This is a genomic window from Actinomadura sp. 21ATH (assembly GCF_041951345.1).
Lineage (GTDB): Bacteria > Actinomycetota > Actinomycetes > Streptosporangiales > Streptosporangiaceae > Spirillospora.
Window position 1 is genome coordinate 1292418 of the sequence record NZ_JBGNUR010000001.1, and the last position, 81509, is coordinate 1373926.

An 81509-nucleotide genomic window follows, 5' to 3' on the forward strand; every position below is an offset into this window, starting at 1 on the left:
GTTCGGCGGCTCCAAGGACGACGTGCGGCAGGAGGCCGAGGAACTCGCCCGCGCCGGCTACGGCGTGCTGGCCTGGTCCGCGCGCGGCTTCGGGAAGTCGACCGGGCAGATCGCGCTCAACTCGCCCGACTACGAGGTCAAGGACGTCCGGCAGCTGATCGACTGGCTGGCGAAGCGGCCCGACGTCCAGCTGGACGGCCCCGGCGACCCGCGCGTCGGCATGGCCGGCGAGTCGTACGGCGGCGCCATCGCGCTGATGACCGCCGGGCACGACCCGCGGGTGGACGCGATCGCCCCGCAGATCACCTGGCACAGCCTCCCCGACGCGCTCTTCCCCAACGGGACGGGCCAAGGCGCTGACGCGGGCGTCTTCAAGAAGCTGTGGGCCGGGATCTTCTTCACCAGCGGCGCCGGCGAGAACGGGAGCTCCGCCTGCGGGCGCTTCCTCCCATCCCTGTGCGAGATGTACCAGGAGATCGCGGAGACGGGCCGGCCGTCCGAGGAGGCCGTCGAGACGCTGCGCCGGTCCAGCCCCGAGCCGATCGCCGGCCGGATCAAGGCGCCCGCGCTGATCGTCCAGGGGCAGGCCGACTCGCTCTTCCCGCTCGACCACGCCGACGCCAACGCCCGCGCCATCTCCCGCAACGGCACGCCCGTCTCGGTCGTCTGGTTCCAGGGCGGGCACGACGGCGGCGACCCCGAGACCGAGCGGATCCGCGGCCTGGTGCGCGGCTGGTTCGACCAGCGGCTGCGCGGCCGTACCCCCGACTCCGCGGAGGAACGGCCCGCCGCGTTCACCGTGACCCGCGCGGGCGGCATCGACTCCTCCACGCAGGAGGTCATCGTCGAGCCCGCCACGACCGGCACCTACCCCGGGCTGAACGCGAACCCGCGGACGCTGCCGCTCACCGGGCGCGAGCAGACCGTCCACAACCCGGCCGGCGGGACGCCCGCGTCCATCTCCGCGCTGCCCGGCCTCGGCGCCCTCGGCAGCGCCGGCGACCTCGGCGCGGCGGGCGCGGTCGAGGGGCAGCTCGCGATCGACATGCCGGGGCAGTCCGCGACGTTCGACACCGCGCCGCTGCGCGAGCCGCTCCGGCTGACCGGCGCCGCGACCGTGCGGATCAAGGTGACCGGCGAGGGCGACGTGCCGCTGTTCGCCAAGCTGTACGACGTCGGGCCCGCCTCCCGGCAGGGCTCCCCGGCCCGGCGGATCGCCGCGCCGCTGACCGTCGAGGACGCCGGGAACGGCCGAGAGGCCACCGTCACGCTGCCCGCCATGGACTACCGCTTCGACCGCGGCCACAAGCTCCGGCTCGTCGTGTCGACCACCGACATGGGCTTCGCCACACCGGCCAAGCCCGCCTCGTACAGGATCTCGGCCGTGTCCGGGCTGACCGTGCCGACCGTCCCGGGGCTGACCGCCGCCCCGGCACCGGTGCCCGGCTGGGTCTGGGGCATGCCGGCCGCCGCGCTCGCCATCGCCGCCGGGCTGCTGGTCGGCGTGCGGCGGCGCCGTTCCAAGGACGACGTCTCCCCCGAGCTGGCCGCCGTACCGCTCCAGATCGACGGGCTGACCAAGGCGTACGGGAACGGCCACCTCGCCGTCGCCGACCTGTCGTTCCGCGTCGAGAAGGGCCAGGTGCTCGGCCTCCTCGGCCCGAACGGCGCGGGCAAGACGACCACGCTGCGGATGCTGATGGGCCTCATCCACCCCGACTCGGGCGAGATCCGCATCTTCGGCGAGCGGGTCACGCCCGGGGCGCCGGTGCTGTCGCGGCTGGGCTCGTTCGTGGAAGGCCCCGGCTTCCTGCCGCACCTGTCGGGGCGCGACAACCTCGACCTCTACTGGCGCGCCACCGGCCGGCCGGCCGGCGACGCCCACCTGGAGGAGGCGCTGGAGATCGCCGACCTCGGCTCCGCGCTGGACCGCGCCGTCCGCACGTACTCCCAGGGCATGCGGCAGCGGCTCGCGATCGCCCAGGCGATGCTCGGCCTGCCCGACCTGCTGGTGCTGGACGAGCCCACCAACGGGCTCGACCCGCCCCAGATCCGCGAGATGCGCGAGGTGCTCGTCCGGTACGCGGCGGCCGGCCGCACCGTGATCGTCTCCAGCCACCTGCTCGCCGAGGTCGAGCAGACGTGCACCCACGCGGTCGTCATGTCGCGCGGCCGGCGGGTGGCCGCCGGCCCGGTCGCGGAGATCGTCGGCTCCTCCGGCCGCCGCCTGGAGGACGCCTTCCTGGAGATCATCGGCACGGGGGGCCCGGCATGAGCGAGACCGCTACGGTCGCCGACGAACGGAGCGAGGCCATGAGCGGCTCTGGATATCGGGTGCGGCGGACACTGCCGCTGCGGGTGGAGTTCGTCCGGCAGTTCCGGCGCCGCCGCACGCTGGTGGCGTTCGGGATCCTGCTGGTGCTGCCCTGGGTGCTGGTGGCCGCGTTCCAGATCGGCGGCGACGAGATGGGCCCGGACGGCATGCCGAGCCTGGTCGACGTCGCCACCGCCGGCGGGCTGAACTTCGCCCTGTTCAGCCTGTTCGTGGCGACCGGGTTCCTGCTGGTGGTGGCCGTCGCGCTGTTCTGCGGCGACACCGTGGCCAGCGAGGCCGGCTGGTCGTCGCTGCGCTACCTGCTGGCCGCCCCGGTCCCGCGGGCCCGGCTGCTGCGCCAGAAACTGATCGTGTCGCTCTCGTACGCGGCGGCGGCCGTGCTCGTCCTGCCGCTGATGTCGCTGGTCGCGGGCGCGGTCGTGTTCGGGTGGGGGCCCGTCGAGCTGCCCACCGGCGGCTCCGTACCGGTCGGCACCGCGCTGGAGCGGATGGCGATCATCGTCGGCTACTCGCTGATCGTCCAGCTGGTGGTGGCGTCTCTCGCGTTCCTGCTGTCGGTCGTCACCGACTCGCCGCTCGGCGCGGTCGGCGGCGCGGTCGGGCTGGTGATCGTCTCCAACATCCTGGACGCCGTCACCGCGCTCGGCGGCTGGCGCGACTTCCTGCCCAGCCACTGGATGTGGGCCTGGATGGACGCCCTCCAGCCGCAGATCCAGTGGAGCGGAATGGCCAAGGGGACGGCCGTGTCGGTGGCCTATTCGGCCGTCCTGCTGGCATTGGCGTTCCGCCGTTTCCAGCGCAAGGACGTGGTGTCCTGAGCCGCGCCGGGTGACCGGATCCGGCCAGGGCACCGCCCCTCCACCTCACCGAACGCTCCCCCGCGGGCACGTTCCGCAAGAGAATCCCTCCGTTAAATCGGTCGAAAGGACAGAGGCGGTGACATAAGCTCGGCGAACCTTTCCTGCGGCGCCCGCGTCGTACGAAAGGAGCGCGACATCGGCTCGATCGACGGGTTAACACCCGGCCCGGCGGGGGAGATGATCACCATGGCACGGCAGCAGCTCGTCAAGCGCCCGAAACCTCCACGTCAACCGAGCCCGCTCGACCTCCGGACCCCCACCGGCCGCCTCCTGCCGTACTAGACCGCGAACCTCGTGGGAGACGCCCCACGGCGAAAGCAGGAAATCGCAGGGCCCCGCCACAAGCGGGGCCCTGCGGGCATTTCCGGTCAGGCACGCGCCCCCTGGGGCACCTCCACCGCCTCGGCCGGCTCCATCGCGGGCCGGCTCGCGACCAGCGTCACCGCCACCGCGCCCAGCGCTCCCACGACCGCGAACGCGTAGAAGCCCCACGGGTAGGCGATCCCCGCCGACAGCAGCGAGCCGCCGAGCAGCGGGCCGCAGATCGCCCCGATCCGCCCCACCCCGGCCACGGCGCCCATCGCGGTCGCCCGGCCCGCCGCCGGGTACGCCCGGCCGACGTAGGCGTACACGAGCACCTGCGCGCTGAACACGAAGCAGCCCGCCAGGAACACCGCCGCGTACAGGCCGGCGCTCGGCAGCCTGACGCTCAGCAGCGCCAGGAAGACGGCCGCCGCGCCGAACCACGCGATCGTCGACGGCCGGATGCCGCGGCGGTCCGCGACGTACCCGGCCACGACCAGGCCGACGACGGCGCCCACGTTCAGCGTCAGCAGCAGGCTCAGCGCCGCGCCGAGCGGGTAGCCCGCCTGCCGCATGATCTCGGGCAGCCAGGTGTTCAGGCCGTACACCAGCAGCAGGCCCATGAACGACGCGATCCAGAACGCCAGTGTCGTCCGGACGAGCCCGCCCGCGAACAGCGTCCGCACGCCCGACTTCGGCTCGGCCGACCGCTCGGCGGCCAGGAACGACTCCGACTCCGGCAGGAACTTGATCATCAGCGGCACCAGGACCAGCGCGGGCGCAGCGCCGATCACGAACATCGCGCGCCAGCCCAGCGCCGGGATCACCGCGATGCCCAGCAGCGCGGTCACCACCGCGCCGACGTGGTACCCGGTCATGATGGTCGTGGTGGCGCTGCCGCTGCGGCCGCGCCTGGCGTACTCGCCGACCAGCGTGATCGCGGTCGGCAGGCAGCCGCCAAGGCCGAGCCCGGCCAGGAAGCGCAGCAGTCCGAAGACCGCCGCGGACGGCGCCACCGCGCACAGCGCGGTGAACACCGAGAACGAGATCACGGCGATGATCAGCGCCTTGCGCCGGCCGATCACATCGGTGATCGCGCCGATGACCAGCGCGCCGATCATCATGCCGACCAGCCCGGCGGTGGTCACCGCCGAGGCCGTGCCCGGCGTCAGGTCCCAGACGTGCTCGCGCAGCAGCACGGGCAGCACCGTGCCTAGGACCACGAGGTCGAAGCCGTCCAGCAGGACGGCTGCCCAGCAGAGCGGGAGCACCCAGGCACGGGCGGGTGGATCTTGGGTCGCCATCGGCGGCCTCCAGTGCACTAGGTCACGTTGAGCAATGGCTCATGTTCGATGAGATTTCAGGCACTGACCTGCGGAAACTTCCGCTGGTCGGAAACTCCGCCACAATGCGTCCATGCTCGAGACTGAACGCCTCATCCTGCGCCCCCTCACCGGCGACGACTTCGACGACTTCGCGGCGATGCTGACCCCCGAGGTCACCGCGGGCCTCGCCGAGACGGTGGGCGACTCCCCCGCCGACGCCTGGCGCAGCCTGGCCACGTACATCGGCCACCACCAGATCCGCGGCTACTCGCACTGGGCCGTCATCGAGAAGGAGACCGGCCGCTTCGCCGGCCACGCGGGCCCCTGGCGGCCGCACGGCTTCCCCGGCCTCGGCGTCGGCTGGTGCCTGTCCCGCGAGCACTGGGGGAAGGGCTACGCCACCGAGGCCGCCCGGGCGTCCCTCGCGTACTGTTTCAGCGCCCTGGACGCCGAGGACGTCATCTCGGTCATCCTGCCGGGCAACGACCGTTCCATCGCCGTCGCCGAACGCATCGGCCACACCCACCTGCACGACGCCGAGTACCGCGGCCGCAAGGTGCACATCTACGGCCAGAAGCGGAAGGTCACGCCAGCCGCGCCATGAACCGCTCCCGGTCGACGACGGCGCGCTCGATCCGTCCCCGGCCGATCTCCGTGCCGTCCTGACCGGTCGCCCGCACGTCGAACACCAGCCGCCGCCCCGCCACCTCGCGCAGCACCGCGACCACCACGACCCGCGCTCCCACGGGGCTGGCGGCGAGATGCTCCACCTCGATCCGCGTGCCGACCGACGTCCGCCCGTCCCCGAGCCGTCCCCGGACGGCCCGGACGGTGGCCTCCTCCATCAGCGCGAGCAGCCGCGGCGTCCCCAGAACGGGCAGATCCCCGCTCCCGACCCGTTCCGCCGTGTCGCCTGCTCCCACCACCGACTCGACTTCCCCACGAGCCCCGGCCTCCACCATGCCGCCTCCCTGAACACCCGCGAACGAGCCGAACGTACCGCCTAACCCCCAAGCCACTGATCACGAAATCGGGCTCGCCGCCACACTCCTTAGAGCCACCAGCCCATATGCCATGTGTCACCATGCGACCAAGCTTCTTGATCAAACCTGTTTTCGCAGGCCACGACGCCGACGCGCCTGCCACAAGTGCTATCGGCAAAGAGCCATATGTCTAACCGCCGTAGGCTTTGCCCCACATCGCACCACGCATAGGGCAGAATCGGTAGCAATCACCTCACCGCCAAGGACAGGCCAATGGTGCGATTGCGAACCCGCAGGCGACCGGAGTCCGGGCTCGGCTACCGCCTGTTCCTGCGGGTCGACGTGGAGAAGTACAGCCGCCTCGACACGCGGCAGCAGGTCAGCGCACAGACCGACCTGCGCCGGCTGATCGACGATTCCGCACGCCTCACCGGGCTCATGACCCACGACTGGTACCGCCAGGGCGCCGGCGACGGCGAGCTGGTCGCGTTCCCCGCCGACATCGACATCCTCCGGACGGTCGGCACCTTCACCCGCCGGCTCCAGGCCGGACTCCAGCGGCTGAACCTGAACCGGCATCCGGAACTGCGGCTGCGGGTGGCGTTCCACCACGGAACGATGGTGCCGGGCCCTCTCGGCCCCGCGGGCGACGGGCCGATCGTGGTCTCCCGGCTACTGGACGCCGACCCGCTCCGCGAGCACCTCGCCGAGCATCCCGACCGCGCCCTCGCGCTGGCGGTCTCCGAGTCGCTCTACAACGACGTGATCTGCACCGGCCTCTGCGAACTGGACCCGCGCAGGTTCATCCCGCTCGAAGTGGAGACCAAGCAGGTCGTCTACCGCGGCTACATCTACGACGACAACGGCACGCCGGCGTGAACCGCGCGTACGAGAGCGTTCCATTGCGTACGCGAGAGCGCCAGAGGCGGCCGGCCGATGTCCCTGGAGTCCCTGATGAGAACGGAGGGGCCGCAGCGCGCGACCTCCACGCAGTTGCCGCCACCGCTCCACCGGCTCTTCCGCCAATCCAGCCGAGGCCTTTCCAACGTCCGCACGCCCCTCTCCGATGGCCGAGCCCCCGCAACAGGGAACCGAGCCTCGCACGGATAGCCCTGCCTTTCGGTCCGCGGAATATCCGGAGAGACGGGGACTGCCGTACAACCGGCGAACGTCGGCGACCCCGCTCACTCCCGGGCCGAATGCAGAGTCCACCACAACGCCGTGTCGCACCCTGTCAAGGTCAGAGTGTAGGCGCTGCGCATAGATCAGACCATAGGGCGATCAACAACTCGCAGCCAGCATCGGCCCGGACCTCAGAGTTTTTCGGCGAGGCCGCTCAGCAATACGGCCGTTCCCTCCGGACCGAGCGACATACCGCGCAGCAGTTCGAAGCGTTCCCGGTAGCGGACGAAGTCCTCGCGGAAGTCGCGGCCCACGATCTCTCCCTGCACTCCTTCCAGATAAAGCACAGGGTCATCTTCGGGCGCCGCGAAATCGAGCATGTGAAAGGAACCCGCGAGTCCCGCGTGGGCACCCGCGTTGAACGGCACGATCTCAATCGTCACATTCGGCTGCTTGGCCATCTCCAGGAGGTGGGCCAGCTGAGCGCGCATCATGGCCGTACCACCGACGAGCCGGTGCACCGCCGATTCGTCGAGCACGTAGAAGAACTGCGGCGGATCAGGTCGCTCGAAGATCTCCTGACGACGGATCCGGACGTCGACCAAATCATCGATTTTGTCCGCGGACTCTTCGCCGCGCAACTGGAAAAGGATCTCCCGTGCATACGCACTGGTCTGCAGCAGTCCGGGAACGATCAATGGCTCGAACTGGCGGATGACACTCGCCGCCGACTCGTAGCCGATCAGCTCGAACAACTGCTGGCTGACCACCTTGCGATAGGCGTGCCACCAACCCTGCTCACGCGCGGCCCGGGCGAGGGTCAGAATATTGTCCACCCGTTCCCCGGTGACACCGTACGTCTGCAACAGGACCCGGACATCGGTCACGGCCACTCTGACCGTTCCGGCCTCGATCCTGATGATTTTGGAGAGGGACCACTCGAGCTCCTGAGCGGTCTGCTCCTGGGTCAGCCCGGCGGCCTCACGCGCCGCACGCAGTTCCATGCGAAGACGACGCTGGTGAACGGTCGGACTGTCCGGCATGCCCCTACCCTGCTCTGATCAAACCGCCACAGAGCACAGTGCGACCTCGCACGGTGCCTAGGGCGTTCAGACTAGTGCATGAAGGAACCTTTGATGCGCCCCCACGACCATTGGATGAGCCCTTTTTGACACCCGGCGCCCACCGAACCAGGACACGTAGCACCATTCAGGCAGGGAAGATGCACCACCTCCGCCTCGCCAGCAGATCGCACGCGCGGTCAGGAGTGAAACGGCCGTCACTCGGCTTCCGACGTCACCTCATAGCTGCCGACGGCGTCCCGCGAGACCGTCTCCATGAACGGCCGGACGTTGGCTTCCCATACCCAGCCCGCCGGGGCCTCACCGTGATCAGCCATCCGCCAGGGCTACCGGCTCCCGCCCTGCAACGCCACCCTGTTGCGCCGGCCGCCCCATCACTTTAGCCTTACTAAAGTAGTTAACGAGAGGAGACATACTCCATGAGTGCCGAAGAGGACGGCCGGGTGTCGGCTCGGGCGGTGCTGGACGAGGCGGCGCGGGTGCGGGAGCGGGCCAGGCGTTCAGGCCGCTGGCACAGCGTTTTCCTGGCGGTGTTCGGGGGAGCGGCGATCGCGTGGATCGTGCTGCTGGAGTCGGTGTGGCCCCATGGCGCGGCCCGGGCGTACGTCACCGCCGGGGGCGTGCTGTTCGTGGCGGCGGCCAACTGGTGGGCCGAACGCCGCCAGGTCCTGCCCGCCGGAGCCTCGCGCCGACTCGCCGTCGCCGGGGGCGTCTGGTTCGCGCTGTACCTGGTGGCGATCGGTCCGGTGGCGCGCTGGCGGCTGGAGGAGTCGCTGCCGGGGTGGATCGCGGCCGCGACCGTGATGGCCCTGCCGTTCTTCGTCGCGGCCTGGGCGGGGCGGCGGACATGAGCCATCCCCGCCACGAGCTGGACCCGGTGATCCATTCACCGGCGCGCTTCTCGATCATGGCGCTGCTGTCGTCGGTGGAACGGGCCGACTTCCGGTTCGTCCGCGACACGGTCCAGGTCAGCGACTCGGGCCTGTCCCAGCACCTCACCACGCTGGACAAGGCCGGCTACATAGAGATCCGCAAGGGGCAGGCCGGGCGGCGCACCACCACCTGGCTCACCGCCACCGCCGCAGGCAAGGCCGCGTTCACCGCGCATCTGGAGACGCTCAACCGCATCGCCGCAAGTCCGGCCCCGGAGGCCGAGGAGACCCGCCCTTGAAGGTCACCCTCCAAGGTGCGCCAGGAGATCGTCCCCCGCTGGGTACGGGCGCTCCCGCGGCAGCAGCCGGCTAGCGGAATCCAGGTCGCCCGGATCTCCCGCGCGAGCGGTGTCACGTCGTCGATGGAGACGGTCCACTCGTCCGCGTAGCGCCCTACGGCCACGCCGCGGGGAACGCGCCGTCCCGCGCCGCGGGCACCCCGATCTCCGGGGTGTACGCCTGGTAGACGGTGATCGTGGAAGCCGTGTACCGAGCCCTGATCCGCCGCCGTGGTTCTTCCATGCCCCGATGGTGGCGCCGAAGGCCACCCACCGGCCAACCGATTTCCGCTGACCGCGACCGCCCGGTCATACGGATACGACACGTACGGATTCGCCGCACAGCTTGATCATGTCGTCCTCGCCCGAGGTGAGGATGATGACCGGTCTGACCGCGTGCAGGGCGGTCGCTGCCACGACCGCGTCGATCGCGTACTTGTGCCCGTGCAGTCCCTGCGCGCGCAGCAACTCGATGGCCGCCATGCTGATCTCCTCACTCACCGGCTCGACTTTCAGCCGGGAGAGGTACCACCGCAGACGATCCGCCTTGGTGCGGACGTCCTGGGCCTCTATAGGGGTGCGGGCCAGCTCGGCCGTTCGGAGCAGGCGGCGCATGTAGGCGGCCGCTTCACCCCCTACATGGGGCAGGATCTGCTCGATCTCGGCGGCGGAAGAGCTGAGGATCCGCGAGCGATCCGCGTCGAGTACTCCGCGCGCCTCCACGTAGACCGAGACGCAGCCCGCCATCGCGGCATCGAGCTGCGCCACGTCCCTGTCCGGATCACCCGCCGAGTAGAGGCCGTCAGGCCACGGCGCCGATCTGTGCTCGGCCCACGACCTCGTTGAATGCCTCTCCGCTCACTCGGCGGGGGCGACGCCTATGGGGCAGGAGAGGCCGGTGCCGTCTATGCCGCAGTAGCCGTTCGGGTTCTTGTTGTCCGAGAGGTACTGCTGGTGGTAGTCCTCGGCGAAGTAGAAGTCGGTGGCCTTGGTGACCTCGGTGGTGATGGGGCCGTAGCCGGCCGCGGTGAGGACGTCCTGGTACGCGGCGCGGGACGCCTCGGCGAGCTTCTGCTGCATCTCGTCGCGGTAGAAGACGGCCGAGCGGTACTGGGTGCCGACGTCGTTGCCCTGGCGCATGCCCTGGGTGGGGTCGTGGGCCTCCCAGAAGACGCGGAGGAGGTCCTCGTAGGTGGTCCGGGACGGGTCGTAGACGACGCGGACGGTCTCGGTGTGGCCGGTCAGGCCGCTGCAGACCTCTTCGTACGTGGGGTTGGGCGTGTAGCCGCCCTCGTAGCCGACGGCGGTGGAGAGGACGCCCGGGGTCTGCCAGAACTTGCGTTCGGCGCCCCAGAAGCAGCCGAGCGCGAACTCGGCGATCTCGGCGCCGGCCGGGTACGGCGGGGCGAGGGGGGCGTCGAGGACCTCGTGCCTGGGCGGGACCGGGATGGGCTCTGCACGGCCTGGCAGGGCCTTCTCCGGAGACACCGGCTGCGTCTTCGCGAAGAACATGCCTTCAGGGTACGCGCTGGAGGGTGACATCAGTGTGGAGCAGGTTGGGTAATTACGGCCTGCTACGGTGACCGGCGTGAATCGTCAGGGGCTGCTGTGCGGGGTCGGGGCCTACGCGATCTGGGGGCTCTTCCCGCTGTACTGGCCGCTGCTCAAGCCGTCGGGGCCGGTGGAGATCCTGGCGCACCGGATCATGTGGTCGCTGCTCGCGGTGCTGGTGATGCTGGCGTTCGCGCGGCGGTGGGTGCGGGTGACGTGGCGGCAGGCGGGGCTGCTGGCCGTCGCGGCGACGGTGATCACGATCAACTGGGGCGTGTACATCTACGCCGTCAACTCCGGGCACACGCTGGACGCGGCGCTGGGGTACTTCGTCAATCCGCTGATCAGCGTGCTGTTCGGGGTGCTGGTCTTCCGGGAGCGGCTGCGGCCGTGGCAGTGGGCCGCGGTGGGGCTGGGCGGTCTCGCGGTGGTGGTGCTGAGCGTGGACTACGGGCGGCCGCCGTGGATCGCGCTGGTGCTGGCGCTGGCGTTCGGCACCTACGGGCTGGTGAAGAAGTTCGCGAACATGCCGTCGCTGGAGAGCCTCGCGGTGGAGACGGCGGTGCTGTTCCTGCCGGCGCTGGGGTTCGCGCTGTTCCTCGAGGGGCGGGGGGACGCGGCGTTCGGGCATGCCGGGGCCGGGCACGCGGTGCTGATCGTGGTGAGCGGGTTCGTGACCGCGGTGCCGCTGCTGCTGTTCAACGGGGCGGCGATCCGGCTGCCGCTGAGCGTGATCGGGATGCTCCAGTACCTGACGCCGGTGCTCCAGTTCGCCATCGGGCTGCTGGTGCACCATGAGGAGATGCCCGCCGGGCGATGGGCCGGGTTCATCCTGGTTTGGTTGGCCTTGTGTGTGCTGACCTGGGACGGCCTGCGCGCACAGAGATCGCCGGGTTTCGGCGCTCCCCTGGAGGAGGGGGCGTCCAAGCACTAAAGTGCCGGACGTCACATCGCTCGTCCCGAGGAGTCCGGTTGCGCCTGCTCAGCTTCACCGTGGTGGGAGCGGCCGTGATCGCGGCGGGCCTGGCGGCCCCCGCGTCCGGCGCGGAGGACGTCCCGGGCGACGGGATGAGCGTCACCCCCGGTGTGGCGCGGCCCGGCGAGCGGGTACGGGTCAGCGCCCCCGGCTGCAAGGGGCGGGCCGAGTCGATCGCGTTCACCGAGGGGGCCCGGCTCGGCGGCCGCGGTTCGGCGCGGCTGAAGCGCAGCATCGGCGCGGGCACCTACACGGTGGTGGCCGATTGTGGCGGCCGGCAGGTGAGCGCGCGGCTGACCGTGTCGACGGAACGGTCCTGGCCGTCCCTGCTCCCTGGCGCACTCAACCCGCAGATGGCGCGGGCCACCGGCTGAGCCATTCGCGCCATTCCGCCGAGCGCGCGAGATTTTACATCCGCCGGGGAGCGGGACAGCACGCCTCACGACCGGCGCCGGACTACTCCGGACTTCTTTTCCTGGGCTAAGTAAGCCATTTCCGCAAAGCGATCACGGAGAGTGATCATTCCGGGCGGATCGTCACGGCGGGTGCCCTGACAAGCGGCGTCACGACAATTGACGTTTCTCGGGAAAGTGATGAAGGTCACTGCAACCACCACATATTTCCTACCGATCGGGGCCTTGATCTCGTTATTTGATCATGTGATACTTCCCCGGAAACGAACATAACTGACAAGCTTCGCAGAACCGTAGAGAACGCCCGGCGATCCACACTCGTGCCGCCATCGACGCGCCCGGGGCGGCCCTTCACAACGCTGACAGCGCACCTGAGAGGCAGTGGGGAATGACCGTTGACGTCGCGCCGAACACGGCCCAAAAGGCCAGGTCCTTTCCGCTTTATCGAACACTCTCTCGATTTGTCCGGGACCCGCTGCGGGAACTGGAGCGCATCAGCCGGACGGCCGGCGGCGAGCTGATCAAACTGGACCTGGGAGCGTCGCGGCCCTACCTCGCCACCCACCCCGACCACGTCCAGCAGGTGCTGCGGCGCGAGTCGGAGAACTTCGTCCGGGACGGCATGTTCTGGCGCCCCCTGCGCGGCCTCTTCGGCGCCAGCATCATGTCCGAGTACGACGAGTGGGAACTCAGCAAGCGGGTCCTGCAGCCGGTCTTCTCCACCAAGCACGTCCGCGCGCTCACCGACGCCATGGCGGACGCCATCAACCAGGCGGTCGACACCTTCGAGGAGCCCGCCCGCAGGGGCGACACCATCGAGGTCCTCCCCGAGATGGGACGGATCGTCCACGAGACCGTCATCAAGGTGCTGTTCGGCGACAAGATCAAGAAGGCCGAGGCGGACCTGCTCGTCCCCGGCATGGAGAACCTGGCCACCTCGATCGCCTACCGGTTCCTCCTGCCGTTCGTGCCGCGCTCGATCCCGCTGCCCGGCGACCGCAGGTTCGGCGACGCGCTCAAGGTCATGGACGAGGTCCTGTACGAGCTGGTCGACCGCTACCGGGACGCCCCCGGCGAGGGCTTCGACATCTTCACCGCGCTGTGCCGGGCCCGGATGACCGAGGGCAGCGGCCTCGACGACGAGTGGATCCGCGACAACCTGCTGTCGATGTGGGCGACCAGCATCGAGACCACCACCGTCGCGCTGACCTGGATCTGGCCGATCCTGGAGCGGTACCCGGACGTCTCCCGGCGCCTCCGCGAGGACATCGACGAGGTGGTGGCCGGGGAGCGCGTCCGGCCCGAGCACCTGCACCGGCTGCCCTACGTCAAGCAGGTCATCCAGGAGCTGCTGCGGCTCTACCCGGTCGGCTGGATCTTCCCGCGGATCGCCCGGAACGACACCTGGATCGGCGGCGTACCGATCAGCGCCGGGGACACCGTGCTGGTGAGCCCGTACCTCACCCACCGGCTGGAGGAGGTGTGGGAGCGCCCGCTGGAGTTCGACCCCGAGCGGTTCTCCCCCGAGCGCGCGCGCTCGCACCACCGGTACGCCTACTACCCCTTCGGCGGCGGCCCGCACATGTGCATCGGCCGGCACGTGTTCAACTTCGAGGCCGAGCTGATCCTGACCAGCATCCTCAGCCGGTTCCGTCCCCGGGTGGAGAACTCCGAGGAGGCCATCGCCAAGATCGGCGCCACCATCCGACCCCGGACCGACCTCCGGATGACGCTGACTCCCCTCCGGGGCGACCGGTGACCGGGCGCGGCCGCGTCCCGGCGGCGGGGAGCCGCTCGTGAGCGCTGCCCCCGGAGGCGATCCCATGCGGGACGCCTTCGGTGCCGGCAGGGTCATGGCCCAGGCGGTACGGGCGGCCCGGGAACTGGTCCGGAGCGCCGAGGCGCATCCCGGGCTGTTCGCCGCGGACGCCATCGACGCCACCACGTTCAACGCCCTCGCCTGCGCCAACGCGTTCGCCGCGGCCGGGGTCGGGGCGCGCGGGATGCGCGTCCTCAACCGCACGGCGCTGTGGCTGTTCGGCCTGGACTGGCTGGTCGACCACAAGGCGGCGGCGCTCGCGGAGATCGAGGACATCAACGGGCGGGTGCTGGCGGTGCTGGACGGCGCCGCCCCCCTCCCCGGCGACGTCCTCACCCCGTTCCTGGCCGAGATCAGGGACGAGGTCTCGGAGTCCCCCGCGTTCCCGCGGCTCCGCGACGCCTGGCGGGACGCCCTCGTCCGCGTCCTGGACGCGGGCGCGCGCGAGTGGGAGTGGAAGGCGGCCGCCGCGGCCGGCGACCGGTCCGCGCTGCCGTCCCTGGACGCCTACCTGGACAACGCCGACAACATCGGCTCGGCCTGGGTGAACCTCTCGCACTGGATCGCGCTCGCCGACCCGGCGACGGTCGAGCACGTCGCGCCGCTGCGGGAGGCGGACAGGGAGGTGCAGAAGGCGCTGCGCCTGCTGAACGACCTGGCGACCTACGAGCGCGACCTGGCCTGGAACGATCTGAACGCCCTCATGCTCGTCGACGACCGCGCGGCCGTCTCCGACCGGCTCGACGCGATCGTCCGGAACTGCCGCGCCCTGCTCGAACCGCTGCGGGACGCCTGCCCGGACGGGGCGGACTACCTCGCCCGGCAGCTCGGCTTCAACTCGGCCTTCTACGGGGCCAGCGACTACTGGGGGTCGCATTGACCACCGACGAAGCCCTCACCACCGCCGGATTCCTGGACGTCGCGGCCGCCGCCCGCGGCATCGTCGACGACCTGGTCGCCTGGCCGGGGGGCCGCTCGTCCCCCTCGGTGTACGAGACGGGACGGCTGGTGTCGCTGGCGCCGTGGCTGTCCGGGCAGCCGGAGCGGCTCCGCTACCTGGTCCGAGCGCAGCGCGCGGACGGCGCGTGGGGCCTGCCGCACGACGGGTACGCGCTCGTCCCGACGCTCAGCGCGACCGAGGCGCTGCTCGGCGCGCTGGACGGCCCGGAGGATCCGGCGGGGCCGCCGCGGGCCGAGCTGCTCAAGGCCGCCGACCAGGGGCTTCGCCGGCTGCACGGCATGCTGGCGTCCGGCCGCGTCGAGGACGTGCCGGACATGCCGGCGATCGAGCACATCACCCCGTACCTGATCGAGCGGATCAACGTCCGGACGGCCGGCGGCGGAGCCGGGACGGCGGCGGGCCTGGGGGCGGGATCCGGACCGCCCGCCGGGCTGGAGTCCTGGCAGGACGCGGGTCCGCTGCGCGCTCCCGAGGGGATGGGCGGCGAGCTGCTGCACCTCGTCCGGGAGCTCCTGGCCGAGGGGCGGTCCGTCCCGCAGAAGCTGCTGCACGCGCTGGAGATCGCGGGCGGGACGGCGCGGGCGGCGCCGTCGGTGCGGCCCGAACCGTCCGGCACGGTCGGCGCCTCGCCCGCGGCCACCGCCGCCTGGCTCGGCGGTCCCGGCACCGCGGACGGCCCGGCGCGGGCGGCCGAGCGCCGGTCGGCGCGCGCCTACCTGGAGGCGGCGGTCGCGCGGTACGGCGGTCCGGTCCCGGTCGCGACGCCGATCAGCGAGTTCGAGCGCGGCTGGGTCCTGGGGTGGCTGGCGCGGGCGGGCGTTCCCGTCCCGGCGCCGCCCGGGGTGCTGGACCGCCTGCTGGCGGAGCTGACCGCGGCACTGGGCGAGTCGGGCACCGGCGGCGGAGCGGGCCTGCCGCCCGACGCCGACTCCAGTTCCGGCGTCCTGTACGCGCTGTCGCTGCTGGGCCGCCCGTACCCGCCGGACCTGCTGTGGAAATACGAGACCGAAACGCATTTCTGCACTTGGCAGGGCGAAGACGGGATATCCATCACTACGAACGCGCACGTTCTGGAAGCCTTCGGCCACTATCTCGAAAGCACGGGCGGGGGCGAGCGCGCCGTCCGGTACGCCGCCACCGCGGCGAAGGTGTCCTCTTGGCTTTGCGACCAGCAGGACGATGACGGCGCGTGGCGCGACCGCTGGCACGCGTCCCCGTACTACGCGACAGCCTGCGCCGTTCCCGCCCTCGACGATTTCGGGACGGGCCCGCGCGCGGCGCGGGCGGTGGACCGCGCGCGGCGCTGGGTGCTGGAGACGCAGCGGCCGGACGGGTCGTGGGGGCGCTGGGACGGGACGGCCGAGGAGACCGCGTACGCACTGCAAACGCTGCTGCTGCCCGGCCGTCCGCCCGGGGAGGACGTGCTGGAGGCGGCGCGCGGGGCGGTGGCGCGGGGGGCGGCGTACCTCCGCGGAGCCGCCCTGCAATTCTCCCAAACCGGACATGAGCCATTTAACTTCATGGAAGTGTCCGAACCGACCTTATGGCATGACAAGGACGTATACCACCCAACCACTATCGTCCGGACGGCCATCGTCGCGGCCCTGCACCTCGCCCAGACCAGTCGGTTTGTTACCTTGGCGTGAATTCCCTCACATGCCTCCTGGAGTGGGGCCTAAAATTCTGGAAGTAAACGATTCACCTTGAGTGGTTATGGGCAGGTTGGTATGGTTCTGCATGCACGAAACCAGGTGATGCCGGCGTGCATTGACCGACCCCGCTACCCCTAGCCTCGCAGCCGGGACGCCGCCGAGCATTGCAAAGCACCTTGACATTTGTTGGGCGATTCCCATGCGCTTTCGCAACTCACGGCTGCGAACCAAGATTGCGGCGATGCTGGTCTCTCTCACCGCACTGTGGGCCTTCGCCGCGTGGGTGACCGCCAGGGAGGGCGTGAACCTCCTCTGGGTGAGCACGCTGGACAGCAACGTCGCGGCCCCCACCGACCCGATGATGGTGGACATCCAGGCCGAGCGGCGCCTCACCGTGGTCTACCTGGCCGCGCCGACCCCGCAGCGCCGTGACGCCGTCCTGGCCCAGCGGGCTCGCAGCGACAAGACGATCAAGACCGTCTTCGAAGGGATCAGGTCCGGCGCCGTCGACCGCGCCGCGAGCGACACCCTCCAGCGCCGGATCGCCGACTACGACGCGCTCCTCCGGCGGCTCCCCGCCGACCGCCGGGCGATCGACGCGGGCACGGCCGGCCGGGACCGGGCGTTCGAGATCTACACCGCGATCAACGAGGCGAACTTCCGCGTGTACGACGAGCTGGCCACGCTCGACGACGACGGGTTCGCCGACGCCACCCGCGACCAGGTCGCCCTCAACCGCACCTGGGAACTGCTCGCCGGCGAGGACGCCCTGATCGCCGGCGTCCTCGCGGGCGGCCGCACCAGCGCCGCCGACCTGCAGCGGGTCGCGCAGACGATCGGCGCCCGCCGGTACGCCTACGACCAGGCGATGGTCGGCGTGCGCGACACCGAACCCCGGCAGTACCGCGAGCTGACCTCCAACCAGAAGCTCGCCGAGGTCCGCCGGCTGGAGGACGCCCTGCTGCGGTCCCGGCCCGGCCAGCGCCCCCGGGTCGGCGAGGCCCAGTGGCAGAACGCGACCGCGCCCGCCCTCGCCCAGATGCGCACCAGCATCCAGGCCGGCGGCGACCGGCTGGTCGAGCGCGCCACCCCGATCGCCATCGGGGTCGTGCTGCGGCTGCTGCTGGCCGGCGTGCTCGGCCTGGTCACCGTCATCGCGTCCATCATCGTGTCGATCACCACCGCGCGGGCCCTGGTCCGCCAGCTGGAGAAGCTGCGCGGCGCCGCGTGGGAGCTGGCCGAGCAGCGGCTGCCCAGCGTCGTCGAACGGCTCGGGCACGGCGAGAAGGTGGACGTGGCGGCCGAGGCCCCGCCGCTGAAGTTCGGCGACGACGAGATCGGCGAGGTGGGCCGCGCGTTCAACTACGTGCAGGAGACCGCGATCCGCACCGCCGTCGAGCAGGCCGAGCTGCGCCGCGGCATCCGCGACGTCCTGCTCAGCCTGGCCCGCCGCACCCAGACGCTCGTGCACCGGCAGCTGAGCATGCTCGACACGATGGAGCGCCGCCGCGACATCGACCCCAAGGACCTGGAGGAGCTGTTCCGGCTCGACCACCTGGCCACCCGCATGCGGCGCAACGCCGAGAACCTGATCGTCCTCTCCGGCGCCATCCCGGCCCGCGGCTGGCGCCGCTCGGTCCCGATGGTGGACGTCGTCCGCGCCGCGGTCGGCGAGGTCGAGGACTACACCCGGGTGCAGGTGCTGCCGTTCGGCCCGATCGAGCTGACCGGCCGCGCCGTCGGTGACGTCACCCACCTGCTGGCCGAGCTGATCGAGAACGCGGTGTCGTTCTCGCCGCCGGACACCGTCGTGCAGATCGGCGGCCACCTGGTCGCCAGCGGCTTCGCCATCGACATCGAGGACCGCGGGCTCGGGCTGACCGACGAGAAGCTGGCCGACGTGAACGCGCGGATCGCCGACCCGCCCGAGTTCAACCTGCAGAGCTCGGTCCAGCTGGGCCTGTTCGTGGTCGGCAAGCTCGCCGAGCGCTACGGCCTCCAGGTCATGCTCAAGCGCTCGGCGTACGGCGGCACCACCGCCGTCGTGGTCATCCCCCGCGAGCTGGTGATCGAGGACCCGGCGGCCGCGGCCCGTACCCCGGCGCCGCCCGCCGTCACCGCCCCGGCGGAGGGCGCGGCCGAGAGCGGCGCCGCCCCGGCCGGGCCGCGCCCGGTGCCCGCCGGCGCCACCACGGAGAACGGGCTGACCGTCCGCCAGCCGACGATGGTCGGCGCTCCCGACCCCGCCGCCCAGCAGGGCCGCGCGGGCGCCGGGCGGCAGGCCGCCCCGTCCCTGGTGGCCGTCCCGAACCCGCCCGGACGCCGCGACCCGGCGGCCGACCCGACCACCACGGGCCCCGTGCCCACGGGCTCCCAGGACACGGGCCCGCAGAACACGGGCTCGCACACCACTGGCCCGCACACCACTGGCCCGCAGAGCACTGGCCCGCAGAGCACGGGACCGAACGCCGCCGCCCAGCCGGGCCCCGCCGGCCCGGACGCGACCGGGCCCGGCGCCGCCGGGCACGCCGGTTCCGGCTCGCCGAACGTGACGGGGCCGCTCGACGTCCCCGCACCGTCCGCACCGTCCGTGCCCCCCGCCGCACCGGGCGCCGACCCCGCCCCGGTCCCCGGCCGGGCGATCGATCCGAACGACGCCGGAGCCGAGGGTGCCGCGCGTCCCGAGACCGCGATCCCGGAGGACCTGCCGCCCGTGCCCGACATCGATAGCACCCCCTCCGGTCTGCCCGTCCGCGTTCCGCAGGCGAACCTGGCGCCGCCGCTGCGCACGGACGAGCCGATCACCGAGCCGGAGCCCGAACCGGAGCCCGACCAGGGCCGCTCGCCCGAGGACATCCTGCGGATCATGGGTTCCTACCAACGCGGCACCCGCCGCGGCCGGTCCGAGGCCGCGCGGCCCGGAACCGACAACGCTGAAGGCGAGGACGAACAGTAATGCAGAAGACCGGTTCTTCGGCCGACCTGAGCTGGCTGCTGGACGACCTGGTGGGCCGGCTCCCCCACGCCCAGCACGCCATCGTGCTCTCGGCGGACGGGCTTCTGATGGCCTCGTCGCGCGGGTTCACCCAGGACGACGGCGAGCACCTCGCCGCCGTCGCCGCCGGCATCCAGAGCCTCGCCAAGGGCGCCGGATCGCGGTTCGGCGGCGGCCCCGTCCGGCAAACGATCATCGAGATGCAGTCGGCGTTCCTGCTGGTGTCGGTGGCCGGCAAGGGCGCCTGCCTGGCGGTGCTGAGCGACGAGGACGCCGACGTCGGCCTGATCGCGTACGAGATGGCGATGCTGGTCACCGCGATGGGCCACCACCTCAGCACGCCGTCGCGCTCGGACGTCGCGCGGGAAGGCCAGGCCAACTGATGATGCCTCCCGAGGATCCGGCCGAGGAGCGGCGGCAACCCGAGGACCTCTACACCGCCGAGCGGCTGCTGGACGACCGCGCCGGGCCGATGGTGCGCCCGTACGTGATGACCAGCGGCCGGCTCGAACCGACCCGCGGCGACTTCGACCTCATCACGCTGGTCGTCGCCATCGCCGGCAGCGGCGAGGCCGAGATCGGGCTGGGCCCCGAGCACCAGGCGATCCTGCAGCTCAGCCAGTCGGTGATCTCGGTGGCCGAGCTGACCGGCCATCTCAACCTTCCCGTCGCGACCGTGCGGGTCCTGCTGGGCGACCTCCTCGACAAGGGGTTCATCACCATGCAGGAGCCCGAACCGGAGGCGGACATGCACGACATCAGGCTCTACAAGGCGGTGATCGATGGTCTCCGGGCCCTCTAGTCACGACGGCGGCGGCCGCAGGCTCCCCACCGCGGTCAAGATCGTGATCGCCGGCGGTTTCGGCGTCGGCAAGACCACCATGGTCGGCACCGTCTCCGAGACGCAGCCGCTGCGCACCGAGGAGATCCTCACCGACGAGAGCGTCGGCGTCGACGACGTCTCCGGGGTCGAGCGCAAGAACACCACGACCGTCGCGATGGACTTCGGCCGCATCACGATGCGCGACGAGTACGTCCTCTACCTGTTCGGCACGCCGGGCCAGGAGCGCTTCTGGTTCATGTGGGACGAGGTGGCGCTGGGCGCGCTCGGCGCGGTGGTGCTGGCCGACACCCGCCGGCTGTCGGACTGCTTCCCCTCGGTCGACTACTTCGAGCGCCGCGGCACCCCGTTCGTCGTGGCGGTCAACTGCTTCGAGGGCGCCCGCCAGTACGACCTCGAAGAGATCGAGATGGCCCTCAACCTGGGTCCCAAGGTCCCGGTCATGCTGTGCGACGCCCGCAGCCTGGAGTCCTGCAAGAAGGTCCTCATCCACATGGTCCTGCACGCCATGAAGATGCGCGGCCTTACCCCGGCCCCCCAGAACGCCTGACCGGAGAGTGAGAACGCCCGCCCCGGAACGTTCGGGGCGGGCGTCGTTCTTCCCAGGTCCGGATCAGCCCGTGCGGCTGACGACGTAGTCGCAGAGGCCGGTGAAGGCTTCGCGGGCGGGGATGTCGGGGAGGGTGAGGAGCTCGGCGCGGGCGTTCTCGGCCCACTCGCGGAGGTCGGCGCGGGCGCGGTCCATGGCGGGGTGGGCGCGCAGCAGCGCGAGCGCCTCGGCGTGGAGGGCGTCGTCGGTGAGGTCCTCGCTGAGCAGCGTGCGGAGCCGGGCGTCGTCGGGGCCCGAGCCGATGCCGGCGAGAACGTGGTGCATCGGGAGGGTGCGGATGCCCTCGCGCAGGTCGGTGCCCGGGGTCTTGCCCGACTGCTCGGCCTCGGAGGCGATGTCGAGGATGTCGTCGGAGAGCTGGAACGCGACGCCGATCTTCTCGCAGGCGCTGGTGATCGTCTCCACGACACGCGGGTCGGCACCCGCCAGCAGCGCGCCGAACTGGCCGGACACCGCGATCAGCGAGGCGGTCTTGTCGGCGACGACGTCCAGGTAGTGCGCCAGCGGGTCGGCCTCGGGGGCGGCGCCGACGGTCTCCTGGATCTGGCCGCGGACGAGCCGGGCGAACGCGCGGGCCTGGATCCGGACGGCCTCCGGGCCGAGGTCGGCCAGCAGGTCGGAGGCGCGGGCGAACAGGTAGTCGCCGGTGAGGATGGCGACGGTGTTGGTCCAGCGGGAGTTGGCCGAGGGCTCGCCGCGCCGTACGGTCGCCTCGTCCATCACGTCGTCGTGGTACAGGGTCGCGAGGTGGGTCAGCTCGACGACCACCGCGGCCGGGACCACGCCGGCCGCGGCCGGGTCGCCGAAGTGGGAGGCCAGCAGCACCAGCATCGGCCGGAACCGCTTGCCTCCCGCCTCGACCAGGTGCTTGGAGGCTTGGGCGAGCAGCGGGTCGTCGCTGTGGACGGCGTCCAGCAGCACGTTCTCGACGGCGGCGAGCCGCTCCTGCACGTCCGTCGCGAGACCCGCGTCAACGGGCAGGCCGAACGGCCCTGCTCCCTGGGGGGACGGCGCGCCCCCGGGGCCCCCGCCGAAAACTTCACTCACCCAAGACCCCCTAGCGGACCGCTACCGGACGAACATCTGTGTCGCGGCATGCCCCGCAAGGTCCAGCATCGGCTGAGGGAGCACACCGAGTACAACAGTAGCCGTCAGGCCGAGCGCGACCGCCGCCGCGGTCGCCGGTCCGGCGACGACCGAGGGGCCGTCCGCCTCCGGCTCGCTGAAGAACATCACGACGATGACGCGGACGTAGAAGAACGCCGCGATCGCCGACGACAGCACGCCCACCACGACCAGCGGGGTGGCGCCCTCCTCGATCGCCGCCTTGAACACCGCGAACTTGCCGGTGAACCCGCTGGTGAGCGGGATCCCGGCGAAGGCCAGCAGGAAGAAGGCGAAGACGCCGGCCACCACCGGGGAGCGCTTGCCGAGCCCGGCCCAGCGGGACAGGTGCCCCGCCTCGCCGCCCGCGTCCCGCACCATCGTGACGACCGCGAAGGCGCCGACCGTGGTGAAGCCGTACGCGGCGAGGTAGAACAGCGTGCCCGACAGCCCGTTCGGGGACGTGGCGATGACGCCCATGAGCAGGAAGCCCGCGTGGGCGACCGAGGAGTAGGCCAGCATCCGCTTGATGTCGGTCTGGGTGATCGCGATCACCGCGCCCGCCACCATTGTGAGAATGGCCACGCCCCACATCGCCGGGCGCCAGTCCCACCGCAGCTGCTCCAGCGCCACGTAGTAGACCCGCAGCATCGCGCCGAACGCCGACACCAGCGTGCAGGACGCCATCAGCGCGGTGATCGGCGTGGGGGCGCCCTGGTACACGTCCGGCTTCCACATGTGGAACGGCACCGCGCCGAGCTTGAACAGCAGCCCGACCGACAGCAGCGCCACCCCGGCCAGCAGCAGCGTCTCGCTGCCGGCGCCCTTCTCCAGCTGCGCGCCGATGACCGACAGCCGGACCGAGCCGGAGTAGCCGTACAGCAGCGCGGCGCCGTACAGGAAGAACGCCGAGGAGAACGCGCCGAGCAGGAAGTACTTGAGCGCGGCCTCCTGCGACAGCAGCCGCCGCCGGCGGGCGAGCCCGCACAGCAGGTACAGCGGCAGCGACAGGATCTCCAGGGCGATGAACATGGTGAGCAGGTCGTTGGACGCCGGGAACATCATCATCCCGGCGACCGCGAAGCTCATCAGCGGGAACACCTCGGTCTGGGTGATCCCGGCCGACATCGACTCCTGCTCGGCCTCGCTGCCCGGCAGGGCCGCGGCCTGCGCGGCGAAGTGGCCCTGCTTGCGCTCGACGATCAGCAGCAGGCTGATCAGGGCCAGCACCAGGATGGTGCCCTGGAGGAACAGCGTGGGGCCGTCCACCGCGAGCGCGCCCTCGGCGGCGACGTGGAACGGCTCGTCCCGGACGGCCAGCACGATCGTCCAGACGAGCGCGCCGATCATCGACGCGGCGGCCACCACCACCTGGGACGGGAAGCGCCAGGACCGCCGGAAGAACGCCTCGATCAGCACGCCGACGATCGCCGCGCCGAAGACCAGCAGGAGCGGCGCGAGCTGCCCGTACTCGATGTGCGGCGCCGGGATCGGCGAGCCGTCGGCGAGGACGCCGCCGTTCGCGTCGAGCGCGGTGATCGCCGCGCTCACCTGGCTGGGGGTCATGGACGGGCTCCGTTCTCAGCGACGTTGCCGGTGATCTCCGGCGCCGGATCGCGCTGGTCCACCCGGACCAGCGTCTTCTCCACCGACGGGTTGATCACGTTCAGGAGCGGCTGCGGGAAGAAGCCCAGCGCGATGATGATCGCGATGATCGGGCCGATCGCCAGCTTCTCCCGGCCGGACAGGTCCTTCATGCCCTTGGCTCCTTCGGCGACCGGACCGCCCATCGTCCGCTGGTACATCCACAGGATGTAGATCGCGGCCAGCACGATGGCGATCGTGGCGATCACCGCGGGCACCTTGTAGCGGGCGAAGGTCCCGGTGAAGACCAGGAACTCCGAGACGAACGGCGACAGCCCCGGCAGCGACAGCCCGGACAGGCCCGCCACCAGGAACGTCCCGGCCAGCACCGGCGCGACCTTCTGGACGCCGCCGTAGTCGCCGATCCGGGCCGACCGGCGCCGTACGATCATGAAGCCGACCAGCAGGAACAGCGCGCCGGTCGAGAACCCGTGGTTCACCATGTAGAGCGCGGCGCCGGACTGCGCCGCGGTGGTCATCGCGAAGATGCCCAGCACGATGAACCCGAAGTGGGAGATCGAGGTGTAGGCGACCAGCCGCTTCAGGTCGACCTGCCCGATGGCCAGCACCGCGCCGTAGACGATGCTGAGCACCGCGAAGCCGAGCACGACCGGCGTCGCCCACTTGGACGCGCCGGGGAACAGCTCCAGGCAGAACCGCAGCATGCCGTACGTGCCGACCTTGTCGAGCACGCCGACGATCAGCACCAGCGCGCCGGCCGGGGCCTGCTGCGCGGCGTCCGGAAGCCAGGTGTGCACCGGCACCATCGGCGCCTTGATCGCGAACGCGATGAAGAACCCGAGGAACAGCCACTTGGCCGTCGTCGGGTCGATGTCCATCGTGCTCAGCTCGCTGAAGAGGAACGTCCCGTGCCCCAGGCCGCCCTCGCCGACCGGCTTGGCCGACAGCGGGTAGAGCCAGAGGACCGCGACGAGCATCAGCAGCCCGCCGAACAGCGAGTACAGCAGGAACTTCACCGCGGCGTACGAGCGCTGCGCGCCGCCGTAGGACCCGATGAGGAAGTACACCGGGATCAGCATCGCCTCGAAGAAGACGTAGAAGAGGAAGACGTCGGTCGCCGCGAAGACGCCGATCATCATCGCTTCCAGCGCCAGCAGCAGCGCGAAGTACGTCTTCACCGACCGCTTGGCGGGCACGTCCACGCCGCCGGACCGGTCGGCCTCGTTCCAGGAGGCCAGGATGACCAGCGGGACGAGGATCACCGACAGCAGCACCAGCACCAGCGCGACGCCGTCGACGCCGAGCGCCCAGTGCACGCCGAACTGCGGGATCCAGTCGTACTTCTCCTCGAACTGGAACCGCGGCCCGCCGGTGTCGAACGCCGCCGTCATCGCCACGGTGCCCGCGGCGACCAGCAGCGAGACGCCGAGCGCGACCTGCTTGACCAGCGCCTCGCCCGCCCTCGGCAGCACGCCCACCAGCAGCGCGCCCAGCGCGGGGAGCGCGATGAGGACGCTCAGCCAGGGAAAGTCTTCCATCAGACGTTCACCACCAGGAGCGCGCCGACGACGATGGCCGCGCCCAAGAACATGGACAGTGCGTACGAGCGGACGAAGCCGGTCTGGATGCGCCGGACGCGTCCGGAGCTGCCGCCGACCCCGGCCGCCAGGCCGTTGACCAGGCCGTCGACGCCCCGGCCGTCGAACCAGACCGCGAGCCGGGTCAGCCACTGGCCGGGCCGCATGAGCAGCGACTCGTTCAGGGCGTCACCGTAGAGGTCCTTGCGGGCCGCGACCGTGACGAACGAGCCCTTGGGCTGCTCGCGCGGCACCTTGCGGGCGCCGTACTGCCGCCAGGCGATCGCGACGCCGGCGACCATCAGCGCCAGCGCGATCAGGCCGGGCACCGCGACCGGGTTGAACCCGTGGTGCTCCTCGGGGTGGCCGACGACCGGCTCCAGGAAGTCGGAGAAGCCGCCGAGCACCAGGAAGCCGCCGGCGCCGATGGAGCCGACGGCCAGCAGGATCAGCGGCACGGTCATCACCTTGGGCGACTCGTGCGGGTGCACGTCCTCGTCCCAGCGCTTCTCCCCGTAGAAGGTCATGAACATGACCCGGGACATGTAGTACGCGGTGATGCCGGCGCCGAGCAGCGCGCACGAGCCGAGGATCAGGCCCGAGGTGCCCCCGTGGGCGAAGGCCGCCTCGATGATGCCGTCCTTGGTGAAGTAGCCGGAGAACGGCGGGAACCCGATGATCGCCAGGAAGCCGAGCCCGAAGGTGGCCCAGGTGACGACCATCATCCCGCGCAGCGCGCCGTAGTGGCGCATGTTCACGTCGTCCTTCATGCCGTGCATGACCGAGCCGGCGCCGAGGAACAGGCCCGCCTTGAAGAAGCCGTGCGCGATCAGGTGCGCGATGGCGATGGCGTACCCGGCCTTGCCGAGCCCGGCGGCCAGGTGCATGTAGCCGATCTGCGACATCGTCGAGCCGGCCAGCGCCTTCTTGATGTCGTCCTTGCCGGTACCGATGATCGCACCGGCGAGCAGGGTGGCCGCGCCGACGATCGTCACGACCAGCTGCGCGGTCTCCGACATCTCGAAGATCGGCGCGGACCGGACGATCAGGTAGACGCCCGCGGTCACCATCGTGGCGGCGTGGATCAGGGCCGACACCGGGGTCGGGCCCTCCATCGCGTCCAGCAGCCAGGACTGGAGCGGCAGCTGCGCCGACTTGCCGCACGCGCCGAGCAGGAGCAGCAGCCCCAGCGCGGTCGCCGTGCCGGTGCTCAGCTGCGAGGCCAGCCCGACGTGCTCGGCGCCCTCGCCCAGGATCTGCTCGAACCCGACCGTCCCGAACGTGCCGAACATCAGCATGATCGCCGTCAGGAAGCCGATGTCACCGACCCGGTTGACGACGAACGCCTTCTTCGCCGCCGTCGCCGCGGACGGCTTGTACTGCCAGAACCCGATCAGCAGGTACGAGGCGAGGCCGACGCCCTCCCAGCCGATGAACATCGCCAGGTAGTTGTCGCCCAGCACCAGCAGCAGCATCGCCGCGACGAACAGGTTCAGGTACGCGAAGAACCGGCGCCGGTCGGGGTCGTCGGCCATGTAGCCGATGGAGTAGACGTGGATCAGCGAGCCCACACCGGTGATCAGCAGCACGAAGCTGATGGACAGCGGATCCACCAGCAGTCCCATGTCGGCCCTGAACGAGCCGGCGTGGAAGAACTCCCACAGGTGGACGGTGCGCCGCCGCTCCTCCGGGCCGTACCCGAGCATCTGGACGAACATCGCCGCGCCGACCGCGAAGGCGGCCAGCGACATCGTGACCCCGAGCAGGTGCCCCCACTTGTCGGTACGGCGCCCGCCCAGGAGCAGGATCGCCGCGCCGGCCAGCGGGAGCGCGATCAGGAGCCAGGCCAGGGCCTGGATGCCTTCCGCTTTCATCCCTGGCCTCTCAGTACTTCAGCAGGTTCGCGTCGTCGACCGACGAGGACCTGCGGGTCCGGAAGATGGTCATGATGATCGCCAGGCCCACCACGACCTCCGCCGCGGCCACCACCATCACGAAGAACGCGATGATCTGGCCGTCGAGGTTGCCGTGCATCCGGGCGAACGAGACGAACGCCAGGTTGGTCGCGTTGAGCATGAGCTCAATGCACATGAAGACCACGATCGCGTTGCGGCGCACGAGCACGCCGGCGGCGCCGATGGTGAACAGGATCGCCGAGAGCGCCAGGTAGTGCCCGGGACTCATTGACCAGCCTCGCCTTCGCTAGGAGCGGTCGCGCCGCCCGCGGCGGGCGTCCCGGCCTTGACCTCGCGGCCCTCGGCGCCGGCGGCGGCGTCGCGGGCCTCCCCGGTCACGGCCTTGACCGCGGCGACGTCCTGCTCGACCGCCTGCTCCTCGGTGTCGCCGTACAGGTCGGCGTGCCGCTCGGCGGTGTCGGTACGGGCCGCGATGACCGGGTTGATCGACAGCTCGGAGACCGAGCCGTCGGGCAGCAGCGCCGGCATGTCGACCGCGTTGTGCCGCGCGTACGTGCCGGGCCCGGGCAGCGGGCCCGGGTGGGCGCCGCTCGCGAACCGCTTCGCGGCCAGGTCGCGCTGCGTCGGCTTGGGCGTGGTGCGCTCGCGGTGCGCCAGCACCATCGCGCCCAGCGCCGCGGTGATCAGCAGCGCGCTGGTCGCCTCGAACGCGAACACGTACTTGCCGAAGATGAGCCGGGCGAGCGCGACGACGTTGCCGCCGTCGCTGTTGGCCGCGGCCACGCCCGCCGAGTCGGACAGGGCCGCGTCGCCGAAGCCCAGCCCGAGCAGGGTCAGGAAGCCGAGGGCGGCGACCGCCGCCCAGATCCGCTGCGCCCGGATCGTCTCCACCAGCGAGTCGGTGGAGCTGACGCCGACCAGCATCAGCACGAACAGGAAGAGCATCAGCACCGCGCCGGTGTAGACGATCACCTGCACGAACGCCAGGAACGGGGCGTCCTGCACCGCGTACAGCGCGGCCAGCGACAGCATCACGGTCGCGAGCAGCAGCGCCGAGTGCACCGCCTTCCGCATGAAGATCATGCCGAGGGCGGCGCAGACCGACACGACGGCCAGCAGCCAGAAGATGAACGGCTCTCCCGGCTGGGCGTCGGCGACCTGCGCCGCAACCACGTCGGGACTCACTTGGACTCACTCCTCTCCGCGGCGCCCGTCCCCTTCTCCGCGGACTCGTCGGACTGGAGGCCGAGGCGGTAGTAGTCCTCCTCGGTCTCGCCCAGGCGCATCTCGTGCGGGGGCTGCTCCATGCCCTCGCGCAGCGGCGCCAGCAGCATGTCCTTGGTGTAGATCAGGCTCTCGCGGCTGTCGTCGGCGAGCTCGTACTCGTTGGTCATCGTGAGCGCCCGGGTCGGGCACGCCTCGATGCACAGGCCGCACAGGATGCAGCGCAGGTAGTTGATCTGGTAGACGCGGCCGTACCGCTCGCCCGGGGAGTAGCGCTCCTCGGCGGTGTTGTCGGCGCCCTCCACGTAGATCGCGTCGGCCGGGCAGGCCCACGCGCACAGCTCGCAGCCGATGCACTTCTCCAGCCCGTCCGGCCACCGGTTGAGCTGGTGACGGCCGTGGAAGCGCGGCGCGGTCGGCTTCTTCACCTCGGGATACTGGACGGTCTCGCTCTTCATGAACATCTGATGGAACGAGACCCCGAACCCCTTGACCGGGTTCAGGAAGTCAGTGAGTCCCACTTCCGACCTCCTCACGCGTGGTCGTGACCGGCTGCGACGCCTGCGCGCGGCGGCCGTGGTAGTGCGGGGCGTCCATCGGCGGGACGGGGAACGCCGGCGCGGCCTCGCCGCCCGCGCCCGTCCCCGTGCCCGTACCGGAGCCCGCGCCCGGGACGATCTCCTTCGCCGCCTCGCCGTCGCCGCCGCGCATCGTCTCCCACAGGATCGTGGCGATCAGCACAACGCCCGCGGCGACCGCGCCGTACAGCATGATCTGGCGCATGTCGTAGCCCTCCAGCTGGAGGGCGCGGACGGTGGCGACCAGCATGATCCAGCCGAGCGAGACCGGCATCAGGACCTTCCAGCCGAGCTTCATCAGCTGGTCGTACCGGACCCGCGGCAGCGAGCCGCGCAGCCAGATGAAGAAGAAGATGAACAGCCCCATCTTCGCGATGAACCACAGCAGCGGCCACCAGCCCGCGTTGGCGCCCTCCCACACCGTGGAGATCGGCGCCGGGGCGCGCCAGCCGCCCAGGAACAGCGTGGTCGCCAGCGCCGACAGCGTCGCCAGGTTGATGTACTCCGCGAGGAAGAACATCGCGAACTTCAGCGACGAGTACTCGGTGTGGAAGCCGCCGACCAGCTCGCCCTCGCCCTCGGGGAGGTCGAACGGGATCCGGTTGGACTCGCCCATCATCGTGACCACGTAGATCACGAACGACGGGAGCAGCAGCAGCACGAACCACCGGTCGGCCTGCGCGTTGACGATCTCGGTCGTCGACATCGAGCCGGCGAACAGGAACACCGCCACGAACGACAGCCCCATCGCGATCTCGTACGAGATCACCTGCGCGGACGAGCGCAGCCCGCCCAGCAGCGAGTACGGCGACATCGACGACCAGCCGGCCAGCACGATCCCGTACACGCCCATCGACGACATCGCCAGCACGAGCAGCACCGCGACCGGCAGGTCGGTGCCCTGCAGCGGGGTGTGGTGCCCGAAGACCGACACCGTCGGCCCGAACGGGATGATGATGAACGAGATGAACGCCGGCACCGCCGACATGATCGGCGCCAGGACGAAGACGACCTTGTCGACGTTCCGGGGGACGATGTCCTCCTTCAGCGCCAGCTTGACGCCGTCGGCGAGGCCCTGGAGCAGGCCGAAGGGCCCGGCCCGGTTGGGGCCGACGCGCAGCTGCATGCGGCCGATGACGCGGCGCTCGATCCACATCGTCAGCAGCACGGTCAGCACGAGGAAGACGAAGACGGCCAGCACCTTGCCGCCGATCAGCCACCACGGGTCGCGGCCGAACGAGCCCTCCAGGGTGGGGTCGGGCGGCGCGGCCGCGAGTACGGACGACACCCTCAGGCTCATGACGCGCCTCCGGTCGAGATCTTGACCACGCTGCCGGCGGTCGCGCCCAGGTCGCGGTACAGCGAGCAGCCCGCCGAGTCGCCCGGCAGCCAGACCACGCGGTCGGGCAGGTCCGGGGTGATCTCCAGCGGGAGCGTCACCGCGCCGCGCGCCGTGCTGACCGTGACGGTGACGGTCCCGGCCGTGACGGTCGCGGCCGTTCCGGCGTCGCCGGCGGCCGTGCCGACCGCGCCGATCTCGCGGGCGGTGGCGGGCGAGAGCCGGGCTACCGCGGGCTTGGCCGTACCGGCCAGGTACGGCTCGCCGTCCTGCATCCGGCCCCGGTCGAGCAGCAGCCGCCAGCTGGCCAGCAGCGCCTCGCCGCTGCCCGGCTGCGGCGCGGCGCCCAGCGTCGCGCTCGGCGCCGCGGGCCGCTCGCCCCGGTAGGCGCCCAGTTCGGACAGCTCGCGCTTGGCGGCCTCCGGCCCCGGCAGCGCCAGGTGCACGTCCAGCTCGCCGGCCAGCGCGTTCAGCACCCGCAGGTCGGACATCGTCCCGGCGGACTTCAGCACGGTGTCGAACGGGCGGCCGCGGCCCTCCCAGTCGACGAACGTCCCGGACTTCTCCGCGACGGCCGCGACCGGCAGCACCACGTCGGCGCGGTCGGTGACCGCGCTGACCCGCTGCTCCAGGCTCACCACGAACGGGGTGGCCTCCAGCGCCGCCAGCATCGCCTCGGGGTCGGGCAGGTCGTACGGGTCGACGCCGCCGACCAGCAGCGCGCCCAGCTCGCCGACGGCACCGGCCGCGACGATCGCCGCGCCGTCCCGGCCGGGGGCGGCGGGCAGGTCCGCCACGGACCAGGCGCGGGCGACCTCGGCGCGGGCGGCGGGGTCGGTGACCGGGCGGCCGATCGGCAGCAGCCCGGGCAGCGCCCCGGCCTCGATCGCGCCGCGCTCCCCGGCCCGGCGCGGCACCCACGCCAGCCGGGCGCCGGTGACCTGCGCCAGCCGGACCGCGCTGGACAGCGCGCCGGGGCTGCCGGCCAGCCGCTCGCCGACGAGGATCACCGCCCCGGGCGACTCCAGCGCCTCGCGGGCGGGCGCGCTCGCGCCGTCGGCGACCAGCGAGCCGAGTGCCTCGGCCTCGGCCCCCGGCAGCGACCGGATCAGCGTGCCGCCCATCTTCTCCAGGCCCCGGGTGGCGAACGGCGCCACCGCGAAGACCTTCAGGCCCTTCTTGCGGAACGCCTTGCGCAGCCGCAGGAAGACGATCGCCGACTCCTCCTCCGGCTCCAGGCCGGCGAGCAGCACCGCGGGCGCCTTCTCCAGGTCGGAGTAGGTGACCTCGATCGGGCGGCCCGCCACCGAGGAGGCGAGGAACTCGGCCTCCTCGGCCGAGTGGGCCCGCGCCCGGAAGTCGATGTCGTTGGTGCCGAGCGCGATCCGGGCGAACTTGGCGTACGCGTACGCGTCCTCCAGCGTCACCCGCCCGCCGGTCAGCACCGCGGCGCCCTTGGCCTTGCCGCGGGCCAGGCCGCGGGCGGCGAGGGTCAGCGCCTCGGGCCAGGACGCGGTCTCCAGGACGCCGTCCTCGTTCCGGACGAGGGGGTGGGTCAGCCGGTCGGGCTGGGTGGCGTAGGTGAACGCCCACCGGCCCTTGTCGCAGTTCCACTCCTCGTTCACCTGCGGGTCGTCACCGGCCAGCCGCCGGGTGACCTTGCCGCGCCGGTGGTCGGTGCGGAGCGCGCAGCCGCCCGCGCAGTGCTCGCACGTGCTCGGCGTCGAGACCAGGTCGAACGGCCGCGACCGGAACCGGTACGCCGCGCCGGTCAGCGCGCCGACCGGGCAGATCTGGACCGTGTTGCCGGAGAAGTACGACTGGAACGGCTTGCCGTCGGCCGCCCCGACCTGCTCCTTGGCGCCGCGCTCGAACAGGTCGATGAACGCGTCACCGGCGATCTGGTCGGAGAACCGGGTGCAGCGGGCGCACTGGATGCAGCGTTCCCGGTCGAGCAGCACCTGGCTGGACAGCGGGATCGGCTTGGGGAACGTCCGCTTGGCCTCGGCGAACCGGGATTCGCCCTGCCCGTTCGACATCGCCTGGTTCTGCAGCGGGCACTCGCCGCCCTTGTCGCAGACCGGGCAGTCCAGCGGGTGGTTGATCAGCAGCAGCTCCATCACGCCGTGCTGCGCCTTGTCGGCCACCGGCGAGGTGAGCTGCGTCTTGATCACCATGCCGGGCATCACGGTCGTCGTGCAGGACGCCTGCGGCTTGGGCATCCCGCGGCCGTTCCCGGCGTCCGGGATCTCCACCAGGCACTGCCGGCAGGCCCCGACCGGGTCGAGCAGCGGGTGGTCGCAGAACCGCGGGATCTGGATGCCCAGCAGCTCGGCGGCCCGGATGATCAGCGTGCCCTTCGGGACCTCGATCTCGAAGCCGTCGATGGTCACGCCGACCATCTCGACGGCCTTCTCGACCTCGGCCTCGGGCTTGGTCGCGGTCACTTGCTCCCACCTCCCCAGAGGGTGGAGGCGGCCGGGTCGAACGGACAGCCGCCCTGCTCGAAGTGCTGGAGGTACTCGTCGCGGAAGAGCTTGATGGACGACACCACCGGGCTGGTCGCGCCGTCGCCCAGCGCGCAGAACGACCGGCCGAGGATGTTGTCGGACAGGTCCAGGAGCGTCTCCAGGTCCTTCTCCTCGCCCTGGCCGGCCTCCAGCCGCTTGAGCATCTGCTTGTACCAGTACGTGCCTTCGCGGCACGGCGTGCACTTGCCGCACGACTCGTGCGCGTAGAACTCCGACCAGCGCAGCACCGCGCGGACGACGCAGGTCGTCTCGTCGAAGATCTGGAGGGCACGGGTGCCGAGCATGGACCCGGCCGCGCCCACCGACTCGAAGTCCAGCGGAACGTCCAGGTGCTCGTCGGTGAAGATCGGGGTGGACGAGCCGCCCGGCGTCCAGAACTTCAGCCGGTGCCCGCTCCTGATCCCGCCCGCCATGTCGAGCAGCTCGCGCAGCGTGATGCCCAGCGGCGCCTCGTACTGGCCCGGCTTCGTCACGTGCCCGGACAGCGAGAAGATCCCGTACCCCTGGGACTTCTCGGTGCCCATCGCCGCGAACCAGTCGGCGCCGTTCTCGATGATCGAGGGAACCGAGGAGATCGACTCGACGTTGTTGATGACAGTGGGCCCGCCGTACAGGCCCGCGACGGCAGGGAAGGGAGGCTTCAGCCTCGGTTGGCCGCGGTACCCCTCCAGCGAGTCGAGCAGCGCTGTCTCCTCGCCGCAGATGTACGCGCCGGCGCCGCTGTGCACGACCAGCTCCAGGTCGAAGCCGGAGCCGAGGATGTCGCGGCCCAGGTAGCCGGCCTCGTACGCCTCGGCGACCGCCTGCTGGAGCCGGCGGATGACGTGCAGCACCTCGCCGCGCACGTAGATGAACGCGTGGTTGGCGCGGATGGCGAACGAGCTGATGACGATGCCCTCGATGAGCACGTGCGGGTTGGCCATCATCAGCGGGATGTCCTTGCACGTGCCCGGCTCGGACTCGTCGGCGTTCACCACCAGGTAGTGCGGCTTGCCGTCCTGCGGGATGAAGCCCCACTTCATGCCGGTGGGGAAGCCCGCGCCGCCGCGGCCGCGGAGGCCGGAGTCCTTGACGGCCTGGATGATGTCGTCCGGCGGCATGGCCAGCGCCGTGCGCAGGGCGCGGTAGCCGCCCGCGCGCTCGTACCCCTCGCGGGTGAACGAGTCGGCCTTGTCCCATTCCCTGGTGAGGATGGGGGTGAGCGTGGTCATTGGTTGCGGCCCTCCTGCGTACCGGGCTTGACCTGGCCGCCGATGGGCTTGCCGGGCTCGTTCGGCGGCGGGTCGGTGACCTCTCCCGGCTTCACCGGCTCGTGCGGCGCGGCACGGTCGGCGTCCGTCGCCGGCGCCTCCCAGCCGCGCTCCTTGGCCAGTTCCAGGCCGACCAGCGACTGCGGCCCGGCCTGGAGGCCCTCGTGCGCGCGCCCGTCGGGGAACCCGGCCAGCACGCGGCTCGCGTCCTTCCACGAGCACAGCGACGACGGGCCCCGTGAAGGAAGCACTTGCTTACCGGCGCGGAGGTCGTCCACCAGCGCCCTGGCCTTCTCGGGAGTCATGTCGTCGAAGAACTCCCAGTTGACCGTCATCACCGGCGCGAAGTCGCACGCGGCGTTGCACTCGATCCGCTCCAGGCTGACCTTCCCGTCCGGGGTCGCCTGATCGTGGCCGACGCCCAGATGGTCGCTCAGCTCGCTCCAGATCTGGTCGCCGCCCATGACCGCGCACAGCGTGTTGATGCAGACGCCGACGTGGTACTCGCCGACCGGCTCGCGCTTGTACATCGTGTAGAACGTCGCGACGCCCGTGACCTGCGCGGACGTGATGCCCAGCTGCTCGGCGCAGAACTCGATCCCGCGCTGGGAGACGTACCCGTCCGCGGACTGCACCAGGTGCAGCATCGGCAGCAGCGCCGAGCGCGGCTTGGGATAGCGGGCGATGATCTCCTTGGCGTCCCGCTCCAGCCGTTCGCGCACCGCCGGGTCGAAGGGTTCGGCCTTCTCCGGGACCACCGGCGCGGCCACCGGCACCTGCCTGTTCGTGTCCGGAACCGTCATCGGTCCACACCCCCCATCACCGGGTCGAGACTCGCGACCGCCGCGATGACGTCCGCGATCATTCCGCCCTCGCACATCGCCGGGACGGCCTGCAGGTTCGTGAACGACGGGTCGCGGAAGTGCACCCGGAACGGGCGCGTCCCGCCGTCGCTCACCACGTGCGCCGCCAGTTCGCCGCGCGGCGACTCGATCGGCACGTACGCCTGCCCGGCCGGCACCCGGAAGCCCTCGGTCACCAGCTTGAAGTGGTGGATCAGGGCCTCCATCGAGGTGCCCATGATGTGCGCGATGTGCCGGGGCGAGTTGCCCATGCCGTCCGCGCCGATCGCCAGCTGCGCCGGCCAGCCGATCTTCTTGTCCTCGATCATCACCGGGCCCTTGGACCCGCGCAGCCGGTCCACGCACTGCCGGACGATCTTCAGCGACTCCTCCATCTCCGTCATGCGGACGAGATAGCGGGCGTACACGTCGCTGCCGGTCTCGGTGGCGGTCTCGAAGTCGTAGGTCTCGTAACCGCAGTAGGGCTGCGACTTGCGCAGGTCCCACGGGATGCCGGTCGCGCGCAGCACCGGGCCGGTGATGCCCAGCGCCATGCAGCCGGTCAGGTCCAGGTGCGCGACGTCCTTCGTCCGCGCCAGGTAGACCGGGTTGGCGTCCATCAGCTTGCGCAGCGCCTGGATGCGCTTCGGCATCCGCTCCAGATAGTCCTCGATCTTGCTGATCGCGCCGCTCGGCAGGTCCTGCGCGACGCCGCCCGGCCGGACGTACGCCATGTTCATCCGCAGGCCGGTGATCTCCTCGAACAGGTCGAGCGTGTACTCGCGCTCGATGAACCCGTTCAGCATCACCGTCGTCGCGCCCAGCTCCAGGCCGAACGTGGCGATCGCGACCAGGTGCGAGGAGATCCGGTTGAGCTCCATCATCATCACGCGGATGATCTGGGCCCGCTCCGGGATCCGGTCCTCGATCCCCAGCAGCCGCTCCACGCCCAGGCAGTACGCCGTCTCGTTGAAGATCGGCGCCAGGTAGTCCATCCGGGTGCAGAACGTGGTGCCCTGGGTCCAGGTCCGGAACTCCATGTTCTTCTCGATGCCGGTGTGCAGGTAGCCGATGCCCACCCGGGCCTCGTTCACCGTCTCACCGTCGAGCGTCAGGATGATCCGGAGCACGCCGTGCGTGGACGGGTGCTGCGGCCCCATGTTGACGACCAGCCGCTCGTCGCCGAGGTCCTCGGCGCCCGCGACGACCTGGTCCCAGTCCTGGCCGGAGACGTCGAAGACCTTGCCCTCCGCCGCCTCGTCGGCCGCGTACGCGTCGTACTCGGTGTACTTGGTGGAAGGACTCATGCTGCGCTCCTCAGTCGAGCCGCCGCGCGGCCGCTCACGGTGCACCTCGCTTCAGGGCTCACGTGTACGACCTCCTTTCGTCCGGCGGCGGGATCTCGGCGCCGCGGTACTCGACGGGGATGCCGCCGAGGGGGTAGTCCTTGCGCTGCGGATGGCCGACCCAGTCGTCGGGCATCTCGATCCGGGTCAGCGCCGGGTGCCCGTCGAAGACGAGCCCGAAGAAGTCGTAGGTCTCCCGCTCGTGCCAGTCGGCGGTCGGATACACCGGGACGACCGACGGGACGTGCGGGTCGGCGTCGGGCGCGGTGGTCTCCAGCCGCACCCGCCGGTTGTGGGTGATGGACAGCAGGTGGTAGACGGCGTGCAGCTCGGCGCCGGTGTCCTGCGGGTAGTGCACGCCGGACACGCCGCTGAGCAGCTCGAAGCGCAGCTTCGGGTCGTCCCGCATGGTGCGCGCGACCGTCTCGATGTGCTCCCGCTTGACGAAGAACGTCATCTCGCCGCGGTCGACCACGACCCGCTCGATCGCGTCGCCGAAGTCGGGCAGGGCCCGCTCCAGCTCGTTCGCGACCTCGTCGAACGGGCCTTCGTCGGCGGTGCCCTCGGGACCGCCGTAGGGGCGCGGAGAGGACACCTTGGGGCTCTGCCGCACGACGAGTCCGCCGTATCCGGAGGTGTCACCGGTGGTCTTGGCGCCGAACATGCCCGTCCGCGCGATCGGCTGCTCCTTGCGCTCCTCCTCGGAGTGCGCGGGCAGCTGGTCGGCGGCCTGCTCGGCCTTCTGCTCGGGATGCTGGGAGCTCACGCCGCGCCCCCCGCTCGCCTCCGGGCCGCATTCAGGCCGTGCAGCTCGCTCATACAGCACCTCCCGGCTGGCCGAGCAGCGGGAGCTGGCGGCGCTTGGCCTCTTCCAGCTCGGCGATCTGCGCCTTGCGCTGCGGGCCGAGCTTGGTGTTCTGGATCTTGTCGTGCAGCTTCAGGATCGCGTCCAGCAGCATCTCCGGCCGCGGCGGGCAGCCGGGCAGGTAGATGTCCACCGGGACGATGTGGTCGACGCCCTGCACGATCGCGTAGTTGTTGAACATGCCGCCCGACGAGGCGCACACGCCCATCGCGATGACCCACTTGGGCTCGGTCATCTGGTCGTAGATCTGCCGCAGGACCGGGGCCATCTTCTGGCTCACCCGGCCCGCGACGATCATCAGGTCGGCCTGCCGGGGGGTGGCCGAGGCGCGTTCCATCCCCCAGCGGGAGAAGTCGTGCCGCGGGTCGCCGGCGGCCATCATCTCGATGGCGCAGCACGCCAGCCCGAACGTCGCGGGCCAGACCGAGCTCTTGCGCGCCCAACCGGCGACCTGCTCGACCGTGGTCAGCAGGAAACCACTGGGGAGTTTCTCCTCTAGACCCATCTCAGCGCCCCCGCTCCGCTCCGGCGCGCCTTATGGTGCGCGCTTCCCTCGTCGCAGGCTCCTCAGTCCAGCGCGCACCGCGCGCCTGCACGTCGCTCATCAGTCCCACTCCAGACCACCGCGCCGCCAGATGTAGGCGTACGCCACCAGCACGGTGAGGATGAACAGGACCATCTCCACAAGCCCGAAGAGCCCCATCTGATCGAAGGCGACGGCCCAGGGGTAAAGGAAGATGATCTCAATGTCGAAGACGATGAAGAGCATCGCCGTCAGGTAGTACTTCACCGGGAAACGCCCGCCGCCCACCGGCTGCGGCGTCGGCTCGATTCCGCACTCGTAGGCGTCCAGGCGCGCCCGGTTCCACCTCTTGGGCCCGGTGAGCGCGGCCATCGCCACCGAACCCGCCGCGAAGACGAAGGCGAGCACCCCTAGCACGATGATCGGAACATAGAGATCCACGTCTCTACTGCCTCTCCTCGGAACGTACAACGCTGTACGGGACGCGCCCGGGCACGCGCCGCGCGAGGCGGTGCGCGGCGCCGGACGGGCGCGCCACGGCGGCGTGACCCTTTACACGCTCGTGACTTCTGTCACGAGCACGGGTCGCCACCCTAGCCAAGGTGACCAAATGCACTCCCCTCGGGGGGTAAAGAGGTGCCCCCGCTTGCCTTCAGGGCGCCCTGAGACGCCCCCTTCCCACGTCTCGCATGATCACGAAGCCGTCCGCGCTCACCTTCATGCGGTGTCCCCCGCTCGCTTCCGGGGCGCCATCTCGCTCATGCGGCAGGCGCCACCTTCTGCATCGCGTTGATGACGCGGTCCATCGCGTCGCCGCCGCGGCGGTCGGTGAGGTTGGCCAGCAGCTTGAGGGTGAAGCGCATCAGCGTCGGGTGCGGCAGGCCGTGCGCGGTGAGGAACTTCATCACCCGCGGGTCGCCGATGGCCTGCACGAAGACGCGGGCGAGGGTGAAGTAGCCGCCGTGCTCGTCCTTGAGGACGCGCGGGTACTCGTACAGGGTCCGCTCGCGCTGCGCCGGGGTGCGGCGGCCGAGCGCCTGCACCATGATCTCGGCGGCCAGCTTCCCGGACTCCAGGGCGTAGTCGATGCCCTCGCCGTTGAACGGGTTGATCATGCCGCCGGAGTCGCCGACGAGCAGCATGCCGCGGGTGTAGTGCGGCTGCCGGTTGAAGCCCATGGGGAGCGCCGCGCCGCGGATGGGGCCGGTCGCGTGGTCCTCGTCGAACGCCCACTCCTCGGGCATGTTCGCGCACCAGCCCTTGAGCATCCCGCGGTAGTCGACGTTCTGGAACGCCTTGCTGGTGTTGAGCAGGCCGAGGCCGACGTTGGAGGTGCCGTCGCCGACCGGGAAGACCCAGCCGTAGCCGGGGAGGAGGCGCTGCCCGTCCCAGAGTTCGAGCCACGCCTCCATGTAGTCGTCGTCGTGGCGCGGGGTCTCGAAGTAGCGGCGGACGGCGACGCCCATCGGCCGGTCCTCGCGCCGCCGCAGGCCCATGGCCAGCGAGAGGCGGGAGGAGTTGCCGTCGCAGGCGACCACGAGCGGGGCGCGGAACTCGACGTCCTCGCCCTGGTACTTCGCCTGGACGCCGACGATGCGGTCCGTGCGCTCGTCGAGGATGGGAGCGGTGACGGTGCAGCCCTGGAGCAGTTCGGCGCCGGCCGCGGCGGCGTGCTCGGCCAGCAGCCGGTCCAGGTCCATGCGGGTGCGGACCAGGCCGAAGTCGGGGAAGCTCGCCAGCTCGGGCCACGGCAGCTCGATCTTCACGCCGCCGCCGTAGATGCGCAGGCCCTTGTTGCGGGCCCAGCCGGGCGCGTTGATGTCGACGCCCATGCCGATCAGGGCGCGGACGGCGCGCGGGGTCAGCCCGTCGCCACAGATCTTGTCGCGCGGGAAGGTGGCCTTCTCCAGCAGCAGCACGTCAAGGCCGGACTGGGCCAGCCAGTACGCGGTGGAGGCCCCGGCGGGTCCGGCCCCGACGACGATGACATCTGCCTGCCGGGTGGTGTCGCTCACTGCTTTCCTCTTTAGCTCGTTCGCTTGTGAAGTACTTCACAAGGATCCGGAGGGGAGTCTATTCCTTCTTGGCGGTCACTGGGTACCTCTGGACCGCCTCGGATTTGGACCGGTCCGAAATAGCGATCTTGCCCGGACCGGCTTGGGTGTCAGCCCGGATTGACGGCGTGGTGCATCGCCGCGACCCCGAACGTGAGGTCGCGCCACCGCACCCCGCTCCAGCCCGCGGCCTGGATCCGCCGCGCCAGCGCCGCCTGGTCCGGCCAGGCGAGCGTCGACTCGGCGAGGTAGGTGTAGGAGTCGGGATTGGAACTGACCCGCGCCAGCGCCGGCAGCCCCACCTTCAGATGGGCGCGGTGCCCGAGGCGCAGCAGGCGGTTGGGGGGATGGCTGACCTCGCAGACCAGCAGCCGGCCGCCGGGCTTGGCGACGCGCCGCAGCTCGCGCAGCGCGGCCCCGGTGTCGGCCACGTTCCGCAGCCCGAAGGAGATGGTCACCGCGTCGAACGAGCCGTCCGCGAACGGCAGCCGCAGCGCGTCCCCGGCGACGAAGTGCAGCCCCCGCACGCCCTCCTGCCTGCGCACCCCGACCCGGAGCATGCCGAGCGAGAAGTCGCAGGCCACGGTCTCGGCGCCGGCCTCGGCGAAGGGCACCGACGAGGTGCCGGTCCCCGCCGCCAGATCCAGAACGCGCTCCCCCGGCCGGGCGTCCACGGCCCGGACCACGGCCCGCCGCCAGCGCCGGTCCTGCCCCCCGGTCATGAGGCTGTTGAGCAGGTCGTAGCGGTCGGCGGTGCGGTCGAACATGGCCGCCACGTCGGCGGGCTGCTTGTCGAGATCAGCGCGGGTCATGCCTCCACCCTAAGAGTCGGGTGAAGGGCCCTGCTTCAGGGGTTAACCGTCTTCCTTGGTGCGCGCCGCGTCGAAGCGGCGGCGGCGCTCCCGTACCCCGGAGACGACCGCGGTCGACATCGCGTCGCGCTGCCCCGACAGCAGGACGAAGCTGACGATGCCGCTGATCAGCACGGCCAGCCCGAGCAGGAGCAGCCCGCGGGCGCCGAACAGGAAGAGGATCCCGGCCGTGACCAGGAAGACCATGAACCGTGCGGCGGTGTAGAAGAGTACGGAGCGCATGACGCCTCCAGGCTACCCGCCAGTCTGCGCGGCCAGAATCCGGGCCAGCACCGACGGGTCCACGTTCCCGCCGGACAGCACGGAGACATAGGTGCGCGCCGGCGGCAGCTCGGCGCCCCGGTAGAGGAACGCGGCGGTGGCGACGGCGCCGCCGGGCTCGGCGATCAGCCGGGCCTCGCGGGCCAGCCGGCCCATGGCGGCCTCGATCTCGTCCTCGCTCACCGCGACGATGCCGTCCACCAGCTCGCGGATGTGCGCGAACGTGAGGTCGCCGACCCGCTGGGCGCGCAGCGCGTCCGCGGCGGTCCGCGCGGTGTCCTCCGCGGGCCAGGCGACCGGGCGGCCGGCCAGCAGCGAGGCGCGGGCGTCGGCGGCCAGCTCGGGCTCCACCCCGATCACCTTGGCCAGCGGCCTGATCCGCTTGACCGCGGCGGCGATCCCGGCGATGAGCCCGCCGCCGCTGATCGGGACGAGGATCACCTCGGTGTCCGGCCGGTCCTGGACGATCTCCAGCCCGGCGGTGCCCTGCCCGGCGATGATCCGCGGATCGTCGAACGGCGGGATGAGCGTGAAGCCGTGCGCATCGGCGAGCTTCTCGGCGGTGCCGGCGCGGGCCTCCATCGTCGGCTCCACGTACACGATCTCCGCGCCGAGCGCGATGCACGCGTCCACCTTCACCGCGGGCGTGGTGTGCGGGACGACCAGGACGGCGCGGACGCCGAGGGCACGGGCCGTCCACGCGACCGCCTGCGCGTGGTTGCCGCTGGAGTGCGCGACGACGCCGCGGGCGCGCACCTCCGGGGGCAGCGCCGAGATCGTCGCGTACGCGCCGCGCAACTTGAAGGCGCCGATCGGCTGCAGCGACTCGGCCTTGACCAGCAGCTGCGGTTCGCGCTCGGGATCGGCCTGGGGGAAGGGGACCAGCGGGGTGCGGACCGCCACGCCGGCGAGCCGTTCCGCCGCCTTCTCGATCTCCGCGAGCGACACAAGATCCGGCATGTTCCGAGCCTATGCGGTGGTATCGGGGGGTGGTGCCGGGAGGGCCGATGGCAGCCGTGCGGCCGGGACTGAGGATCACTACTGGGACCGGTGTGACGGATGCGACGCATTCCGTGTTAACTTCCCGTGATCTCCCCTGCTCACGGCACTACGGTCGGTGATCTTTTGCGAAAACAAGGGAGAAATCGGTCTTGACCCGCCACACTAGGAAACAGTCCACCCGCACCGAGAGCGGGACAAAGGGGGAGAGAAGACGTGGAAAGCACCAGCGAGCGCCTGCTGACTCCCGGAGAGGTCGCCGCCCTCTTCCGGGTCGATCCGAAGACGGTCACGCGCTGGGCGGCGGCCGGCCGGATCAGCAGCATTCGCACGCCCGGCGGGCACCGCCGCTTCCGCGAGTCCGAGGTGCACGCGCTGCTGCGCGGGGAAGAGCCGGTCGCCGAGCACTCGGCCCGCTGAGAGCCCGCTCAGAGCCCACTCGGCCCACTGAGAGCCCGCTCAGAGCCCACTCGGCCCACTCGGCCTACAGAGCCAACACGGCCACGATGGCCTACACGGTCCACACGGCCCACTCAGTCCGTCAGGGCCCGCCGACGCGGCACACCGCGCCGCCCGCCGGCCCGCACCGCGGACTCGCCGGACGCCCGGTCCCCCTATCCGGACCGTTCAGCCCGGGCGGCCGCGCCTCCAGCCCGGCGCGGCACCCCGCCCGCCCGCCCGAACCGCCTCACTCCTCGGCGCGGCCGGCCTTCCACTCCTCGAACACGCGCCCCAGCTCCGCGTCCTCGTCGCGCCAGCGCCGCCGCCTGTCCTCCATCTCCTCCTCGGTGACGGACCCGTCCAGGAAGCGCTCGTAGTCCGGGTCGCCGGGGCGCAGCTCCACGTACGCCTGGGCGATGATCCGCCCCTCGTCCGTGCCCTCCGCGGAGCCGGCCAGGACGCTGTGGGGGACCCGGAGCGTTCCGTCGGGTAGCCGGATCACGTACATCGTCGATCACCTTCGGTGTCGGTCGTCCGGGTGCATCAGATCCCGTACCTGCGGTTGAAGAACAGCATGACGTCGAGCGCGACCCGGATGTCGCCGGCGAGCATATCGACCAGCGCGGGCCGCTGCCGGGAGGAGATCGCGGCGAACGCGTCGGCGAAGAACTCGCGGCGGCCGAGCGCGTCCGGCTGCCGGTGGAACTCGCTGGCCAGGTGGGGCTTGCACCGCTCGTACAGGGCCCGGAACGCGGCGCCGTCGGACCGCCAGCCGCCGTCCCCGCCGTCGATGTCGTCGAGCGCGTGCCCGACCTCGTGCATCATCACGTCCGGGGTCGGCGACGGCCGGTCGCCCACCACGATCTTGCCGTCGCCGTACGCGCCGGCGCAGATGTCCCAGGTGGCCCGGCCCGACGGCAGCGGCCGGTCGCGCAGGTGGCCCATGTCGTCGAGCTGCGGCACGCCGCCGGGCCCGACGTAGATGCCCTCCAGCCCGCCCGCCAGCAGCTCCTTGAGCCGGTCGGGGAGCGCGGCCAGGCTGTCGACGGCGCGCACCACCTCCGGCGTGGGCGGGCCCTGCCGGTCGTCCCACTGGCGGTGCAGGACGTCCTCCAGGACGCCGCAGTGCCGCCGCCCGTCCGCCATGTAGGGCGACTCGGGCGGGCGCGGCGCCACGCGCAGCCCGGGCGTGCCGGCCGGGTCGGCGGTGTCGGCGGTGTCGGCGGGATCGTCGAGTTCGAAGTCGCGCCAGGAGTAGTCGCGCGCCCGCGGCACGGCGGCGGCGGGGCGGTGCCCGGAACCGGGACGCTCGGGCGCGGCGTCGGTGCCCGGCACGAGGTCGCTGTCGCGCACCATCCGGCGGAACCGCCCGAACCGGTCGCGGGCCCGCCTGGCCCGGGGACGCAGCCACCGCCGCTCCGTACGTCCCCGCCCGCCCTCGGCCGGGGCGGGGGCGAGCGCGGCGTCCCTCGTCTCGCGCGGCCGGCGGTGGATCCCTTTGAAGCGCATCGGGCTCCTCTGTCAGCGGGTCCCTGTACGGTCGAGCCTGAGGACCCTCGCAGCAGGGTAAGCCGTCACCCGACACCGCGTCATCCCCGCCCGTCACCGTCTACGCTCGAGGCATGCCGTATGTGCTGCTGTCGCTCGTCCTGATCGGAGTGTGGCTGTTCGCGCTCTTCGACGTCCTGACCACCGACGAGGCCGGCGTCCGGCACCTGCCCAAGTTCGGCTGGTTCCTCGTGGTGCTGCTCGGGTTCACGGTCGGCGCGCTGCTGTGGCTCGCGCTCGGCCGGGCGCGCGGTGCCGCCGTCCCCGGGCGCCCGCCGGCCGTGCCGGGATCGCGCGCCGAGGCCCCGAAGGGCCCCGACGACGATCCGGAGTTCCTGCGCGACCTGGAGCGCCGCCTCCAGGAGGACGACTGAGAGGCGCTACCCGGACGCGCTACGCGCCTGCGCTTCAGGCGTACGAGTGCAGGCCCGAGAACATGTAGTTCACGCCGAAGAAGTTGAACATCAGCGCGGCGAAGCCGACCAGCGACAGGATCGCGGCCTTGCGGCCCTTCCAGCCGGCGGTGGCGCGGGCGTGCAGGTACGCGGCGTACACGATCCAGGTGATGAACGACCAGATCTCCTTGGGGTCCCAGCCCCAGTAGCGGCCCCACGCCTCGTCCGCCCAGATGGCGCCCATGATGATGGCGGCCGTCCAGATCGGGAACGCGAACATCGTGACCCGCAGCGACAGCCGGTCGAGCGCGTCCGCGCCGGGCAGGTGCGACAGGAACCCGGCGCCGCCCGCGGCCGCCCTGGCCTCCTGGCGGGCCTTGAGGAGGTAGAGGATCGTCGAGGCGCCGCCGACGGTGAACGCGCCGGTCGCGACGATGGCGGCGGAGACGTGGATGGCGATCCAGTACGAGTTCAGCGCCGGGACGACCGGGCCGATCCCGTCGTACAGCCAGATGTTGGCGACGCCGAGCGCGACGACGGCGGCGAGCATGACGAACGCGCCGAGGAACCGCGCCTTGTAGCGCCACATCACGAACAGGAACGCCGTCACCGCGGCCAGCGCGATCGCGGTGAGGAACTCGTACATGTTGGCCCACGGCCAGCGCTCGGCGGCCCACGCGCGGGTCACGAGCGTGCCGACGTGCGCGGCCCAGCCGAGCACGGAGAGCAGGACCGCCAGCCGCGCCCACTCGACGCGCCGCGCGGCCTCCTCCTCGCCGCCGGCGTCGGCGTCCGCGTCGGCCTTCACGGTCCCGGTCCCGGACGCGGACCCGCCGGCCGGGGCGTCCGCGCCGCCCGCGCCCACGAGCACCTTGGCCTTCGCCTCGGTCCCGGCGTCCGCCGCCTCCGCGGCCTCGGCGGCCGCGCGGCGCCGGCCGAAGCCGAGGTCGGCGGCGTACGAGACCATCGCGACGATGTACAGCACGACTGTCGTCAGCATGAGCTTGTCGCTCAGGTTCGCGAGGTCGGTGGCTCCCACCCTCGTCACTCCTTATTCTCGGTCGCCGGCGAGGCGTCGGCATCGGCCCCGTCGCGCTGCTCGGGCCGCTCGCCGGTCCCGGGCTCCTGCGGGCCGCGCAGCGCGGCCACGATGTCCTCGAACTCCGGGGTCGGGTGCCCGAGCGTGAGCCCCCCGACCTCGACCACGGTACGCCCGCCCCCGCCGGCCCGCGCACGGACCCAGACCCGGCGGCGCCGGACCATGAACGAGGCCACGATCCCGGCGACCGCGAGGATCGCCGCGACCAGCGCCGGCATCCGGCCCGGGTCGTGGTTGACCGACAGGGCCGCCCATTCGCGCATCCCGTCGAACGTGATGGATCCGGCGTTCCCCGGCAGCGTGAGCGTCTCGCCGGGCTCCAGCAGCTTCTGCCCGCCCTTGACGGGGTGCAGGGTCTTGCCGATGCCCTCCAGCTTGTAGACCGACTGCGGGGTGCCCTTGTCGAGCCCGATGTCGCCCTGGAAGGAGGAGATCGTCACCATCGGCCGGATCGGCGCGGGGAACGCCGACACGATCTGCTTGCCGTCCTCGGACGCCACCGCGGTCGGCCACAGGATGGCGTAGAACGCGAGCTGGTCCGGTTCGGCGTCGGGCGCCTTCACGACGCCCTCGGAGGTGTAGTTGCGCTGCTCCATCGGCAGGAACGGCACCGAGTCCTTGTAGGCGATGTTGCCCTTGGCGTCGCGGACGGTGAACACCGGCGCGTACCCGTGGTTGATCAGGTAGACCTTGGCGCCGCCCACCATGAGCGGGTGGTTCACCTTGAGCCTGTAGGGCCTCTCCTTGGACGTCGGCGTCTCCCGGAAGCGCAGCCCGGCCTCGTAGTCGATCGCCTGGCCGCGCTGCTCGCCGGTGCTCTGGTACTTGGCGGTGAAGTCGTCCAGCGTCAGCGTGAACGGCGGCAGGTCGTCGCTGTCGAACGCCCGTCCCGGCTCGAACTGGTCGTAGTGCGCGAGCGAGTTCGCGAACGACTTGCCCTCGGTCATCAGGATGTCGCCGCGGTAGCCGAAGAGGTTGCCCATCCCCAGCGCGAACAGCAGCGCCAGCAGGGCGAGGTGGAAGACGAGGTTGCCGGTCTCGCCGAGGTAGCCCTTCTCGGAGGCGACCGAGCCGTCGCCGGCGTCCACGCGGAAGCGGCGCTTGCGCAGCACCTTGCGGGCCTCGGCGAGTACCTCCTCCGGGGAGGCGTCGGTCTCGTACGAGGCGCTCTGCGGGAGCCGGCCCAGGTTGCGGGGCGCCGCCGGGGGACGGGCGCGCATCGCCCTGTAGTGGACGAACGCGCGCGGGATGACGCAGCCGGCCAGCGACACGAACAGCAGGATGTAGATGGCCGCGAACCACGGCGCGGCGAACACGTCGAACAGCGAGAGCCGGTCGAACCACGGGGCGAGCGTCTCGTGCTTCTCGAAGTACTCGGTGACCTTCTCGGGGGCCTGCCCGCGCTGCGGCAGCAGCGATCCGGGGACCGCGCCCAGCGCCACCAGGAACAGCAGGATCAGCGCGGTCCGCATGGTGGTGAGCTGCCGCCAGCCCCAGCGGAGCCAGCCCAGCGGGCCCATGCCCCGGGGCTTGGGCACCTCCTTCGGCGCCTGCCGCTCGGCGGGCGCCTCGGTCCCGGCCTCGGCGGCCGCCTCGGCCGCCGGGTCCTGGGCGGCCGCGTCGTTCTCCGCCGTCACGTCGGCGTCCGGCGTCTTCGCCATACTCAAATCACCGTCTCGAAGCCGCCGATCCACGACTTCATCTGGATGGTCAGGTCGCTCCACAGCCCCGTCACCAGCAGCACGCCGATGGCGACGAGCATCCCGCCGCCGACCCGCATGACCAGCCCGTAGTGCCGCTTCACCGCGCCGAACGCGCCGAGCGCGCGCCGGTAGGCCAGCGCGGTGGCGACGAACGGCAGGCCGAGCCCGGCGCAGTACGCCAGCGACAGCAGCGCGCCGCGCCCGGCGCTGGCCTCGCTGAACGACAGCGCCTGCACCGCCGCCAGCGTCGGCCCGATGCAGGGCGTCCAGCCGAGCCCGAACAGCACGCCCAGCAGCGGCGCGCCCGCCATCCCGGCGGCGGGCAGCCGGCCCGATTTCAGCGTCCGCTGGAGCCCGGGGACGAGCCCCATGAACGCGAGCCCGAACACGATCGTCAGCGCGCCCAGCACCCGGGTGATCGGGTCCTGGTACTCCAGCAGCCACCGGCCGAGCCCGCCGAACGCCACCCCGGCCGTCACGAACACGGCGGTGAAGCCCGCGATGAACAGCGCCGCGCCCGCCAGCAGCCGGCCGCGGCGCTGCTCGGCCAGGTCGGCGCCGGACATGCCCGTCACGTACGACAGGTAGCCCGGCACCAGCGGCAGCACGCACGGCGACGCGAACGACACCACCCCGGCCAGCGCCGCCAGCGGAGCCGCCAGCATGAGCGACCCGCTGAGGACGGTGTCGGTGGGATTCATGCCGCCTTCACTTCTCCGCGAGGAGCTTGGTGACGAGCGGGGAGAGCTTGGAGTACGTGGTGGCGCCGATGATGCGGGCGGCCACCCGGCCCTGCCGGTCCAGGACGAGCGTGGTCGGGATGGCGTTGGGCGGGACCTCGCGGAAGGCGAGGGTGATCTGCCCGTCCGCGTCGAACAGGCTCGGGTACGTCACCTTGAACCTGCGCTCGAACGCCTTCGCGTTCTCCTGGCCGTCCTTGAACGCGACGCCGAGGAACCGCACGCCCTTCCCCTCGGTCTCCTTGTGGACCTGTTCGAGGGACGGCGCCTCGCCGCGGCAGGGGGCGCACCAGGACGCCCAGAAGTTGACGACCGTGATCTTGCCCTGGAAGTCGGCGGGCGCGATCTTCTTCCCGTCCAGCGTCGTCCCCGCCGCCTGGGGCGGGGCCTTCCGCTCGGCGGGCTTGAACTCCTGGACGTTGCCGTCGCCCGCGATGAAGCGGTTCTCGCTGCCGCCCGGCCCGTTCTGCGAGGCGTTCGTGCCCGCGCAGCCGGCGAGCAGCGCGCACGCGGCCAGAACGCCGGCCGCGGCGCGTACGCGGGTCACTCGGGGGCTCAAGGGACTCTCCTACCAGCGGCCCTGAGGCGGGCCACCGCGAAAGGGGTGCTACTACAGGATGTAGTACTCAATCTAGTGGTCGGGTCAGGCGCCCGCGACACTGGGGCCTTTGGCGATGCCGGCGGCGGGCTCGCAGTACGACACCTCGACCAGCCGGGTGCCCTCGAACGCCAGGCTGGTGACGCTGGCCAGGGCGCACTCGCGCTTGATCGGATGGTGCCAGAGCCGGCGGTGCTCGGCGTGCAGGCGCAGGATCCAGATCGGCAGCTGATGGCTGACGCAGACCGCCTCGCGGCCGCGCGCGGCCTCCCGGGCCCGGATCACCGCGGCCCGCATCCGGCCCGCGATCTCCTTGTACGGCTCGCCCCAGGACGGCCGGAACGGGTTGAGCAGGTAGCGCCAGTGCTCGGGGCGGCGCAGCGAGCCCTTGCCGACGCCGAAGGTCATCCCCTCGAAGTGGTTGTCGGCCTCCAGCAGCCCGTCGTCCACCGTCACCGGCAGGTCGAACGCGTCGGCCATCGGCCGGGCCGTCTCCACGGCCCGCTGCATCGGCGAGGAGAACAGCGCGGCCACGTCCCGGTCACCGAACCAGCGGGCGGCCGCCTTGGCCATGAGGACGCCGTCCTCGCTCAGGCGGTAGCCCGGGAGCCGGCCGTACAGGACGCCCTCGGGGTTGTGCACCTCACCGTGCCGCAGCAGGTGAACGATCGTCTTGTCAGTCATCGCGTCGTCAGGTTACCCGCGCCGTCCCGTCACCCTTCCCGCGCGTGCCGGTCGGGGACGTCCGCGTTCTCCGGCTCGTACCCGCCGGGGCGCGGTGAAACCCGTTCCGGACGGTCAGGCCGGTGCCGCCGCGGCGGCGAGCGGGACGCCCCCGGCGGCGGGGGCCGCGGCGCGCAGGGCCTCGACGGCGGCGCGGACGGCCGGGCGGCGGGCCGTCTCCTCCCGCCACACGGCGTACACGTACCTGCTCAGCGGCGCGCGCAGCCGCACGACGTCGACGCCGGGCGGGACGTCGCAGCGGCCCATCCGGGGCAGGATCACGTTGCCGAGGCCGGCGGCGACGAGGGCGAGCTGGCTCGCGAACTCGTACGCCATGTGGTCGATCCTCGGCTCGGCGTCGACCGAGCGGAGCGTGCGCAGCAGCCAGTGGCAGCAGATGCTGTCGGGCGACGAGCTGATCCACGGGTCGCCCGCCAGCTCCTTGAGGTCGACCTCGTCCCGGCCGGCCAGCGGATGCCCGGCGGGCAGCGCGACATCGGCGACGTCGTCGCAGATCAGGCCCTTCTGGAGGCCCTCGGGGAGCGGCAGCGGCTCGTTGTTCCAGTCCTGGACGACCGCCATGTCGAGATCCCCCCGGGCGACCAGCGGCATGCTCTGCATCGGGTCCTCCTCGCGGACCATGACCGCCAGCCCGGGGTGCTCGGCGCGCAGCCGGCGCAGCGTGGCCGGCATCAGGCCGCGGACGGCGGTCGGGAACGCCGCGACCGAGAGCCGCCCGACGACCGCGCCGCGGTGCGCCTCCAGGTCGGCCTGGGCCTGCTCGACCAGCGACAGGATGCGGGCGGCGTGCTCGACCAGCAGCTCGGCGGCGTCGGTGAGCCGCACGCCGCGGCCGTTGCGCTCCAGCAGCTTCTGCCCGGTCTCCCGCTCCAGCTTGGCCAGCTGCTGCGAGACCGCCGAGGTCGTCACGTGGAGGACGTCGGCGGCCGCGCTCACCGAGCCGTAGGTCGCCACGGAGTGCAGGGCCCGCAGCCGTTCGAGATCCAGCATGTAAGCAACTCTAAAGCGTGAACTGAAGTAGTTCTAGCTTGTCCTAAACGGAGCTTGCTGTTCGGGCGCCTTTGGGGGCGGCGGGGGTCGGGCTGCGGGCCGGGTTCTCGCCGCGTTGGAGGCGGTCAGCCGTCGCCGATCGCCTGGGCGGCGGCGCGGGCGGCGTGCGGCAGGGCCTCGGTGACGCGCTCCAGGGCCACGTCGTCGTGCGCGGCCGACAGGAACCAGACCTCGTACGCCGACGGCGGCAGGTAGACGCCGCGTTCCAGGGCGGCGTGGAAGAACGCCGCGTATGCCTTGCCGTCCTGCCGCTGCGCGGCCTCGAAGTCGCCGACCGGCTCGTCGGTGAAGAAGATCGAGAACAGGTTGCCGGCGGTCTGGAGCCGGTGCGGGACGCCCTCCTTCTCCAGCGCATCGGTCGCCGCCTTGGCGACCAGCGCGGCGGCGCGGTCGATCGCCGCGTACACCTCGGGCGTGGCGTTGCGCAGGGTGGCCAGCCCGGCGGCGGTGGCCAGCGGGTTACCGGACAGCGTGCCGGCCTGGTAGACCGGGCCCGCCGGGGCCAGCCGGTCCATGATCTCGGCGCGGCCGCCGAACGCCGCGGCGGGCAGCCCGCCGCCCATGACCTTGCCGAACGTCGTCAGGTCGCCGGCCACGCCCTCGATGCCGTACCAGCCGGCGGCCGAGGCCCGGAAGCCGGTGAGCACCTCGTCGATGATCAGCAGCGCGCCGCTGCGCTCGCAGAGGGACTTCAGGAGCCGGTTGAAGTTCGGGAGCGGCGGGACGACGCCCATGTTGCACGGCACCGCCTCGGTGATCACGCAGGCGATCTCGTGGCCGTGCTCGCCGAACGCGGCCTCGGCGGCGGCGACGTCGTTGTACGGCAGCACGATCGTGTCGGCGGTCGTGGCGCCGGTCACGCCGGGCGTGTCGGGCAGCGCGAGGGTGGCGACGCCGGAGCCGGCGGCGGCCAGCAGCGCGTCCACGTGGCCGTGGTAGCAGCCGGCGAACTTCACGATCTTGGAGCGGCCGGTGAAGCCGCGGGCCAGCCGGATCGCCGACATCGTCGCCTCCGTACCGGAGTTGACCAGCCGGACCTTCTCCACCGGGGCGCGGGCGACGATCTCCTCGGCCAGCTCCACCTCGCCCGGCGTCGGCGCCCCGTACGACGTGCCGCGCAGGGCGGCGGCCTGGACGGCCTCGACCACGGCCGGGTGCGCGTGCCCGAGGATCATCGGGCCCCACGAGCAGATCAGGTCGACGAACTCGTTGCCGTCGGCGTCGGTGAGGTACGGGCCGCGCCCCGAGGTCATGAACGGCGGCGTCCCGCCCACGGCGCGGAAGGCGCGCACCGGCGAGTTCACCCCGCCGGGAACGGCCCGATTCGCCCTATCGAACAGCTGCTGGGAGACTTCGAATTCGGTCACCCGCCCAGTCTGACAGTTGCAGTTTGGCGACTGCCCTTGACCACGGCGCTAAGCGGCCGATATTCCACCAAGTACACAAAAAGCCACGGCGCCGGCAGGGGCGCCGCACTGCTGACGTCCGCACTCGTAGTTTCCGGCGCCGGCCGTATCGGAGGGATGGCTCGCATCGTGGTTGACGGCTGGACGGTCCCGGGATTCACCCACGTCCAGGAACTGGACGGCGGTACCGGCGGCCGGGTCATGCTCGCCCTCGACGACCTCACCCAGACCAAGGTCGCGATCAAGTACCTCGATCCGCGCCTGGACGGGGACGAGGCGTACCTGTCGAGGCTGCGCGGGTTCGCCCGCAGCCTCTCGCAGCTCGAAGACCCCAACGTGGTCGACTTCTACGAACTCGTGGAGTCGCCCGAGGGCACCGCGATCGTGATGGAGCGCGTCGAGGGCTTCGGCCTGCGGCGCCTGATCGCCACCCAGGGATCCACCGGGCCGCTGGCCGCGCTGGCGATCCTCAGCGGGACGCTGCTCGGGCTGGCGGCCGCGCACTCCAAGGGCGTCGTGCACGGCGCGCTGCGCCCCTCGGAGATCCTGCTCGACGACGACGGCAACTGCCGCCTCACCGACTTCGGGCTCGCGCCCGCGGGCACCGAGGCGCAGGCCGCGCCCGCGTACGCCGCGCCCGAGCTGTGGGGCGGCGGCGCCCCGCCGAGCGTCGGCACCGACCTGTACGCCGCCACCGCGATCTTCTACGAGTGCCTGACCGGGACGCAGCCGTACACCGGCCGCAACCAGGCGGCGATCGGGAAGGCGCACCGGGAGGCCCCGGTGCCGGTCGAGGCGATCCCCGGCCCGCTGCGCGGCCTGATCACCGCGGGCCTGGCCAAGGACCCGGCCGACCGGCCCACCTCGGCCGCCGACCTCCTCGGCGCGGTGGAGGACGCGGCGGTCGACGCGTACGGGCCGTCCTGGCTCGCGCAGGGCCGCAGCCGGCTGATCGAGCTGACCGCCGACACGGCGCAGAAGCCCGAGCCCGCGCGTCCCAAGGCGCCGAAGGGCCGCGCGCCCGCCGCCAAGACCGCGGTCTCGTCCGGGACGGGCGGCGGCAAGGGCGGCAAGGGCAAGGTCCTCGCCGCCGCGCTGGCCGTCCTGGTCGTCGCGGGCGGCGTGACGGGCGGCGTGCTGTTCCTCGGCGGGAGCGGCGACCCCGCCCCGCCCGAGCCGGCCAACAGCGGGACGCCGTCGCCCGCCGTACCGGCCGCGCAGGCCGACCCGGCCGCCGCCGCGCTGGCCCAGCGCGTCACGCAGGCCACCGCGCAGGTCCCGGGGGCCTCGTTCAGCTACAAGCAGACGGGCTGCTGCGGCGGGCAGGCCAACGTGCGGGGCCTGTTCGTGCAGGTGCCGAACGGCTCGCCGTCGTACAACATGACGCTCGCCGGTTCGGGCGCCACCCGCCGCTCGGCGAAGACCGTCCTCGTCGGCGACGTCCTCTACCTGCGGGCGGGCAAGAAGTGGCAGCAGGCCCCGGTCGGCGGGCAGGCCGCCGGCTACCCGGGCCTGGCCGCGCGGGCCCGGTGGGCCAGCGGCGTCGGCACCGTCACCGGGCTGCTCCAGGCCAGCGACTCGTTCAGCAAGGACGAGAAGCAGGTCCACTGGGGCACCGCGCCGATCGACCGGCTGGCGCAGCTGCCGGGGGTTGGAGCGTTGTACGCCGAGCTGGGCCGGACCACCGGCGCGCAGCGGGTGAAGTTCGCCCTCAAGATCGACCGGGCGGGCCGGCCGGCGCATCTGTGGTTCCGCGCCGAGGGGCCGGACAAGAAGCGCGCGCAGGTCATCTCGACCACGTACTCCGGCTGGGGCCGGAAGCCGGCCATCACCGCCCCCGACACCACGCGCTGACCCGGACGTGAACGAGCCCCCGGGGTGTCCCCGGGGGCTCGTCTATGTCACTGCGCGGCCTCACAACTGTCGGAGAGGACCTCCAGGAGCCGGAGCGGGTCAGGGAGCGGGCCGCCGTCCGGCGGGCGGATCCAGGCCACCTCACGGCCGTACGGGAGCACCGAGGGCGGGGCGAGTACGTAGCTGTCCCGGCAGTGCCACCGCATCCCCGGCGTCTCGGTGACGGTCTCGGGCGAGCAGTCGAGGTGGCAAGACCACCACTCGTCCTCGTCGACGGGCGCGCCGCGGGTCGCGACGAAGAACAGGTACCGCTCGCCGCCGACGGACGCGACCGGCCCGACGGGCAGCCCCTCGCGCTCGATCCGGGCCAGCGCCACCTCGCCCGCCGCGGCGGGCACGTCGAACACGTCGAAGACGCGGCCGGTCGGCAGGATGATGTTGGCGTCGGGCCGCTTGGCCCACCACCGGTCGACCACCTCGCGGTCGACGCTGGCGTGCAGCGCCCACGCGCCCGACAGCGGATGCGCGGCGGGGTCGGGGCAGCCGACCCGGTCGCACGAGCACACCCGGTCACCGCCGGCGGTCGGATGCGCGCCCGGCGCGCACGGCCATCCGTACTCCGCGTAGGCGCGGGCGGCCGCGGCCATCCGGTCCCGGGCCGCACGCTGCCGTTTGTTCCCCGAGACCGCCAGCATCCTCGCCCCCCAGTCGGTGTACGCCGGGGCCCGTACCACCCCCGGCCGCTCCTAGACACGATGATGCCGGTGCCCCGGAAGCCGCGGTACGGCACCCCCCGATATCACCCTAAGTGACTAGGCCGGAATGGCGGCCGATCAAGATCATCTCGGCGCGGCGCGGCGCGGCGGTCAGCCGCGGAGGGCGCGGGCGACCTCGGTGGCCCAGTAAGTGAGGACGATGTCGGCGCCCGCGCGGCGGATCGCGGTCAGCGACTCCATGATCGTGCGCTCGCGGTCCAGCCAGCCCTGGGCCGCCGCCGCCTCGATCATCGCGTACTCGCCGCTGACCTGGTACGCCGCCACCGGCACGTCGACCGAGTCGCGCACCTGGCGGACGATGTCGAGGTACGGGCCGGCCGGCTTGACCATGACCATGTCCGCGCCCTCGTCCAGGTCCAGGAGCACCTCGCGCAGCGACTCGGCGGCGTTCGCCGGGTCCTGCTGGTGGGTGGACCGGTCGCCGAACCGCGGCGCGCACTCGGCGGCGTCGCGGAACGGGCCGTAGTACGCCGAGGAGTACTTCACCGAGTAGGCCAGGATCGCCACGTCGGAGTGGCCGGATTCGTCCAGCGCCGTACGGATCGCTCCGACCTGGCCGTCCATCATCCCGCTCGGCGCCACCACGGCCACGCCCGCCTCGGCCTGCGCGACGGCGATCGACGCGTACCGCTCCAGCGTCAGATCGTTGTCGATCTCGCCGCCCTCGGTGAGGATGCCGCAGTGCCCGTGGTCGGTGAACTCGTCCAGGCACAGGTCCGTCATGATCACCGCGGCGTCGCCGAGATCGGCCGTCAGGTCGCGGACGGCGGTCTGCACCACGCCGTCCGGATCGTCGGCCGCCGATCCCGCGGCGTCCTTCACCGCCGGGATCCCGAACAGGATGATCCCGCCGACCCCGGCCTCCACCGCCTCGTGCGCGGCCTTGCGCAGGCTGTCGCGGGTGTGCTGGTACACGCCCGGCATCGAGCCGATCGGGCTCGGCTCGCCGATGCCCTCCTTCACGAACATCGGCAGGATCAGATCGGCCGGCGCGAGCCGGGTCTCGGCGACCAGGCGGCGCAGCGCGGGCGTGCGCCGCAGCCGGCGGGGCCGCACGACGGGAAACTGAGCGGACATCGTCTCTCTTTCGGGTGCTGCTACTTGCGCCGGCGTGCTCCACGGCGCATCTGGCTGGGCTTGCGGAGCGGGTCGCCCGCCTCGATCTGGGCCGCCCTCCGCTTCGCACCGTACTCCGCGAGCGCCTCGGCCAGTTCCGAAACCGACGGCTTCTCGGCCAGCACGTCGACGCGCAGGCCGTACTCCTCGGCGGTCCGCGCGGTCTGCGGCCCGATGCAGGCGATCACCGTCACGTTGTGCGGCTTGCCGGCGATCCCGATCAGGTTCTTGACCGTGGACGAGGAGGTGAACAGCACCGCGTCGAACCCGCCGCCCTTGATCGCCTCGCGGATCGGGGCGGGCGGCGGCGCGGCCCGAACGGTGCGGTACGCGGTGACGTCCTCGCACTCCCAGCCCAGCTTCGTCAGCCCGGCGATGAGCGTGTCGGTGGCGATGTCGGCGCGCGGCAGCAGCACCCGGTTGATCGGGTCGAGGTCCTCGTCGTACGGCGGCCACACCTCGACCAGGCCCTCGCCGGACTGCTGCCCGGTCGGCATCAGGTCGGGCTGGACGCCGAACTCCACCAGCGCCTTCGCGGTCTGCTCGCCGACGGCGGCGACCTTGAGGCCGGCGAACGCGCGCGCGTCCAGGCCGTAGTCGGAGAACTTCTCGCGGATCGCCCGCACGGCGTTGGTGGAGGTGAACACCACCCACTCGAACCGGCCGGTGACCAGGCCCTTGACGGCGCGTTCCATCTGCTGCGGGGTGCGCGGCGGCTCGACCGAGATCGTCGGGACCTCGTCGGGGACGGCGCCGTACGAGCGGAGCTGGTCCGACAGCGACGCGGCCTGCTCCTTCGTGCGCGGCACCAGCACCCGCCAGCCGAACAGCGGCTTGGTCTCGAACCACGACAGCCGGTCCTGCCAGGTCACCACGTCCCCCACGACGATCAGCGCCGGCGCCTCCATGCCCTTGCTGTCGGCGGCGAGCCGGCTGAGCGTGGAGACGACGGTCTCCTGCTCGGTGGTGGTGCCGAGGGTCGTCATGGCGGCGGGCGTGCTGTCGGGGCGGCCGACGGCGATCAGGCTCTTGGCGACCTCGGCCACCGCGTTCTCCGCACCGGTGATCACGAGCGTGGCGTCGGGGGAGGAGAAGCGCTCCCAGTCGACCCCGCCGTCGGCGGCGTCGATGATCCGGACCTCGCGGTGCTTGGAGTCGGTCAGCGGGATGCCCGCGTACCCGGGCACGCCGGTCACCGCGGACACGCCCGGAACGATCTCGAACGGGATGCCCGCCTTGTCGAGCGCGCTCCCCTCGCCGGCCAGGTTGCACACCAGCCCGGGATCGCCCTGGAAGAGGCGGACGACGTTCTTGCCCGACTTCGCGGCCCGGGCGGTCAGCCTGCCCGGGTCACCGCCGGCCGAGTCGACGATCTCCGCGTCCGGCCGGCAGTGCGAGAGGATCTCCGCCGGGCAGGACTCGCGGTTCACCACCACGACGTCGGCGCGGCCGAGCGCGTCGGCGGCGCGGAGTGTGAGCAGGCCGGGGTCGCCCGGGCCCATGCCGACGAGCGCGACCGAGCCCATGCCCGGCGCCGGCCGGACGCTCCTGCGGTCGATCGCCGGTTCGGTCTTCTGGCCGGCCCGTGCCTGGTCCGGCCGAGTCTGCTTGGCCTGCTTAGCGGGGCTCAATCTCGCTCCCCCATCAACTGGTCGGCCCCCCGGTCGAACAGGTCGGCCGCGAGCCCGCGCCCGATCCGCTCGGCCTCGTCGGGGTGGCCGCTTGCGGACAGCCGGATCTGCCGGCTCCCGTCGACGGCGGCGACGGTGGCCGTAAGATGCAGCTTTCGTTCACCCAAGTGTTCTGCTTCGGCAGCGTATGCTCCCACAGGCGCGGAGCATCCCGCCTCCAGCACCGCCAGCACCATCCGCTCGGCGGTGACCGCCGCCCGGGTCGCCCGGTCGTCCAGGGTGCCCAGCAGCTCGATCAGGTCGGGCCGGTCGGCGCGGCACTCCACGGCCAGCGAGCCCTGGCCCGGCGCCGGCAGCATCTGGTCGGTCTCCAGGATCTCCGCGATGTCGCCGGTACGGCCGATGCGGACCAGCCCGGCGCTGGCGAGCACCACCGCGTCCAGCTCCCCGTCGCTGATCTTGCGCAGCCGGGTCTCGGCGTTGCCGCGGATCGGCACCACGTCCAGGTCGGGGCGCAGCGCCTTCAGCTGCGCGACCCGGCGCGGCGAGCCGGTGCCGACCCGGGCGCCGCGCGGCAGGTCGGCCAGCTTCGCCGGACCGCACAGGGCGTCGCGCGGATCGTCGCGCGGCGGCGTCGCGGCCAGCACGACCCCCTCCGCGGGGCCGGTCGGCAGGTCCTTCAGCGAGTGCACGGCGAAGTCCACGTCACCGGCGAGCAGCCGGTCGCGCAGGGCGCTGACGAAGACGCCGGTGCCCCCCATCTGGGCGAGGTGGGCCTTGGAGACATCACCCTCGGTCGTTACCCCGACCAGCTCCACGGCATGCCCCGTACGCCGGGTCAACGCGTCGGCGACCAGCTGCGACTGCGTCGTCGCCATCAGGCTCTTGCGCGTCCCCAGCTTCAGTGCGGTCACGGATCAGGCTCCTCTGCTCTCCCCCGCGCGGCCTTCGTCCGGCGCCATGTCGGCGTGGGCCACGGCCGCGGGGGCCTTCGGGTCCAGGTCGAAGAGCTCGCGCAGCGCGTCGGCGTACGCGTCGCCGCCCGGCGCCGACGCCAGCTCCTTGACCCGGACGGTCGGGGCGTGCAGCAGCTTGTCCACCACGCGCCGTACGGTCTGGGTGATCTCCTTGCGGGCCCGGTCGTCCAGCTCGGGCAGCCGGCCGGTCAGCCGGGCCAGCTCGGCGTCCACGACCTCGGCGGCCTTGCTGCGCAGCGCGACCACGGTCGGCGCCACGGCCGCGGCCCGAGCCGCGCCCAGGAACACCGCCACCTCGTCGCCCACGATCCGGCGGACGGCCTCGATCGCCTCCGGCCCGACCGCCTCGGCGGCCTCCTGCGCGGTCCGCAGGTCGTCCAGCCCGGCCAACCCGGCACCGGGCAGGTCACGCACGCCCGGGTCGATGTCGTGCGGCAGCGCCAGGTCGAGGTAGAAGCGGCGCCGCCCGTCCGCCCCGATGCCCCGCGCCTCCAGCTGCGGGACGGTCAGCACCCGCCCCGCGCCCGTGCAGGACACGACCAGGTCCGCGCCCGCGAGCTCGGCGTCCAGCTCGGACAGCTCGATCGCGCGCGCGGGCACCTCGGCGGACTCGGCGAGCCGCACCGCGCGCTCGTACGTCCGGTTGGCGACCACGATCTCCTTGGCCCCGGCCCGGCTCAGCGTGGCGACGGCCAGGCCGCTCATCGCGCCGGCGCCGACGACCAGCGCGGTGACGCGTTCCAGCGGGCCGAGGTGCGCGGCGGCCACGTCCAGGCCCACGCTGACCAGCGACGCGCCGGCCTTGTCGATCCCGGTCTCGTGGTGGGCGCGCTTGCCGACCCGCAGCGCCTGCTGGAGGACGTCGTTCAGCTCGCGGCCGAGCGTGCCGTTCTCCTGCGCCAGCCGGAACGCCTGCCGCAGCTGGCCGAGGATCTGGCCCTCGCCCACCACCATCGAGTCGAGCCCGCACGCCACCGCGAACGCGTGCTGGATCGCCCGGTCCTCGTAGTGCACGTACAGGTTGCGGGACAGGTCGTCGAGCGAGAGCCCCGAGTGCCGCGCCAGCAGCTCGGAGATGGCCGAGACGCCGCCGTGGAACTTGTCGACCACCGCGTAGACCTCGACCCGGTTGCAGGTCGACACGATCGCGGCCTCGCCGACATGGGCGCTGTCGTGCACCTCGTGCAGCAGCTTGACCAGGTCGTCCCCGGCGATCGCCGCCCGTTCGAGCATGGCCACCGGAGCGCTCCGATGGCTGAGCCCCACCACCAAGACACTCATCGCGCGCAATCCCGTCCGCTCATGCCTCTACCGCCTCCACGTACTGCTCCGGGCCCTGCGTCCCGCCGCCGCTGGGCAGTGGTACGTGCTCGCCCGGTCCACCGGCCTTGCGCTGCTCGTGGAAAGCGAGGATCTGCAACTCGATGGACAGATCGACTTTACGCACATCGACGCCCTCGGGCACCGACAGGACCACCGGCGCGAAGTTCAGGACGCTCGTCACCCCGGCCGCGACGACCCGGTCGCACACGCCCTGCGCGGCGGCCGCCGGCGTGGCGATCACGGCGATCGACACGCCGCGCTCGGCGATCAGGTCCTCGAGCCGGTCGATGTGCTCCACGGTCTTCCCGGAGATCTCCTGGCCGACGATGGCGTCGTCGGCGTCCAGCAGTCCGGCCACCCGGAAGCCGCGGGACGCGAACCCGCCGTAGCCGGCCAGTGCCCGGCCCAGGTTACCCAGCCCGATGATGGCGACCACCCAGTCCTGGGTGAGTCCCAGCTCACGCGAGATCTGGTAGACGAGGTACTCCACCTCGTACCCGACGCCGCGGGTGCCGTACGAGCCCAGATGCGACAGGTCCTTGCGGAGCTTCGCGGAGTTGACCCCGGCGGCGGCGGCGAGCTCCTCCGACGAGACGGTCGCCACACCGCGCTCCTGAAGGCTGTGCAGGGCGCGCAGGTAGACGGGCAGGCGCGCGACCGTGGCCTCGGGGATGCCACGTTCGGCGCGGTCGCGATTGCGGTCCTGGCGAGGTGTCACGGCCTGCTCTTCGGGGCTCGACGCTGGGGGCGGGGCCCGGGCCCCTGGCCCCGGCGCGGCCGCGGCCGGGGCTCGACGGCCACGGTCAGGGCAGCCCCAGGGCTGTCACTCAGGTTAAGCCTTTGTGAATACGCGCACAAAGTCGCCCCCGCCGCAACGGTTCCGGCCGTTCCGGAGGGAGGCGCCGAAAAGCCCGGCCCGTCAGGGCCTCCGGGCTTCCCACCTGCGAAACCCCTGTGATGGACGGAACATTCCGCCGTCCTAGGAACCGGCGCGCAATTCCGCGATGGCGTTTCGCAGGCGCGCCTCGTCCACGCGCCAGAAGTCGTGCTGGACCCCGTTGATCAGCGTGACCGGGATCTGCTCCCAGTACTCCCGGGTGTCCTCCTCCGAGAGCGTGATGTCGCGCTCCTCCCAGCGCACGCCGAGATCGGCGGCGACCCGCTCGATCACCGCCCGGGCGTCCTCGCACAGGTGGCAGCCGGGCTTGCCGTACATCGTGATCAGGATGTCCACGCGGTCACCTCAGCGGGGGCGCCGGCGCCGGCGGCGCGCCGCGGCCGGTACGCGCCGGCGGCAGCGGCGGCAGCTTGCCGGAACCGAGCTTGAGGTCGATGACGTTGGTGGTGAGCACGTGGGTGCGGGACTCGGCCGCGAACCGGCGCAGGTGCGCCTGGCGCTCGTGCGCGGCGAACGCCGCCTGGTCGCGGAACAGCCGGTAGAAGATCCGCTGCGTGGGCGCGTTCTCCACCTCGTGGCAGGTGAAGACCAGCGTGTCCGGCTCGGCGGCGCGGGCCGCCCGCACCAGCTCCTCGGCCAGCCGGTCGAACGCCTCCTCGCGGCCGTCCAGCAGCGTGTAGACGGTGATCTGGCCGCGGGCGGCGGACAGCTCGCCCGCGCCCGGCAGGCCCGCCGCGCCGTCCGGGAGCGCGTTGCGGACGTCGTCCATGACGGTCGCCGCGGCCGGCGACTCGGGGAAGCCCGGCTCCTCCACCGGCGCCGCCTGGTCGGGGAAGCGCAGCTCCCCGCGCCTGCCGCGGCCGCGGGCCTGGCGCGGCTCCGGCTGCCGGGGCTCGGGCGGGCGGGGCGCGGCGTAGCCCTGGTCCTCGTAGCCGGTCGCCGGCTCGTCGCCGTACCCGTCGTCGTAGTCCTCGTCCTCGTCATACACGGGGAGGGTGCGCATCGCCCCGTACCAGACGAGCCCGGCCGCGCCGCCGAGCGCGATCGCCGACAGCGAGCCGGGCAGGAACCCGCGGGTGCCGCTCACCGCCAGCACCCCCGCCAGCGCCACCAGCGCGAGCGGGATCAGCAACTCGGCCGCCTCCCGGTCCTGCCTGCTCGCCAGCACGGCCGTCACCGCCAGGCACGCGACCAGCGCGATCACGGCCACCACGTGCGCGCCGTCGATCAGCAGCAGCGGCAGCGCGTCGTACGTCTGCCGCGGGTTGGGCAGCTTCTTGGTGAACGAGCCCTTCACCGGGTCGACGAGGATGATCACCACCGCGACGACCGTGTACGAGATCGCGAACAGCCAGGCGGCGAAGCGCACCTGCACGTACCGCGCGATCAGCTCGATCACGCCCAGCGCCAGCCAGACCGGCGCGAGCAGCGCCGCGCCCAGCTGGACGACGCGGAACATCGGCCCGCCGAAGCCGAGCAGGAAGCCCAGCAGCATGGAGATCAGCGCCAGCGACAGCCCGACCTGCGTGGTGGACCACGCGATCAGGTAGAGCAGCCGGTCCTTGTTGGCGCGCATGACGAGCAACCCGGTGGCCACTAAGGCACCCAGGGTCGCCGGAAGCGCGAGAAGAGCATCGACCATCGCGTCCCCATGGTGCCCGATGCGGGACCGCGACGGGTAACCGCCTCGGAAACGAGCGGCCGCCGCGCCGCGCCTGTGGGCCGGAAAGTCCGCCCCTGGGAACGGGAACAAACAGCGTTCTTTGCGTTCCCGGCACCATTGCCGGTGTCGCGTTCAGTACCTACAGTGGCATTTCACGTCGGAGGTCGCGTACGCCCCGAGGAGAACTGCATGAGCAGCCTGACCCTCGATGTCCGGACGGCAGAGCCTCCGTTCAAGGACCTCGCGCTGCGGGCGCGGGCCGGCGACGCCGAGGCGTTCGGCCTCCTCTACGACCACTACGTGGACCTCGTCTACCGGTACGTCTACTTCCGCGTCGGGTCACATCCCCTCGCCGAGGACCTCACCAGCGAGACGTTCCTGCGGGCGCTGCGCCGGATGCCGTCGTACAACTGGCAGGGCAAGGACTTCGGGGCCTGGCTGGTGACGATCGCCCGCAACCTGGTCGCCGACCACTTCAAGTCCGCCCGCTACCGGCTGGAGGTCTGCACCGCCGAACTCCTGGAGCCCGCCCGCACGCAGGAGGGCCCGGAGGAGACGGTCCTGACCGCGATGACCAACCGGGCGCTCCTGGAGGCCGTCCGCCGCCTCGGCTCCGACCAGCAGGAGTGCGTCGTCCTGCGCTTCCTGCACGGCCTGTCGGTCGCCGAGACCGCGCTGATCATGGGCCGGAAGACCGGCGCGATCAAGGCGTTGCAGTACCGCGCCGTGCGTTCCCTGGCCCGGATGCTCCCCGACGATCGAAAATGAGAATCTCACACGGGTGCCCGTAACCAGCGCGGCCACTCCTCGTTTTGCGGGGCGAGACCTTATTCGCATGGGGGGCTGCCGTGGGAACGAGGCGGATCAAGGCCGCGCGCACATCGCTGGAACGGCTCCGGCCACCGGGACCGGGACCCGACCCCGCGTTCCGCGCGGGCCTGCGTGAACGGCTGGTGGCCGCGGCCGCCGTCCGCGGTGAGGACTCTCGCAATTCCCCGCGAAGAAGGAGCCGCACCAAGCCCGTTGACTAGGCTCTGCGGCATGCGTCGATTCTGGCAGCGCGATCGCAGCGAAGAGCACAAGAAGTCCGGCGAGGTGGCCGCCGCGGCCGCCGCCGCCCCGAGCCCGCTGCCCGAACCGGACCCGACCGCCGCCGCGTTCTTCGACGTCGACAACACGATGATGCGCGGCGCGTCGATCTACTACTTCGCCCGCGGGCTGGCGTCGCGGAAGCTGTTCACGATGCGCGATCTGGCGATGTTCGCGTGGGGGCAGGCGTCGTTCCGCTTCAAGGGCGCCGAGAACGCCGAGCACATCCACACCGCCCGCGAGGCCGCGCTGGCCTTCGTCGCCGGGCAGAAGGTGGACGATCTCGTCCGGCTCAGCGAGGAGATCTACGACGAGGTGATGGCCGACCGGATCTGGCACGGCACCCGGTCCCTCGCGCTCCAGCACCTGGACGCCGGCCAGCAGGTGTGGCTCGTCACCGCCACGCCCATCGAGGTGGCCCGGACGATCGCCCGCCGGCTCGGCCTCACCGGCGCCCTCGGCACCGTCGCCGAGACCCGCGACGGCGTCTACACCGGCCGGCTGGTCGGCAACCTCCTGCACGGGCCGGCCAAGTCCGAGGCCGTGCGGGCGCTGGCGCAGCGGGAGGGCCTCGACCTGTCGCGCTGCTCGGCGTACAGCGACTCGGTCAACGACCTGCCCATGCTCACCGCGGTCGGCAACCCGCACGCCGTCAACCCCGACGCGGCCCTGCGCGACCACGCCAAGGCGCACGGCTGGCCCGTCCACGACTTCCGCACGGGCCGCAAGGTCACCATGGTCGCCCTCCCGGCCGCCGCGGGTGCGGGCGCGCTGGCCGGCGGTGTCGCCGCCGGGATCGCCCTGCGCAAGCACTACCGCTCCTGACGCGGCCCCGGGCGGCGGCGAAAGCACCCGGTATAGGCGCTTGACCTGGGCTTCCACCGGGTACGCCCGGCGGATGTACCCACGCCAACGCACACCCGTGGGTCACGGGGGGTTGCTCATGTCCGAGAACGACCGGCAGGAGAAGCAGGAGGAGACCGACGTCCTGCTCGACGTCCCGGTGGTCAAGGTCGACGAGATCACCCTGGAGGTCGAGAACCTCCAGGCCAAGGTGTCGCTCCAGGCCGAGGTCCTGGACCTCCTCCGCCTCAACGTGGGCGCGGACGTCGTCCTCGGCCGCGTCGAGCTGACGATCAAGGGCGTGGAGGCCCAGGCCCTGCTGAAGGTCAGGCTCGACAACGTCGCCGCGATCATCGAACGCGTCCTGCAGACCATCGACCAGAATCCGGAGATCATCCGCGACATCACCCGGGGCGCCGGCTCGGCGCTGCGGGACGTCGGCACCGGCACCGGCCACGCCGTGGGCGACATCGGCGCGGGCGCCGGTCAGGGCGTCAGGGACATCGGCGCGGGCGCGGGCCGGGGCGTCGAGAACATCGGCGCGGGCACCGGCCGCGCGGTCGGCGACATCGGCGCGGGCGCCGGCCAGGGCGTGAGCGACATCGGTGCGGGCACCGGCCGCGCCGTGGGCGACCTGGGCGCCGGTGCCGGGCAGGGCGTCGAGAACCTCGGCCAGGGCACCGGGCGTGCCGTCGGCGACCTGGGCGCGGGAGCCGGGCAGGGCGTCGGCGACCTCGGTGCCGGTACGGGCCGTGCGGTCGGCGATGTCGGCGGCGTGGCGGGGCAAGGTGTCGGCGCGGCAGGAGGCGTCGGGGGTGCCGCGGGGAAGGCGGACCCAGCGGCCGATCGGGGCGACGCCGGCGGCGAGGGGCCGCGTGGCGGAGCGGGATCGTCCCAGCGGCCCGCCGGGCAGCGTTCCGGGGCGGCGGACCGTACGGGTGAGGAGGCGGCCGGCGTCGCGGGCGCGGGTTCCGGCGGCGGAAGCCGCGCCGATGAGCGCACCGGCAAGGCCGCGGCGCAGGAGGACGACATGAGCGCGGCCGAGGCCGCCGCCCTGCTGGGGCGCAAGTCGCTGCGCGCCGGCCGGGACGGGGTGGACGCCGTCGGGCGGTTCCTCAAGCGGATGACAGGGGAGTGACCCGGTCATGGTGAAGCCGGAACGCCCCGAGCGCCCGGACGTGGAGATCACCGCGTCCGTCCGGGCCGATGAGCTGGTGTTCCACGAGGAGCCGGAGGTGGACGTCGCGCACGCGGCCGAGCCGGCGGGCGAGTCCGCGTCCGGCAGCACCCGGACGAACCTGCCCGACCGGGTCCGGGCGGGCACGGTCTACCGCGATGTCCACGTCGACTTCCGGGTGGCCGCCAAGCTGCGCGAGCGCGGCCCGGACTGACGGAACGAGATCATCCCGAGCCGAGTCCCACTCCTCGTACTCACGCGAGGGGAGAGGGATGCTCAGCGAACCGCTGCTGGCTCTGGCGCGCAAGCACAACGGGTGGGCCTCCGAACAGGCGGAGCTGTTCGAACGGCTGGTGCCCGTGGGCGTGACCGACGCGGACTTCGGCGACGGTACGGCGACCCGGTCGGGGATCACGCTGCGGGCGGACCTGCTCGGGACGTTCGCCGCCGACGGCACGTGGCTGTGGGCGTGGGGGAACGACTCGTTCGAGCGCGGTGCGGGCACGGTCCTCTGCGAGGAGCTGCGGGAGTTCGGCGAGTCCGGCGGCGTCCCCGAGTTCACCGAGCGGCTGCTCGACTTCGGCGGCTATCCGGATCCGCGCCTGATGGCGTACCGGCTGACGCTCATCTGCATGGGCGTCCTGGGCGGGCGGGGCGCGATCGTGTACGCGCACAACGCGCGCGGCCGCACGTTCATGATCACGAGGGATCCGGCGGTGCCGGCGGCGCGGCCGCGCCCGGCCGGGCTGGAGGGCGTCCTGCGGGGCGAGGGGTACGTGCCCGGCCCCGCCGAGGAGCTGCTGCGCGGCTACTTCGGCCACCACGATCTGGACGTCACGTACGGGAACGGCCGCGCCGAGGCGGTCTATCCCAGCGGCGACCGTGCCGTGATGACGTACGACGGTGGGCGCCTCCTCGGCGTCGAGGTGATCGGTCCCGACGGCGGCCCGCCGGTCCCCGAGAGCGACGGCGATCCCGTGCTGGGGGTGTCGGAGACCGTGCAGAAGGTCCACGCGGATCGGCTGTTCCCGGAGGAGCTGCTGGGGCTCGCGGCGCGGTGCGCGGCCTGGTCCGTCCGGTGGAGGGCCGGTTTCGCCGGGTACGCGGAGAAGGAGCTGGGCGGTGCCGTCCCGGAGTGGGCGGGCGGCGCGCTCCGGTTCCCCGGCGGGACGCTGCCCGGCCGTCTCCTCGGCGTCCACGATCTCCAGGCGGGGACGTGGCGGTGGGCGGACGCCGCGGTCACGGCCGCCGTGACGGCCGAGATCGGGGGCGAGGCCCTGCGCGAGCTCGAACCCGAACTCGGCCTGGCCCCGTACGCGCGCCCGGAGGCGACCGTCCGCCACCTCGCCCAGGTCGCCGCCGAGGTCCTGGGCGCCGGCGGGGTGCTGGAGATCGAGGACGGGCAGCGCCGCCGGTTCGTCGCCGTGGACGGCGCGTGGCGGCCGGGCCCCGGCGACGTCGGTCCCGACACCCTCGCGGCCGACATCGACGAGGCCGCCCGCGATTTGCACCCGCTGACCCCGGCCGCGGCGCGCGAGGACACGATGTACGAGCTGGCGGTCTGGGCGATCCGCCGGTCCGGTGCCGTCCTGAACGTGGCGTTCTTCCCGGAGCGGCGCTGGATCGGCGGCCGGTTCGGCGCCTACGAGGTGCGCGCGGCGTTCAGCCCGACCGGCGACATCATCGACACCGGCGTCCACACGGCCGGCCGCGGCGGGCTCCCGTGACGCGCGGCCCGGGAGGCGTTGACATCAACCTTCCTTGAGGTCGCATGCTGCGATCATGAGGAATCTGGAGATCGGAGTCATCCTGCCCGGCGTCGCCGTCCAGCGCCGGGACGGCATCGACCTGCGGGCGGCCGCGCGGCACGCCGAGGACGCCGGGCTGGACGGCGTGTGGCACGGCGACCACCTCGCGGTCGGCGGGCCGGTACTGGAGTCGTCCATCGCGCTGGCCACCGCCGCCGCGGCCACGTCCCGGATCAGGACCGGCACCAGCGTGTTCGTGCCCGGGATCCGGCCGCTGGCCTGGGCCGCCAAGCAGATCGCGACCCTCCAGTACGTCTCGGGCGAGCGCCTCGTGCTCGGCGTCGGCTCGGGCGGCGGCCCGGAGCAGTGGGCGGCCGCCGGCGTCCCGTACGGGCGGCGCGGCGCCCGCACGGACACGGCCCTGGAACTCCTGCCCCGCCTCCTGGCCGGCGAGCAGGTCCGGCTGCCGGACGAGCCCGGCGAGCCGGCCGCCGAGCTCGCGCCGGCCACGGCGATGCCCCCGGTCTGGGTCGGCAACGCCTCCCCCGTCGCGATCAGGCGGGCCGCCCGGCTGGGCGACGGCTGGTTCCCGTCCCTGATCTCGTCCCGCGAGGTCGCCGAAGGCGGGGCCCGGCTCGCCGGGCTCGCCGCCGAGCACGGCCGTCCCGCGCCCGCCATCGCCATAGGCGGCACCGCGGCCCTCGGCACCGGCCCGGGCGTCCCGTCCCGCGAGGAGATCGCGGCGGGCATCAGCGGCGCGTACGGCCGCCCGCTCGACGAGGTCCTCGGCGTCCCGCTCACCGGCACGCCGGAGGAGGCCGCCGGGAGGCTGGCCGCGTACCGCGACGCCGGTGCCGCGCACGCCGTCATCGGCCTCGCGGGCGGCGACTGGCGCGCCCAGGTCGACCTGCTGGCGGAGGCACGGGCCCTGCTGCACGGCTGACCCGCTCAGCGCGGCCGGGGCAGGTCCAGGTCCGTCCAGAGGCCCGCGAGCCCTCGGGTGCGTTCCGTGTCGCGGCCGTCCTCGACGTGCGGGTGGAGCGCGAGGATCAGCCTGCGGGCGCGGTCGTACCGTTCGCCGCTCCAGGTCTTCAGGCGCTCCAGCGCCGCGTGCACCGGCTCGAAGTCCGCGGGGAACAGGAACAGGCCGATGTCGGCGAGCGCGGGACTGCTGACCGCGCTCTGGTAGTGGGCCGCCTCGAAGGGCTCCCGGATCACCGTGCCCTCGCTCACGCCGGACCGCTCGATCTGGTCGTGGACGAGGTCCAGCCAGGCGTCGCCCGCGAGCAGTTCGCCGAGCCGGACGGCGATCCAGGGGAACAGGCCCGCGTCCCCTCCCCTGGCCGGATGGGACTCCCTGCGCGCGTACTGGAGGACCTCCCCCGCCCGCTCCTTCTCGTCCTGCCCGATGAGCGCGTGCCCTTCGAGGTGGCCCGCGTAGGCAGCGAACACGCCGTCGCTCCGCGACCGCACGTACTGCAGGGCCTTGAGGGCCGCGGCGTCCTCGCCGCCGTGCAGCAGCAGATTGCCGAGGAGCAGCCGGGCGGCGTCCCCGGTTCCGGTGCCCCGCTGCCGCTCGGCGGCGCTCTCGAACCCGGCCCTGGCCGTGTCGGCGTCGCCCGTGAGCTGCGCCGCGAGGCTCTGGATGAGCGACCGGTCCGCGGCCGACAGGAACTCCGTGGTGAGCAGTACGGCGGCCAAGGGCCCCAGCCAGGGGTCCTCTCCCGTGACCACCTGCTTCAGCCACTTGCGGGAGGGGCCGTCCAGGCCGTTCTGATCGAGTTCGACACCCGCCAGGGCCATCGCGGCATGCCCCGACACACTGGTACGCCCCGCGCCGGCGACCGCGCCCAGCAGTTCCCGCGCCCGCTGGACGTCCCCCGCCCGGTACGCCGAGAGCCCCGGCCCGACCTCGTCCGGCACCGGACTCGGCGGATCGGGCGGAAGCGGCAGAGGCCGGCGGTCGGCATCGAGCAGGGCGTGATCGGTCATGGCGGCGCTTTCTCGGGGGGAGCTCGGCGTCGCCGAGCATCCCACGAGCGACCGACATTCGATCACCACGGCCGGCCGGGCCGAGCGGCCACCGCGGAGCGCCCTGGCCTTACGCGCTGATCGGCTGCCTAGGCCGCGGCGGCGAGGTCGTTCAGGCGGGTCCGGTGGTCCTCGGTGAGCGTCAGGCCGGCTGCGGCGACGTTCTCTTCCAGGTGGGCCAGGTCGGCCGTGCCCGGGATCGGGATCATGACCGGGGAGTGCGACAGGAGCCAGGCGAGCATGACCTGGGTCGGGGTGGCGTCCAGTTCGGCCGCGATGGCGGCGATCTCGGCGCGCTCGCCTGACTTGCCCCAGGCGACCGGGCGCCAGGGGAGGAACGCGATCCCCGCCTCCTCGCAGGCTTCCAGCACGGGCTCGTGCTCGCGGTCCAGGAGGTTGTAGCGGTTCTGGACACTGGCGACGTCGGCGGTCCGGCGGGCCTCGGCCAATTCACCGGTGGTGACCTCGGAGAGGCCGATGTGGGCGATCTTGCCTTCGGTCTGGAGGTCGCGGAGGGCGCCGAGCTGGTCGGCGATCGGCACGGCCGGGTCGAGGCGGTGGAGCTGGATCAGGCCGATGCGGTCGACGCGGAGGCGGCGCAGGGCGGCGTCCACCTGGGCGCGCAGGGAGGCCGGGCGGGCGTCCTGCGCCCATTCGCCGCCGGGGTTGACGATGCCGACCTTGGTGGTGATCTGGAGGCCGTCCGGGTACGGGTGCAGGGCCTCGGCGAGGATCTCCTCGTTGGCCCCCCAGCCGTACATGAACGCGGTGTCGATCAGCGTGACGCCCAGCTCGACCGCGCGGCGGGCGACCGCGACGGAGTTCTCGCGCGCGGACGCGGGCTCGGTGGGGAGGTGCATGGCGCCGAAGCCGAGCCGCCGTACGGTCAGGTCGCCGCCGATCTGGAACGAGGTCATGTGCGTCGCTGTCCCTTTCGTCGACGGCAACATTACCGATCTTGTCCCGTGGAGCCGGGCTGACACGGTTCTGAAGCCGCCGCCGAGCGGCGGGTTCCGCCGGCGCCCCGCCGCCGGCCCATCGCGCGCGTATCGCGTCAGAAGAAGGCCGGGCCGCGGCGGAGGAGGGTGTCGTACAGCATCTGCTGGACGGTCTCGCGCACATGGTCGGTGATGTCGAAGACGGTCATGGGGTCTTCGGCGGAGGCGGCGTCGTACTCCTCCAGCGGCATCGGCTCGCCGAACTGGATCATCCACTTGGACGGCAGCGGCAGCAGGCCGGCCGGGCCCAGGAGGGGCCAGGTGGGGGTGACGGGGAAGTACGGGAGGCCCAGCAGGCGGGCCAGCGGCCGCAGGTCGGCGATCTTGGGGTAGATCTCCTCGGCGCCGACGATGGCGCACGGGATGATCGGGACGTTGGAGCGGAGCGCGGTGCCGACGAAGCCGCCGCGGCCGAAGCGCTGGAGGCGGTACCGCTCGCTGAACGGCTTGCCGACGCCCTTGAAGCCCTCCGGGAAGACGCCGACGAGCTCGCCCTTGTTGAGGAGGCGGCCGGCGTCGGCGTGGCAGGCGAGGGTGTGGCCGGCCTTGCGGGACAGGTGGCCCAGCAGCGGGACCTGGTAGATCAGGTCGGCGCCGAGGAGGCGCAGGTCGCGGTGGGCGTGGTCGTGCGTGGCTACCGTCAGCATGATGCCGTCGAGCGGCAGCGTGCCGGAGTGGTTGGCGACGATCAGGGCGCCGCCCTCGGCCGGGATGTTCTCCAGCCCGAACAGCTCGACGCGGAACCAGTGCTCGTAGAAGGCGCGGGCCAGCGGCAGCAGGACCGAGTCGTTGAACTCGGTGTCGAAGCCGAACTCGTCGACCTCGTACTCGCCCGCGATGCGGCGGCGCAGGAAGGCCAGGCCGGACGCGAGCCTGCGTTCGAGACCGGACGGCTCGGGTTCCGGGCGTGCCGCTTTCAGCGGGATGACGCGCGCGCCCTCGCCGTGCTCTTCCTGCGCGTTCATCATGTGCCTCTCCGACCGATCAGCCGTTCGATGAGCTGGAGGGGAACGCCGCGTTCCGGCACCCGGGCCGAGAGGAAGTCCGCGAACGCCGCCTCCGTCGTGTACTTCGGCCGCCACGACAGCTCCGCGACGAGCCGGCCGGTGTCCAGGACGCGGCCGTACGTCAGCCAGCGGAGCAGTTCGGGCGAGAAGCCCGTCATACCCGCGAAGCGGCGGCCCATGTCACCGGCGACGGAGATGGACGGGGACGGCAGCGGCACGTACGAGCGGCCGGCCCGGCGCAGCGCCTGCGAGAGCAGCAGGACGCCGTCGCCCGCGACGTTGTACGTGCCGGGGTGGTCCTCGACCGTCATCCGGCGCAGCACCTCGACGCCGTCGTCCTCGTGGACGAACTGGAGCCGGGGGTCGAACCCCAGCACCGTCGGCACGACGGGCAACCGCAGGTAGCGGGTCAGCGGGGAGTCGACCCCCGGCCCCAGGAAGTTGGCGAACCGCAGCACCGAGACCGTCAGGTCGGAGCGGCGCCGGCACAGCCCGCGGACGAAGCCCTCGACCTCGCACGCGTCCTTGGCGTAGCCGGACCTGGGCGCCTCGACGGGCTCGTCGTCCTCCCCGAACACCGCGGGGTCCATCGGCGAGGACCCGTACACGGCGGCCGAGGAGCGCACGACGAGCTTGCGCGTGTCCGGCGACCGCTGGCAGGCAGCGAGGAGCTGCATGGTGCCGATGACGTTGAATTCCTTCACCTTCGACCGCGGTACCGACGGCGACGTCACCAGGTTCAGGTGGACGACCGTGTCGACCTCGGCGGAGGAGATGACCTTCGCGATGCTCGGCGTGCGGATGTCGACGCGCACGAACTCGGTGCGGCCGAGCGGCGTCGCGGGCGGGACCGTGTCCACCCCGATGACCCGTTCGATGCCCGGGTCGGCCTGAAGGGTGTTGGCGACCCGGGCCCCCAGAAAACGGGACACGCCCGTGACGAGGACGACACGGGCCGCAGCGGAGGGCATGGAAGACACTGTGCGCCCCACCCCTTACGGCTGAGTAGCCGGTGTGTTTACTTCTTGTTGCGCCGCTGGATGCGCGTCTTCTTCAGCAGCTTGCGGTGCTTCTTCTTGGCCATCCGCTTGCGGCGCTTTTTGATGACAGAGCCCACGGGACCTCGCTCGGCGTATCGGGTGTCGACAGGAGTCGGCCGTGCGGCTCTTCACGAACGCGCACAGGCCGGTGCCCCAGCGTACCGCTGCATCGGTCACGGTCAGGCCCCCGGTCACCCCAAGGGCGCGCGCCGCCGCCGGGACGGTGTCCTTTCCGGTGCCCAGGGCGCCGCGGACATCGGACGTGCCCCCGGCTCCCCGGACACCGCGAACGGCCGCAAGACGGCCGCCGACCGGTCCTGGTCCTCTCTCGTTCCCCAGCTCCCCGCGCGGATCGCGTGGTCCGCGCGGACTCCCCCTGCGCGGCCGGATGCCGAGTGTCGCGGCGAGGTCATGGGTCATGGCCCCGCAGTACCCCGTTATCCGGCTTCGATGAACGCTTCGCGCAGATAGTCGTGTACGGCCTGCTCGGGTACCCGGAAGGAACGGCCCACGCGGATCGCGGGCAGCTCTCCTGAATGGACGAGGCGATAGACGGTCATCTTGGACACCCGCATCACCGCCGCCACTTCGGCCACGGTCAGGAACCTGACCTCACTCAGAGGTCGCTCGCCTGAGCTCATCGGACGCCCTCTTCCACACGTGCCGCGCACCGGCCCTTTGGGTGACTTTGATCACGCACGTGTACTTCCCCCAGCGTAAATCGTGTATCGGTAGTCGCAAGAGGGGAGTTCCACCCATTTCCGTATCCCGACCTGTCGGAAGGGCCACAGTGTGCTTTCGACGGGAACCCTCCGTGCGGGCACGCAGCGTGGGCCTTGACGGTACGTGGCGTAGCGCGACGACCGGTTGTCAACCCAGATCAGGCGATGACCTGCGACTCAGGCGTCCACAGGGGCTCCGCGAGCACACGGCGGCCACGGTACGGACGTTCCGTAACATTCAGTGACACACCAGGACAGACAGGGACAGGCGCCCGGCGCTCAGCCGAGGCCGGCCCGGTCGAGTAGGTAGGCCGTCATGGGGCCGTAGTGGTGCGGCGATATCCCGTCGTCCAGCGGGACCACGACGTCGATCTTGCCTTCGGCGGCGCCCGCGAACAGGGCGGGGTCGTTACAGTCCGCGAATCCGACGGTGTCGATCCCGGCCTGGCCGGCCGCCCCGGCCCAGCCGTGGTCCGCGATGGCCAGATCCGGCCAATCCGTTGATTCGGCTGCGAGCTCCCGGAGCATCGCCTCCATCGGGAAGGGGTCGTGGGTGTGGTGCGTGCGCCCCTCCTCCCCCTCCAGCATCGCCACGCCCTCGGGCGCGTACACGATCCACCGCCGCTCGGTGTCGTGGTAGCCGGTGTCGACCTCGTACGCCCAGCCCGCGGCCGGCGTGAGGATCCGGCAGCCCGCGGCCCGCAGCGCGGCGGCGACCGCCTGGTAGACGGGCGTCAGCGTGGCGGGATGCCCGGTGGCGAGCACGACCTTCTCCTGCGCGCGCGCCGCGCGGCCGATGCGGTCGCCCATCGCCTCCAGCATGTCGATGGTGATGTCGGGGTCGATGGTGTCGTCGCCGTACAGGTGCATCGGGTCGGGGTCGACGCCGCAGCGCTCGACCATCATCGACAGCACCTCGCGCTCCGTCCAGGACGGCTTGAGTTCCAGGCCGAACTGGTAGTACGGGTGCCGCGCGGCCATCCGCCTGTAGTGCAGGAGGTTGTTCTGGCGGGGCGTGGCCACATCGCCGGCGATCATCGTGCGGACCAGCTGCTCGCGCAGCTCCGCGCGGGTGGGGACCGCCGCCGCACCGTCCCCGGCCATCAGACGTCCGTCATGGGGTCGAGGCCGTGCTCCGGGAACACCGCCCGCCGGGTCGCCAGCACCGCCTGGTCCACCGGGCTCTCCGGATCGAAGCCGCTCTCCCACGTCATGACCTCCACCACGCTCCTGCCATCGGTCATCCGGCGCGGTGCGATCTCCTCGGTCCGCCGCCGCACGAACTCGCGCCACTCCTCCGGGCACGCGGACCCCGGGTCGATCGGGGCGCCCGCCGCCTCGGCCAGCAGGTGCGTCCAGGCCCGCGGGACGACCTGGACGAGCTCGTAGCCGCCCCCGCCGGTGACCAGCCACTTCCCGCCCGCGTGCCGGTGCGCGAGGCGGTGCAGCCAGGAGTAGGCGGTGCGCTGGCCGTCCAGGGTCAGGATCAGGTGCGCGAGCGGGTCGAGGGCGTGCGCGTCGCAGCCGTGCTGGCTGACCAGCACCTGCGGCCGGAACGCCTCCAGCACCCGCGGCACCACCGCGTCGAACGCGCGCAGCCAGGCCGCGTCGCCGGTGCCGGGCGGCAGCGCCACGTTCACCGCGGTGCCCTCGGCGCCGGGACCGCCGGTCTCGTTGGGGAAGCCGGTGCCGGGGAACAGCGTGCGCGGCGTCTCGTGCAGGCTGACGGTCAGCACCCGCGGGTCGTCGTAGAAGGCCGCCTGGACGCCGTCGCCGTGGTGGACGTCGATGTCGACGTACGCGACGCGCTCGGCGCCGTTCTCCAGGAGCCAGGCGATCGCGACGGCCGGGTCGTTGTAGACGCAGAAGCCGCTGGCGGCGTCGCGGAGCGCGTGGTGCAGGCCGCCGGAGATGTTGGCGGCGTGCTCGGCCTCGCCCGTCCAGACCGCCCGGGCGCCGGCCACCGAGGCCCCCGCCACCAGCGCGGACGCGTCGTGCATGCCCAGGAAGACGGGGTTGTCGGTGTTGCCGAGGCCGTAGCGCGGCTCCGGCAGGCCCGTCGCCCCCACGTGCTTCACGGCCGCGATGTACGCCTCGCCGTGCACCAGCCCGAGCAGGCCGTCGCCGGCCGCCTCGAACTTCTCGACCCGGACGTTGGGGCGCTCCAGGAGGCCGTACTCGCGGGCGAGGGCCATGGTCAGCTCGACCCGCACCGGATTCATGGGGTGCCCGGGGCCGAAATCGTAGGAGATGAGCCGGTCGTCCCACAGGATCTGCAGCCCGCAGTCCTCGAACGACGGGGGCGATGGGGGACTGCTCATGACCTCACGCTACCGTCCCCGCGCAGGTGACGGCCGTGTCCTGGATCACATCACCTGATACATGGGCATACCGGCCGGACCTGGCCGGGGCCCGTCCCGTACGCCGAACCTCCGCGCTACGAAGTTGTTAGGTGAACTACCGCCAGAAAACGGGCATCCATGTAATACGCACGAAACATGGCGAGCCTCGGATCCCAGGGGGGTTGATGGAAGCGCATCGCTCGGTCGCCCGCTCGGCGGAGGTGGTCATGCTGGGAGACACCGCGTACGACGCCGGGTTCGACGGGAGCCCGAGCGTCCGGAGCCGGGTCGTCTCGGGAGCGATCCGGATGGGGATGCGGCCGTTCCTCCACCGCGTGCCGGGGCACGCGCGCGGCATCCGCACCGCGCGCTCCACGGTCGACGCCGCCTCGCTGCTGCTGCGGCCGAACCAGCGGGTCAAGGTGCGGCAGGTGGTCGACCCGCGGGTCGAGTCGGGCCGCCGGCGGCGCTCCCTCCGCGGCGAGTGGATCGTCACGCGCGACACCGGGAGCACCCAGGACGTCCAGGACGCCAGGGACGCCCTGGACGTGGAGCACGCCAGGCCGCACGGCGCCGTGCTCTACCTGCACGGCGGCGGGTACGTGTTCTGCTCGCCCCGCACGCACCGCTCGATCACCGCGCGGCTGGCGCTGGACACGGGCCTGCCCGTCTTCGCGCCCCGCTACCGGCTGGCGCCCGAGCACTGCTTCCCGGCGCCGCTGGAGGACGCCCTGGACGCCTACCGCTGGCTGCTGGACCGCGGCGTCCCGGCGGCCGGCATCGTGATCGCCGGGGACTCGGCGGGCGGCCACCTGGCCGCGTCGCTGACCGCCGAGATCTGCCGGACCGGCCTGCCCCGCCCGGCCGGGACCGTGCTGTTCTCCCCCTGGGTCGATCTGTCCTGCGAACTCTCCATCCAGGCGCAGCGGCGCGCCCGCGACCCGTACATCAGCGCCCGCTCGGCGCGCCGGGTCGCCCGTCTCGTAGTGGGGCCGGCCGGATTCGACGACCCGCGGCTGGCCCTGCTCGCCTGCCCCTGGACGGACACGCCCCCGTTCCTCATCCAGGTCGGCGGGGCCGAGGTGCTGCGCCCGGAGGCCGAGGAACTGGCCAGGGCGCTGAACGACGCGGGCGCGGATTGCGAACTACAGGTATGGAAGGGCCAGATGCACGTCTTCCAGATCCTGAACCGCGTCCTGCCGGAGGCCGATGCCGCGATGCGCGAGACGAGCCGGTTCATCCGCTCCGTGGTGGCCGCCGACCCCGCCGGCACCGAGGCCGCCTGAGCCGGACCGGGTCCTTCCAGCTTGAGGCACCTCCGCACGGTCACCTGGCCGTGAGCCGTGGCCGTGCGGAGCTGCCTCGCCAACCGGGCGCACCGGTCAGGTGCGCTGCTCCTGCAAAGCCTCGCCGGAACCGTCCTGCGGCGGGGTTCCGTCCTTGCGCCTGCGGCCCGCCGTGAGGATCCCGGCCAGCGCGGCGACGGCGGCCACGGCCTCGCCGATCGAGCTGATCGTCTTCTCGGAGTACCAGGCGGGGTCGTACATGTCGGGGATCGGGCCGAGCGCCCCGAGGTCGACCATGTAGTAGAGGATCACGGCACCGAACGCGCTGGCCGCGACCAGGAACGCGATCGCGTACGTCCACCGGCGGGCCCACGCCAGCACGAGCAGCCCGGCCAGCGCCGCCACGACGGCCTGGGCGCGGAACAGCACGTCGCCGGTGACGGCGCCGCCCTCGCCGACGAAGGCCATGTCGGGCGCGAAGGTCCAGTGGGTGTAGGCGTCGGCGGCCAGACCGGCGAAGACGAGCACGCGGAGCAGGAGTCCCATACCTACATCACGGTCATAGCGCACGATTTGGATCAACCGTTCTGAGTCGTGATCATTAGGGCGACGATGATCTTTCGGGCGACGCTACCACTCGCGGATCAGCCGCCGGCCAGCTCGCGGCCCCGGTTCCGGGCCGCCTCGATCGCCTCCAGAACGGCCGCCCGCACGCCGTGCCGCTCCAGCTCGCGGATCGCCGAGATCGTCGTGCCGCCGGGCGAGGTCACCGCCTCGCGCAGCATGACCGGGTGCTCGCCCGAATCACGCAGCATCACCGCCGCGCCCACCGCCGACTGCACCACCATCTCCAGCGCGGCCGCCCGCGGCATCCCCAGCAGGATGCCCGCGTCCACCATCGCCTCCACCAGGTAGTAGAAGTACGCCGGGCCGCTGCCGGACAGCGCCGTCGCACCGTCCTGGAGCGACTCCGGCAGCCGCAGCACCCTGCCGACCGGCGACAGCAGCTCCTCCGCCAGCTTCAGATGCTCCTCGCCGGCGTGCGAGCCCGCCGAGATCACGCTCATCGCCTCGTCCACGTGCACCGGCGTGTTCGACATGACCCGCACGACCGGGACGCCGTCCGGCAGCCGCTCCTCGACGAAGCCCGTGGTGATCCCCGCCGCCATCGAGACGACCAGCGTCCCCGGCCGCACCCGCTGCCCGACCTCGGCCAGCAGCACGCCCATGTCCTGCGGCTTGACCGCCAGGATCAGCGTGTCCGCGGTCGACGCGGCCTCCTCGTTGCGGACGATCTCGATGCCGTACCGCTCGCGCAGCAGCGTCCCGTGCTCCTCGCGCCGCACGGTGGCCTTCAGCTCGGACGGGTGGCGCCCGGCCCGCAGCACGCCGGACAGCAGCGCCTCGCCCATCTTGCCGGCGCCCAGAATCGCGATCATTCGTACACCTTGACGTGGGGATTGACGTGGGGATCGATCGACGCCGCCAGCCTAGCGGCAGGGCCCGCCGTCAGGACTTGGTGGCCACCGAGCGCATGAAGAAGCCCAGGTTGCGGGGGCGCTCGGCGATGCGGCGCATGAAGTAGCCGTACCACTCGTCGCCGTACGCGACGTACACCCGCATCCGCGCTCCCTGCGCGGCCAGCCGCCGCTGCTCCTGCGGGCGGATGCCGTACAGCATCTGGTACTCGTAGCTGTGGGTGCCGCGGTCGTTGAGCACCGCGAGCGCGCCCGCGATGTCGACCAGCCGCGGGTCGTGGGTGGCGAGCATCGGGTAGCCCTTGCCGGCCATCAGCACCTTCATGCACCGCACGTACGACTTGTCGATGTCGGTGCGGCCGGTGAACGCCACCGACTCCGGCGCCGCGTACGCGCCCTTGCACAGCCGCACGCGCGAGCCCTCGTACGCCAGCTCGGCGCAGTGCTCCTCCGCGCGCCGCAGGTACGCCTGGACGACCGCGCCCGTGTCGGGGAAGTCGCGGCGCAGCTCGTGCAGGATCCGCAGCGTCGAGTCGACCCGCTCGTGGTCCTCCATGTCGATCGTGACCGTGGTGCTCGCCGAGCGCGCGGCCGTGCAGACGCGGCGCGCGTTCTCCAGCGTGAGGTCCTCGTCGAGCGCCTGGCCGATCGCGGTGAGCTTCAGCGACACCTCCGCGCGCGGGCCGAGGCCGGAGTCCGCGATGCGCTCCAGCAGCTCGACGTAGTGCTTGACGGTCGCGCCCGCCTGGCCGGCGTCATGGACGTCCTCGCCCAGCACGTCCAGGCTGACCAGCAGCCCCTCGGCGGCGAGGTCGCCGGTGACCCGCATCGCGTCGTCGATCGTCTCGCCCGCGATGAAGCGGCGGACGACGTCGCGGGTCAGGGGGGCGGTCTCCACGAGCTTGCGCACGCCTCCACTGCGCGAGGCGACCAGCAGGGCTTGACGAAGCACTTGCATCCCCTTCTCCGAACGGGACGGCTCCGTCCCGCTTCTTCAGGTTATGCCCCGGAGATTAGGAAACGGTGCCGACCTTGTTCGTGCCGCCGTGCTGCTGGACGTACTTGTCGACCTCGGCGGTCTTCACGGCCTCGAACAGCGCCGACGACTTCGCCTTGTCGAGGAGCACCACGCTCTGCCGCCCGCGCTGCGCGCTGCCCCGGTTGGGCGTGGTCAGGAACTGCACGTCCCCGGGCCGCACGCCGCGCAGGCTGAGCGCGAGCGAGCGCAGCTTGCCGGCGCTGACCGAGTCGTCCACGCTGATCGACTTGGTGAACGCCGACAGGAACCGGTCCAGCTTGAGCGGGTTGCTGATGGTGCCGCCCTCGGCGGCCTTCTGCGCCAGCGCGCGCAGGAACGCCTGCTGGCGCTTGATCCGGTCGAAGTCGCCGTTCGGCAGGTTGTAGCGCTGGCGGACGAACAGCAGCGCCTTCTCGCCGTCCAGCTTCTGCCGGCCGGCCTCCCAGCGCACCTTGTTGGCGGTGTCGTACACGCTCTTGTCGATGTTGACCTCGACGCCGCCGAGCGCGTCGGTCATCGACTTGAAGCCGTTGAAGTCGATCGCCCCGAAGTGGTCGATCCGGATGCCGGTCAGGTTCTCCACCGTCTCGATCAGCAGCGGCGGGCCGCCGAACGAGAACGCCGCGTTGATCTTCTGCGGGCCGTACCCGGGGATCTGCACCCAGGAGTCGCGGGGGAACGAGACCACGTACGCCTTGCTGCGGTCGGCCGGCAGGTGCAGCAGCATGATCGTGTCGGACCGCTGGCCGCCCGGCTTCCAGACCCGCGCGCCCTCGCCGGTGGTGCCGACCTCGGCGCGGGTGTCGGAGCCGACGAGCAGCCAGTTCTGCGTGCCGGAGCTGTTGGGGCCGGGCCGCTTGCCGGTCGGCATCGCGCTGGGCAGCCGGTCGATGTTGCCGTTGTACGACGACTGGCGCTGCCACACCAGGCCCACCGTGCCGATCACGACGAGCAGCAGGAACACGCCCACCGCGGCCAGGATCCGCGGCCACCGCCGCTTGCGCGGCCGCTCGCCGCCGGGCGGGCCGTCCCCGAAGAGCGGGTCCGGTCCGTCCGGGCCGGAGGCGAAGAAGCCCTGCGGCTTCCGGCCGGCGTCGGCGGTTCCGGCTCCCGGGCCGCCCGGGCCCGGCGCGGCGCCGGGCTCGTGGGGGCCCTGCGGCTCATGGGGACTCATGCCGCGCGACATTATCAGCCGGAAAGTACAGACCCCGCCGTTATTCAGCCAGTCATCAGCAAGGGAGCGGTCACGAGTCAGCCGGTACGGCGGCGCAGCGTGGCGGCCCCGAGCAGCAGCGCGACCAGCACGCAGCCGGAGATGATCACCACGTCCCGGGTGAGCGCGCCGCTGAACTCCGCCTCGACGGTCACCCGCCGCATCGCGTCCATCGCGTACGACAGCGGCAGCACGTTCGAGATCGCCTCCAGCCAGCTGGCCATCCTCTCGCGCGGCACCAGCAGCCCGCACAGGAGCAGCTGCGGCAGCACGAACGCGGGCATGAACTGCACCGCCTGGAACTCGGTCCGGGCGAACGCGCTGGCCAGCAGCCCGAGCGCCACGCCGAGCAGCGCGTTCAGGAGCGCCACCAGCAGCAGCGACCAGACCGAGCCGGTGAGGCCGAGGTCCAGCCAGGTGAGGGAGACGCCGAGCGCCACGCCGACCTGGACGAGCGCGAGCAGCCCGAACGCCAGCGCGTAGCCGAGCAGCAGGTCGAGCTTGCCCATCGGCAGCGTCATCAGGCGTTCCAGCGTGCCGCTGGTGCGCTCGCGCAGCGTCCCGACGCTGGTCACCACGAACATGATCACGAACGGGAACAGGCCCAGCAGCATCGGCCCGATCCGGTCGAACGCGCCGGGCCCGTCGAAGACGTACCGCAGCAGGATCATCAGCAGCGTCGGCACCCCGACCATCAGCCCGATCGTGCGGTGGTCGTGCCGGAGCTGGCGCAGGATGCGGCGGGTGGTGGCGAGAGTGATCGAGAGATTCACGAGGAGCTCCCGGCGGTCTCACTGATCAGGTGCAGGAAGGCGGCCTCCAGGTCGCGCTCGCCGGTACGGGCGAGCAGCGCCTCGGGCGAGCCGTCGGCGAGGATCCGGCCCTCCCGCATCAGCAGCAGCCGGTCGGTGCGGCCCGCCTCGTCCATGACGTGGCTGGACACCAGCAGCGTGGTGCCCCGGCCGGCCAGTTCGCGGAACAGCTCCCACAGCTCCTGGCGCAGCACCGGGTCCAGGCCCACGGTGGGCTCGTCCAGGACGAGCAGCTCGGGCGCGCCGAGGAGGGCGGCGGCCAGGTTGGCGCGGCTGAACTGCCCGCCGGAGAGCGTGCCGGCGAGCTGGTCGCGGGAGCCGCCGAGGCCGACCTCGTCGATCACCCGGTCGGCGTCGGAGCGCGGCGCGCAGAGCACGGCGGCGAAGTAGCGCATGTTCTCGCGGACGCTGAGGTCCTCGTAGAGGGCGGGCGACTGGGTGGCGTACCCGACGCGGCGGCGCAGCCCGGGCGATCCGGCCGGTTCGCCGAGCACGGTGACCTCGCCGGCCTTGACGATCTGGACGCCCACCACGCACCGCATCAGCGTGGTCTTGCCGCAGCCGCTCGGCCCCAGCAGCCCGACGACCGTGCCGCGCGGCACCGCGAGGTCCACCCCGTGCAGGACCGGGCGCCCGCCCCGCTCGACCCGCAGCCCGCGAACGCGGACCGCGGCGTCCGGATCAGAACTCATCATGTGTTGAATTTAGGCCCGGCCCCCATCCCCGTCAAGGAGTCCCGGCACGGCGATGAGCCCTCCCATGAGGGTTGACTCGTGGCGTGTCTCGGCCCTTCCCGGCCCGGAAACGCGAGACACGCCA

General features: G+C 72.1%; 82 protein-coding genes (1 of these 82 only partly in view). 25 read left to right on the forward strand and 57 right to left on the reverse strand.

Annotation, left to right across the window (positions count from 1 at the left end; translation table 11 throughout):
* Both ACA361_RS06240 and ACA361_RS06245 read left to right on the forward strand, forming a co-directional pair.
* Positions 1 to 2275, forward strand: partial view of an alpha/beta fold hydrolase gene (locus ACA361_RS06240; protein ID WP_375010791.1) — the 3' portion only. The gene continues 272 nt to the left of window position 1, outside the view; 2275 of the gene's 2547 nt are visible here — the last part of the coding sequence; its start codon lies off the left edge, out of view; its stop codon occupies positions 2273 to 2275.
* Complete coding sequence (locus tag ACA361_RS06245; protein WP_375010792.1) at positions 2272 to 3153, forward strand: ABC transporter permease; 882 nt, start codon at positions 2272 to 2274, stop codon at positions 3151 to 3153. Before ACA361_RS06240 ends, ACA361_RS06245 begins: the two co-directional genes overlap by 4 nt.
* 410 nt (positions 3154 to 3563) lie before the next feature.
* Here ACA361_RS06245 and ACA361_RS06250 read toward each other — a convergent pair whose 3' ends face one another.
* A complete protein-coding gene (locus ACA361_RS06250) occupies positions 3564 to 4802 on the reverse strand; it encodes an MFS transporter (RefSeq protein ID WP_375010793.1) in 1239 nt (412 codons plus the stop codon).
* Positions 4803 to 4914: 112 nt separating this feature from the next.
* On the opposite strand from ACA361_RS06250, the gene ACA361_RS06255 reads away from it, so the two are divergent.
* Complete coding sequence (locus tag ACA361_RS06255) at positions 4915 to 5427, forward strand: GNAT family N-acetyltransferase (protein ID WP_375010794.1); 513 nt, start codon at positions 4915 to 4917, stop codon at positions 5425 to 5427.
* Here ACA361_RS06255 and ACA361_RS06260 read toward each other — a convergent pair.
* Positions 5408 to 5785: a thioesterase family protein gene (locus ACA361_RS06260; RefSeq protein WP_375010795.1), complete on the reverse strand. Its 378-nt coding sequence runs from the start codon at positions 5783 to 5785 to the stop codon at positions 5408 to 5410. The genes ACA361_RS06255 and ACA361_RS06260 overlap by 20 nt on opposite strands.
* A 294-nt stretch (positions 5786 to 6079) precedes the next feature.
* Here ACA361_RS06260 and ACA361_RS06265 point away from each other — a divergent pair, with 294 nt between their 5' ends.
* Positions 6080 to 6685 carry a hypothetical protein gene (locus tag ACA361_RS06265; RefSeq protein ID WP_375010796.1) on the forward strand — a complete coding sequence of 202 codons (606 nt, stop codon included), beginning with the start codon at positions 6080 to 6082 and terminating at the stop codon, positions 6683 to 6685.
* On the opposite strand, the gene ACA361_RS06270 is transcribed toward ACA361_RS06265, so the two are convergent.
* Both ACA361_RS06270 and ACA361_RS06275 read right to left on the reverse strand, forming a co-directional pair.
* On the reverse strand, positions 6658 to 6861 hold the full coding sequence (locus ACA361_RS06270; protein WP_375010797.1) for a DUF397 domain-containing protein: 204 nt from the start codon (positions 6859 to 6861) through the stop codon (positions 6658 to 6660). The genes ACA361_RS06265 and ACA361_RS06270 overlap by 28 nt on opposite strands.
* Positions 6862 to 7119: 258 nt before the next feature.
* A complete protein-coding gene (locus ACA361_RS06275) occupies positions 7120 to 7932 on the reverse strand; it encodes a helix-turn-helix domain-containing protein (protein WP_375010798.1) in 813 nt (270 codons plus the stop codon).
* Between the two features lie 497 nt (positions 7933 to 8429).
* Between ACA361_RS06275 and ACA361_RS06280 the strand changes: the two genes are divergently transcribed.
* Together ACA361_RS06280 and ACA361_RS06285 are read left to right on the forward strand one after the other, a co-directional pair.
* The gene (locus ACA361_RS06280) at positions 8430 to 8861 is read left to right on the forward strand and encodes a hypothetical protein (protein WP_375010799.1); all 432 of its coding nucleotides are present in this window, start codon (positions 8430 to 8432) and stop codon (positions 8859 to 8861) included.
* Positions 8858 to 9181, forward strand: coding sequence for a transcriptional regulator (locus ACA361_RS06285; RefSeq protein ID WP_375010800.1), 324 nt, complete (start codon positions 8858 to 8860; stop codon positions 9179 to 9181). The genes ACA361_RS06280 and ACA361_RS06285 overlap by 4 nt, the downstream gene beginning before the upstream one ends.
* A 154-nt stretch (positions 9182 to 9335) precedes the next feature.
* Here ACA361_RS06285 and ACA361_RS06290 read toward each other — a convergent pair whose 3' ends face one another.
* The 3 genes from ACA361_RS06290 to msrA form a co-directional block, all read right to left on the reverse strand.
* Entirely contained in the window at positions 9336 to 9464 is a 129-nt protein-coding gene (locus ACA361_RS06290; protein WP_375010801.1) for a DUF4291 family protein, read from the reverse strand.
* 65 nt (positions 9465 to 9529) lie between these two features.
* Positions 9530 to 9988 carry a hypothetical protein gene (locus tag ACA361_RS06295; protein ID WP_375010802.1) on the reverse strand — a complete coding sequence of 153 codons (459 nt, stop codon included), beginning with the start codon at positions 9986 to 9988 and terminating at the stop codon, positions 9530 to 9532.
* Between the two features lie 90 nt (positions 9989 to 10078).
* Positions 10079 to 10732: a peptide-methionine (S)-S-oxide reductase MsrA gene (msrA, locus tag ACA361_RS06300; RefSeq protein ID WP_375010803.1), complete on the reverse strand. Its 654-nt coding sequence runs from the start codon at positions 10730 to 10732 to the stop codon at positions 10079 to 10081.
* 76 nt (positions 10733 to 10808) lie between these two features.
* Here msrA and rarD point away from each other — a divergent pair, with 76 nt between their 5' ends.
* The 9 genes from rarD (at position 10809) to ACA361_RS06345 (ending at position 20978) form a co-directional block, all read left to right on the forward strand.
* Positions 10809 to 11705, forward strand: coding sequence for an EamA family transporter RarD (rarD, locus tag ACA361_RS06305; protein WP_375010804.1), 897 nt, complete (start codon positions 10809 to 10811; stop codon positions 11703 to 11705).
* Between the two features lie 38 nt (positions 11706 to 11743).
* Positions 11744 to 12121 (forward strand): hypothetical protein, encoded by a 378-nt coding sequence (locus tag ACA361_RS06310; RefSeq protein ID WP_375010805.1) that lies wholly within the window; start codon positions 11744 to 11746, stop codon positions 12119 to 12121.
* A gap of 427 nt (positions 12122 to 12548) precedes the next feature.
* Positions 12549 to 13919: a cytochrome P450 gene (locus ACA361_RS06315; protein ID WP_375010806.1), complete on the forward strand. Its 1371-nt coding sequence runs from the start codon at positions 12549 to 12551 to the stop codon at positions 13917 to 13919.
* Between the two features lie 37 nt (positions 13920 to 13956).
* The gene (locus tag ACA361_RS06320; RefSeq protein WP_375010807.1) at positions 13957 to 14859 is read left to right on the forward strand and encodes a terpene synthase family protein; all 903 of its coding nucleotides are present in this window, start codon (positions 13957 to 13959) and stop codon (positions 14857 to 14859) included.
* The gene (locus ACA361_RS06325) at positions 14856 to 16586 is read left to right on the forward strand and encodes a prenyltransferase/squalene oxidase repeat-containing protein (protein ID WP_375010808.1); all 1731 of its coding nucleotides are present in this window, start codon (positions 14856 to 14858) and stop codon (positions 16584 to 16586) included. Before ACA361_RS06320 ends, ACA361_RS06325 begins: the two co-directional genes overlap by 4 nt.
* Before the next feature lie 247 nt (positions 16587 to 16833).
* The gene (locus tag ACA361_RS06330; RefSeq protein WP_375010809.1) at positions 16834 to 19548 is read left to right on the forward strand and encodes a nitrate- and nitrite sensing domain-containing protein; all 2715 of its coding nucleotides are present in this window, start codon (positions 16834 to 16836) and stop codon (positions 19546 to 19548) included.
* Entirely contained in the window at positions 19548 to 19970 is a 423-nt protein-coding gene (locus tag ACA361_RS06335; RefSeq protein ID WP_375010810.1) for a roadblock/LC7 domain-containing protein, read from the forward strand. Before ACA361_RS06330 ends, ACA361_RS06335 begins: the two co-directional genes overlap by 1 nt.
* Positions 19970 to 20389 (forward strand): DUF742 domain-containing protein, encoded by a 420-nt coding sequence (locus ACA361_RS06340; protein WP_375010811.1) that lies wholly within the window; start codon positions 19970 to 19972, stop codon positions 20387 to 20389. The genes ACA361_RS06335 and ACA361_RS06340 overlap by 1 nt, the downstream gene beginning before the upstream one ends.
* Positions 20370 to 20978, forward strand: a complete 609-nt coding sequence (locus ACA361_RS06345) for an ATP/GTP-binding protein (protein ID WP_375010812.1) — start codon at positions 20370 to 20372, stop codon at positions 20976 to 20978. Before ACA361_RS06340 ends, ACA361_RS06345 begins: the two co-directional genes overlap by 20 nt.
* A 63-nt stretch (positions 20979 to 21041) precedes the next feature.
* On the opposite strand, the gene ACA361_RS06350 is transcribed toward ACA361_RS06345, so the two are convergent.
* The 19 genes from ACA361_RS06350 to ACA361_RS06440 all read right to left on the reverse strand — a co-directional run bounded on the left by ACA361_RS06350 (position 21042) and on the right by ACA361_RS06440 (position 41885).
* Positions 21042 to 22085, reverse strand: a complete 1044-nt coding sequence (locus ACA361_RS06350; protein ID WP_375010813.1) for a polyprenyl synthetase family protein — start codon at positions 22083 to 22085, stop codon at positions 21042 to 21044.
* Between the two features lie 21 nt (positions 22086 to 22106).
* A complete protein-coding gene (gene nuoN / locus ACA361_RS06355) occupies positions 22107 to 23708 on the reverse strand; it encodes an NADH-quinone oxidoreductase subunit NuoN (protein ID WP_375010814.1) in 1602 nt (533 codons plus the stop codon).
* Entirely contained in the window at positions 23705 to 25285 is a 1581-nt protein-coding gene (locus ACA361_RS06360) for an NADH-quinone oxidoreductase subunit M (RefSeq protein WP_375010815.1), read from the reverse strand. The genes nuoN and ACA361_RS06360 overlap by 4 nt, the downstream gene beginning before the upstream one ends.
* Positions 25285 to 27198 carry an NADH-quinone oxidoreductase subunit L gene (gene nuoL, locus ACA361_RS06365; RefSeq protein WP_375010816.1) on the reverse strand — a complete coding sequence of 638 codons (1914 nt, stop codon included), beginning with the start codon at positions 27196 to 27198 and terminating at the stop codon, positions 25285 to 25287. Before nuoL ends, ACA361_RS06360 begins: the two co-directional genes overlap by 1 nt.
* Before the next feature lie 10 nt (positions 27199 to 27208).
* The gene (gene nuoK, locus ACA361_RS06370) at positions 27209 to 27508 is read right to left on the reverse strand and encodes an NADH-quinone oxidoreductase subunit NuoK (protein ID WP_375010817.1); all 300 of its coding nucleotides are present in this window, start codon (positions 27506 to 27508) and stop codon (positions 27209 to 27211) included.
* Positions 27505 to 28425, reverse strand: a complete 921-nt coding sequence (locus ACA361_RS06375) for an NADH-quinone oxidoreductase subunit J (RefSeq protein ID WP_375010818.1) — start codon at positions 28423 to 28425, stop codon at positions 27505 to 27507. The genes nuoK and ACA361_RS06375 overlap by 4 nt, the downstream gene beginning before the upstream one ends.
* Entirely contained in the window at positions 28422 to 28985 is a 564-nt protein-coding gene (gene nuoI / locus ACA361_RS06380) for an NADH-quinone oxidoreductase subunit NuoI (protein WP_375010819.1), read from the reverse strand. Before nuoI ends, ACA361_RS06375 begins: the two co-directional genes overlap by 4 nt.
* Positions 28972 to 30342 carry an NADH-quinone oxidoreductase subunit NuoH gene (gene nuoH / locus ACA361_RS06385; RefSeq protein WP_375010820.1) on the reverse strand — a complete coding sequence of 457 codons (1371 nt, stop codon included), beginning with the start codon at positions 30340 to 30342 and terminating at the stop codon, positions 28972 to 28974. Before nuoH ends, nuoI begins: the two co-directional genes overlap by 14 nt.
* Complete coding sequence (locus ACA361_RS06390) at positions 30339 to 32828, reverse strand: NADH-quinone oxidoreductase subunit G (protein ID WP_375010821.1); 2490 nt, start codon at positions 32826 to 32828, stop codon at positions 30339 to 30341. The genes nuoH and ACA361_RS06390 overlap by 4 nt, the downstream gene beginning before the upstream one ends.
* On the reverse strand, positions 32825 to 34123 hold the full coding sequence (nuoF, locus tag ACA361_RS06395) for an NADH-quinone oxidoreductase subunit NuoF (RefSeq protein ID WP_375010822.1): 1299 nt from the start codon (positions 34121 to 34123) through the stop codon (positions 32825 to 32827). The genes ACA361_RS06390 and nuoF overlap by 4 nt, the downstream gene beginning before the upstream one ends.
* A complete protein-coding gene (gene nuoE, locus ACA361_RS06400) occupies positions 34120 to 34965 on the reverse strand; it encodes an NADH-quinone oxidoreductase subunit NuoE (protein WP_375010823.1) in 846 nt (281 codons plus the stop codon). The genes nuoF and nuoE overlap by 4 nt, the downstream gene beginning before the upstream one ends.
* Positions 34962 to 36311, reverse strand: a complete 1350-nt coding sequence (locus ACA361_RS06405; RefSeq protein ID WP_375010824.1) for an NADH-quinone oxidoreductase subunit D — start codon at positions 36309 to 36311, stop codon at positions 34962 to 34964. The genes nuoE and ACA361_RS06405 overlap by 4 nt, the downstream gene beginning before the upstream one ends.
* 58 nt (positions 36312 to 36369) lie before the next feature.
* Complete coding sequence (locus tag ACA361_RS06410; protein WP_375010825.1) at positions 36370 to 37116, reverse strand: NADH-quinone oxidoreductase subunit C; 747 nt, start codon at positions 37114 to 37116, stop codon at positions 36370 to 36372.
* 49 nt (positions 37117 to 37165) lie between these two features.
* Positions 37166 to 37720, reverse strand: coding sequence for a NuoB/complex I 20 kDa subunit family protein (locus ACA361_RS06415; protein WP_375010826.1), 555 nt, complete (start codon positions 37718 to 37720; stop codon positions 37166 to 37168).
* A gap of 99 nt (positions 37721 to 37819) precedes the next feature.
* Complete coding sequence (locus ACA361_RS06420; RefSeq protein ID WP_375010827.1) at positions 37820 to 38179, reverse strand: NADH-quinone oxidoreductase subunit A; 360 nt, start codon at positions 38177 to 38179, stop codon at positions 37820 to 37822.
* A 317-nt stretch (positions 38180 to 38496) separates the two neighbouring features.
* Complete coding sequence (locus ACA361_RS06425; RefSeq protein WP_375010828.1) at positions 38497 to 39753, reverse strand: geranylgeranyl reductase family protein; 1257 nt, start codon at positions 39751 to 39753, stop codon at positions 38497 to 38499.
* Between the two features lie 149 nt (positions 39754 to 39902).
* The gene (locus ACA361_RS06430) at positions 39903 to 40604 is read right to left on the reverse strand and encodes a demethylmenaquinone methyltransferase (protein WP_375010829.1); all 702 of its coding nucleotides are present in this window, start codon (positions 40602 to 40604) and stop codon (positions 39903 to 39905) included.
* Between the two features lie 42 nt (positions 40605 to 40646).
* Positions 40647 to 40886, reverse strand: a complete 240-nt coding sequence (locus ACA361_RS06435; protein WP_375010830.1) for a DUF4229 domain-containing protein — start codon at positions 40884 to 40886, stop codon at positions 40647 to 40649.
* Between the two features lie 12 nt (positions 40887 to 40898).
* Positions 40899 to 41885 carry a threonine/serine dehydratase gene (locus ACA361_RS06440; protein WP_375010831.1) on the reverse strand — a complete coding sequence of 329 codons (987 nt, stop codon included), beginning with the start codon at positions 41883 to 41885 and terminating at the stop codon, positions 40899 to 40901.
* Positions 41886 to 42140: 255 nt separating this feature from the next.
* Between ACA361_RS06440 and ACA361_RS06445 the strand changes: the two genes are divergently transcribed.
* Positions 42141 to 42344 (forward strand): BldC family transcriptional regulator, encoded by a 204-nt coding sequence (locus ACA361_RS06445; RefSeq protein ID WP_021593176.1) that lies wholly within the window; start codon positions 42141 to 42143, stop codon positions 42342 to 42344.
* 268 nt (positions 42345 to 42612) lie between these two features.
* Here the strand turns inward: ACA361_RS06445 and ACA361_RS06450 are convergent, their stop codons facing one another.
* A complete protein-coding gene (locus ACA361_RS06450) occupies positions 42613 to 42873 on the reverse strand; it encodes a hypothetical protein (protein ID WP_375010832.1) in 261 nt (86 codons plus the stop codon).
* 35 nt (positions 42874 to 42908) lie between these two features.
* On the reverse strand, positions 42909 to 43874 hold the full coding sequence (locus ACA361_RS06455; protein ID WP_375010833.1) for a hypothetical protein: 966 nt from the start codon (positions 43872 to 43874) through the stop codon (positions 42909 to 42911).
* Positions 43875 to 43987: 113 nt separating this feature from the next.
* On the opposite strand from ACA361_RS06455, the gene ACA361_RS06460 reads away from it, so the two are divergent.
* Positions 43988 to 44287 (forward strand): PLD nuclease N-terminal domain-containing protein, encoded by a 300-nt coding sequence (locus ACA361_RS06460; protein ID WP_375010834.1) that lies wholly within the window; start codon positions 43988 to 43990, stop codon positions 44285 to 44287.
* Between the two features lie 34 nt (positions 44288 to 44321).
* Here ACA361_RS06460 and ccsB read toward each other — a convergent pair whose 3' ends face one another.
* From ccsB to hemL, 7 genes are all read right to left on the reverse strand, one after another.
* Positions 44322 to 45347 carry a c-type cytochrome biogenesis protein CcsB gene (ccsB, locus tag ACA361_RS06465; RefSeq protein WP_375010835.1) on the reverse strand — a complete coding sequence of 342 codons (1026 nt, stop codon included), beginning with the start codon at positions 45345 to 45347 and terminating at the stop codon, positions 44322 to 44324.
* A gap of 5 nt (positions 45348 to 45352) precedes the next feature.
* Positions 45353 to 47068, reverse strand: coding sequence for a cytochrome c biogenesis protein ResB (locus ACA361_RS06470; RefSeq protein ID WP_375010836.1), 1716 nt, complete (start codon positions 47066 to 47068; stop codon positions 45353 to 45355).
* 2 nt (positions 47069 to 47070) lie between these two features.
* On the reverse strand, positions 47071 to 47811 hold the full coding sequence (locus tag ACA361_RS06475; RefSeq protein WP_375010837.1) for a cytochrome c biogenesis CcdA family protein: 741 nt from the start codon (positions 47809 to 47811) through the stop codon (positions 47071 to 47073).
* A 7-nt stretch (positions 47812 to 47818) separates the two neighbouring features.
* Positions 47819 to 48409, reverse strand: a complete 591-nt coding sequence (locus tag ACA361_RS06480; protein ID WP_375010838.1) for a TlpA family protein disulfide reductase — start codon at positions 48407 to 48409, stop codon at positions 47819 to 47821.
* Positions 48410 to 48493: 84 nt separating this feature from the next.
* Positions 48494 to 49132 (reverse strand): histidine phosphatase family protein, encoded by a 639-nt coding sequence (locus ACA361_RS06485; RefSeq protein WP_375010839.1) that lies wholly within the window; start codon positions 49130 to 49132, stop codon positions 48494 to 48496.
* 114 nt (positions 49133 to 49246) lie between these two features.
* On the reverse strand, positions 49247 to 50182 hold the full coding sequence (locus ACA361_RS06490; RefSeq protein WP_375010840.1) for a LysR substrate-binding domain-containing protein: 936 nt from the start codon (positions 50180 to 50182) through the stop codon (positions 49247 to 49249).
* A 125-nt stretch (positions 50183 to 50307) separates the two neighbouring features.
* A complete protein-coding gene (hemL, locus tag ACA361_RS06495) occupies positions 50308 to 51609 on the reverse strand; it encodes a glutamate-1-semialdehyde 2,1-aminomutase (RefSeq protein ID WP_375010841.1) in 1302 nt (433 codons plus the stop codon).
* Positions 51610 to 51765: 156 nt separating this feature from the next.
* On the opposite strand from hemL, the gene ACA361_RS06500 reads away from it, so the two are divergent.
* Positions 51766 to 53502 carry a serine/threonine-protein kinase gene (locus tag ACA361_RS06500; RefSeq protein WP_375010842.1) on the forward strand — a complete coding sequence of 579 codons (1737 nt, stop codon included), beginning with the start codon at positions 51766 to 51768 and terminating at the stop codon, positions 53500 to 53502.
* 47 nt (positions 53503 to 53549) lie between these two features.
* Here the strand turns inward: ACA361_RS06500 and ACA361_RS06505 are convergent, their stop codons facing one another.
* From ACA361_RS06505 to ACA361_RS06540, 8 genes are all read right to left on the reverse strand, one after another.
* On the reverse strand, positions 53550 to 54197 hold the full coding sequence (locus ACA361_RS06505; RefSeq protein ID WP_375010913.1) for a bifunctional DNA primase/polymerase: 648 nt from the start codon (positions 54195 to 54197) through the stop codon (positions 53550 to 53552).
* 171 nt (positions 54198 to 54368) lie between these two features.
* Positions 54369 to 55355, reverse strand: a complete 987-nt coding sequence (gene hemB / locus ACA361_RS06510) for a porphobilinogen synthase (protein WP_375010843.1) — start codon at positions 55353 to 55355, stop codon at positions 54369 to 54371.
* 20 nt (positions 55356 to 55375) lie between these two features.
* Entirely contained in the window at positions 55376 to 56920 is a 1545-nt protein-coding gene (locus ACA361_RS06515; RefSeq protein WP_375010914.1) for a uroporphyrinogen-III synthase, read from the reverse strand.
* Between the two features lie 101 nt (positions 56921 to 57021).
* Positions 57022 to 57903: a hydroxymethylbilane synthase gene (gene hemC / locus ACA361_RS06520; protein WP_375010915.1), complete on the reverse strand. Its 882-nt coding sequence runs from the start codon at positions 57901 to 57903 to the stop codon at positions 57022 to 57024.
* A gap of 39 nt (positions 57904 to 57942) precedes the next feature.
* Positions 57943 to 59283: a glutamyl-tRNA reductase gene (locus ACA361_RS06525; protein WP_375010844.1), complete on the reverse strand. Its 1341-nt coding sequence runs from the start codon at positions 59281 to 59283 to the stop codon at positions 57943 to 57945.
* A gap of 19 nt (positions 59284 to 59302) precedes the next feature.
* A complete protein-coding gene (locus ACA361_RS06530; protein WP_375010845.1) occupies positions 59303 to 60043 on the reverse strand; it encodes a redox-sensing transcriptional repressor Rex in 741 nt (246 codons plus the stop codon).
* Between the two features lie 261 nt (positions 60044 to 60304).
* A complete protein-coding gene (locus tag ACA361_RS06535; RefSeq protein ID WP_375010916.1) occupies positions 60305 to 60541 on the reverse strand; it encodes a glutaredoxin family protein in 237 nt (78 codons plus the stop codon).
* A gap of 22 nt (positions 60542 to 60563) precedes the next feature.
* The gene (locus ACA361_RS06540; RefSeq protein WP_375010846.1) at positions 60564 to 61820 is read right to left on the reverse strand and encodes a putative quinol monooxygenase; all 1257 of its coding nucleotides are present in this window, start codon (positions 61818 to 61820) and stop codon (positions 60564 to 60566) included.
* 255 nt (positions 61821 to 62075) lie between these two features.
* Here ACA361_RS06540 and ACA361_RS06545 point away from each other — a divergent pair, with 255 nt between their 5' ends.
* The 6 genes from ACA361_RS06545 to ACA361_RS06570 all read left to right on the forward strand — a co-directional run bounded on the left by ACA361_RS06545 (position 62076) and on the right by ACA361_RS06570 (position 67686).
* A complete protein-coding gene (locus tag ACA361_RS06545) occupies positions 62076 to 62654 on the forward strand; it encodes a sigma-70 family RNA polymerase sigma factor (RefSeq protein ID WP_375010847.1) in 579 nt (192 codons plus the stop codon).
* A gap of 273 nt (positions 62655 to 62927) precedes the next feature.
* Positions 62928 to 63800, forward strand: coding sequence for an HAD family hydrolase (locus ACA361_RS06550; protein WP_375010848.1), 873 nt, complete (start codon positions 62928 to 62930; stop codon positions 63798 to 63800).
* A 118-nt stretch (positions 63801 to 63918) separates the two neighbouring features.
* The gene (locus tag ACA361_RS06555; RefSeq protein WP_375010849.1) at positions 63919 to 64956 is read left to right on the forward strand and encodes a hypothetical protein; all 1038 of its coding nucleotides are present in this window, start codon (positions 63919 to 63921) and stop codon (positions 64954 to 64956) included.
* A 7-nt stretch (positions 64957 to 64963) separates the two neighbouring features.
* Positions 64964 to 65209 carry a hypothetical protein gene (locus ACA361_RS06560; RefSeq protein ID WP_375010850.1) on the forward strand — a complete coding sequence of 82 codons (246 nt, stop codon included), beginning with the start codon at positions 64964 to 64966 and terminating at the stop codon, positions 65207 to 65209.
* Between the two features lie 58 nt (positions 65210 to 65267).
* Complete coding sequence (locus ACA361_RS06565; protein WP_375010851.1) at positions 65268 to 66722, forward strand: DUF6882 domain-containing protein; 1455 nt, start codon at positions 65268 to 65270, stop codon at positions 66720 to 66722.
* A 55-nt stretch (positions 66723 to 66777) separates the two neighbouring features.
* Positions 66778 to 67686, forward strand: a complete 909-nt coding sequence (locus tag ACA361_RS06570) for an LLM class flavin-dependent oxidoreductase (protein WP_375010852.1) — start codon at positions 66778 to 66780, stop codon at positions 67684 to 67686.
* Between the two features lie 5 nt (positions 67687 to 67691).
* On the opposite strand, the gene ACA361_RS06575 is transcribed toward ACA361_RS06570, so the two are convergent.
* The 8 genes from ACA361_RS06575 to ACA361_RS06610 all read right to left on the reverse strand — a co-directional run bounded on the left by ACA361_RS06575 (position 67692) and on the right by ACA361_RS06610 (position 74862).
* A complete protein-coding gene (locus tag ACA361_RS06575) occupies positions 67692 to 68735 on the reverse strand; it encodes a tetratricopeptide repeat protein (RefSeq protein WP_375010853.1) in 1044 nt (347 codons plus the stop codon).
* 128 nt (positions 68736 to 68863) lie between these two features.
* Positions 68864 to 69691 carry an aldo/keto reductase gene (locus ACA361_RS06580; protein ID WP_375010854.1) on the reverse strand — a complete coding sequence of 276 codons (828 nt, stop codon included), beginning with the start codon at positions 69689 to 69691 and terminating at the stop codon, positions 68864 to 68866.
* A gap of 137 nt (positions 69692 to 69828) precedes the next feature.
* A complete protein-coding gene (locus ACA361_RS06585; protein WP_375010855.1) occupies positions 69829 to 70740 on the reverse strand; it encodes a lysophospholipid acyltransferase family protein in 912 nt (303 codons plus the stop codon).
* The gene (locus tag ACA361_RS06590) at positions 70737 to 71750 is read right to left on the reverse strand and encodes an NAD-dependent epimerase/dehydratase family protein (RefSeq protein ID WP_375010856.1); all 1014 of its coding nucleotides are present in this window, start codon (positions 71748 to 71750) and stop codon (positions 70737 to 70739) included. The genes ACA361_RS06585 and ACA361_RS06590 overlap by 4 nt, the downstream gene beginning before the upstream one ends.
* 47 nt (positions 71751 to 71797) lie before the next feature.
* Positions 71798 to 71896, reverse strand: coding sequence for a 30S ribosomal protein bS22 (locus ACA361_RS06595; RefSeq protein ID WP_018654693.1), 99 nt, complete (start codon positions 71894 to 71896; stop codon positions 71798 to 71800).
* A gap of 360 nt (positions 71897 to 72256) precedes the next feature.
* Positions 72257 to 72460 carry a helix-turn-helix domain-containing protein gene (locus tag ACA361_RS06600; RefSeq protein WP_030163775.1) on the reverse strand — a complete coding sequence of 68 codons (204 nt, stop codon included), beginning with the start codon at positions 72458 to 72460 and terminating at the stop codon, positions 72257 to 72259.
* A gap of 360 nt (positions 72461 to 72820) precedes the next feature.
* The gene (locus tag ACA361_RS06605) at positions 72821 to 73645 is read right to left on the reverse strand and encodes a phosphatase (RefSeq protein WP_375010857.1); all 825 of its coding nucleotides are present in this window, start codon (positions 73643 to 73645) and stop codon (positions 72821 to 72823) included.
* Entirely contained in the window at positions 73645 to 74862 is a 1218-nt protein-coding gene (locus ACA361_RS06610; RefSeq protein ID WP_375010858.1) for an acetoin utilization protein AcuC, read from the reverse strand. The genes ACA361_RS06605 and ACA361_RS06610 overlap by 1 nt, the downstream gene beginning before the upstream one ends.
* A 206-nt stretch (positions 74863 to 75068) precedes the next feature.
* Here ACA361_RS06610 and ACA361_RS06615 point away from each other — a divergent pair, with 206 nt between their 5' ends.
* Positions 75069 to 76169 carry an alpha/beta hydrolase gene (locus tag ACA361_RS06615; protein ID WP_375010859.1) on the forward strand — a complete coding sequence of 367 codons (1101 nt, stop codon included), beginning with the start codon at positions 75069 to 75071 and terminating at the stop codon, positions 76167 to 76169.
* 96 nt (positions 76170 to 76265) lie between these two features.
* Here ACA361_RS06615 and ACA361_RS06620 read toward each other — a convergent pair whose 3' ends face one another.
* The 6 genes from ACA361_RS06620 to ACA361_RS06645 form a co-directional block, all read right to left on the reverse strand.
* Positions 76266 to 76715: a hypothetical protein gene (locus ACA361_RS06620; protein WP_375010860.1), complete on the reverse strand. Its 450-nt coding sequence runs from the start codon at positions 76713 to 76715 to the stop codon at positions 76266 to 76268.
* A gap of 98 nt (positions 76716 to 76813) precedes the next feature.
* Positions 76814 to 77608, reverse strand: coding sequence for a pyrroline-5-carboxylate reductase (proC, locus tag ACA361_RS06625; RefSeq protein WP_375010861.1), 795 nt, complete (start codon positions 77606 to 77608; stop codon positions 76814 to 76816).
* A 70-nt stretch (positions 77609 to 77678) separates the two neighbouring features.
* Positions 77679 to 78599 (reverse strand): proline dehydrogenase family protein, encoded by a 921-nt coding sequence (locus ACA361_RS06630; RefSeq protein ID WP_375010862.1) that lies wholly within the window; start codon positions 78597 to 78599, stop codon positions 77679 to 77681.
* 61 nt (positions 78600 to 78660) lie between these two features.
* Positions 78661 to 79839: an LCP family protein gene (locus tag ACA361_RS06635; protein ID WP_375010863.1), complete on the reverse strand. Its 1179-nt coding sequence runs from the start codon at positions 79837 to 79839 to the stop codon at positions 78661 to 78663.
* A gap of 77 nt (positions 79840 to 79916) precedes the next feature.
* Positions 79917 to 80651: an ABC transporter permease gene (locus tag ACA361_RS06640; RefSeq protein ID WP_375010864.1), complete on the reverse strand. Its 735-nt coding sequence runs from the start codon at positions 80649 to 80651 to the stop codon at positions 79917 to 79919.
* Positions 80648 to 81385, reverse strand: coding sequence for an ABC transporter ATP-binding protein (locus ACA361_RS06645; protein ID WP_375010865.1), 738 nt, complete (start codon positions 81383 to 81385; stop codon positions 80648 to 80650). The genes ACA361_RS06640 and ACA361_RS06645 overlap by 4 nt, the downstream gene beginning before the upstream one ends.
* Between the last annotated feature and the right edge of the window lie 124 nt (positions 81386 to 81509).

What these genes read in the sequence shown, in the direction of transcription:
- ACA361_RS06245 (WP_375010792.1), top strand. Translation starts at nt 2,272, where the DNA reads ATGAGCGAGACCGCTACGGTCGCCGACGAACGGAGCGAGGCCATGAGC.
- ACA361_RS06250 (WP_375010793.1), bottom strand. Translation starts at nt 4,802, where the DNA reads ATGGCGACCCAAGATCCACCCGCCCGTGCCTGGGTGCTCCCGCTCTGC.
- ACA361_RS06255 (WP_375010794.1), top strand. Translation starts at nt 4,915, where the DNA reads ATGCTCGAGACTGAACGCCTCATCCTGCGCCCCCTCACCGGCGACGAC.
- ACA361_RS06260 (WP_375010795.1), bottom strand. Translation starts at nt 5,785, where the DNA reads ATGGTGGAGGCCGGGGCTCGTGGGGAAGTCGAGTCGGTGGTGGGAGCA.
- ACA361_RS06265 (WP_375010796.1), top strand. Translation starts at nt 6,080, where the DNA reads ATGGTGCGATTGCGAACCCGCAGGCGACCGGAGTCCGGGCTCGGCTAC.
- ACA361_RS06275 (WP_375010798.1), bottom strand. Translation starts at nt 7,932, where the DNA reads ATGGAACTGCGTGCGGCGCGTGAGGCCGCCGGGCTGACCCAGGAGCAG.
- ACA361_RS06280 (WP_375010799.1), top strand. Translation starts at nt 8,430, where the DNA reads ATGAGTGCCGAAGAGGACGGCCGGGTGTCGGCTCGGGCGGTGCTGGAC.
- ACA361_RS06285 (WP_375010800.1), top strand. Translation starts at nt 8,858, where the DNA reads ATGAGCCATCCCCGCCACGAGCTGGACCCGGTGATCCATTCACCGGCG.
- ACA361_RS06290 (WP_375010801.1), bottom strand. Translation starts at nt 9,464, where the DNA reads ATGGAAGAACCACGGCGGCGGATCAGGGCTCGGTACACGGCTTCCACG.
- msrA (WP_375010803.1), bottom strand. Translation starts at nt 10,732, where the DNA reads ATGTTCTTCGCGAAGACGCAGCCGGTGTCTCCGGAGAAGGCCCTGCCA.
- ACA361_RS06315 (WP_375010806.1), top strand. Translation starts at nt 12,549, where the DNA reads ATGACCGTTGACGTCGCGCCGAACACGGCCCAAAAGGCCAGGTCCTTT.
- ACA361_RS06330 (WP_375010809.1), top strand. Translation starts at nt 16,834, where the DNA reads ATGCTGGTCTCTCTCACCGCACTGTGGGCCTTCGCCGCGTGGGTGACC.
- ACA361_RS06335 (WP_375010810.1), top strand. Translation starts at nt 19,548, where the DNA reads ATGCAGAAGACCGGTTCTTCGGCCGACCTGAGCTGGCTGCTGGACGAC.
- ACA361_RS06340 (WP_375010811.1), top strand. Translation starts at nt 19,970, where the DNA reads ATGATGCCTCCCGAGGATCCGGCCGAGGAGCGGCGGCAACCCGAGGAC.
- ACA361_RS06345 (WP_375010812.1), top strand. Translation starts at nt 20,370, where the DNA reads ATGGTCTCCGGGCCCTCTAGTCACGACGGCGGCGGCCGCAGGCTCCCC.
- nuoN (WP_375010814.1), bottom strand. Translation starts at nt 23,708, where the DNA reads ATGACCCCCAGCCAGGTGAGCGCGGCGATCACCGCGCTCGACGCGAAC.
- ACA361_RS06360 (WP_375010815.1), bottom strand. Translation starts at nt 25,285, where the DNA reads ATGGAAGACTTTCCCTGGCTGAGCGTCCTCATCGCGCTCCCCGCGCTG.
- nuoL (WP_375010816.1), bottom strand. Translation starts at nt 27,198, where the DNA reads ATGAAAGCGGAAGGCATCCAGGCCCTGGCCTGGCTCCTGATCGCGCTC.
- nuoK (WP_375010817.1), bottom strand. Translation starts at nt 27,508, where the DNA reads ATGAGTCCCGGGCACTACCTGGCGCTCTCGGCGATCCTGTTCACCATC.
- nuoH (WP_375010820.1), bottom strand. Translation starts at nt 30,342, where the DNA reads ATGAGCCTGAGGGTGTCGTCCGTACTCGCGGCCGCGCCGCCCGACCCC.
- nuoF (WP_375010822.1), bottom strand. Translation starts at nt 34,123, where the DNA reads ATGACCACGCTCACCCCCATCCTCACCAGGGAATGGGACAAGGCCGAC.
- nuoE (WP_375010823.1), bottom strand. Translation starts at nt 34,965, where the DNA reads ATGACGGTTCCGGACACGAACAGGCAGGTGCCGGTGGCCGCGCCGGTG.
- ACA361_RS06405 (WP_375010824.1), bottom strand. Translation starts at nt 36,311, where the DNA reads ATGAGTCCTTCCACCAAGTACACCGAGTACGACGCGTACGCGGCCGAC.
- ACA361_RS06415 (WP_375010826.1), bottom strand. Translation starts at nt 37,720, where the DNA reads ATGGGTCTAGAGGAGAAACTCCCCAGTGGTTTCCTGCTGACCACGGTC.
- ACA361_RS06430 (WP_375010829.1), bottom strand. Translation starts at nt 40,604, where the DNA reads ATGACCCGCGCTGATCTCGACAAGCAGCCCGCCGACGTGGCGGCCATG.
- ACA361_RS06435 (WP_375010830.1), bottom strand. Translation starts at nt 40,886, where the DNA reads ATGCGCTCCGTACTCTTCTACACCGCCGCACGGTTCATGGTCTTCCTG.
- ACA361_RS06440 (WP_375010831.1), bottom strand. Translation starts at nt 41,885, where the DNA reads ATGCCGGATCTTGTGTCGCTCGCGGAGATCGAGAAGGCGGCGGAACGG.
- ACA361_RS06450 (WP_375010832.1), bottom strand. Translation starts at nt 42,873, where the DNA reads ATGTACGTGATCCGGCTACCCGACGGAACGCTCCGGGTCCCCCACAGC.
- ACA361_RS06455 (WP_375010833.1), bottom strand. Translation starts at nt 43,874, where the DNA reads ATGCGCTTCAAAGGGATCCACCGCCGGCCGCGCGAGACGAGGGACGCC.
- ACA361_RS06460 (WP_375010834.1), top strand. Translation starts at nt 43,988, where the DNA reads ATGCCGTATGTGCTGCTGTCGCTCGTCCTGATCGGAGTGTGGCTGTTC.
- ACA361_RS06470 (WP_375010836.1), bottom strand. Translation starts at nt 47,068, where the DNA reads ATGGCGAAGACGCCGGACGCCGACGTGACGGCGGAGAACGACGCGGCC.
- ACA361_RS06475 (WP_375010837.1), bottom strand. Translation starts at nt 47,811, where the DNA reads ATGAATCCCACCGACACCGTCCTCAGCGGGTCGCTCATGCTGGCGGCT.
- ACA361_RS06485 (WP_375010839.1), bottom strand. Translation starts at nt 49,132, where the DNA reads ATGACTGACAAGACGATCGTTCACCTGCTGCGGCACGGTGAGGTGCAC.
- ACA361_RS06490 (WP_375010840.1), bottom strand. Translation starts at nt 50,182, where the DNA reads ATGCTGGATCTCGAACGGCTGCGGGCCCTGCACTCCGTGGCGACCTAC.
- ACA361_RS06500 (WP_375010842.1), top strand. Translation starts at nt 51,766, where the DNA reads ATGGCTCGCATCGTGGTTGACGGCTGGACGGTCCCGGGATTCACCCAC.
- ACA361_RS06505 (WP_375010913.1), bottom strand. Translation starts at nt 54,197, where the DNA reads ATGCTGGCGGTCTCGGGGAACAAACGGCAGCGTGCGGCCCGGGACCGG.
- hemB (WP_375010843.1), bottom strand. Translation starts at nt 55,355, where the DNA reads ATGTCCGCTCAGTTTCCCGTCGTGCGGCCCCGCCGGCTGCGGCGCACG.
- ACA361_RS06515 (WP_375010914.1), bottom strand. Translation starts at nt 56,920, where the DNA reads ATGGGCTCGGTCGCGCTCGTCGGCATGGGCCCGGGCGACCCCGGCCTG.
- hemC (WP_375010915.1), bottom strand. Translation starts at nt 57,903, where the DNA reads ATGGCGACGACGCAGTCGCAGCTGGTCGCCGACGCGTTGACCCGGCGT.
- ACA361_RS06525 (WP_375010844.1), bottom strand. Translation starts at nt 59,283, where the DNA reads ATGAGTGTCTTGGTGGTGGGGCTCAGCCATCGGAGCGCTCCGGTGGCC.
- ACA361_RS06535 (WP_375010916.1), bottom strand. Translation starts at nt 60,541, where the DNA reads ATGTACGGCAAGCCCGGCTGCCACCTGTGCGAGGACGCCCGGGCGGTG.
- ACA361_RS06545 (WP_375010847.1), top strand. Translation starts at nt 62,076, where the DNA reads ATGAGCAGCCTGACCCTCGATGTCCGGACGGCAGAGCCTCCGTTCAAG.
- ACA361_RS06550 (WP_375010848.1), top strand. Translation starts at nt 62,928, where the DNA reads ATGCGTCGATTCTGGCAGCGCGATCGCAGCGAAGAGCACAAGAAGTCC.
- ACA361_RS06555 (WP_375010849.1), top strand. Translation starts at nt 63,919, where the DNA reads ATGTCCGAGAACGACCGGCAGGAGAAGCAGGAGGAGACCGACGTCCTG.
- ACA361_RS06560 (WP_375010850.1), top strand. Translation starts at nt 64,964, where the DNA reads ATGGTGAAGCCGGAACGCCCCGAGCGCCCGGACGTGGAGATCACCGCG.
- ACA361_RS06565 (WP_375010851.1), top strand. Translation starts at nt 65,268, where the DNA reads ATGCTCAGCGAACCGCTGCTGGCTCTGGCGCGCAAGCACAACGGGTGG.
- ACA361_RS06570 (WP_375010852.1), top strand. Translation starts at nt 66,778, where the DNA reads ATGAGGAATCTGGAGATCGGAGTCATCCTGCCCGGCGTCGCCGTCCAG.
- ACA361_RS06575 (WP_375010853.1), bottom strand. Translation starts at nt 68,735, where the DNA reads ATGACCGATCACGCCCTGCTCGATGCCGACCGCCGGCCTCTGCCGCTT.
- ACA361_RS06580 (WP_375010854.1), bottom strand. Translation starts at nt 69,691, where the DNA reads ATGACCTCGTTCCAGATCGGCGGCGACCTGACCGTACGGCGGCTCGGC.
- ACA361_RS06585 (WP_375010855.1), bottom strand. Translation starts at nt 70,740, where the DNA reads ATGATGAACGCGCAGGAAGAGCACGGCGAGGGCGCGCGCGTCATCCCG.
- ACA361_RS06590 (WP_375010856.1), bottom strand. Translation starts at nt 71,750, where the DNA reads ATGCCCTCCGCTGCGGCCCGTGTCGTCCTCGTCACGGGCGTGTCCCGT.
- ACA361_RS06600 (WP_030163775.1), bottom strand. Translation starts at nt 72,460, where the DNA reads ATGAGCTCAGGCGAGCGACCTCTGAGTGAGGTCAGGTTCCTGACCGTG.
- ACA361_RS06605 (WP_375010857.1), bottom strand. Translation starts at nt 73,645, where the DNA reads ATGGCCGGGGACGGTGCGGCGGCGGTCCCCACCCGCGCGGAGCTGCGC.
- ACA361_RS06610 (WP_375010858.1), bottom strand. Translation starts at nt 74,862, where the DNA reads ATGAGCAGTCCCCCATCGCCCCCGTCGTTCGAGGACTGCGGGCTGCAG.
- ACA361_RS06615 (WP_375010859.1), top strand. Translation starts at nt 75,069, where the DNA reads ATGGAAGCGCATCGCTCGGTCGCCCGCTCGGCGGAGGTGGTCATGCTG.
- ACA361_RS06620 (WP_375010860.1), bottom strand. Translation starts at nt 76,715, where the DNA reads ATGGGACTCCTGCTCCGCGTGCTCGTCTTCGCCGGTCTGGCCGCCGAC.
- proC (WP_375010861.1), bottom strand. Translation starts at nt 77,608, where the DNA reads ATGATCGCGATTCTGGGCGCCGGCAAGATGGGCGAGGCGCTGCTGTCC.
- ACA361_RS06635 (WP_375010863.1), bottom strand. Translation starts at nt 79,839, where the DNA reads ATGAGTCCCCATGAGCCGCAGGGCCCCCACGAGCCCGGCGCCGCGCCG.
- ACA361_RS06645 (WP_375010865.1), bottom strand. Translation starts at nt 81,385, where the DNA reads ATGATGAGTTCTGATCCGGACGCCGCGGTCCGCGTTCGCGGGCTGCGG.